This is a genomic window from Pseudomonas sp. H3_E07 (genome assembly GCF_054668895.1).
The window spans coordinates 5,279,909-5,392,782 of sequence record NZ_CP162795.1 but is presented as its reverse complement, the minus strand read 5'-3'; the positions used below and the strand labels follow the sequence as shown (position 1 = coordinate 5,392,782).

Here is a 112,874-nt window from a genome sequence, read left to right as displayed (position 1 = left end):
CGGTCCTGGACCCAAGTGACCGTCGGATAGGCCATCAATTGGCCGCGCCCCTGCGAAGCGATGGCTTCCGGGGCCTGACCGTCCTGGCCGAGAAAACCGTGGGAAGTCGCCGCAAAGCGGTTGCGCCGTTGCCCCGCATCGATCACCAACACTTGGCGCCGTGCCCTTGCCAATTGCAGGCCCGCTGACAGGCCGGCATAACTGCCGCCCACGATAATGACGTCGTACAGCATGAAGGTGACCCCCGGTCATGTGCATCCGGTTATCCGAACGCTTTCACGACACACCATAAGTTACATAAAAATACCGCGTCAATAGTCTCGCAACTTTTTAGGTTACGAACGATACTTTCGTCCGAATCAACCTGAGGCCTATCGATGAGAAACGACACCCGACTTTCGCGCATGCTCCACGTGCTGATCCATATGGGCCGACATGAGGAGCGCGCCACCTCGGAGACCATCGCGCAGATGCTGGGCACCAACCCGGTGGTGGTGCGGCGCACCCTCGGGCTGCTGAAGGAAAAGGGCTATGTACGCTCGGAAAAAGGTCACCAGGGTGGCTGGTGCCTGGGTAAACCCTTGAATGAAATCACCTTGCTGGACATTCATAGCGCCCTGGGCACGCCGTCGATATTCGCCATCGGCCTGTCCACCGACCACCCGGAGTGCCTGGTCGAACAAGCGGTGAACGCAGCGCTGACGGATGCCTTCGATCAGGCCCAGGCGCTGTTGCTGGCACGGCTGGGCGACGTGACGCTGGCGCAGTTGGCCGAGGATTTTGACCAGCGTTACCGCATTGCCATGGCGCCTTGATCAACTACAATCCGCGATTGCGCAACCATTGCAGGAACCCCTTCTTGACCGGCACCACCGGCGCGTCCTGGGTCAAGGCCTGCGCGGCGTGCAGGCGGAAATCCAGCAGGGTCTTCATGGCCTCGCTGATGTCATGACGCGCATCCAGGCAGGGTTTCAGGTATTCCTTCTCAATGCGATACAAGGTGCAGAACGTCTTGGCCGAGAAGTCCGCCAGCGCCGCCTGGTCCGACAGGATCCCTGCCTCGCCAATCACCTCGCCCGGCCCCATCCGTCCTGCTTCGACCTTGTGCCCACCCTTGGTCAGCATCACCGAGACCACGCCGGACTCGACAATAAACAAATGGTCACTGACCTCCCCCGCCGGCAGGATCATCTCGCCGGCGCGGTAGGCGTTCAGGGTCATGTTCTGGCTGAAGGTGTCTTTCTCTTCCTGGCGCAGGGTGGAGAAAATCGACGAGCGTTCGAGCAATGCGCGCGCCGCGGACATGGCCGGCGGTGTGCTGCTTTCGGTGGCCGACAGCAATCCCACCCCGGCCGCTTGCAGGTGCCTGAAGGCCAGGTCGTAAAGCTGGTTGCGCACCTCACGCTTGAGGCTCATGGCGGGTACAAATCCGCTGATTTCATACTCGACGCCGCCACTGGCCGAGGCCTTGAACGCCACGCTCGGCGCCGGATTGCCCAGCAGCGGCCGACACCCTTGCATCGCCCGCTCCAGCGCCTCGATCACGGTTTGCGGGCGCGCATGGGGGCTGACCTGCAGGCTGACCGACAGGCCGAACATGTCCGCCGGGCGCGAGAAGTTGATGATCTTGGCCTTGGCCGCCAGGGAGTTGGGGATTACCGCCAGACTGCCCTGAGAGGTTTGCAGGCGCGTGGCGCGCCAGTCGATGTCAGTCACTCGGCCTTCGGTGCCATCGATGGAGATCCAGTCATCGATCTGATACGGCTTGGTGGTATTGAGGACAATCCCGGAAAACACGTCGCTCAACGTGCTCTGCAATGCCAGACCGACAATGATCGCCACCGCACCGGAAGTGGCGAGCACACCTTTGACCGGCAAATCGAGCACATACGCCATGGCGGCGATGATCGCGATCAGGAAGATCACAGCCCCCACCAGGTCTTGCAACAGGCGCCCGGTGTGGCCGACCCGCTGCATCATCACCGCACCCAGCAACACCGTCAGCGTGCGCGCCGCAAACAGCCACCAACCGATCTGCAAGGCAGTGGCCGAGAGGTGCAAGGCGGTGTTGTCCGCATAAGGCGCCACTTGCATGGGGTTCATGCCGTCGTTGAACAGCACGGCGCTGTACACGGCAAAAATCGCCAACCGCGCCGCCAGCTTCCAGTTGGCGAGGTTGACGGAAATAAGACGCCACACGGCGATGTCGATAAAGATCAGCGCCAGGGCGCACAGCATCGGGTGATCAGCGATAAATGAGGGCATCCAGGCGACTCCAGGGCGAATGCGCAGAAGATCGCATGAAATGGAGTTATCGGGTATAGCACAAACGAAATGTGGGAGCGGGCTTGCTCGCGAATACGGTCGGCCAGTCAATGTTTCTGTGACTGATGCACCGCATTCGCGAGCAAGCCCGCTCCCACACTGGATTACACGGGGCCGTTATATTTGCATTTGCCCAAACTTGCCCGATTGAAAATCAGCAAACGCTTGATGAATCTCCTGCTCGGTATTCATCACAAACGGTCCATGCCCGACGATGGGTTCGTCGATGGGCTCCCCGCTGAGCAGCAACACCTTGGCGTCGTCATTGGACTCCAGTGTGAGTTGACTGCCATCGCGCTCGAACAACGCCAATTGCCCTTGGCGCGCGACTTCCTCGCCATTGACCAGCACTGTTCCGCGCAGGATGACCAACGCGGTGTTGCGCCCTGCGTGCAGGTCCAGAGTGACTGGCTTGCCGGCGTTGAGGCGCAGGTCCCACACGTCGATAGGCGTAAACGTACGGGCGGGGCCCTGGGTGCCAGCAAACTCACCGGCAATCAGGCGCAGTTGCCCGGCGTCGTTGGCCAGCGGCAGTACCGGAATATCGCCGTCGACAAGGGTCTGGTAACCGGCGTCGGCCATTTTGTCCTTGGCCGGCAGGTTGACCCACAGTTGCACCATCTCCAGCTTCCCGCCGCTGCGGGCGAAGGCGGCGGAGTGGAATTCCTCGTGGAGGATACCTTTGGCGGCGGTCATCCATTGCACGTCGCCAGGGCCGATCTTGCCGCCAGCACCGGTGGAATCGCGGTGTTCGACTTCGCCGTCGTAGACGATGGTCACGGTTTCAAAGCCGCGATGAGGATGCTGGCCGACGCCGCGTCGTTGCTCGGTCGGAGTAAAGTCGGCCGGGCCGGCGTGGTCCAGCAGCAGGAATGGGCTGATGTGCTTGCCCATGGTGTCGTAGGAAAACAGTGTGCGCACCGGGAAGCCGTCGCCCACCCAGTGGGCGCGGGGACTGGTGTAGATGCCGATGAGTTTTTTCATGGTGATCCTCCAAAGTGAGTCCACCATAAGACGTCGGGCCGTTGAGCACTAGCCGGCAGATACGGCCGTAACTGTCCTATGTATAGGACAATCCGTTGGCCTGACGCTGACGCAACAGGTGAAACGCCACACAGGCCGTCGCCGCAAAGCACGCCTGGATGACGATCATCGGCGTGGCGCTGCCATCGCGTAGCAGGCTCAACAGCACGCCGCTGCAGGTGGCGCCGAACATTTGCGCAAACCCCATCAGCCCGGCTGCCAGGCCCGCGCGGTGGGCGTTGGGCATTACCCCGCCCGTCACCGAACCTGGCAAGACCAGGCCGCCGCCGAGGGTCACCAGCGCAATCGGAATATCCAGACCCAGCACCGACAGGCCGAACAGCGCATAAATGACCACGGCCGAGACCCCGCCAGCGGCCACCATCGCCACGCCCATTGTCACAATCCGCTGGGGGCCCAGGCGCATGATGTTGCGCCGGGTGTAGGTGGAACCAACGATCAGCATCGACACAATCAGGCCGAAATTGATGCCGTACTCAAGGCTGCTGAAGCCCAGCAAGTTGATAAACACCGCCGACGAGCCCGCGATCACCGCAAACATGGCGCCATAGGTGCACGCCAGCGCCACGGCGAACGCACGGTACTGGCGCCCCCTGAGCAGATCCAGGTATTGCCCGCCCAGGGAGCGCCAGTGGCCGGCCTTGGGGTCCAGGTAGTGATTGCTCTCGCGAAAGAACAGCAGGACCAGTAACAGCACCACGCTACCAATCGCCAGTGCCAGCATGATCGGCGCACGCCAGCCGAGCCATTTGATCAGCAGGCCACCGACCATCGGCGCCACCACGATGGCGTAGAGCATGCCGATCATGGTCAATGCCAGGGCCGGCCCTGCTTCTGCCTTCCATACATCGCGCACCACCGTGCGCGCCAGTACCAACGCGGCGCACGCGCCCAGGCCTTGCAGCACGCGGGCGGCGATGAAGTGCTCGATGTCATCGACCAACAGCATCGATAAGGTCGCCAGCCCATACAGCACCAGACCGCCGATCAGTACCGGCCGACGGCCGATGCGGTCCGACAGCGGGCCAAACAGCAATTGCCCGAGGCCGAATGCGGCGACAAACGCCGACAGCGCCATCAATGACGAGCCCGCTGGAGCGGCCAGTGCCTGCTCGATGGCGCCAAGGCCGGGAATGATCAATTGGGTCGACACCTCACCCAGCGCCGTCAGGGCCACCAATAAAAACAACAAGCTTCGCGATGGCGCCGGGGCGTTTGTCATGAGGAGCATCCGGGGGCTGGATTAATTTATATTTCGACCATAATATGCGTAAAAAATTATGTCCATAATTTTTTGCCCAACGGTTACCCCGGAGCCCGCCATGCACCCTCTTCCCTTGCGTCTTCTCACGCCCCTGGCCCTGTTGATCATCCTCAATGGCTGCAACAGCAAGGCCGACACCGCCGCTGAAACCCCACTGCCGCGCCCGGTCCTCGCGGCCAAAGTCGAAGCCGCCGGCACCCAGCAAAGCGCCTATACCGGCGTGGTTGCGGCACGCACCGAAAGCGACCTGGGCTTCCGGGTCAGCGGCAAGGTCATCGAGCGTAAGGTCGACCCCGGCCAGCACGTGTCCCGTGGCGACACGCTGCTGGTACTGGACATCGGCGATTTCGAACTGGCCCTGCGCTCGGCCAAGAACCGCGTGAATGCCGCCCAGGCACAACTGCGCCAGCGCCGTGACGACGAAAACCGCTACCAGCGCCTGGCCAGCACCGGCGCCGTGTCGCGGCAGATCTTCGACCAGTCGGCGACCCTCCTGCGCGTGGCCGAAGCCGAGCTGGCTTCGGCACAATCCGACGCCAGCCAGATTGAAAACCGCCGTACCTACTCCGTGCTCAAGGCTGATGGCGACGGCATCATTACCGACGTGCGAGTGGACCGTGGCCAGGTGGTCGCCGAGGGGCAGATCGTCGCACGCCTGGCCCATGACGGCGCGCGCGAAGCCATCGTCAACCTGCCGGAAAACCAGCGCGACCAGGCCGCGCAGAAAGCCCTGGCCTTCCCCTTTGGGGCCCCGGACCAGGCGGTGACCGCCACCCTGCGCGAACTGTCCGCCAGCGCCGACCCGACCACCCGCACCTACCGCGCCCGCTACGTCCTGCACGGCGCAGTCGACCGCTTTGCCCTCGGATCCACCATCACCGTACGCCTGCAAGGCAATGGCCAGGCGCAGCAAACCCGGGTGCCCATCGGTGCCCTGCTGGATTCAGGCCAAGGCACCGGCGTCTGGCTGATCGGCGCAGATGACAAGGTCAGTTTCGCGCCAGTGAAAGTCGCCAGTCTTGGCCAGGAAGACGCCCTGCTCGACAGCGGCGTAAGCCCCGGCCAAGTCATCGTTGCCCTCGGCGCACACCTGTTGCACAGCGGTGATGCCGTGCGCCTGCTGCCCGCCCAGGTGCTGGCCCTCAACCGCAAACAGGACAACTGAGCATGCGCGGTATCAACCTTTCCGAACTGGCGGTCAAGCATCGTGCGGTCACGTTGTTCCTGATCATTGCGATCCTCGCCGCCGGGATCTTTTCGTTTGGCAAACTGGGGCGCGCCGAAGACCCGTCCTTCACCGTCAAGGTAATGACCATCACCGCTGCCTGGCCTGGCGCCACCGCCCAGGAAATGCAGGAACAGGTGGCCGATCGCCTGGAAAAGCGCCTGCAAGAGCTGGACTACTACGACCGCGTCGAGACCATCGCCCAACCGGGTTTCGTATCGATGCGCATGACCTACAAGGAGTCCACACGCCCCAGCGAAATCCAGGACCTGTTCTACCAGACCCGCAAAAAGCTCAGCGACGAAGCCGCGAAGCTGCCCCAGGGCGTGATCGGGCCTTTCTTCAACGATGAATATTCCGATGTGTATTTCGCGCTGTACGCTTTGGAGGCCGAACATCTGCCCCATCGGCAACAGGTGCAGATGGCCGAAGAACTGCGCCAGGGTCTCCTCAACCTGCCGGGCGTGAAGAAGGTCAACATCCTCGGCGAACAGGCACAGCGCGTGTTTGTCGAGTTCTCCTATGAACGCCTGGCGACCCTGGGCATCAAGCCGGACCAGATCTTTGCCGCCCTCGCCACACAGAATGCCGTGGCGCCATCGGGCTTCGTCGAGACCGCCGGGGCTCGCGCCTATCTCCGCATCGACGGCGCGTTCGACAGCCTGTCACTGATTGAAAACGTACCGCTGGAAGTCAACGGCCGCGTGCTGCGCATCGCCGATGTGGCAACCGTCAGCCGTGGCTATGAAGACCCGCCCAGTTACCGCATCCGCCACCAGGGCGACCCGGCGTTGATGCTGGGTGTGATCATGGAGAAACACTGGAACGGCCTGGAACTGGACAAGAGCCTCAAGGCCCAGGAAGCGAAGATTCAGGCCGACCTGCCCCTGGGCGTGAACTTCGCCAAGGTCTCCGACCAGGCAAAAAATATCCGCCTGGCGGTGAACGAATTCATGCTGAAATTCTTCGTCGCCCTGGCCGTGGTCATGGTGATCAGCCTGTTGGCCCTGGGCTTCCGCGTCGGGTTGGTGGTGGCGGCGGCTGTGCCGCTGACCTTGTCAGTGGTGTTTGTGATCATGCTGCTGACCGGGCGCGAATTCGACCGCATTACCCTCGGCGCGCTGATCATCTCCCTAGGCTTGCTGGTGGATGACGCCATTATCGCCATCGAGATGATGGTGGTGAAGCTTGAGGAAGGCTTCGACCGGATCCACGCCGCCACCTTTGCCTGGAGCTCCACAGCGGCGCCGATGCTGACCGGTACGCTGGTGACCATCATTGGTTTCCTGCCGGTGGGGTTTGCGCGTTCCGGGGCCGGGGAATATGCCGGCAATATTTTCTGGATCGTCGGCTTTGCGCTGATTTCGTCGTGGTTGGTGGCCGTGGTCTTCACGCCGTACCTGGGCGTAAAGCTGTTGCCGCAGATCAAACCGGTGCCCGGCGGCCATGATGCGATTTACGCCGGGCGTTACTACCAGAAACTGCGCAGCCTGGTGCAAGCCTGCGTGCGGCGCCGCTGGCTGGTGACGGGGCTGGTCGTCGGCGCGTTTGTGCTGTGCGTGGCGGGCATGGGCGTGGTGAAGAAGCAGTTCTTCCCCAACTCCGACCGTTCCGAGCTGATTCTGGAGGTGTACATGCCGCCCGGCAGCGCCTTCAAAAGCACCGAAGCGGTGGCCGCGCGGCTGGAAAAAGCCCTGCTGCAAGAGCCGCAAACCACCCTGGTCGACACCTATGTGGGGGGCGGTGCACCACGCTTTTTCCTGTCGTTGAACCCGGAACTGCCGGACCCGGCGTTTGCCAAGCTGATCGTGCAAACCCCCGACTCTCATGCTCGCGACGCGTTGAAACTGCGCATGCGGGAACGGATTGCCGCGGGTGAGTTTGCCTCGGCGCGGGTGCGCGTAACCCAACTGCTGTTTGGCCCGCCCGTGCCGTTCCCGGTGGTGTTCCGGGTCTCTGGACCCAATCTGGATGTGCTGCGTGGCGTGTCCGAAGACGTGCGCAAAGTCGTCGCCGCCAACACACTGACCAAGGACGCCTTCCTCGATTGGGGCGAGCGCACCAGCGGTTATCGGCTGGTGCTGGACCAAGACCGTCTGCGCCTGCTGGGCTTCACCCCCAACGAGGTGAAATCCCAGCTCAATGCCCTGCTCAGCGGCAACCCGATCACTGAAGTGCGCGAAGGCAACCGCACCGTCTCCGTGGTCGCCCGCGCCCAGGGCGGCCAGCGCGAGGACCTTGGCAACCTCAACAACATGACCCTCACCAACAGCGCCGGCACCTCTGTGCCGCTGGCCCAGGTCGGACATTTCCAGGCGGTGATGGAAGAACCGATCCTCAAGCGCCGCAATCGCGCGACCACCGTGGAAGTGCGCGCCGATATCATCGACGGCGTGCAACCGCCCGACGTGGAAATGGCCGTGTACAAAGACCTGCAGCCGCTGATCGCCAAACTGCCCGCCGGCTACCAGATCGATATTGGCGGCCCGGTTGAGGAAAGCGCCAAGGCTAACGTTGCCCTGGCCGCGCTGTTCCCGATCATGATCCTGCTGACCCTCACGGTGATCATGTTCCAGGTGCGTTCGTTCGGGGTGATGTTCATGGTCTTCGCCACTGCGCCGCTGGGCTTGATCGGTGCAGTGCCGACGTTGCTGCTGTTCAACCAGCCATTCGGCTTCAACGCGATCCTGGGCCTGATCGGGATTGGTGGGATCCTGATGCGCAACACACTGATCTTTACCGACCAGATCCGCCAGAACCAGGACCACGGCATGCCGATTCACGCGGCAATCATCGAGGCCACCGTACGGCGTGCGCGGCCGGTGATCCTGACCGCGTTGGCGGCGGCGCTGGCGTTTATTCCGCTGACGTTGTCGGTGTTCTGGTCGTCCCTGGCCTACGTACTGATCGGCGGCGTGCTGGTGGGCACGGTGTTGACGCTGTTGTTCCTGCCGGCGTTGTGCAGCCTGGTGCTGGGGCGTGAGAAGACGAGAGTTGTCGAAACTTCCCACATAACTGCCGGATAAGCTCTACTCCCCTCCTCCGGGAACCTCTGCAAAGTCCCTCGCCTGACTACACAGTGCGAGGGATTGCAGATGGATTTTCTTGTTATTGGAGCGGTTTCTTGAACCCGGCCATTGGCAGGCTGGCCCTGACCCCAATGGATGTGAAGACGGTCGATATCGAGGGCGTCTTTCGCGACTTCCGGGATTGCCTGAACACTTTTGATGACTGGGCGGAAAGCTTCTGGAGCTTTTCCGCGCTGGATATTGAACAGGTCTTCAAGGTCGGGGATGAGGTGGCGCTGGTCGCGCCGATCAACCGCTCCCTTTTTCCGAGCAGCACCGTCGCTACTTGCCAGGCCACCGGCACGTTGACCTTGGTGCACATATTTCAAAGCACGCGAGCTGTACCCATCGGCAACACGCCAGTGGTGCTTCAGCGCGTCGACCCCAACGGCGGCCCACTGGGCGAGCCGATCCACAAGACCATCGGCCCGAGCGGCATTCTCGAAGTCGACGAGTGTGAGCGCGACCAGCAGTACCGCGTCAGCTTCTATCCCAATGTCTCAAGAGACCACGTCAAGGCGCTGTATGCGTCTTATCAAACGGTGATTGACGCGCTGGAAGTTCGCCTGCGCGAAGCGTGGGAAAGTACCTACGAAGCGCAGTGGAAGGATTACACAGACGCTCACCCGCTTGATCAACGCAGGATGCTGGAGAAGGCGTTTCTTAAGGGAGTGGGTAAGGCGCTTTACAGCCTTTGGGACAACTTCACGCAACTGTATGGCCTGCTGGCGGATATTCAGACCCACAGTGAGAAGTGGCTGCAATACGTTACCCAGACCGAACTTGATGAACTGCTGAAACTGGGCAAGGAGGCCATTGGCCGCGGACTGCTGGTGCTCAGCGATGAACCGCTGGTGTTTATCTATGTGTCGGCGATATCCAGTTGGATACGGATGTTGCCGCCGCAAGAAATGAACGAGGTGATGGGGGAAATCACCGGCGATGTATTGATCGGGCTGCTGCTCGTGAGGGTTGCAGGCGCCATGGGTGTGACCCTGCGCCTGGGCCCCCAGGTGGTGGGGCATATCAAATCCGGCCGCACGCGTAGATGGCTGGAGAGGCTGGCCGATCAGCTCGTCGGGCCTCGGTTGGACGCGCATGTCGAAGCGGCCAAGCCGTTGTTGCTGGGCAGCGCGGCGACGCCGATCAGGGTAATTCCGGATGTGCCATTGAAGGTTGGGGATCAGGTGGTTGCCAACCCGGTACCGCTGGTTCGGGACAAGGCCACGCAACGGACGGTGTTGGTGCGGCAGGAGCCTGTCGACGATGTGCCTGCTTCTGCTCGGAACCCGGCTGGGAATGCCGCTGCGTCTTCGGATAAGACCGCTACCAACGGTTGCCCGGTGTCCATGGTCACGGGCGAGGAACTGCTGACCCTCACCGATGGAACGCTGGACGGACTCTTGCCGTTTGAGTGGACCCGCTTGTACCGCACCAGTGCGGTGGAAATGGACTGCGGGTTGGGGTTTGGCTGGAGTCACTCGCTGGCGCATCGGCTGAGTGTTTCCGGCGATGCGGTGGTGTGGACCGATCATGAAAATCGCTCGACCACCCTGCCCTTGCCCACCGCTTCTCGGCCCGCGATCACCAACAGCCTGGCCGAAGCGGCGATCTACCTGGGGGCTGTGCCCGATGAGTTAGTCCTGTCTCAAGGGTCACGTTTCTACCACTTTCGCGACGGTGTGCTGACAGCGATCAGCGATGCGTATGACAACCGGCTGCGCATTTCCCGTAATTACCTGGGGCAGATTGAGCGGTTGGATAACGGCGTCGGGCGCTCGTTGTTTTTGCGCTATGCGTCGGGCCGCATTGTGGCGGTGGATTACCAGATTGAGCGGGCTGTGGATGACGGCCCGTTTGTCTGGGTGACGGAGCAGAACGTTGTTTCCTACGCCTATGACGCTGGTGGACGACTGGTTTGTGCGACCAACGCTGTAGGCGAAAGCGAGGTTTATCGGTACGACGAGCAGCACGTGATTCTTGAGCGTGGCTTGGCCGGTGGAGCGAGTTTCTTTTGGGCGTGGGAACGGGCTGGCAAGGCCGCTCGGTGTGTCCGGCACTGGGCCAGTTTCTCGCAAATGGACACGCGGTACGCCTGGGATGACAACGGGCAGGTCACGGTGTTTAACGCCGACGGAAGCCAGGAAGTCTACGTGCATGACCTGCGGGCGCGGCTGGTGCAGCGCGTGGACCCTGACGGTGCCCAACACTTTAAGTCCTACGATGACAAAGGCCGACTGACGGTTGAGCAGGATCCGCTGGGAGCGATCACGGCGTATCAGTACGACGAAGCCGGGCGTTTGGTGGCGCTGTTTCCTGGGGACGATGAGCCGACGACCTACGAGCATGACAATGGATTCGTACGGGTTGTAAGGCGGGGTCAGGCGGTCTGGAAATATGAGCGTAATGACCAGGGTGACGTGACGCGCAAGACCGATCCTGACGGCAACGCTACTGACTACAGCTACAACAAATATGGGCAGCTGGTTGGTGTCTGGTATCCGGATCACAGCTGTCATCGGCTGGTGTGGAATGAGCGTGGGCAGTTGCTTGAGGAGCAGTTGCCGAACGGTGGCGTTAAGCGCTATCGCTATGACGACCTTGGGCGGCAAGTTGCGCGTGAAGATGAGCATGGGGCGCTGACCCAGTATCAATGGGATGCAGCAGGCCGCTTACTGAAACTGACTCAGCCCGGCGGTGCCACACGGGAATACAGCTACAACGCTTACGGAAAAATCACCTCCGAACGCGATGAACTGGGCCACCTCACCCGCTACGAATACGCCGACGGCCTGCACCTGATCAGCCGTCGCATCAACGCTGATGGCACCCAGGTCAAATACCGGTACGACAACGTTAGGTTATTGCTGACCGAGATCGAAAATGAGGTGGGCGAAACCTACCGACTCCAATACCACAGCAACGGCCTGATCCAACAGGAAACCGGCTTTGATGGCCAGCGCACGGCTTACGTCTACGACCTCAACGGCAACCTTCAGGAGAAGACCGAACACGGCGATGACGGCAGTCAGCTGGTTACCCGTTACGAGCGTGACCATGCCGGTCGACTCGTAAGAAAAACCCTACCCGACGGCAGCCTTGTCGATTACGCCTACGACCGTCAGGGGAATCTCTTAAGCGTCGAAAACGGCCACTGGGCGTTGGCCTACGAGTACGACAGCCAAAACCGTCTCACCGCCGAACACCAAGGCTGGGGCACGCTGCGCTATGGCTACGACGCCTGCGGCCAACTGCAAAACCTGCGCCTGCCGGACAACAACCGTCTCACCTTCAACCACGACAAAGGCGGCCACCTCGCGACCGTCGAACTGAACGGTGAAAGCCTTACTTCTCATCTATTCAAAGCCGGCAAGGAACTCCAACGCCAACAAGGCCAACTGATCAGCCACTACCACTATGACGACCAGCAACGCCTGCACGCCCACGCCGTCACCCAGCAACAACACACCCTTTACCAATGCCACTACGACTACGACCAATCCGGCAACCTCACCCGCCTCCTCGACACTCGCAAAGGCGAGCATCACTACCACTACGACCCACTAAACCGCCTCACCCGCGCCGACCACTCCCAAGGCGAGCAAGAACGCTTCGCCCACGACCCGGCTGGCAACCTGCTCATGCAAAACCGCCCCGGCCCCGACATCGTGGCGGGCAATCGCCTGATGATCCAGGGCGACCACCACTACGACTACGACGCCTTCGGCAACCTTATCCGCCAACGACGCGGCAAAGGCCACGCGCTCGTCACCGAATACCGCTACGACTGCCAGCACCGTCTGATCGGCATTAAAAAACCCAATGGCCAGACTGTCAGCTATTGCTACGACCCGTTTGGGCGGCGCATCAGCAAAACCGTTGAGGGCATCACTACGGAGTTTTTCTGGCAGGGCGACACACTCATCGCCGAACACCACGCGGATCGCCATCGCAGTTACCTCTACGAACCCGACAGCTTCAGGCCATTGGCGCTACTGGAAGGCTTTGGTCCAAACGAAACCAAACCCTATCACTACCAACTCGACCACCTCGGCACCCCACAGGAACTCACCGCCCCAGACGGCGAAATCGTCTGGTCCGCCCACTACCGCGCCTACGGCGAAATCACTCGTCTCGACATCGGAAAAATCGACAACCCGCTGCGCTTCCAGGGCCAATACGTCGATGAAGAAAGCGGGCTGCACTACAACCGCCATCGCTACTACAATCCGGATATTGGTCGCTACCTCACGCCGGACCCGGTGAAGTTGGCGGGTGGGATCAATCCTTACCAATATGTGCCTAACCCTACGGGCTGGATAGATCCGCTGGGACTGAGTACCTGTCCTGGCGACGGGTGTGAACCTAACGGTCCTACTACCCTTCCGAAGCCTAGCGTTGATGAAGGCGCACCTGCTCTACCTCAACTGCCGCGAACTAATCGACAGTCGAGAATAGATGCACTGACAGAGGCAAATGCAAAACGAAGGGTGCTGGGGTGGGAGCAGGAATACGATATGCATACAGTTGAAAAGCATGGTCCAGAGATACCAGATAGCGCGTTGAAACAACGATCTATTGATGGAACAAATCCAACGACTGGGGAAAGAGGAAATATCAGCTCCAGTTCCCAGTTTAATTCTTGGAAAATGCAACTCCACGCTATAAACAAGGCCATGGGCAGGATGCAGGGCGCTTCGCCATCTCCCACAGGTTTTGATAGAGCAGGCAACCCAGTGGTCGTGGTCGAACTGCCTGGGGCTGGACGAGGCTACAAACCTAACCGCAGGGACGTGAACAACCCTAGATACATTGAAACCATGGAAAGAGCAGAAATCAGATTTGATCGAAACAATCCGACTCGACCATTCACCGCTTTCCCGAAGTGAGCAGACCATGCTGAAATGCCCATTCATGAACACTCCATACGCTCCTAATATCTCTCATTTATTAGGAGCCTTATCGATATACGACCTTGAGGAAACGGTTGGAAAAGAGCTATGGAAGCATGATCCTAACGATCATAAAGACAGGGAAAAAATCATAATTTCTTTTATCCTAAAAGACCTTATGTACCTTTCATACAGACATCGTTTTATATTGATTTCTGCTCTCAGGGATGCGCTCGAAAACCCCGACTTTGACTTTGCGAAAGAATTTGAAAACGACTACGACGAATACATAACCATGGCCTGGAACGAAACAGAAATAGCCGACCCCCGAGGCTTCTTCGTCGACATCTACCGACTAGCCAACGAAGTCTGGAAAGAAGACCTCCAAAAAGCCAACCTCGAAGACCAGTCAACTTGGTAACGCCACCCTCAAGGCAAAAATCCCCGGTGGCGAGCGAGCTTGCTTGCGTTGGGCCGCTGCAGCCCAACGCAGGGCAAGCCTGCCCACCACAAAAGCAAGCCAATCAGCGGAAAATCACCGCTTCGAAAGCTCCATAATCATCCGACTAAGCAAATAAACCCGCGGCACCACGCTCTCAACCTCCGCATACTCCTCCGGGGTATGAATATTCCCGCCGACAATCCCAAACCCATCCAACGTCGGCGTCCCCACCCCAGCCGATAAACTCGCGTCTGCCGCGCCACCGCTGCCTTCAATCGTCAGCTTCTTGCCCAACTCCCCATAAATCCCCTGGGCAATCGCCACTAACTTGTCCGATTCCGGCGTCTGCGGCATCGGTGGTAACCCACGCTGCAAGCTGGTCTTCACTTCGGTTTCCGGGATCAGTTTGTTCGCTGATACGCGGGCCAGGTCTTTCTCGATGCGGTCAAACTCCTCCGGCAACGCCGCGCGCACGTCCGCCTTGGCGGTGGCCTGGTCGGGAATGACGTTGGTACGGTCGCCGGCCTTGATCACGGTGAAGTTGATGGTGGTTTTCTTCTCTTCATCCCCCAGCTTGCCCAGTTGCAGAATCTGGTGCGCCGCTTCCATCGCAGCATTACGCCCGAGTTCCGGGGCGACGCCGGCGTGGGCGGCTTTGCCTTTGACTTCAACCACGGCGGTGGCGCTGCCTTTGCGCCAGACCACCAGGCCATCGGCTGGGCGGCCGGGTTCGAGGTTGAGAGTGACGTCGTGGGCCTTGGCGGTCTTGCGGATCAGATCAGAGGCGGCGTCGGAGCCGGTTTCTTCGCTCGCGTCGAGCAGGAAGGTGATCTGCGCATAGTCCTTGAAGCCCTGGTCCTTGAGGACTTTGAGCGCGTAGATGCCGGCGACGATGCCACCCTTGTCATCCATCACGCCAGGGCCATAGGCGCGACCGTCCTTGATGTGGAACGGACGCTCGGCGGCCGAGCCTTCCTTGAACACCGTGTCCATATGGGCCATCAGCAGGATCTTGGCCTTGCCGGTGCCCTTGAGGGTGGCAACCACGTGACTGTTGTTGGCCGCTTTATCCGGCACCAGCTCAATCGAGAAACCCAGCTGTTTCAGCTCGTCCACAGCAATGTCGCGCACTTGCGTCAGGCCCGGTTCATAGCCGGAACCCGAGTCGATGTTCACCAGGCGCTCCAGCAATTTCAGGGCGTCGGCCTTGTACTGCTCGGCGTGTGCCTGGATCTGTTTGTGGGGTTCGGCGCTGTAGGCCGGCACGGCGAAGGACATGGCCAGGGTGGCGGCCAGGAGGGTACGGGGGAAGTTGAAGAGCATGAACCGATCCTTGTTTTTTGTTGGAAGGTGCCGTGACACCCTACTCCACTAGACCGATCGCAACCAACCCTCCTGTACCGTGCTGACGCGGTTCCGCCCACTGCTTTTGGCGTCGTACAAGGCCTGGTCGGCGTCATTCAACCAACTGGTCGAATCTGCGTGGGTCGGTTGATACGGCGCCAGGCCGATGCTCAGGCTGACGCGCAGGGTCGGGTCCTGGGCGTAGGCCAAGGCGTTGAAGCGATCGCGCAAGGCGTCCATCACTTCTGTGGCGCGGTTGAGCGGCATGCCCGGCAGGATCACGCAGAACTCATCACCCCCGTAACGCCCGGCCAGGTCGGTGGCGCGCAGGTTCTGGCGCAACACTTTGCTGAGCTGGCGCAGGACGATATCGCCGGTGACATGGCCGTAGGTGTCATTGATGGTCTTGAAATGGTCGATGTCGATCAGCGCAATGACGGCGCCCATGGAATCGCGGCGACAGCGTTGGAACTCGATCTCAAGGTGATCCTTCCAGGCGCCGTGGTTGAGCAGCCCGGACAGACTGTCAGTGCGGCTAAGGGCCAGCAGTTCACGTTTATGTCGTGCCAGGGTCAGCGCCTGACGGTAGCAGATCCACCCTAAGGCCAGCGGATACAGCATCAGGATCGGCAGGCAGGCGTAGAGCTGCGCCTGGGTGGTCACAGCGATGAATGCGGGCGTGAAGATCAGCAACGCAGTGCCCAGACCCAACGCCTGCGCCACCCACCCCGCCAGCATGAAGCGCGGGCCGCCGATGGCCACGTTGTTCATGCTCATCATCGACAAGGTGGTCACGCTCGGCAGCGGGTTGAAGTGCATGGCGCCGACCCAGAACCCACCACAAAAGGAATCGAACAATAGATTGCGCCGTTCACTGCGCAGGGCGCTGGCGCTGCGCCGCGTCAGTTGAAAAGCCACATGCGGCCAGACAAAGGCATTGATCAACATCCAGGCCCACACCCACCAGGCCGGGTCCAGGGGATACATCCCGAACACCACGCAGACAAATCCGAGCGTCAGCCCGAGGGTACGGGATCTGTACAACCGAGAAGCGAGCGGAAGTCCGGTGCCTTCTGCAGCTGACATGGTGGGGTGAGATCCTGAATGAATGCCTGGAGTCTATCAGGGCAACGGCAGATCGCCACTATTGCTCGTTAACTCAAGACTCAGTGGGCAAAGCCCCGCGCCAGCATCATTGCCACGCCCAGCAGCAACACGGCCGTGATGCGCTGCAACAACACACGGCGCTTGGGGTTTTCCAGCACATGTTTGATGCGCTGGCCGAAGTAGCAATAGAGGCAGCCGCTGGCAAATTGCAGCAACAGGAACGTCAGCCCAAGGATGGCAATGTCCACCGTCGAACGGCTCGCCCCGGTACCGGCGAACTGGGGGAACACGGCACTGAACATGATGAGGGTCTTGGGATTGGAGAACCCAGTCAGCAAGCCCTTGCTAAACAGGTTGCGCGCCGCTTCGACCTGGCCGATCCGTTCGATCACCACGCCGCTGCTGGTCCACTGTTTGTAGGCAAGATGCAGGATGTACGCCACGCCGACCACCTGGATAACCTGGGTGATCACCGGATAGCCCTTGATCAACTCGGAAAAGCCCACGGCAAAGATCAGGATCGAAATCAGGTACGACACACTGGCGCCGATCTGCGCCGGGATCGAACGGCGCAGACCGTCACGCACGCCCAGGCTCAACAACAGCAGAGTCATGGGGCCGGGGCTGAAGGTCATGGTGGCGCAAAACAGCAGGAAATACAGGAACGAGGAGAGGGTTAACGCACTTGTCATGGCCGGGGACCTGGAGGATGGAGCCCGCAGTCTAGGCAGTTGGCATTGCGCAAGGCAGGTAAAGTGAGGCCTAATCCGCCCGAACTTTACCGGTAAAACTTCCAGCAAAGGCAAGGACGTCGCGTGTTCGTATCAGCCATCACCTTTGTAGAAGGCACCCCCAAGGTGCTACAGATCGTAGAGGCGTTCAGCCAGGCCATCGAAAACGGCGAATGGACGCCCGGCAGCAAGTTGCCCTCGGTGCGCGAACTGACCGAGACACTGGGTGTGAGCAAGTTCACCCTCAATGAGGCCCTTGACCGCCTGCGCGGGCGCAACCTGCTCACTTCCAGTCAAGGCCGTGGCTATTTCGTCGCGACAGACCGTGCACGCCCGACAACCTCGAACTGGGTCGATCTGCTGCCACAGGACCTGCTCAGCGTGTTGCGTCGACCGCTTGCGACGGCCCACGGCGACCTGCGCCCCGGCGGCGGCCACCTGCCGGAAACCTGGCTGGACAGCGAAGCCCTGCGCCAAACCCTGCGCAGCGTGGTGCGGGCGCCGTCGCTGCGCATCGCCAGCCTGGGCACACCGGCCGGGTTGCTGCCTTTGCGCCAGGCGCTGCAACAGAAGCTGCACGGCGAGGGCCTGTCGGTGTCGGTGGAACAAATCATCACCACTCCCAACACCGTACAAGGCCTGGACATGCTGATGCGCCTGCTGGCACGTCCCGGTGACACGGTCCTGCTCGACGCACCGTGCTACTTCAACTTCCACGCCAACCTGGCCTTGCACGGGGTCAAGGTGGTGACGATCCCGCGTCGCCCCGACGGTTTTGATTTCACGGCCCTCGAACAGCTGCTGGCCGAGCATCGCCCCAGCCTGTACTTGACCACCAGCGTGTTGCACAACCCCACCGGCCACTCCTTAAGCCCCGGCCAGGCGTTCCGCCTGCTGCAACTGACCGAGCGCTACCACTGCCATATCGTCGAGGACGACCTCTACGGCGACCTGCACCCCAACCCGCCGCCGCGCCTGGCCGCCCTCGCCGGCCTGGACCAGGTCACCTACCTGTCGGGCTTCTCCAAGATCCTCAGCGCCAACGCCCGCGTCAGCTTTGTGGTGGCCGCACCGCAACTGGCAGCCAACCTCACCAACATGAAACTGATGAGCGGCGGCGTGACCTCCGAGCTGTTCGAGCAGGTCGTGTACCGCATGCTCAGCGAAGGCAGTTACGCCAAGCACCGCAAGCGCATGGTGCAGCGCTTGATGGAGGCCGGTGGACGCGTGGAGCAATGGCTCAAGCGTTGCGGCTGCGAGCTGCCGATGGGTTACGAAGGCGGAATGTTTATCTGGGCGCGGCTGCCGCCTGGGGTCAACGGCGAGCTGCTGGCCCAGGCGGCATTGAAACAGGGCATGGTGCTGGCACCGGGCGCGCTGTTTGGCTACGACCCGGTCCAGCGTGATTCGATGCGCTTCAATGTGGCCCACAGTGATGAGCCACGGGTGCAGCAGCTGTTTGAGACGCTGTTGCGAAGCACCGGCTGAATCAACTCACGATGTCGCTCTGCTGCAATTTGCCGTGGACCACCAGGAGAAAGGCCGGCTCGTCAGGTTTGCCGCTGATTTGCAACGTACTCCTCTGAACTGCCGGGTCATAGGTCACCATCGCTTCACCGCTGGCGCCCGAAAATGCACGCACGAACGTCAGCGGCTTGTCGCCCAGCGTCGCGCGGATCCCGGACACATCCACGCGGTCTTCGCCACTGACAAAGTCCATGATCTGATCCGGCGCGTCGCGGGTCGACTCGTTGGTTTTCCCGTAGACAAAGACGTCATTGCCTTTGCCGCCCCACAAGATGTCCGCCCCGCCCGCCCCATATATGCGGTCGTTGCCCTCTCCACCGTTGAGGGTGTTGGCCGCGTCGTTACCCACTAGCAAATCATTGCCGAAGCCGCCCACAGCGTTTTCGATAGTCACGCCATAGGCAATCGAGACATTGCCCTTGAGGCCGCCGACATCCGAAAACGTCCCGGCCTTGAGACTGATCTGTTGGTCCTGCTGGTAGCCGGAGAAGTCCAATGTGTCGGTGCCGCCGCCATCCCAGATGGCAGCGACCATCTTGTCCTGGTCGGCCTTGACGCTGAGGAAATCCCGATCGGTATTGGAATTGAAACCGTAGGTGGTGTCGTCCTTGCGGGTTTCATGGTTGGCGCCGTATTCCTGTTGATAGGCGCTGATATCGTCAAGTTGCGGCGCCGACGCGCGGATGCCGCCGTGATTCATATAGCCGTGACGTTCGCCCAGGTAACTCATGGTGGTATGGCTTTCGGAGTCTTCCAGATACCCGGCTTTGGCAGACCCGGAACTGACGTCGTATTGGCTAGGGTGGCTCAATCCCAAGGCATGGCCTAACTCATGCACGAGGGTGAAGCGACCTGCATCACCGTGGGACGCATTCGGCACGCTCTGATCGTCTTTTGTATCGACGAACCAAGCATCGCCGCTGAATCTGTCCTTGGGGTTGGGCAAGGACGTCTGAGGATAAGCCGCAACGGACTGGCCCTTCTTATTGTACAAATCAGCGTAATTGCCGAGGGTGATGTGACCTTCGCTGCTCGCCGTTTTCGGCCCCTCGGTAAACCTCACGTTTGCCACATCCGCAATGGATTGCAAGCTGCGCCGGGTCTGTTGCCTTTGATTTTCGAGCACGTGAGTGAACCCGGATTTATTGTGCTGTCTTTGATGCTTGTCCTCGGGAGGCTCTCGAAACGTATAGGTCACATCATAACGGCCGTCGCCGTTCTTATCCGGCCAGCCAGCACTCCCACGCCAAAGTCGTGCGGTTGCTTCTTCGGGCGTCTTGGACGGTAATCCGTTGTGCTGGATGCCGCCACCGCGATCATCTCGGTGCTGAAACTGTTCAATCGTCTGGAATGTGGTGCTCGCTCGCGAGGTAATGGCTGTCATGAATGCGCTCTCATCAGGCAATGAAGCCTGATCTTGCGACCTTGGGCACATAACCGGATGTGCGTTTAAGCCGGGAATTCGAGCGATTACGTTCAAGTGAATCCATCGTTTTATGCCCGCAGCGCGTAGGACGTCGCTCAACGCTTGCGCTCCCCTTGAGCATTGACGCCGCAATTTTGCTTCATCGTGTATCTCCTTATCGCCAGATACACTGCAATACAAAGGGCACAAGGCAAAGGCGCCGACAGTGGCTAGACTGCGCCCCAATGAGTAATTAACGAGGAAGGCACAGCATGGATCATGTCGATCACATTCTGATCGTCGATGACGACCGGGAGATCCGCGAACTGGTAGGCAACTACCTGAAGAAGAACGGCATGCGTACTACCGTGGTCGCCGACGGCCGTCAGATGCGCAGCTTCCTCGACACCACCCCGGTGGACCTGATCGTGCTGGACATCATGATGCCCGGTGATGACGGCCTACAGCTGTGCCGCGAACTGCGAGTCGGCAAACACAAGGCCACGCCGGTGCTGATGCTCACCGCGCGCAACGATGAAACCGACCGCATTATCGGCCTGGAAATGGGCGCCGACGACTACCTGGTCAAACCCTTCGCCGCCCGTGAACTGCTGGCGCGTATCAACGCCGTATTGCGCCGCACGCGGATGCTGCCGCCGAACCTTGTGGTCAGTGAAACCGGACGATTGATCCGCTTCGGTCGCTGGCGCCTGGACACCACCGCCCGCCATCTGCTCGACGACGATGACACCCTCGTGGCGCTGAGCGGTGCCGAATACCGCTTGCTGCGGGTGTTCCTCGACCACCCGCAACGCGTGCTCAACCGCGACCAGTTGCTTAACCTGACCCAGGGCCGCGACGCCGACCTGTTCGACCGTTCCATCGACCTGCTGGTGAGTCGCCTGCGTCAACGTCTGCTGGATGACGCCCGTGAACCGGCCTATATCAAGACCGTGCGCAGCGAGGGCTACGTGTTCTCCCTGCCGGTGGAAATCCTCGGGGCCGAGCAATGACCTTCAGGTTGGGATGGCCGCGCACCCTGGCATCACAACTGTCGCTGATCTTCCTGATCAGCCTGGTGTGCGCCCATGGCTTGTCCTTCAGTGCGCAATTCTACGAGCGCTACATCAGCGCGCGCACCGCCATGCTGGGCAACCTGGAAAACGATGTGTCCACCTCGGTGGCGATCCTCGACCGGCTGCCGGTCAACGAACGGGCCAGCTGGTTGCCGCGTCTCGACCGTCAGAACTATCGCTACCTGCTCAACGCGGGCGAGACCGGCGAACCGATGAGCAGCGATGATGTGCCCATGGCCGCCACCTCGATCGCGGATGCGCTAGGTGAACACTACGCGCTGACGTTCCGCGACATCCCCGGTATTCAGAAGCACTTCCAGGCGCACCTGAACCTGGCCGATGGCAGCCCGATCACCATCGACGTGCGCCCCGCCGCCCTGCCGGTCGCCTATTGGCTGCCGGTGGTACTGGTGCTGCAACTGGCTCTGTTGCTGGGCTGCACCTGGATCGCCGTGCGCCTGGCCATCCGCCCGCTGACCCGCCTGGCCCGCGCCGTGGAAACCCTCGACCCCAACGCCCATCCCACACCGCTGGACGAACAGGGGCCAACCGAAGTTGCCCACGCCGCTGCCGCGTTCAATGAAATGCAAAAACGCATCGCCGAATACTTGAAGGAACGCATGCAGATCCTGGCGGCGATTTCCCATGACCTGCAAACCCCGATCACCCGCATGAAACTGCGCGCTGAGTTCATGGAAGATAGCGCCGAACGCGACAAGCTCTGGAGTGATCTGGGCGAGATGGAACACCTGGTACGCGAAGGCGTGGCCTATGCGCGCAGCGTTCACGGCGCTACCGAAACCAGCCACCGGATCAACCTCGATGCGTTCCTCGACAGCCTGGTGTTCGACTACCAGGACATGCACAAACAGGTCAGCCTCACGGGAAAAAGCGCAGTCGTGTTCGACACGCGCCCCCACGCCTTGCGCCGGGTGCTGGTGAATCTGGTGGACAATGCATTGAAGTTTGCAGGCAGTGCCGAACTGGAAGTGGGCTCGACGGCGGACGGGGAATTGTCGATCAAGGTATTGGATCGTGGCCCCGGAATTGCCGAAGACGAACTGGTTCAGGTCATGCAGCCATTCTACCGCGTCGAAAGTTCACGCAACCGCGGCACCGGTGGCACCGGACTGGGGTTGGCGATTGCACAACAACTGGCAGTCGCGATAGGCGGCTCGCTGACCTTGAGCAATCGGCCGCAAGGTGGGTTGTGTGCCGAGATACGCCTGGGGCTTTAAGCCTCAGAGACCGGTGTTGCCGGTGCGGGATACAGATGCAAATTACTGATACATCAACCCACCTATGATTCAACATTTTAATAATTAGGATAGAACCAATCGGCATTTTACAGCCCTGGCTTCGGCCCCTACTTTAGAGGCGAATAACCGACCCCCTGCCCGGTGGAGGTGTCCATCACGCACTGAACCAGGACAGACCATGAGCATCGAATTCATCGGCTACATTGGCGGCCATCACGCTTCCGAAATTCACCCACGCAGCGGCCCTACCCTGCAACCCGACTACATCGAGACCGTGGCCCGCGCTCACGAACAAGCCGGCTTCGACCGCGCGCTGGTGGCCTTTCACTCCAACAGCCCGGACAGCACGCTGATCGCCTCCCATGCCGCCAGCGTGACGCAAAAACTTCAATTCCTCATCGCCCATCGCCCCGGTTTCGCCCAGCCTACCTTGGCGGCGCGCCAATTCGCCACGCTCGACGTGTTCAACGGCGGGCGCACGGCAGTGCACATCATCACCGGTGGTGACGACCGCGAATTGCGTGCCGATGGCAGCCACATCGGCAAGGACGAACGCTACGCACGTACCGATGAATACCTGAGCGTGGTGCGTCAGGAATGGACCAGCGAACAACCTTTTGACTTCAAGGGCACCTACTATCAGGTCGAAGGTGCACATTCCACGGTGAAGTCACCGCAACAACCGCACATCCCCTTGTATTTTGGCGGTGCGTCCAAAGCCGCGATCGAAGTGGCGGGCAAACACGCCGATGTGTACGCGCTGTGGGGCGAAACCTACGAACAAGTGCGCGAGATCGTGACCCAGGTACGCGCCGAAGCGGCCAGGCATGGACGCACGATTCGTTTCAGCCTTTCGTTGCGGCCGATCCTTGCCGAGACCGAAGAACTGGCGTGGGCACGGGCCGACCGCATCTTGCAGCAGGCCACCGAGCTGGCAGAGAAAAATGGATTTGTCCGACGTGAACCGCCGAACGAAGGCTCGCGCCGGTTGCTCGCGGCGGCGGCGCAGGGATCGCGGCTGGATAAGCGTTTGTGGACGGGGATTGCAGGGCTACTGGGGGCACAGGGCAACTCAACGTCACTGGTGGGCACGGCTGAGCAAGTCGCGGAGGCATTGGTGGATTACTACGACCTGGGGATTACCACGTTCTTGATTCGTGGGTTTGATCCTTTGAATGATGCCATCGACTATGGCAAGCGCTTGATTCCTCTCACCCGTCAGCTGATCGCTGAACGCGAACAGGCCCAGCAAGTGGCTTGATTCATAGGGGAGCTGGTTAGCCAGCTCCCTTAGGAAAGTTCAGTTCTTGTAGTCGGTATCACTGCGCTCCAACTGCCGAATCAACGCATTCCAATGCCGCGCCACGCCCGGTCCTTCGCCGCTGGCGTTCGCCTTGGCCTGTTGCTCGACCTTCTCCACCACGTCCACTGGGGGGAAAATCAACGCCGCATTCCCCGCTGCCTGGGCTGCGATTTGGATATTGCAGGCCCGCTCCAGTTGCTGCAGTTGCTGAAACGCATGCTCTACGCTAACGCCGGCGGTCAACAACCCATGATTACGCAGGATCATCACACTTTTGTCGCCCAAGTCCGCGACTAATCGCTCGCGCTCGTCCAGGTCGAGGGCAATGCCTTCATAGCCGTGGTACGCCACACGCCCGGAGAAACCAATGGAATGCTGGGAAATCGGCAACAGGCCGTCTTTTTGCGCCGACACCGCAATACCGTCGCGGGTGTGGGTGTGCAGCACCGCTTGCAGGTCGTGGCGTGCGCCGTGGATGGCGCTGTGGATCACATAGCCGGCGTAGTTGATGCCAAGGCCGGTAGGGTCGTCGACGATAGTGCCGTCGAGGTCGACCTTGACCAGGTTGGACGCATTGATTTCATCGAACAACAACCCAAATGCATTGATCAGGAAATGCGCGTCGGGGCCCGGCACGCGAGCGGAGAAGTGGGTGTAGATGTGATCGGTCCACTTGTACAAGGCCGCCAGGCGATAGGCGGCGGCCAGTTTGACGCGCACCTCCCATTCTTCCGCAGTGACGCGCTGGCGTACAGGGTTGGAAACGTTGGAAATCGAGGTGACGCTGCTCATGGCAAAACTTCCTGGATGGCCTTAAGGACTTCCAGGCAAGCCTATGGGATGCAAAAAAATAATAAAAAGCACATTTTAATCTAAGCTAATTATTATTATTTTTCATATCAAGCTGCATGCTTGATCGGGTGCAACGAGGCAGCCACTAACTTGCCAAACGCATCCACCGGCCCTTGCAGGTTGCCCAGGAAGTGCGGATAGATCAGCCACAGATCCATCACCGGCTTGAAATCCTTGAGCGGCATCACCGCCAGTTGCTCACGGTGCACACTGCGCTCCAACAACGGGCGTGGTACCAGGCCAAGGCCCAGGCCGTCCGCCACCAACCCCAGTTGTAGCTCAGTGCCAAACGTCTCCAGATTCACCCGCAATGCCAGCCCCTGATCGGACAAGGTCCGCTGCAACCCCGCGCGGAAACCGCAGCCATCCGGATTGAGAATCCAGCCGTTCTGGTACACATCCGCCAGTTTGCAGGGCTTCTTCGGCAGTTGCGCCTTGGCGCAGACCACCACCAGCTCCATCTTGCCGATCGACTCGCCGACGATGTTGTCCGGGAAGATCTTGCCCGCCGGGAACAGTGCCGCCGCCGCATCCAACTCGCCGCGCTCGATCTTGCCCACCAATTGGCTGCCCCAGCCCGTAGCGACCTGGGCGCGCAGGTCCGGATATTCCGTACGCAGGTGCTTGAGCGCGTCCAGCAGCACCACATCACCTATGGTCTGCGGCACACCCAGGCGCAACAGGCCGGTGGGGGGTGCGTCAGTGGCCACCAGTTCACGCAGGGCGTCCATCTCGCGCAGGATCAGCCGGCACTGCTCGTAGACCCGGGTGCCGATCTGCGTAGGCTTGAGGGGTTTGGTATTGCGGTCGAACAGCTCCACCCCCAGCGCCTGCTCGAAGTTCTGCACCCGGCGAGTGATAGCCGGCTGGGTCAGCTGCAACGACTCGGCGGCATGGCTGATGGACTGGCAACGAATCACTTCGACAAAGGCATCGATATCGTCAATTTTCATTTGGGCCGCACATAGAGAACAGTCATTAAGATGTGTGGGAAGCATAGTTGCAGGAACGAAGTCTGGATAGCCCGCGCTGTGATCGATAACGTCTTACACTATTCAGATCGGTTCTAAATTACCTTCGGCTATAAGCTAATCATTAAGAAATAGCATATTAACAATAAACATTATGCTTATATAAACCCATCATTACCGACCACACGATGGAATTGTCATGACCCAGGCCCGACACCCCGAGAGACTTAGAGCCTTCATAGGCGCCCTGGCGGAATTGATCGACGGCAATCCACGCGAGGGCGACCTGCTGCACCGTGGCGGCAAGTTGCTGGCGCAACTGGTCAGCCATGATGACTGGCTCCCCGATGAGTTCGCCCAACCCGATCCCGAGCGCTATCAACAATTCCTGCTGCATGCCGACTCGCGCTTCAGCATCGTCAGTTTTGTCTGGGGACCAGGACAAAGCACGCCGATCCACGACCACCGGGTATGGGGATTGATCGGGATGCTGCGCGGCTCGGAGTTCTCCCAAGGGTTCGAACGCGCCCCCGATGGCAGCCTGATTGCCGATGGCAAGCCGGTCCGGTTGGTGCCGGGCCAAGTCGAGGCTGTGTCGCCCAAGGTCGGTGACATTCACCAGGTGAGCAACGCCCACAGCGACCAGGTGTCGATCAGCATCCACGTGTACGGCGCCAATATCGGTGCGGTGCGCCGCGCGGTGTACCAGCCCGACGGCAGCGAGAAACTGTTTATCTCCGGTTATTCCAACGCCTTCCTCCCGAACATCTGGGATTTGTCCAAAGAAAAGAGCCCCGCCCTATGACCCCCGTATCGACCCGCAGCTTTGCGCAGATTCGCCAGGCCCTGTTGGACCGTGAAGAAGTCGCCCTGGTCGACGTGCGCGAAGAGGCGCCGTTCGCCGAATCCCATCCGTTGTTTGCCGCGAACATTCCGCTGTCGAAACTGGAACTGGAGGTGTATTCACGCATCCCGCGGAGCGATACCGAGGTCACCGTCTACGACAACGGCGAAGGCCTGGCTGTCCGTGCTGCCGAGCGCCTGGGCGAGTTGGGCTACACCCGGGTCAGCCTGCTGGAAGGTGGGTTGGACGGTTGGCGCAAAGCCGGGGGCGAGCTGTTTATCGACGTAAACGTGCCGAGCAAGGCATTTGGCGAACTGGTGGAGAGCGAACGACACACGCCGTCACTGGCCGCCGAAGAAGTACAGGCCCTGCTCGACAGCCAGGCCGATGTGGTGGTGCTCGACGCGCGGCGCTTTGACGAATACCAGACCATGAGCATTCCCACCGGCATCAGCGTGCCAGGTGCCGAGTTAGTGTTGCGCGCCCGCGAACTGGCGCCGGACCCGGCCACCCGCATCATCGTTAACTGCGCCGGGCGCACCCGCAGCATTATCGGCACCCAGTCGCTGATCAATGCCGGCGTGGCCAACCCCGTCTCGGCGCTGCGCAACGGCACCATCGGCTGGACACTGGCCGGGCAGACGCTCGCACACGGCCAGTCGCGCCGCTTTGCGCCGACCTCGGAAGAGCACCGCCAGCTCGCCGCTACCGATGCGCGTCGGGTTGCCGACAAGGCTCGCGTCGGCCGTGCCACTCTGGCCGATCTGCACGCCTGGCAGCAGGAGCAGAAACGCACGACTTACCTGTTCGACGTACGTACTCCGGAAGAATTTGACGCCGGGCATCTGCCGGGCGCGCGCTCCACGCCAGGCGGTCAGTTGGTGCAGGAAACCGACCACGTCGCCAGTGTGCGTGGCGCGCGGTTGGTGTTGGCGGATGACGACGGCGTGCGCGCAAACATGTCCGCCTCCTGGCTGGCCCAACTGGGTTGGGAAGTGTACGTGCTGGATAACCTGCAGCCCGCGCAATTCAGCGAGAAAGGCGCCTGGGTCGCACCAGTGCCGGCACCGCCCCAGGCCGAACTGATCAGCCCCCATACCCTCGTCGAATGGCAGGCCCATGGCGACACCGTGGTACTGGACTTCACTGCCAGCGCCAACTACGTGAAGCGCCACATCCCCGGCGCCTGGTGGGCCCTGCGCGCACAACTGCCCCAGGCCCTGGCCAAGGTGCCCACCGCCCAACGCTATGTGCTGACGTGTGGCAGCAGCCAACTGGCGCGCCTGGCGGTAGCTGATGTCGAAGCCATCACCGGCAAGCCCGTGTTCCTGCTGCAAGGCGGCACCGCCGGCTGGATCGACGCGCAACTGCCACTCGAAGAAGGTGAAACTCACCTGGCCTCACCGCGCATCGACCGCTACCGCCGTCCGTACGAAGGCACCGACAATCCCAAGGAAGCCATGCAGGCGTATCTGGATTGGGAATTCGGCCTGGTCGACCAACTGGCCCGCGACGGCACCCATGGTTTCTATGTGATCTGAAATCCCCCAAGCTGCCTGCGCCCACACGCGGCGCAGGCTTTAATCCGGATGCCCGCGTTTTCGTTGACGGTTTTCGCGAGCAAGCTCGCTCCTACAGGGCGTCGCCATGACGTCAACGCGTCCCTCGTTTTCCCGGCGTAAGCGACGACTACGCCTGCCTGCTGAACAAACGGGGCGGCGCCCACTATCGGGGCCTGGAGGGCAACTTGACCCTGACCCGAAGCACACCAAAAAAATACGCTTAGAGAATAATATGCTCACACTTAATCAAATATTTTCATAATTACCATATAACCAAAAAGAACTTCACAGCCAGTTCTTATAGGCATAACGTTAACCATGCACCGACCCCTTCTCCAGGCGGAGGTAAACGAACCTTTTCTTGATCTGCCTGGAGCCTGCATTCCATGGTCTTTACCACCCCCTTCAAGCGCCTGCTCCTGGGCACCGCACTCGCCTTCGGCCTGATCGGCAGCAGCCACGCCGCCGACCTGCAACCGCTGCGCGTAGCCAATCAGAAATCCACCATCAAAGCACTGCTGGAAGCTTCCGGCGAATCGGAAAACGTGCCCTACGACATTCGCTGGGCGGAGTTCCCCTCCGCCTCACCCCTGGGCGAAGCCTTGAATGCCGGGGCCGTAGACATCGGCGCCCTCGGTGATGCGCCCTACGTGTTCGCCCTGGGTGCCGGTGCGTCGCTCAAGGTGGTCAGCATCATTCACGCTGAGGGACGTAACACCACCGCCCTGGTCGTCCCCAAGAACTCACCGATCAAGACCGTCGCCGACCTCAAGGGCAAGAAGATCGTCACCGGGCGCGGCTCCATCGGCCATTACCTGGCGATCAAGGCCCTGGCCACCGCCGGCTTGACCACCCAGGATGTGCAGTTCATTTTCCTGCTACCAAGCGAATCGCGCCTGGTGCTGGATAACGGTACTGCCGACGCCTGGGCCACCTGGGACCCGTACACCACCGTGGTCACCTCGCAAAGCCAGGCCCGCGTGCTGATCAGTGGCAACAAGCTGTTGAGCAATCACCTGTACCTCGCGGCCACCCGCCAAGCCATCGCCGACAAGCGCCCGCAACTGGATGACTTTGTCGCCCGCGTCGACCGCGCTTATGCCTGGGCCAACGTGCACCCTCATGAATACGCGGCCGCTCAAGCCAAGATCACCGGCCTGCCGCTGGATGTGCATGTCGAAGTGGCCAAGGACACCCACCTGACACCGGTCGCCATCGACGATGCGGTTATCAGCGGCCTGCAAACAACCGCCGACACCTACCAAAAAGAGGGCCTGTTGCTCAAGCACATCGACGTGTCTCAGGGCTTCGACAAGAGCTTCAACGCCAAGCGTGTCCCTCTTTCCCAAGCATCGCGCTAAATAGGAGCAGAACATGAGCGAGCCACGGCATTTGAAACTGGATGCGCCGTTCCCGGAACTCGGTGACCTGGGTTCCAACAGCCAGAAAGGCGGCTCCGACCGCTACAGCGTCGCCGCCGAGGTTGAAGCGCAGCAGCAGGCGCTGGCATGAGCCAATCCTCGCACCCTGCCCTACGCTCCGTGGAAGTCGCCCACTTCGAAGCCCTGCTCGAACGTCTCACCGTCGAGCTGGCCAGCACCGCGCACCTCTACGACGAGAGCGGCGCCTTTCCCCACGCCAACTTCCAGTTGCTGCACCAACATGGCCTGGTCGCCTTCACCGTGCCCAAGGCTTTTGGCGGCGGCGGTGCCAGCCTGCTCCAGGCGCGCAAGGCCATCAGTGCGATCGCCAAGGGCGAACCGTCCACGGCACTGATCCTGGTGATGCAGTACTTGCAGCACACGCGACTGCAAGACAGCAAGACCTGGCCCGCCCACCTGCGCACGCAAGTGGCCGAAGACGCCGTGCGCAACGGCGCCTTGATCAACGCCCTGCGTGTCGAACCCGACCTTGGCACCCCGGCCCGCGGCGGTCTGCCGGCGACCACCGCGATACGCACCGCCGAGGGCTGGCGCATCAGCGGCCGCAAGGTCTACTCCACCGGCAGCCACGGCCTGAGCTGGCTCAGCGTGTGGGGCCGCAGTGATGATGCCGACCCACTGGTGGGCGCCTGGTTGGTGCCCAAAGACAGTCCCGGCGTGACCATCATCGACACGTGGGACCACCTGGGCATGCGGGCTACGTGCAGCCATGAAGTGGTGCTCGACAACGTGTTGGTGCCGCTGGACCATGCCGTCAGCGTCAGCCCGTGGAGCGCGCCGACGCCGGAGCTGGATGGCGAAGGCTTGCTGTGGATGTCGGTGTTGCTGTCCTCGGTGTACGACGCCGTGGCCCAGGCTGCGCGGGACTGGCTGGTGAACTGGTTGGAAGCGCGTACGCCGTCCAACCTCGGTGCTGCGCTGTCGAGCTTGCCGCGGTTCCAGGAAACCGTCGGCCATATCGACACCCTGCTGTTCGCCAACCGCAGCCTGCTTGACGCTGCCGCCGAAGGTCACACGCCAGCCGCCAACGCGGCGCAGTTGAAATACCTGGTGACCCACAACGCCATCCGCGCCGTGGAGCTGGCCATCGAAGCCTCGGGCAACCCCGGCCTGTCGCGCCATAGTCCGTTGCAACGGCATTACCGCGACGTGCTGTGCAGCCGCGTACACACCCCGCAGAACGACGCCGTATTGCAAGGCATCGGCAAAGCCGTCTTCGTCCAACGCCAGAAGGAACGTACATGAGCCCGGTGAGCCAGATCGCGCGGGGCGGGTTGCTGAATCACGAGGCGTTGCGGGATGGGCATCCTTTGTATACCCACCCGAGCGTGAGGTTGTCGCCGCGTACGTCGGCGATTTCCACCAACAGCCGCAATGAGATCTGGAGCGGTATGCGGCGGGCTCCGAACAGGCGAATCTCACCAACGCCTAACGCGGTAAAAATCTAGGATTATTTGATGCGGTAGTGGAAGGTGTTGCGCACCGCCGGCACCGCAACTGCCTTGCCATCCACCATTCTCGGTTGGTAGCGGAAGGTATTCGCCGCCGCCAGGGAAGGCCGCATGAACAGTGGGTGGCAGCCGTCCAGCACCCTGGGGTTTTCCACGCGGCCCAGGGTGTTGACGGTGTACTCCACCGAACAATCGCCTTCAATGTTCTTGTCCAGGGCACGCTCCGGATAGTCCGGCGCCTCCTTGCTCAAGGGTTGGTACTGGCGGCTGTCGAATGCCGGCGCAGCGGCCGGGGCTGCAGGGCGTGCGCGTTCAGCGGCGAGGCGCTCCTGGGCCAGACGCTGCTGCTCCAGCTCGCGGCTGCGTTCCTCAGCGGCCTCGCGTTGCTGTTGCTGTTGCTGCTCCAGCTTCCTTTCCTCAACCCGCTTGCGCGCCAACGCGGCTTTTTCCAGTTTTTGTGCCTGGACCTGTGGATCAACGACCGGTTTCGCCGGCACGGGAACCACGACAGGCTCCGGCGCAGGCGCTGCGACCGCCGCCGGCTCAGGCATTGGCACTGGCGCTGGCGCTGGCGCTGGCGGCATTATCACCAACTGGGTATGCATCACCCTTGGCGCTTCCAGCGTGGGTGCTTCCGTCGACCAACCCAGCATCAGCGCCGCCAGCACCCCCACATGCAGCGCCACCGCGAGGCTGGCCGCCAAGCTGTTTCTCCAGAGCCCGGAAAACGCCGGGGGCGCCATCGTCAGCAGCGGACTGTACATGATCATCGCCGTCATTGCGGGGCCTCGGTCACCAGCCCCAGGTTGCTTACACCACCCTTCTGCAACACCGCCATGGCCGCCACGACCTTGCCGTATCCGGCGTTGTCATCGGCGCGGATGTACACCTGGGTGTCGCTGCGCGCCGCCACCACCTGCATGACTTTGGCGCCCATTTCATCCAGGGTCACGGCGCTGTCGGTCTGGTGCGTGGTGTCGAGTTCGCCGCCCAGGTTCCAGTAGTAGCCGCCGTCAGCCTTGACCGACAGCGTGAGGATCTGCTGGCGCGTATCGCTCGCCAGTGCTTCGGCGGCGACCTTGGGCAGCTCGATTTTCACGCCCTGGGTCAACATCGGGGCGGTGACCATGAAGATCACCAGCAGCACCAGCATCACGTCGATGTAAGGCACCACGTTCATCTCCGCCTTGGGCCCGTGCTTGCGTTGTGGCCTGGTCAACATCGGTTTGCTCCTTGTTCAGGCGGCCACGGCCAGGTTGATCGGCGTACCGCGCAAGGTGCGGTGCAGACGCACTTGCAGTTCGTTACCAAAGGCGTAGTAGCGAGTCAGCAAGGTCTGCCCACGTGCCGCGAAACGGTTGTAGGCGATCACCGCCGGGATGGCCGCGAACAGGCCGATGGCAGTGGCGATCAATGCCTCGGCGATGCCCGGCGCTACCGTCGACAACGTGGCCTGTTGCACCTGGGACAAACCGATAAAGGAATTCATGATGCCCCACACCGTGCCGAACAAGCCGATGTAGGGGCTGACCGAACCCACAGTCGCGAGGAATTGCAGGCCCTTTTCCAGCTCGATTTCCTGCTCGGTGATCGCCACCTGCAGCGCGCGCTCGACACCTTCCAGCACCGCCGGGTCGTGGCCCTGCAGGTGCTGATATTCCTGCACCCCCGCGATAAAGATCGGCGCAACGCCACCCTCGCCCGCCTGCACGGATTCGCGGTACAGCGGCTGCAAGTCAGGCGCAGCCCGAAAGCGCAGCACAAAACCTTTCAACTGCCGCTCCAGGCGTCGCAGGACACTGGCGCGCTGGATGATCAGGTACCAACTGAGCAAGGACGCCAGCAGCAATGTGACCATCACTGCCTTGACCAACAGGCTGGCGTCACTGATCAAGCCCCAGATCGTCATATGTTCCATCGTCGCGTGCATGGTTAAGCTCCTATTCGATTAAAAAGTGATGACCGGGTGATGACGCCTACGGCAATTTCAACGCGCGGGTCACGTCGGCCCAGGGCACGAACTTGAAGTTCTGGGTCTGTTCGGGCATGCGCTTGCGCCCGTCCTGCACCACCAGCAGGCCTTTGCTCCAGGGGCCGCCAAGGTTGATGGCAGTGACTTCCAGGCCGTCGGTTTCGGAAGCGCCATCGATCCCTGCCGCCGCATTCAGGCCGACGCGAAAGGCACCGTGCATGGCGAACGGTGGCTCGGCATCCAGCACCAGGTAGCTGTCATTGCCCTGGCTGGAGATCACCAGGTAGTCGCGTTCATCGCTCTGGTACAACGCCAGGCCCTCGACATCCGCATGCAGCTGCGGGCCGACCTTGATCACGCTGGTGAGCGTGGCCGGTTGGTCGGCACGCGCATCCACCGCCCAGACGCCGACGTCTTCTTCACCGATGAACAAACGCTGGCGCTGGTCGTCGGCCACACAGCCCTCGGGTTGGCTGTCGACGTTGAACTGGCGCACCAACTCGCCCTGCACCCGGCCGTCCGGTGCACTCAGGCGGTATTGAAGGAAGGTGCCGTCCTTGCCGTTGGCAATCGCGTAGATCTCACCGCTGGCGGGCTGGAACAGGCAAATGCCATAGATTTCCTTGAGTGGCGTCGGCACTTCACCGGCTTCGCGCAGTTCGCCGCTGCGACGGTCGATGCTGAACAGGCTCAGGCTGTTGTGATCACGATTGCTGGCCACGGCCAGGTCGACGGTCTGCGCCCCGAGCTTGAAGTTGGGGCGCACGTCAACGTTATTCAGGCGACCGACCGCAAGCTCCTGCAACAGCTTGCCGTCGAGGTCATAGGCCAGCAGGCCGTGTTTTTTGTTGGTACCGAGCACGCGGCTGCGGGCCGGTTGTTCGGGGTGAATCCAGATTGCGGGATCATCCGCCGCATCGCCCTGGCGACCGACCGGGTCGGTCTGGCGCAGAGCGGCGACTTCCGGCAATACCGACTCGGTGGCCACAGGCTTGGGCTGCCAGTCGAGTTGGCCTTGGTAGAGCCGACCGGTGTCGTCATCGCGCACCAGCACTTGCTGGCCGTTGACGCTCAGTTGCTCCGGTTCTTTCAGGCCCGGCAGCGTCAGGCTGCCCTGTTCCACCCAACGCTCGCCGGTGTGCTGAAACAGATGCAGTTGGGCAGTCTTCGGGTCCAGCGTCACCAGCCCACCCGGCACCAACGCCATGGCGCCAGCCTCGCGTTTGGGAGCGTCAAACAGCGCCACCGGCGTGCGTTTCACCTCCGCCTCCGGGTGCGCCGGGTAGGCCCACCAGCCGACGTTTTCTTCATTGACCAGCAACTGCTGGGTCGCGTCATCCACCTGGCAGAACTGTGCCGACGGCGGCAGTGGCAAACCACGCACGCGCTGAGGCTCGCCTGACAGCGTCGAACCATTGCCCACCAGCCATTGTTCACCCTTGCCCTCGTCTCCCACCAGGAACACAAACAGGTTGGCGGCTGCGTCGCGGAACAGGCACAGGCCATTGACCGGGTAGTCGCGAGTCGGCAGGTACAGCGGTTTGCCGAAGGTTTTAGCCGAGGCATCGAGGTTCACCAACAGCGCTTGCTGGCGGTCGTTGTCGAGGCTGGCAACCAGCACTTGGTTGCCAGCGGTGCGGGTGTCAAGGCTGCTGAAATTACCGTTGAAGCGGACCAGTTCGGCACCTTTGCCGTCGAGCAGTTGCAGGCCGTTGCGGGTACCGGCGGCCAGGCGCTCAGTGCGGCCCGGCAGGAAAGTCACCGCGTCAGCATTCAGGCTTGGCGCCCAAGGGGTGAGCGCCAGGTCGGCGGCCATGACCGGCGAGCACGCGGCCAACACCATCATTAGGTAGAGCTTGGACATTCTCATGAACAATCAAAATCCTTGTCGTGCAGGAGCGAATTCGCTCGCGCCTACAGTGGAAAAATGGCGAGTTAGAAGTGGGTGAACGTCAGGCCCAGCTTGTAGGTCGGGCCGTACTCTTCGTACTGGCCGTTGTAGCTGCGGTGGCCGGTGTAGACGAAGTACGACTCATCGGTAAGGTTCTGGGCCTCGAAGCTGACTTGCAGGTTCTTGGTCAGTGAGTAGCGCGCGCTGAAATCAACGAAGGTCTGGGCGTCGACGTGCAGGTCGTGGGCCTTGTCGTTGATTGAGGCCAGCTCGTAGAGGTAGGCCGATTTGTAGTTGGCCGACAGACGCAGGCTGAGCTTGTCGTCTTCCCAGCCAAGCATCAGGTTGCCGACGGTGTCTGACTGGTTAGGCAGGCTGATGTTGCGTTTGCGATTCGAACCGCTGGCGCTGTCGAAGCCTTCGATGTCGGCGCTGGAACGGCTGAACGTGGTATTGGCACCGATCAGCAGGCCGTTCCACGGTGCAGGCAGCCAATCGAATTTCTGTGAGTAGGCCAGTTCCAGGCCGTAGAGCTTGGCACTGTCACCGTTGGCATAGGTATGCGCCTCGGAAAAGTTGGCCCAGGCCCCGCTGCCGGCCAGGTCGGTGTTGTAGACGAAGTTCTTGATGTCCTTGTAGAACACAAACGCCGAGACGGTGCCGGCGCGGCCCATGAAGTGCTCGATGCCGAGGTCGAGGTTGCTCGATTCCAGGGGCTTGAGGTCCGGGTTGCCGAAGGTGGCCTCGTCATCGTCAATGACAAACCCCGGCGCCAATTGGCCGAAGGTCGGGCGCACCACGGCTTTGGTCCAGGCCGCGCGCACCTGGGTGTTCTTGTCGATCTGGTAGCGCGCATGCAGGCCCGGCAGCCAGTGGTGATAGCGGCGCTTGGTCTCGGTGGGCGTGAACACGCCATCGGTGGCGCCTGTGCCCTTGGCTTCGAACTCGGTACCTTCGTAACGCAGGCCGGCGATGAAGCGCCAGTCGTCGATATCGATAGTGTTCATCAGGTAACCGGCGTTGATGTCTTCACGGAGGGTGAAGTCGTTGACCCGGGATTCAGTCTCGTCATAGAAGTCTGCGGCGTTGAGGTTGCCGATCAGGTGTTTGATGCTGCTGGGGCTGATGCCTGGCCCGTAGTTACCCAGGCGGTAGTCCACGTTGCCTTTCTGGAATTGGCTGAGGTTGAGCTGGTCGTCGGTAAAACCGAGGGTGTCGAAGTCTTTGTAAACCCAGGCTTCCAGGTCGTTGTCCTTGTTGCGACGGCTGACCTTGCCGCCGAACTTCACCTGGGACGTATAGCCGCTCAGGTCGTAGTCGCGGGCCAGGTCCAGGCGCAGGTTTTTCTCGGTGTCCTTGGTGTTCTGTTTTTCCCAGTCGACCTTATCGAGGGTGAAGTTGCGTGCGTCATAGAAGCCGTTGCCAATGATCGGGCGTGGCGTGTCTTTGTCGTAGAAGCCACTGTTGGCAAAGTCACCGCCGTCGAACGTGGCGCCGGCGATATGCGCCGGGCTGTCTTCACTGGATTGGCTGTAGCCGGCCTGGCCACTCAGGGTCCACAGGCCGAGCATGCGCTCGCCACCGAACACATAGGACTGGATTTTCTGGGTCTCTTCGCGGTTCTTCAGCTTGCGCTTGGCCTCGGCATCGCCCAGTTCGCCGGCGGCGAGTGGGTCGGCAAATTCGATGCTGGTGGCGTTACGGGTCTCGGTGTCTTTGTAGCTGCTGTAGAGGGTGCGCAGGTAGTAGCTGCTGAGGTCATCGGGTTTGTAGTCGAAGTTCAGACCGCCACCGGCACGTTCTCGACTGATGTCGTAGTCGCGCTGTTCGAATTCGTTGAGCTTGGCGCCATTGGTGAAATCCCACGCGCCGCCGGTCTCGACGTTGTCCGAGCCGAAGTCACGCTTCTGCCAACTGAGCGCGGCGGCCACACCGAAGTTGTCGACGCCGTCGCCGAGGCTGAAACGGTTGCTGGCAGCGCCGGAGAATTTCGGGCTGGTCTGGTGGCTGTTCTTGTCGTAGCTGGCTTCGGTGCTCCCGGTGTAGAACAGGCCCTTGTGGTCGAAGGCCGACAGGCTTTGCACATCCACGGTGCCGCCGAGGGAGTTGGCGTCCATGTCCGGGGTGAGGGTCTTGATCACCGACAGCGACTGCACCAGCTCCGAAGGCAGCACATCGAGGGCCACCGCGCGGCGTGCGCTTTCCGGGGCGGGCACCAGGGTGCCGTTGATGGTCACGCTGTTGAGGTCCGGGCCCAGGCCGCGCACGCTGACAAAGCGCCCTTCGCCCTGGTCGCGTTCCACGCTGATACCCGGCAGGCGCTGCGCCGCTTCGGCGACGTTTTCATCCGGCAACTGGGCCACGCCGTCGGCATGCACCACGCTCTTGATGCTGTCGGCGCTGCGTTGCTCCTTGAGCGCCTGATCCATGGCTGCCGCCTGGCCGACCACTTCGACGTGCTCGGTGTTGCTCACTTCGGCCGCCGAAAGCCGCTCGCTGGCAATTGCCAGGGCCAAGGCAGTAAGCGTGAAGCCGACGAGCCCGGTGCGCTTGTACATGCAATCCTCCCCAAGAATCCGTTGGCGCCAGGCAAGAGGCCCGGCAACTGGAAGGGCACGCTAGGGGTGGGGGATGACGGTTCTGTGACAAGGGGTGGCGTGAAGGCCCGTAAACAAGGGCTCTACGCTGGGATTCGATGTGAAATGAGCTGATATGACCTGTGAAGATCAACTGTGGGAGGGGGCTTGCCCTCGATGGCGGTAGGTCAGTCACCTGATTTTCCGCTGACACACCGCTATCGGGGGCAAGCCCCCTCCCCCATTTTTGATTTTCAATGCCTGGACGGATGAGCTGATTCGACCCCTCCCCACCGTCACGCAACCGTCACATCCATCTGCTGTGCTGGCGCCCATCGCTTATTTGCCCAAGGACTCGCGGCCATGTTTTCCGTGCTCAAGCCCCACCGCTGGAAACTCTCCCTGTTGCTGATCGCGGCCAACCTCGGGCTGATCCTGCACCTGGCCTGCGGCGAGTTGAAAAGCTTCAGCGAATGGGTGTGGCTGGATATCGTCGGCGAAGGCGGCTCCGCGCTGTTGGCGTTGGTCTGGCTGGGCCTGGTGCTGAAAAGCCGCCCCGCCGGGCGCGTCACCAACTACCTGGCGCTAGGCCTGTCATGCATCTTTTTCTCCTGGTGGATCGACAGCCTCGACGAATTCATCCGCCTGCCCGACAGCATCACCTGGGACCACTGGTTGGAATCCGGACCGATGCCGGTGGGCATGATCCTGCTGACCATCGGCATCTACCATTGGCACCGCGAGCAACTGGCGATCAGTGCGCAGATGGAAAAGCGCGAGCGGTTGTTTCGCGAGCATCGGCTGTTCGACAAACTCACCCCCTTGGCCGGTGCCGACTACCTCAAGCGCCAGCTGGCCGACAGCCTGCAGGACAGCCACACCCAGCAACAACCCCTGTCGCTGCTGGCTCTGGACCTGGACAACTTCGCCGCCATCAACCAGGCCTACGGGCATGCCGAGGGCGACGCGGTGCTGCAGGCCCTCAGCCATTTGTTGTTGCTCAACCTGCGCCGGCAGGACCTGCTGTGCCGCCTGGCCGGCGATCGGTTTGTGGCGCTGCTGCCCAATACCGGCGAGCGCCAGGCCAAGGCGCTGGCGCTGGAGTTGCAACAGGCAGTGCGCGGCCTGGCCCACAAAACCCGGCTGCACGGTGAACGTCTGCAACTGGCGGCGACCACTGCCGTGGTCATGGCCCTGAACGAGCCGCCCCACGACCTGCTCAAGCGCCTCAACCTGGCCCTGGCCAGGGCCAAGCAGCCCCTGGCGAAAAGCGCCTGAGATGGCCGTCAAAACCAGCTGGTACGAAGCCGACAGCCGCTTTATTCCCGGTCACTACCAACCGGCCACGCTGATCGATCTGGCCCTGTCCCGGGACATCGACAGCCATCGCTTGCTGCGCGGCACCGGCTTGTTCCACGAAGACATCCTGGCCGGCACTGCGCGGTTGAGCCCGCAGCAGTTCCTCGGATTGATCGGCAACAGTCGCAAGTTACTGGACGCGGATGACAGCAGTTTTCTGTTTGGCCAACGCCTGTTGCCCGGCTACTACGGCGCTGCCAGCCACGCGTTGGGTCATGCACAGAACCTGCATCAGGCTCTGGACATTCTGATCCAGCAACAGGTGTTGCTCAGCCCGTTGGTCACCCTGCAACTGGAGCTGGATGAGCACCACGCCTACCTGTACTGGCTGGACAGTTGCGGCGCCGGTGAACACTGGCGCTTCCTGCTCGAAGCCAGCATGACCTCACTGGTTGCCATGAGCCAATGGCTCAGCGGCGAGCGCCTGCCGTGGACGGCCAGCTTCAGCCATGCCGAACCGCGTTATGTCGAACAGTATTGGGTGCACCTAGGGGAAGGCACACGTTTCGAGCGACCGCAGGACATGCTGAGCATCCCCCGCGAACACCTCATCCGCGCGTGGCCCGGCGCCTCGGCCACCGCAGGCCAAGTCGCGCGCCAACACGCCCGCGAGCAGATCGAACAGCTGGGCTTCACCAGCAGTTTTCTTGATTGTCTCTACGACTACCTGCGCGAGCAGGTGCGCCAGCCGCCAAGCCTGGAACAGGCCGCGCACGCCTTCGCCATGAGCCCGGCGACCCTCAAGCGCAAGCTGCATAAACATGCCACCGGCTTTCAGCAGCAGGTTGACCGTGTGCGCAAGCAGGTGGCGCTGCACCTGTATCAGGTCAAGGGTTACAGCAATGACGAAGTGGCGGCGTACCTGAACTTCAACGACGCGGCAAACTTTCGCCGTTCATTCAAGCGCTGGACCGGTAGCACGCCCCACCTGATCCGCCAGCTGTTCAACAGCCGCTAGCCAGGCGTTCACGCAGGAACTCCACCAGTGCCTGCACCGGCCGCGAGCCTTGCCGGTGTTGCGGGTAAACCGCTGACAGGGTCAGGGCCTCGGGGGCGAATTCGTCGAGGACGGTGACCAGGCGGCCGTCCTTCAACGCGTCGCCGACGATAAAGGTCGGCAGGTAGGTCACGCCCAGGCCGGCGATGGCCGTGTCGCGCAGCAGGTCGCCGTTGTTCACACGCATGCGCCCGCTGACGTTCAGCGCCTGCACCTTGCCCTTGAAGCGCCACTGCACCTGACGACCATGGCCGTAGGGCAGGCAATCGTGTTCGGCGAGGTCGTCGGGTTTATGCGGCGTACCGCGCAGGGCCAGGTAGTCGGGGCTGGCGCAGTACACCCGGGGAATGCTGGCGATGCGACGGGCAATCAAGGTGGAGTCTTCCAGGGTGCCGATGCGCAGCACCAGGTCGTAGCCTTCGCCGATCAGGTCCACGGGGCGGTCGCTCAAGTCCACCTCCACCGCGACCTGGGGATAGCGCCGCAGGAACAGCGGCAACAGGCAACCCAGGTGGGCCATGGCAAACGACAAAGGCGCGCTCAGGCGAATGGTACCGCGGGGTTCGCTGTTCTGGCCGGCGATGCCCTGCTCCACCTGCTCGACTTCACTGAGCAGGCGCAAGGCGGACTCGTAGTAGCTCTGGCCGAGTGGCGTGACGTCCAGCCGGCGCGTGGAACGGTTGAGCAGGCGTACGCCCAGGCGGTCTTCCAGTTGGATCAGGCGGCGGCTGACGAACTGCTTGGACAGCCCCAATTGCTCGGCGGCGGCGGTGAAACTGCCGGACTCCATGACCTGGCAGAACAGGCGCATGTCTTCGAAGGGGTTCATTGTCGCTTCTCGGTGGACATTTGCGGTTTTTATAGCGGTTTAGTGGGCACGCCACAAACCAAAATAGGGAAACACGAACAAATGTGGGAGGGGGCCTGCTCCCGAATGCAGTGGGTCAGTCACAGATGCTGGGACTGACACACTGCATTCGGGAGCAAGCCCCCTCCCACAGGGAATTACCTACATCCTTGAAGGCTAGTTACTTGGCAGTGAACGCCGAGTAGCTGTTCATCAGGTTGCGGTAGTTGGGAATGCGCGGCGACAGCAGGTTGGCCAGGCCTTCCATGTCGTTGCGCCAGTCCACTTGCAGCTCGCAGGCCACGGCGAACCAGTTCACCAGTTGCGCACCGGCGGCCGTCATGCGCGCCCAGGCAGCTTGTTGCACGGTTTCGTTGAAGGTACCGGAGGCATCGGTGACCACGAACACCTCAAAGCCTTCATCGAGGGCACACAGGGTCGGGAACGCGACGCACACATCCGTCACCACGCCGGCAATGATGATCTGCTTGCGGCCGGTCGCCTTGACCGCCTTGACGAAATCTTCGTTGTCCCAGGCGTTGATCTGGCCAGGGCGGGCGATGTACGGGGCGTCCGGGAACAGGGCTTTGAGCTCTGGAACCAGTGGACCGTTGGGACCGCTTTCAAAACTGGTGGTCAGGATGGTCGGCAGGTTGAAGAATTTGGCGACGTCAGCCAACGCCAGCACGTTGTTCTTGAATTCGTTCGGGGAGAAGTCCTGTACCAGAGAAATCAGGCCGGTCTGGTGATCGACCAACAGGACCACGGCGTCATCTTTGTTCAAGCGCGAGTAAGGCATGGGGTAACTCCTTTAGGGATGTATGGAATTCAGAAGGCAAAGCACGAGCAGCCAAACGCCCCCCAGAAACCCTGGAAGTCGCTGACCGGCACACTGGAAAGGCGCGCCTTTTCATGGCTATGGGAATGCACGCCGCACGGGCCGCTGCATTGGTGCACCTGAGCCTGCAAGGGCGAGCTTGGGCGCCAGTGCCCTGGCACCTTGACCACCGGCGACCAGTCCGGCAGCACCGGAACGCGCGGCGGTGCGTAATCTTCGAAGTCACCGGCGCCGTAGACCACCTTGCCACCGACCACGGTCAGTACCGACTCGATCCACTTGATGGCCTCTTCGTCGACGCTGAAGAAGTCCGCCGACAGTGCCGCCACGTCGGCCAACTGCCCGACCTTGATCTGGCCCTTCTTGCCCTGCTCGGACGAGAACCAGGCGCTGCCATGGGTGAACAGCTCCAACGCGGTGAGGCGCGGCAGGCCCTCGGCGTGCAGTTCCAGGCCACCGACGGTGCGGCCGCTGACCATCCAGTACAACGAAGTCCACGGGTTGTAGCTCGACACCCGCGTGGCATCAGTACCCGCCCCGACCGGCACGCCTTCGGCGAGCATGCGCTTGATCGGCGGCGTGGCTTCGGCGGCCTTGGCGCCGTAGCGCTCGACAAAGTACTCGCCCTGGAATGCCATGCGGTCCTGGATCGCGATCCCCCCGCCGAGGGCGCGCACACGCTCGATATTTTTCGGGGTGATGGTTTCGGCGTGGTCGAAGAACCACGGCAAGCCGTTGAACGGGATGTCGCGGTTGACCTTCTCGAACACGTCGAGCATGCGCGAGATGGATTCGTCATAGGTCGCGTGCAGGCGGAACGGCCAACGCTGCTCCACCAGGTGGCGTACCACCGGCTCCAGCTCCTGCTCCATGCTCAACGGCAAATCCGGGCGTGGCTCAAGGAAGTCTTCAAAGTCCGCCGCCGAGAACACCAGCATCTCGCCCGCGCCGTTGTGGCGCAGGTAGTCATCGCCCTGGTGCAGGGTGACGCTGCCGGTCCACTGCTTGAAGTCGCTGAGTTCTTCCTTGGGCTTCTGGGTGAACAGGTTGTAGGCGATACGCACCGTCAACTGTTCGTCCTTGGCCAGTTGCTCGATCACTGCGTAATCGTCCGGATAATTCTGGAAACCGCCGCCGGCATCGATGGCGCTGGTCAGGCCCAGGCGATTGAGTTCACGCATGAACTGGCGAGTCGAGTTGACCTGGTATTCCAGCGGCAGTTTCGGGCCTTTGGCGAGCGTCGAATACAGGATCATCGCGTTGGGACGGGCCACCAGCATGCCGGTAGGGTTGCCGTGGCTGTCACGCACGATCTCGCCACCCGGCGGGTTTGGCGTGTCCTTGGTGTAGCCGGCCACGCGCAGCGCAGCACGGTTGAGCAAGGCGCGGTCATACAGGTGCAGCACGAACACCGGCGTATCGGGCGCTGCCTGGTTCAACTCTTCGAGGGTCGGCATGCGTTTTTCGGCGAACTGGAACTCGTTCCACCCCCCCACCACGCGCACCCACTGCGGGGTTGGCGTACGGTCGGCCTGGTCCTTGAGCATACGCAGGGCATCGGCCAGGGACGGCACGCCTTCCCAACGCAGTTCGAGGTTGTAGTTCAAGCCGCCACGGATCAGGTGCAAGTGGGAGTCATTGAGGCCGGGGATGACGGTACGGCCCTTGAGGTCGATGACCTGGGTACCACTGCCGCGCAGGGCCATGGCTTCACCGTCACTGCCCACGGCGACAAAGCGCCCCTCGCGGATCGCGACGGCAGTGGCGCGTGGGTTTTCACGGTCCACAGTGTGGAACTGGCCATTGAACAGAATCAGATCGGCGTTCATAGGGTTTCCTTTACAGAGGCTTCAAGCCAGGGAGCGAACAGGCGGGTGGCCGCCGGCATCAACAGGTAGACCACCAGCACAACGATAGTCACGGTGACCAGGAACGTGGCGACCACGTAGTTGGACAGGAACGGGTGCAGGCGCAATACCGGGCCCCACACGATGGGTACCAGCAGGGTCAGCGGCAGGATGACGCACAAGGTGACCACCGCCTGTTTCCAACGCGGCGGCTTGGCGGCGTTTTCAGATTCGGGGTTGAACCAGAATTCGTTAACCGCGCCGATTTCGGTGTTGTCGCCTTCGGCCAGCATCGGAGTGGCTTCGGCGATCAAGGTCTTGCGTTCGGGAGAGTCGAGCCAGGTTTCAAGGTCGTCGGTGGAGCGGTAGCGCAATATGCAGGTGAACAGTGCCAGTTTGCCCTGCTTGCTGCGCACTACGTCGACACCGAGGTGGCCAGGACGGTCGCCGGCGATGCGCACGATGCGGCGTAGCCAGGCTTCGTAGTCGGCTTCATGGCCTTGTTTGATCAGGTGTTTGACGACGAGGGTGACGACTTCGTCGGGGCCGGGTTTTGCTGCTGGGTCCATGGGATGTCCCTCTGCCTTGATGTTTCAGCGATGAGGGGGAGTTTGCCGGGGGTGCGGTGGGGAAAATTGGATGTACGTGCTGTTTGGTGGGGTTGCCCGAGATCACGATCAACAGCCAGATCAAGAGCAGCAAGATATCGGCTGATATAGGCAGACCCAAATGTGGGAGCGGGCTTGCTCGCGAATGCGGTGGGTCAGTTGATATATCTGTAACTGACCCACCGCATTCGCGAGCAAGCCCGCTCCCACAGTTTTTGACCGAGTTCGATCACACAATACCGGTCGGCTATAAGACTGCCGCGCTTTGGTTTTTGATCTTCGGCGCCCCCGTAAAACACGCTGACCGAACGCAGGCTTTGGAGCGTGCGCAAGGGCGGAACCAATAGCAGTCGTTACCGCAGAAATGGATATGGACTCAAAAGATCAAACCACCCGCGCCATATGCTCCCCAATCCGCGCCCGCAACCAGCGTTCCGCCGGATCATTGTCATGCACCCCACTCCACACCATCGACAACTCCGCCGCGTCGATGGCGAACGGCGGGTCCTCCGCGCGCAAGGCGGTGCCTTCGGTCAACGCACACGCCGCATAATCGGGCACCGTCGCGATAATCTGGGTGCCCGCCAGCAGCGCCCGCAACCCGCTGAACTGCGGCACGGCCAACACCACCCGCCGCGCCCGGCCGATGCGCGCAAGGTCCAGGTCAATGTTGCCGCTCAAATCCCCGGAAAACGACACCATCGCATGGGGGCGCTCACAGTAGTCATCCAAGGTCAGCGGTGCAGCACCGTCATCCCCACGCAAGACCTTGCACGGAATGTCCCGCAGTTTCTTGCGCTTGGCATTCGCCGGCAACTCGGTGGTGTAGCTCACCCCTACCGTGATCTCCCCACTGGCCAGCAACGACGACATCAAGAGGTAATTAGCCCGGCGAACCACCACGATTATCCCTGGGGCCTCCTCGCGCAGTTGACTAAGCAGGGGTGGGAACAGGCCAAATTCAGCGTCGTCCGAGAGGCCGATGCGGAACACCGCACAACTGGTAGAAGGGTCGAAATCCTTGGCACGGCTGACGGCGCCGGAAATAGTGTCCATGGCCGGTTGCAACTCCTTGAGTATCGCCACGGCGCGTGGCGTGGGTTCCATGCCCCGCCCGTTACGCAGCAGCAACGGGTCGTCGAACAGATCGCGCAGACGCCCCAAGGCCGCACTCACCGCCGGCTGCCCCATAAAAAGCTTTTCGGCGACACGGGTCAGGTTCTTCTCGAACATCAACGCTTCGAAAATCACCAGCAGGTTCATGTCGACGCGGCGCAGGTCGTTGCGGTTCATAGGGGCATGTCCAAACGGTTGGCAAGCCTACAGATAAGCATGGGAAAAGCGCCCTGCATTGCATGCCTGTGCTGTCTTTTCCAGCTCGGCACCTGGCGAAATTAACAACGATTAACTCGTCAGCCGGATGGTCCGGCAACAAGATGGGCCCCGTCTACACTGCATCCATCCACCGGGAACGCTCCCATCGACTGCGGATATTTGTCATGGCCCGACTCGAGCAATATGCCCCTCGTCTGTCCGCCACCGGAGGCCTGTGCCCTCGGCGCGAGCGCATCGCCAAGCAACTGATCCTGGCCAACCTCGGCGAAAGCCTGGCCATTGCCGACCTGGCCCAGGCCTGCGCGTTGTCACGCAGCCATTTCTCCCGTGCGTTCAAGTGCACCACCGGGTTGTCGCCGCAGGAGTGGATCCGTCAACAGCGCATCCAACGGGCCAAGGAACTGATCACCAGTTCATCCCTGAGCCTGACGCAAATCAGCCTGGAATGCGGGTTTTGCGACCAAGCGCACTTTTGCCATATGTTCACCCGCAGCGAAGGCGTCAATCCCATGACCTGGCGAAATCGCTACTTACGCCATAAGCCTCAAGTGATCGCAGCCTAGTGGTCGGTGCTTACCTGGAATATGCTGGCCGCTCTGTCCTTTTCGAGCATGGCCTTCCATGAGTGACCTCAGCGACCAGGCTGTGCATTTCGGCCCCTATCGCATCCACCCGCGCCAGCGCCTGGTGCTGGAGGCCGGTCGCCCGTTGCGCCTGGGGCGGCGCGCAGTGGAGATCCTGCTGATCCTGCTCGAACAGGCCGGCAATGTCGTGAGCAAGCAGGAATTGATCGCCCGCGTCTGGCCCAAAAGTGTGGTGGAAGACGGCAACCTGCGGGTGCATATGGCGGCGTTGCGCAAGGCCTTGGGCGATGGCCAGGCCGGGCAGCGCTATATCGTGACCGTCGCCCAGCGCGGCTACAGTTTTGTTGCGCCACTGAGCATCGAACCGATGACGCTACCCACCGAGGGCGCCCCGCAAGGCACGTGCCACAACCTGCCGCTGCGCCGTACCCGGATGCTCGGGCGCCAGGCCCTGATCGACAGCCTGGTGCAGCAACTGCCCGAACAGCGCTTTATCACCCTCACCGGCGCCGGCGGGATCGGCAAGACCACTGTCGCGCTGCGGGTGGCGGAACTGCTGATCGGGCATTACCGCGACGGCATACGTTTTCTGGACCTGGCGCCGCTGAGTGCGCCGTCGATGATCTTGCCCAACCTCGCAGCGCTGCTCGACCTCACCCACACTGAGCATGAGCCCCTGGTCGCGTTCGCCCGCAGCCTGCAGGAACGCCAGGTGCTGCTGGTGATCGATAACTGCGAGCACCTGCTGGACGACATCGCCCTGATCAGCGAAACCCTGCTACGCCACGCGCCGAGGCTGCATATCCTGGCGACCAGCCGCGAGGCACTGCGCGCCGAAGGTGAGTACGTGCAGCGCCTGGAGCCCCTGGCTTGCCCGCCAGCCACCGGCAACCGCGCCCAGGCGTTGGGCTATCCGGCCCTGCAATTGTTGATCGAACGGGCCATGTCCCACCAGGACAGCTTTGAACTGAGCGACGCCGAACTGCCGCTGGCGATCGATATCTGCCAGCGCCTGGACGGCATTCCCCTGGCGATCGAGTTGGTGGCGGCGCAGATCGAACGCTTTGGCTTGCCAGGTCTACTGGTGCAAATGGAGGACAACTTCCGTTTGCTGACCCGCGGTCGGCGCAGTGCCCTGCCCCGCCATCAAACCCTGCGGGCCACGCTGGACTGGAGCTTTGAACTGCTCACGGCCTGCGAGCAGATCTGCCTGCGTCGCCTGGCCGTGTTTCGCGGCGGGTTCAGCCTGGCCAGCGCGGCGGCGGTGATTGCCGGGGGACAGGTCGCGCCGACCGAGGTGCTGGCCTCGATCACGCAATTGGTTGCCAAGTCGTTGCTCAATGTAGAAGCCGGTGATGACGAGATGGTCTATCGCCTGCTGGACATCACCCGCACCTACGCCCTGGAAAAGCTTAGCGTTGCCCAAGAGCTGGACGCCACCCGCGACCGCCACGTCGAGCGCTGCCTGGCGCTGATGGAACAGGCGCGCGAGGATTGGGAGTCGGTCGCCACTCAAGCCTGGATCGACCGCTATGCACCGCTGCGTGAAGATATCCGCTCGGCCCTCGACTGGGGGCTCGCGCAGGAGGGCGAACACCTGCTGGCGATCCGCTTGACGGTCAGCGCAATGCCACTGTGGCAAGAGTTGTCGTTGCTCAGGGAACACCGCTTGTACGTGGACAAGGCGCTGGCGTTGATGGACCAGGCCGTCTCGCCCTGCCCCCGTTTGACGATGCAACTGCAGTTGGCGCTGGGCAGCCTGTCCTATCACGCCATGGGCGGTGCCCCGCAGACCATTGCCGCGTTTGTCAGTGCACGGCGTTTGGCCGACGCGAGCGAAGATGTCCCAGGGCAATTGCGTGCGGTTTCCGGGCATATGGCGGTGAACCTGTGTGCTGGCCAGTATCGCCAGGCACTGGCGCACAGTCTGCAGTTCGACCGTCTCGACCCACGCACCGACCCGCAACTGGACATCAGCGCCCAGCGCTTGCGCGTACTGGCCCAGCACTACAACGGCAACCAGGCACTCGCCCGGCACAATGCCGAGCAAGTGATCCAACGCATGACGCACAGTGGCCACCTCAACCGGTTTGCCCACGGCATCGGTGTGCAATACGACCAGAGCGTCGCCTCACTCACGGTGCTGGCGCGAATCCTGTGGTTGCAAGGCTTTCCCGAGCAAGCCTGGCGCACCGCCAGCCAAGCGCTGGGGTTGGCGCAGCAGATCAATCATGGCACCTCAATCTGTTACACCCTGGCCCTGGCGGGCGTGGTCATCGCCCGCTACAACGGTGACGAAGACGCCGCCCAGACCCTGCAGGCTTTGCTGTTGGAACACGCCCACAAGCATTCGGTGCAGTTATTCAAGACCTGGGCAGGCCACTACGCGGGAATCCTCGGGCACAAGGACCTGCAAGGCCTGGGGTTGATCGAGGACATCCTTGTCACGCTGGGTTCCCACGCCGTGGACGCGCCCGGGTTCGACCGTGCCCGCGCCGGCGACGCGGGCTGGTGCACCCCGGAAATCCTGCGGGTACACGCCGAAAGCATGACCGATGCCCACGCAGCCGAAGCACTGTTGCTGGAGGCCCTGGGCCTGGCGCACCAGCAAGGCGCGCTGGCCTGGGAATTGCGCTGTGCAACGTCACTGGCGGGTGTGTGGCAGTCCCAAGGCCGTCTAGAGGCTGCACGGGACTTGCTGAGCTCGATTTACGCGCGGTTCACTGAAGGTTTTGCCACCCCTGACCTAGTCCGCGTACGCCGCCTGCTCGACGAGTTGCAGGACAAACGGCCGGCCTGAAAACGGCCCCAGGTAATGCCCATAACCCTGCTGCAAGCGCGCCACCTGCTCCGGGTCACGCAGCTGCGCCAGGGCATAGCTGCGCACGCAGTTGAGCAGGCGGTAGCGCGCAAGGCCCGGGCCAGGTTCAAGGCTTAGCAGCGAGGTATCAACCAAGCGCCCCAGCAGGTACGACAGGTCAGCGTGCTCCAATTCAGTCCCGCTGACCAGCTTGCTCAAGGTGGGCAAGGTCACGGCCATCTTGAACAAACTCAACTGCAGGAACAGCCAGCGCTCCGGCAGGCTCAGGCGTTGGTAGGTCCAGTCCAGGGCGGCAGTCAGGGATTGATGGCGTTCCACCGCCGTACGCCGGCCGCGGGTCAGCACCTGCAAGCCTTTGCTCAGTTGCTGCTGCAAGCCGCGCACGCCGAGCGCATCGACCTGGGCGGCGGCCAGTTCAAGGGCCAGTGGGATGCCATCAAGGCGCCGGCAGATATCGCGCAGCGGCGCCAGGTCCTGGGGCCGCAGCACAAACCCCTGCTGACCGGCGCTTGCCCGCGCCGCAAACAACTGCACGGCCGGATACGCCATCGCCTGCTCAACACTGCCCAGCGCCGACGGTGCAGGCACTGCCAACCGGGGCACGCGTTGCACCCACTCGCCCGCGACATGCAGGGCTTCACGGCTGCTGACCAGCACGCTGACCTGGGGCGCTTTTTCGCGCAGCACCCGCACCAGGTGCCGGCACGCGCCCAGCAGCAGGTCGGCGCCATCCAGCACCAGCAAGAGCTGGCGGGAGGCCAATTGATGGCCCAGCTCGGTGGCACTGGCGATGGGCTCCAGATGCAATGCCGTGGCCAAGTGGCGCAGCATGGCCACCGGCGCCTCGACGGTGGCCAGGTCGACCCACCACACGCCATCCCGGTAGCGCGGCAATACGCGTTCGGCCAACGCCAGGGCCAGGGTGCTCTTGCCGACGCCGGCGCAGCCGGTGAGCGTCATCAACTGCAGCCCGGACAGACGCCGCACCAGTACACCCAGCAATGCCTCGCAGCCCATCACCGCGCTGAGCCGTGCGCTCAGATTGTGGCGGGGCAACGTGGCTGGCAGCCCTCCCTGCAGCTTGACTGCGAAGCAATAGCCACGCTGGGGGTCGTTGAGGATATAGCGCTGCCCATCGAGGGCACGGCGCAGTGCTGCGATGTGCACGCGCAGGTTGTTCTCCTCCACCACGCTGTTCGGCCAGACCCGCTCGATCAACGTCGCCTTGCTGATAAATTGCCCGGGTGTTTCTAGCAACACCGTGAGGATATCCAGCGCACGTCCCCCCAAGGGCACCGGCCAGCCAGCCTTGCTGACCCGCCGCTGTTGCCGGTGAAAGACATAAGCGCCGAAGCGCTGCGTGCCATTAATGTCAATCGCCTGAGGGTTATTCATGCGTGTAAAAGCGCTGAAACGCCCGGCCTTGGGCGTCTGCGCATCCTTTTCCATGGGCCTGACGCTATCTTGCCACCTGGGGATGGCAGGACAATGCTGGCACGGGGAGCGACACGGACATTCGGGTGCGCAACACGGACATTCTGTCGTTAACTGAACTGTTGTCGGTATTGGGTCGGGTTCAGGCCCAGTTTCTCGCTGAACAAAAAGCGCATATGCCGCACGCTGCCGAAGCCTGCGTGGAACGCCACGGTCTTGAGCGGCAGGTCAGTGGTTTCCAGCAACTGCCGGGCGCGGTCGATGCGCGCGCCTTGCAGGAACGCCATGGGCGTCATCTGCACCTCCTTGGCGAACAGCCGCGCAAAATGCCGCGCACTCATGCCAGCCAACGCGCCCATGGACTCGATGGTGAAGGGTTCGCACAGATGTTCGAGCACATGGTTCTGCACACGGGTAATCGCGGTTTCTTGAGGCGCAACCGCCGCCGTCATCGGGCTGAACTGGGCTTGCCCGCCCTGGCGCTTCATCACCACCAGCAGCACCTTGGCCACGTCCACCGCGACTTGCTTGCCGTGGTCCTGGGCCACCACCGACAGTGCCAGGTCGATACCGGCCGTAACGCCGCCCGAGGTGATCAAGCGACCGTCCTGCAAATAGATACGATCAGTTTCGACAATAGCCTTGGGGAACGCCTTGATCAGCCGCTCGGTGTAGTGCCAATGGGTGGTCACGCGGTGATTGTCCAGCAGTCCGGCATGCCCAAGCACAAAGGCCCCGGTGCAGATAGAACCGAAGCGCCGCGCCCGCGGGGCTGCTGCCTTGAGCCAGGGCAGCAACGCGGGGTGGCATTCGTTGTAGGCACCGGGACCACCGGGCACCAGCAACAGGTCATAGGCGTCCTGGGCCTGGTCCAGTAACAGATCAGTCTGCACCGCTACGCCATTGGAGGCACGCAGCGGGCCGGGCTCGGTGCCGAGGGTGAGGATCCGGTAGTGCTCCGCCGCCGGCAGGTAGCGATTGGCAATCGAAAATACTTCCAGCGGCCCGGCCATGTCGAGCAGGAGGAAGTCCGGAAACAGCGCCATGGCCACGGTTTTCATATCGGGGAGGATCCATCGTCAAGGAGTGCGGACGGCATTATGGCACGTCCACCACTGTCAACTCACGAGAGACAGTTATTCAGTTTTCATCTTCTTAATGAATGTTTCAGTAACCATTAACCTTCTTCTCAACGCCGGAGCCCTGCATGTCGCAGCCCGCTCCCACTTGAGGACAAAACCATGCTGACCCTTCGCAAAGCTTCCGAACGCGGCGCCGCCAATCACGGTTGGTTGAAGTCGTTCCACACCTTCTCGTTCGCCAACTACTGGAACCCGAAAGAACAAGGCTTTTCCGACCTGCTGGTGATCAACGATGACCGCGTCGCGGCCGGCAAAGGTTTCGGCCAGCACCCGCACCGCGACATGGAGATCTTCTCCTATGTGCTGGAAGGCGCGCTGGAACACAAAGACACCCTGGGCACGGGCTCGGTGATCCGCCCAGGTGATGTGCAACTGATGAGTGCCGGCAGCGGCGTGGCCCACAGCGAGTTCAACCACAGCCAGACCCGTGGTGTGCACTTCCTGCAGATCTGGATCGTGCCGAATCAAGCCGGCGCCGAACCGCGCTATCAGCAGGAGCACTTCAGCGAGGCGCAGAAACGTGGGCGCCTGCAGTTGATCATCTCGCCGGACGGCAGCGATGGCTCCCTCAGCGTGCGCCAGGACGCACAGGTGTACGCCGGGCTGTTCAACGGCGACGAGGCCGCAACCTTGGACCTGGCGCCCGATCGGCATGTGTACATCCATGTGGCCCGAGGCAGCGTTGAAGTCAACGGCCAACGCTTGCAGGAAGGCGACGGTGCCCGTGTGCGGGATGAACGGCAGATCCGCCTGGGCCACGGCGAAGACGCCGAGGTGCTGGTGTTCGACCTGCGCCCGCAGGAACTGCCGCAGATGCCTTGACCGGCCCTGCGATGGCTCGGCGGAACGAGCCATCGCTGACGTCGATAGTCACCATCAGCCCAATGAAGTTCTCTTAAAAAATGCAACGCGTAACATCAACCCCATACCAGCAACAACCCAACTAAAACACTCGGAGCACACCCTCATGAAACGCCAAATCTTGCTTAGCCTCGCTTTCTCGGTACTCGCTGCAAACGCATTTGCTCACCCTGTCGTTGCTGAAGGCGGCTCGGATCGCCTGATCGAAAATCGTGTCGCAGAGGGTGGCTCGGACCGCCTGCAAGGTAACCGCGTTGCCGAAAACGGTTCGGACCGCCTGCTGGAACGTCGTATCGCCGAAGGTGGTGCTGATCGTCTGCAAGAACGTGGCCTGGCGGAAGGCGGGGCTGATCGTCTGCAGGAACGTGGCCTGGCTGAAGGCGGGGCTGATCGTCTGCAGGAACGCGGCCTGGCTGAAGGCGGTGCTGATCGTCTGCAGGAACGTGGCCTGGCTGAAGGCGGTGCTGATCGCTTGCAAGGCAACAACGTTTAACCCCGCGCTGCTGGCGGGAACCCCAAACCGGCCTGATCAGCCGGTTTTTTTTCGCCTGTGATTAATGCAGGTCGCGGCTGCCCCCTGCACCGCCTTGCCGATCTTTTGCCGCGCTTCGATGCGCACAGGTAGGGCCTACACAGTAGCGCCGTCGGCTACCAGTTTTCACCCAACCCCAGCAGGCCCAGAATCTGCCGTCGCAGGTCCACCAGGTAAGGATCGTCGCGGTGCCGGGGGTACGCGCGGTCGATCGTCAGTTGTGCCTGGATCCTGGCGGGGCGATCGCTGAAGACAATCACGCGATTGGCCAGCAGCAAGGCTTCTTCCACATCGTGAGTCACCAACAAAGCCGTATAGCCCTGGCGCTGCCACAAGTCGATCAGCTCCTTTTGCAGGGTGATACGGGTCAGGGAGTCGAGCTTGCCCAACGGCTCATCGAGGATCAGCAGGCGTGGTTGATTGACCAGTGCACGGGCCAAAGCCACTCGCTGCGCCATGCCACCCGACAACTGCCGGGGATAGGCGCGGGCGAACTGGCTGAGGCCGACTTTTTCCAGGGCTTCATCAACCTTGGCCGCATGGGTCTTAAGCAGGCCCTGGGCTTCCAGGCCAACAGCGACGTTGTCCCATACACGGCGCCACGGGTAGAGCGTCGGGTCCTGGAACACCACCACACGGCTGGGGTCCGGACCGGTGATCGCGTCACCGTCGGCCAGCAAGCGGCCGGAGTCCGCGGGCTCCAGGCCGGCTACCAGGCGCAGCAAGGTTGACTTGCCGCACCCCGAAGGCCCGAGCAACGCCACGAACTCGCCCGGCGCCACGTCCAACGAAACCCGCTCCAGCACCGGCAGATGCTGGCCGTCCAGGGCAAAACCATGGCTGAGGTTTTCTATCCGCAGCGCCAGACTTTCCGACGCCGATACTGCGTGTGCCAGGGCTACCATTTCATCGATCCTTTCTGCCAGGCCAACAACCGGTCACGCACCAGGAACAACCCGGTGATCAACCCCGAACAAGCGAGCGCCATGATCAGCAAGGCGGCGTACATATTGGCGTAGGCGGCCCAGCCCTGGGCCCATTGCAGGTACCAGCCGATGCCGGATTTGACGCCCATCATTTCTGCCACCACCAGGGTCGAAAACGACGCCCCCAGGCCCATGAACAGGCCGACGAATACATGCGGCAACGCTGCGGGAATCGCCACCTTGAAAATCAGAAAAGCCTGCTTGGCACCAAGGGTACGGGCTACGTCGTAATAGGCTTTGTCCACACTCGCCACGCCAGACCAGGTCAGCACCGTGACCGGAAACCAGGTGGCCAGGGCGATCAGAAATACACTGGCACTCCAACTGCTGGGAAACAGAAAAAAGCACAGCGGCAACAACGCCGTGGACGGCACCGGCCCGAGGATGCGCAACACCGGGTGCAGCCAGTAACCGATGCGCGTGGACCACCCGATCGCCACCCCGGCGATAAACCCGGTGATCGTCCCCAGCGCCACGCCCGAGCCTAGCAGCAATGCCGAGTGCAACAGGCTGTCGGCCAGGCGCGCGTAGTCTTCGATATACACCGCCAGCAACGCCTGGGGCGGCGCAAAAAACGGCACCGGCAACAGTGCCAGTTTGGCGGTCAACAGCTCCCAGCCCCCGAGCAGCACCGGTAAGGCGATCAGCCAAGGACCGGCATTGCGCAAGCGCTGGCCAAGCTTGGATACCGTGCGCCCCAACAGGCTCAACACGACGTACAGCCCCGCAATACCCACACACAGGTTGGCCAGGCCTTGGGTCATCGGCCAATTACGCGTCGCGTTGGGCCAGAAGCTGATCAGCAGCGCGACGGCCAGCCAGGCCCCAACCACCGCCACGCCTTGCCACCGGACTTTGAACGCCAGGGACGGGTTCAGGGTTGTCGCATCAGCTGAAGACATCGGCGGTGATCTCCTTGGCAAACTCCACCGGGTCAGTGCTCTTGCTGATCACTTCGACGGTTTTCAAGTCGGTGACGTAGGTGAGGATTTCCCTGGTCAATGCCGCGCCCACCGCGTGGTGACCGTGGGTGTGGTCGTGGAGGATCGCCTGCACTTCCTCTATCGACGTATTCAATGCATGGGCCTGGAAGCCTTTGGCAACTTCTTCCGGGTGCTGCACGGAATAGTCGTGGGCTTCGAGGATCGCCTGGGTCAAGGCCGCGACCACGCGCTTGTCTTCACGCACCAGTTTGCCGGTGACGCCGACCACGCAGCAGCTGAGGTTGGCGTATTCCTCTACCAGATTGGTAGACAGTTCACGCGCCACGCCAGACTTGATCAGGCGGTACATGAACGGGTCACTGCCGCTCACTGCCTGCACTTCGCCACGCTCCAGCGCAGTGCCCAGCAAGTCGGCGGGATACAGGCGCCACTCCACATCGCGCACCGGGTCCACACCGTGTTTTTTCAGCAGGATCGAGAAGAAATTACGATCCGGGCTGGCCATGTCGGTCACACCGATGGCCTTGCCCTTGAGGTCCTCCAGCTTGGCCACAGCGCCGTTCACGGCACTGAGCAAACGCAGGCAGCCGCCGTGGGTGCCGGCGGTGAGCTTCACATCGAAACCCTGCTCCAGCGCCTTGAGCCAACGCAACGCCATGCCCACGCCCGCGTCAGCTTTACCGGTGGCGATGGCCTCCAGCAGCACTTCGGTGGAGTTGCCGAAGTTGACCAGCTCTACGTCCAGATTGTGCTTTGTGAAAAACCCCTGGCCATGGGCGATCACCACTGGCGCCAGGCACACGGCGTTGAGGTTGACCGCCAGTTTCAGCTTGCGCGGTGCGTCGAGGCGGATGAACTCACCGGTGCCTGCGGGCTCCTGGGCAGTGTTGTGACCGGCATGTTCGTCGGCGGCAACGCCCAAGCGTGGCAGCGACAGGCTGGCCACAGTGATGCCGGCCAGGCCGAGCAGGCGGCGGCGGGTCAAATGATCGAATATAGCCACAGAAGAATCCCTTTATGTGCGGTAGTGCGGTGTGTAGGAGCGAGCTTTGCGTTTCAGCCAGTAAGCTCGGAGAGGCCCAGGTGCTCACGCAACGTCGACCCTTCGTAAGCGGTGCGGAACAGCCCCTTGCGCTGCAAATGCGGGATCACGCTCTCGACAAACTCGGTGAACGAACCCGGCAAATACCCCGGAGAGATCACAAACCCGTCGCAACCGCCCTGTTCGAACAGCTCGGCCAACTGCTCGGCCACTTGCGCGCCCGTGCCTACTAATTGCGGTACGCGCACGCTGCTGGCGAAGATGCGCCCGAGCTGTTCGAGGGTGGTTTCCGGCCCTTGCATCAACAGCTTTTCAGCGGCGGCCGGGTGGATCAGCGGCGACTGGGCGATCTCGGCCAGCGTCGCGCAAAGCGGGAATGGCGACAGGTCTACATTCAGCTGCGACGCCAGGGTCACCAGCCCCAGCTCCGGCCGTGCCAGCGCGTTGTGTTGATCGCGCTTGGCGCGGGCTTGCGCTTCGCTGCCACCAATGAACGGCATCACCGCCGTCAGCACCTTGCAACTGTCAGCCTCACGGCCTTGCTGCACCACCTGCGCACGCACGTCATCGCGAAACGCACGCATGGCCGCCAAGTGCGGATGAATCGTGAAAATCGCCTCGGCCCAACGCGCGCCAAAGCGCCGGCCACGCCCGGAAGAACCGGCCTGAATCAGCACCGGCCGACCCTGGGGCGTGCGCGGAATATTCAACGGGCCTTCAACCCTGAACCACTCGCCCTGATGCTGCACCGAACGGATCAACTCCGGGTCCGCCAGCACGCCGCTTTCGCGATCCAGCTTCAGCGCGCCGTTGCCCCAGCTGTTCCAGAGCTTCAGTGCGACTTCGACAAACTCATCGGCGCGGTCATACCGCAGGTCGTGTTCAAGGTGCTTGTCCTTGCCGAACAGACGCCCTTCGCTGTCGTTCATCGAGGTGACGATATTCCACGCCGCCCGCCCCTTGGACAGGTGGTCGAGGGTGGCGAATTCACGGGCGATGTGCGCCGGTTCGTAATAGGTGGTGGAACGCGTCGCGCCCAGGCCCAGCTTACTGGTCTTGCCGACCAGGTAAGAGAGGATCGGCAACGGGTCCAGGCGCGTGGCGTCCTGGGCGCCGTAGCGCAAGGCGAACTCGCGGGAGCCGCCCATCTGATCACCCACGGCCAGGCGATCGGCGAAGAACAGGAAGTCGAACAGCCCCTCCTCCACCACCTTGGCGACCCGCGCGTAGTACTCGGGATCGAGGTAATTGCCAACGGTTTCGGGGTGGCGCCACACCGCATGGCTGTGCACCACCGGCCCACTCAACAAAAACGCGGATAAATGGATTTGGCGGCTCATGGCTTGGGTGTCCACACGGTGATGGCGCTGACCTTCAACGGCTTGGGAATCAACTTGGCGGCGTAGTAGGTGTCGGCGATGCGCTGTTGCTCGGAGAGGTTTTCCACCTTCACCGGGATGATGTCGTAGCTGCGGCGGCTATTGGCGCGCTCCACTGTAGCCGGGGCGATATTGCCCCACAGCGGGCCGAGGATCTCGGCAGCTTCCTTGGGATGGGCCTTCGCCCATTGGCCGGTCTCGCGCAGGGTATCGAAGGTCACCTGCAACACGTCCGGGTGGGCCTTGGCGAATCGCGTGGTCGCCAAGTAGAAACGGTTGTAGTCGGCCAGGCCGTCCTTGCCGTCGGCGATGACACGCACGTGGTGATCCAGCTGTTGGGTGGCGAGGAACGGGTCCCAGATCACCCAGGCGTCCACGCTGCCATTGGCGAAGGCGGCGCCGCCGTCCGGGGCTTCCAGGTAGCGCGGGGTAATATCGGCCAGGGTCAAGCCAGCTTTTCTCAGCGCGGATATCAGCAGGTAATGGCTGCCAGAGCCCTTGGACACGGCGACGGTCTTGCCCTTGAGGTCGGCGATGCTGTGGATCGGCGATTGATCCTGGACGATGATCGCCTGGGCACTCGACGATGAGTTTTCCTGGGCGTAGTAGGTCAACGGTGCATCGGCAGCCTGGGTGAACAGCGCAAAGGCGTCGGCCACGTCGGCGTGCAGGTCGACGCTGCCGGCGTTCAGCGAGCTGAGCAAGCCAGTGCTGAACTCGTGCCAGTTCACCGTGAAACCCAGGGGCTTGAGGCGCTGCTCCAAGTGGCCATTTTGCTTGAGCAGGATCCACAGGGTGGATGAGCGCTGATAGCTGATGTCCAGGGTTTGCTCGGCATGGGCCGCGGTCGCGGCGAACAGCAGGCTGGCGGCGACGATTAGTTTTTTGAACGTCATGGGAGGCCTTGGCGAGGAAGAAATGAAGAGAACTGCATATGCCAAAAAACCGCTTAAGGCCTGGCAGCAAAGTTGATTCGATTATATTAATGATTGGAAATGATGAAAGAATCTTATAATTCTATGGTTATGCTCAATTCATAGGCAGGTGGAAAAAGCGTCCTAAGTTCAGATCGAAAAAGTATTTAACGAATAGTTTTTAGAACTTTAAGCTCAATACTGTTTCGTCAAAAATCGAGCATGCCATGTCCATACGTCGTCCCCTCGCTGCGGTAGTAGGGTTGCTGGCCTTCTCCGTTGCGGTCAGCGCCGAGGCCCAGGAAACTGTGCGCATCGGTTACCAGAAATCCTCGACCCTGATCACCCTGCTGAAAACCCAGGGCACCCTGGAAAAAGCCCTCAAGGCCGACAACATCGACGTGAGCTGGCATGAGTTCCCCAGTGGCCTGCCCCTGCTCGAAGCGTTGAACGTGGGCAACGTCGACATCAGTGCCGACGTGGCCGACACCGTGCCGCTCTTCGCCCAGGCTGCGCAGGCCAAGCTCACCTACTTCGCCCAGGAAGCCCCCTCGCCTTCAGCCCAGGCCATCGTGGTGCGCAAGGACTCGCCGATCCAGCAACTGGCGGACCTCAAAGGCAAGAAAATCGCCGTGACCAAGGCGGCGGGCACCCACTACTTGTTGATTGCCGCGTTGGCCCAGACGGGCCTGGAATTTTCGGATATCACACCGGCCTACCTGTCCCCCGCCGACGGTCGCGCAGCGTTCGAGAACGACAAGGTGGACGCGTGGGTCACCTGGGAACCCTTCCTCACCAGCGTGCAGCGCCAACTGCCAACACGTACCCTGGCGGACGGCGCGGGGCTGGCCAGCTACAAGCGCTACTACCTCACCGGCACGCCGTACGCCAAGGCCCACCCGGACGTGTTGAAAGTGGTGTACGCACAACTGGAAAAGACCGGCCAGTGGGTGAAAACCCACCCGCAAGACGCGGCCAAAGTACTTGGCCCGCTGTGGGGCAACCTGGATGTAGCGACGGTTGAAGCAGCCAATGCGCACCGCAGCTATCAAGTGCAGCCAGTGAAGATCGATCAATTGGGCGAACAGCAGAAAATCGCCGATGCCTTCTTCAAGGCGGGCTTATTGCCCAAGGCCGTGGACGCCAAGGATGTACAGACCTGGAAACCTTGAGGGCGGAACAAGGATAGATCCGGTGGCGAAAGCGGTGGGTCGGCCGCTTTGCCCATTGCTGATCTACCGCTATCGCAGGCAAGCCAGCTCCCACAGGTGGACCGCGGCGCAACAGTTGGAGAGTGGTTGGCTGTCGCGCACCCCCAACGCCCTTCCCGCCAGATGCGCCGCGCCCAGCGCCGAGACCTCCGGTGACAGGCTGCGCACCACCGGGCGTTGCAGCAGGTTGGCCAAAAACGGCATCAGCCAACGGTTGCGCGTCGCGCCGATGACCTACAGCCAGCCCAAATACGTGACCTGCCTCGACCTCGGCGCCTGGGGCGCCGTGTTCACCGAAGGTTGGGACCGCCAGATGAAGCTGGTTGGCCAGGAAGCCAAGGACCTCAAGCGGTCAGATCAACACGGTGTGGATCTACCCACCCGCCGCTGATCGCACGGTGGCGCTGGCTGCGGCGGACCCGCTGATTTGTCGCGCTCACCCAACGAACGCGCCGCCAACGCTCCCATCACCCCGCCGACCATCGGCGCCAGCCAGAACAGCCAAAGCTGCGCAAGGTACTCGCCCCCGGCAAACAACGCCGGCCCGGTGCTGCGTGCAGGGTTCACCGAAGTATTGGTCACCGGGATCAGCACCAGGTGAATCAAGGTCAGCGCCAGGCCAATCGCAATGGGTGCAAAGCCAGGCACAGCGCCCGACGAGGTCACGCGCATGATGATGAACAAGAAAAAGAACGTGGCGATGCATTCCGCAAGCAGCGCGGCCTTCATGTCAAAGAGGCCAGGGCTCAATGGGCCATAACCGTTGGCGGCAAAGCCACCTATTGCAAAATCCGGCTGCCCGTTGGCAATCAGGTATAACGCCGCAGAAGCGCCAATCGCACCGGCAACCTGCGCCGCGATGTACGGCAGCACTTCACCGGCCGCTACACGGCGACCCGCCCACAAGCCAAGAGTGACGGCCGGGTTGAAATGCCCACCGGATATTCCGCCTACCGCATAGGCCATGGTCAGCACCGTGAGCCCGAACGCCAGCGAAACGCCGACAAACCCAATGCCCAGTTCCGGGAAAGCCGCCGCCAGGATGGCGCTGCCACAGCCGCCGAACGTCAGCCAGAAAGTACCGATAAACTCGGCGGTCAAACGCTTTTGCACAATCGACTCCATTGCTGTTCAAGTGCCGTCACCACAGGCCGTGGGCGGTCTTGGGCGACGGTAGCAATGGGTATCAAATTGCTGTGTAAGACTTGTCTGGATTACTGCTTTTGAACGTTTAACGTCTGGAGGGAACCGACAGGGCCGGCCAAAGCGCTGTTGAGGGCCATTCACAATGGCCCGATGCATGCGTTGAATGCATTGACGGTGGCGCGGGAGTTTGACTCAGGCTCGCGCCACACCCTGCCCAAACCGGCGGATCGCCAGGCAATACCCAATCAACGCCAGCGCCGCCAGCAACCCGCCCGCCGCGCCGATCCAGGCGAAGCCGAACTGGCTGCCGACCCAACTGCCCACCAGGGCGCCGCCGCCGATGCCGATGTTGTAGATGCCGGAGAACATCGCCATGGCCACGTCGGTGGCATCCGGGGCCAGCACCAGCACTTTGGATTGCATCGCCAGGCCGAAGCCCATGATCGCCATGCCCCAGAACACACTCAGCACCACCAGGTAGGATTCTGCACCGCTCAACGGCAGCAGCAGCGCCAGGCACGCGGCGAGAATGAATACCGCGCCGACCACGAACACATGCGGGTTGAAGCGGTGCACCAGGCTGAACAACAGCGAGCCGATGATGCCGGCGCCGCCGAACACCAGCAGGATCAGGGTCACCGCGCTGCCGCTCATGCCGGCGACGCCTTCGACGAAGGGCTCGATGTAGCTGTAGGCGGTGAATTGCGCGGTCACGGTCATGGCGGTGAGCACGTACAACGCCACCAGCGCCGGGCGCTTGAACAACAGCGGCAGGCTGCGCAAGGAGCCGGAGTTCTGGCTCGGCAGCAGCGGCAAGGTGCGCGCCAGCCAGAACACCAGGGCAGCGGCGAAGGCGCCAATCACCAGGAACGTCGTGCGCCAGCCCATGGCTTCGCCGAGCAGGCGGCCCAGCGGAATACCCAGCACCATCGCCAGGGAAGTACCGGTAGCCAGCAGGCCGAGGGCTTGCACCTGCTTGCCTTCCGGTGCCAGGCGAACGGCCAGCGATGCGGTGATCGACCAGAACAAGGCATGGGACAAGGCGATGCCGATGCGACTGAGCATCAGGATGCCAAAGCTGGTAGCGACGCTGGAAAGGATGTGACTGACGATAAACATGCAAAAAAGCACGATCAGCAGTTTGCGCCGTTCAACGTTACGGGTCAGCAGCATGACCGGCAGCGAGGTCAGCGACACGATCCAGGCGTAGATGGTGAGCATCAACCCGACGCTGGACACAGGCATGTCGAAGCTGGCGCCGATGGCGCTGAGCAGCCCGACGGGCACGAATTCGGTGGTGTTGAACACAAAGGCGGCCAACGCGAGGGCGATGACCGGTTGCCAATTGGCTTGGGGCGTTGCGGCTGAAAGGCTCATTGAACGGCGCGGTACTCTGACGGTGATCAAGCGGCCACCCAGGACAAGCGCCGCCGCCGAGCATTCTATAGGTTTCTGGCGCGGCTGTTGACGCCGATCCAGCTCAAAACAACCTCGGTGGCGTCACGGCGCGGTCAGGGTAACCACGTAGGCCCCCGATTGAATGGGTTTGCCGAGGGCATCCACCAGTACATACCGCTGGTCGTAATAGCGCCCATCATTGCTGTCGGCCACTAACTTGACGTCAGCCTGCGCGTTGCCCACTGCCTTCACCGTGCGCACCGGCCGCACCTCGAAATGGCTGCTACGCAGGGCCTGCGGGCAGCCCTTGAGTTCCAGCGTCGACCCACCCAGCGACGCCGCATGACAACTGGGCTCGACAACACTGCCGTGAAACTGAATGACGCCAGAGGATCCCGCCATGCAAGCCCCCGCCCATACCGCAAGAACGCCGGTCATCAGTGAAAAACGCTTAACGTTCATGTCGACGCTCCTTCTTGGGTGGTTAAGAAGGTAGTCGTCGGGCCCGCCGCTTACTTGAGTTTATTCGGCAAACGCTGTGACGTAGTTCAAGGATCCACCTGCCCCATCATTTCCGGAATGCTTTCCGCACGTTTGGCATAACGCTGTGCCAGCGCCGCGCAGACCATCAGCTGGATCTGGTGGAACAGCATCAGCGGCAGGATCAGCACGCCCATGGTCGCTCCGGCGAACAACACTTGGGCCATTGGCACGCCCGTCGCCAGGCTCTTCTTCGAACCGCAGAACAGAATGGTGATGCGGTCTTCCTGGTTGAAGCCGAAGGCCTTGCCCAGCACGGTCGAGGCCACCAGCACCAAGGCCAGCAACACGCAGCACGCCACCACCAGTCCGCCCAGTTCCCATAGCGGGATCTGATGCCAGATGCCTTCGTTGACCGCTTCGCTGAAGGCGCCGTACACCACCAGCAGGATCGAACCCTGGTCGACGAACTTCAGCCAGGATTTATTGCGGCCAACCCATTCGCCGATCCAACGACGGGCGATCTGCCCGGCGATGAACGGCCACAGCAATTGCACGCTGATTTTCAGGATCGCGTCGACGGTAGACCCACCCTCGCCGTGTACGTTGAGCAGCAGCGTCACCAGCAACGGCGTAAGGAAGATCCCGAACAGGCTGGACGCCGCCGCACTGCAAATCGCCGCCGGGATATTGCCCCGCGCCAGGGAGGTGAAGGCAATCGCCGATTGCACCGTGGCCGGCAAGGCACAGAGGTAAAGCATGCCCATGTACAGGTCTTTACCAATCAGCGGCGACAGCAGCGGCTTGAGCGCCAGGCCCAGCAGTGGAAACAGCACAAAGGTCAGGCTGAACACCAGCAGATGCAGGCGCCAGTGGCCGGCACCGGCGACGATGGCCTGGCGCGACAGCTTGGCGCCGTGCAGGAAGAACAGCAACGCAATCGCCAGGTTGGTGACCCAGCCGAAGGCCACGGCAGTCTGGCCGCTGGCGGGCAGCAGGGAAGCGAGGATCACCGTGGCGATCAGGGTCAGGGTGAAGTTGTCAGGCAGAAAACGGGGGCGAGTCATAAGCAGGATCTTCCGGGGGTTGCCAAGAGCGTCGTCGCGACTCTAACGTAACGCCTTGTTACCGACTAACGCCAATGAGCCACTAAATGCCGCCTAAAGGACATGACAAGACCGTCCGCCGCAGTGTGCCTGGGCTTTCCAGCCTGCCGCGGCCGGTGTACGGGCGCACCGAATCCTTGCCCAATCGTGCGCTGACCCGCCGGCACAGCCACCCGTGGGTGCAATTGTCCTACGCGATTTCCGGGGTGCTGGAGATCCAGACCAGCGTCGGCCGCTTCGTCGCACCGCCTCAGCGTGCGGTGTGGATCCCGGCAGGTGTGCCGCACCGCGTGTTCAGTTCGCCCCACACGGAAATGCGCAGCTTGTACCTGGATTGCAGCGTCACCGCCTGGGCGGTCGAACGCTGTCATGTGCTGGAGGTGAGCAGTTTGCTGCGGGAATTGATCCGCAGCTTCAGCGAACTTCCGGTGGAGTATGCCGAGGATGGGCCGGATGGGCGCTTGGCCCAGGTGGTGCTGGACCAACTGGCGGCGGCGCCTCAGGTGGACCTGATGCTACCACTGCCCCTGGACCCGCGTTTGCGCCACATCTACCGCAGCTTGAACCTGCGCCCGGAACAGCAAACCACATTGAGTCAGTGGAGCCAGAAGCTGGGCGTGAGCGAGAAGACCCTCAGCCGGTTGTTTCTGAGTGATACCGGGCTGACCTTTCGGGCGTGGCGCCAGCGTTTGCGATTGCTGACTGCCCTGCCCGCCCTGGAGCAGGGCGAGCGCGTGACGGATGTGGCGCTGGCCTGTGGGTATGAATCCACCTCGGCGTTTATCAATGCGTTTCGCCAGCAGTTCGAGGCGACGCCAGGGGAGTTCTTCCGCTAGGCAGGCCTTCGCCACAATTGCCTGGCGCCACAGCTATTCGCCATGCCCGCCGTGGCACGCCCTTCGCGGATATCAGCTGCCATCGCCACCATGGGCTTCTTCGAAGAAGTAGTCTTTCCAACTGGCAGCCTTGTTTTTCAGCACCCCCAGCGCTTGCAATTTCTCGGCATAGAGGTAGGTGCGCTGCGGCACGATGGTGAAGTCGATTTCCGGGTCCTGGACGATCTGCTCCACCAGGTCCAACGGCAGTTTCGACTGTTCTACGCGGATGTATGCCTTGGCCGCAGCCGGTTTGTCGGCCTTTATGATCTTCTCGGCCTCGGCCAGCGCGTCATAGAACGCCTTGTAAGTCTTGGGGTTTTCGTCATGAAATTTCTGCGTGGTGTAGAGCACGTTGAACGTCGCCGGACCGCCCAGGATGTCGTAGGAACTGAGCACCCTGTGCACATTCGGATTGAGCAATTCCTGATACTGGAACGGCGGGCTGGAGAAGTGTGAGTTGATCTCCGAACCGCCGGCAATCAACGCGGCGGTCGCGTCGGGGTGCGCCAGGCTGATGGAGATGTCGTCGAATTTCTTGTAGTGGGCATCGCCGAACTGCTTGGCGGTCTCGATCTGCAGCGTGCGCGACTGGAAGCCCACGCCGGCGGCTGGCACGGCAATGCGGTCGTTTTCGGTGAAATCCTTGAGGGTCTTCACGTTGGGGTTGTTGGTCAGCAGGTAGTTGGGCATCGAGCCGAGGGAGGCGATGGCCTTGACGTTCTGCTTGCCCTTGGTGCGATCCCACAGGGTCAGCATCGGCGGCACACCGGCAGAGACCACATCCAGCGCACCGGCCAGCAGCGACTCGTTCATCGCGGTGGCGCCGGAAATGCTGCTCCACTCCACCTTGATGTCCAGGCCCTGTTCCTTGCCGTGCTTTTCGATCAGGTTCTGGTCGCGCACCACGTCGAGGATCAGGTAGCCGATGCCGAATTGCTGGGCGATGCTGATCTTGCCTTCGGCCTGGGCGCCGATACTGATCAACGCTGTCGCAACCGCCAGCAGGGCCAGGGAAGAACGCTTGAAAGTCATAGGAGTCTGCCGCGTTTTTAAAAAGGTGATGGAGCCTAGCGGCGATTTTTAAGACAGGAAAAGAATATCGGGATCTATTGTTATGCAAATCACCCACAAACACCCGCTCGGCTGGTATTGTGCCGCGCTTTGAAAAACTGCCGAACCTGCGAGGAAATGGACGTTGAACACTGACGAAAAAATGACCGGGGACCTGTTCGAGGTGGATAAGCGCCTGTCACTCAAACCCGTGGTGGACTTCAACGCCTACCTGCGCAGCGCCTTCGGCGACGGCCCGTGCAGCTGCATCCGCTGCACGACCAGCCAAGGTGATGAAACCGGCTATGAGTTCCAGCACACCTTCACCTTCGACGGCAAACCCACCCAACGCCGCTTCGCATCCACGGCGGGCAGCGATGTGCTGCAGGCGCTGAAGAAAGCCTGGTTGTCGTACACCAAGGCCGAGTTGCCGTTGAGCGGTGTACTGGCGCTGGACACCGTGAAGGAGTTTGTTGAACCGCAACTGCATAAACGCCTGGCACCGCTGTTTTTGGCCAGTGGGTTGGTCAAGGAGGTAGAGGGCGCGTTGCAGGTTCAGCCGCAGGCGGCGTAAGCGTTTTCCACCTCGGTGGTATGAATACGCAGCACTTTAGCCACAACTTGCTGCACGGTCTTGGACCTGCTGATGAATGCAGCCCAACCACCGAACACAAAAAACGGCACGCAAGCGTGCCGTTCTTCTTTGCCACTCGACGTAATTACTTACGCGCCGCCTCCCACTGCTTGAGCAGGTCGTTGTAGTTCACGGTCTCGCCTTTCGGCTTCTCATTGGCCAGTTTCGGCTTCGGCGCGCCCGGCTGGTCGAACCAGTATTGCGCGTCACGCTCGGGGTTCATTTTCGGGCCGCACACCGGTTGCACCTTGGAGCGTTCCAGGCGCGTCATGATGGCGTCCTGTTCCTTGGCCAGGTTGTCCAACGCCTGTTGCGGGGTTTTCTCGCCGCTGGCGGCGGCGGCGATGTTGCTCCACCACAGTTGTGCCAGGCGTGGGTAGTCCGGCACGTTGGTGCCGGTCGGCGACCATTCGGTTCGGGCCGGGCTGCGATAGAACTCCACCAGGCCACCCAGTTTCGGTGCCATGTCGGTCATGGCCTGGGAGTTGATGTCGGACTCACGAATCGGTGTCAGACCAACGATGGTTTTCTTCAGCGACACGGTTTTCGAGGTCACGAACTGCGCGTAAAGCCAGGCCGCAAGCTTCTGTTTCTCAGGCGTCGACTTGAGGAACGTCCAGGAGCCCACGTCCTGATAGCCCTTCTTCATACCCTTTTCCCAGTACGGTCCGACGGGCGATGGCGCCATGCGCCATTTCGGCGTGCCGTCGGCATTCACCACAGGCAAGCCTGGCTTGACCATGTCGGCGGTAAACGCGGTGTACCAGAAGATCTGCTGGGCGATGTTGCCTTGGGACGGCACTGGGCCGGATTCGGAGAAGGTCATGCCCGCCGCTTCCGGTGGCGCATAGGCTTTCATCCAGTCCACGTATTTCTGGGTGGCATACACGGCGGCCGGGCCGTTGGTGTCGCCGCCACGGGTAACGCTGGAACCGACCGGGTGGCAGTCCTCCACGCGAATGCCCCACTCGTCCACCGGCAAGCCGTTGGGCAGCCCCTTGTCGCCGCCACCGGCCATGGAGAACCAGGCATCGGTGAAGCGCCAGCCGAGGGACGGGTCTTTCTTGCCGTAGTCCATGTGCCCATACACGCGCTTGCCGTCGATATCCTTGACGTCTTCGCTGAAGAACTTGGCGATGTCTTCATAGGCCGACCAGTTCACTGGCACGCCGAGGTCATAGCCGTATTTTTCCTTGAATTTGGCTTTCAGCTCCGGACGCTCGAACCAGTCGGCGCGGAACCAGTACAGGTTGGCGAATTGTTGGTCGGGCAATTGGTAGATCTTGCCGTCGGGCGCGGTGGTGAAGGAGATGCCGATAAAGTCCTTGATATCCAGGGTCGGCGAGGTGAAGTCCTTGCCTTCGTTGGCCATCAGGTCAGTGATGGATTCGGTCTTGCCGTAGCGAAAGTGTGTACCGATCAGGTCCGAGTCGTTGACCCAGCCGTCATAGATGTTCTTGTCGGACTGCATCTGAGTTTGCAGCTTCTCCACCACGTCGCCCTCCTGCAGCAGGTCGTGGGTCAGCTTGATGCCGGTGATTTCGCTGAAGGCTTTGGCCAGCACCTTGGACTCGTACTCGTGGGTGGTGAGGGTTTCCGACACCACGTTGATCTTCATCCCACGGAACGGTTCCGCAGCCTTGATAAACCACTTGAGCTCTTCAAGCTGCTGTTCAGCCGTGAGGGTGGACGGCTTGAACTCGCTGCCGATCCATTTTTTTGCAGCATCTTCGTACGCATCGGCCCAGGCCGAGGCGCTCAAACCACTGAGGGCCAGTACGGCGGCCAATGAAATGCTATGTCGCAGCTTATTGTTCTTATTCAACATAGAGACCTCCAGGTTGTTTATTCATAAGGGCACTAGCCCCAACGCATCACACTCAACAGCCATACCAGGGAGAGCGCGGACGCCACCCAGATGCTCCAGTCGGTAACGCCGATGACCAGCAAATGCAGGTAGGCGCTGCCGAGAAGACCGATAAACAAACGATCACCACGGGTGGTGCTGATCGGTAAGAACCCACGCCGGGGAATACTCGGAGAACGCAGCTCCCAAGTGGTCATGCCCGCCAGGATCAGGGCTATGGCACCAAAAAACAGCGCGGTGGGGGTGGTCCAGGCCATCCATTCCATCATCGACTCCTCAGACCCGGCCCAGGGCAAAGCCCTTGGCCACGTGGTTGCGAACAAACCAGATCACCAGCATGCCGGGAAGGATAGTCAACACCCCCGCCGCCGCCAGCACGCCCCAATCGATACCCGACGCCGACACCGTGCGGGTCATCACCGCCGCGATGGGCTTGGCATTGACCGAGGTCAGGGTGCGCGCCAGCAACAGTTCGACCCAGGAGAACATGAAGCAGAAAAACGCGGTGACACCGATGCCGGAGCCGATCAACGGGATAAAAATCTTCACGAAGAACTTAGGAAACGAGTAGCCGTCGATGTAGGCGGTTTCGTCGATTTCCTTGGGCACGCCGGACATGAAGCCTTCAAGGATCCACACCGCCAACGGCACGTTGAACAGGCAGTGCGCCAGCGCCACCGCGATGTGCGTGTCGAACAGCCCGATGGACGAATACAGCTGGAAGAACGGCAGCAGGAACACCGCCGGTGGCGCCATGCGGTTGGTCAGCAACCAGAAGAACAGATGCTTGTCGCCCAGGAAGCGGTAGCGCGAAAACGCATAGGCCGCCGGCAGCGCCACGCTCAGGGAGATCACCGTGTTCAGGCTTACGTAGTACAGCGAGTTGAGGTAGCCGGTGTACCAACTCGGGTCGGTGAAGATCACCTTGTAGTTGGCCAGGGTGAAATCCTGCGGAAACAGCGTCAACCCGCCGAGGATTTCGGTGTTGCTCTTGAAGGACATGTTCAGCAGCCAGTAGATCGGCACCAGCAGGAACAGGATGTAGATCAGCAGCGGAATAACCTTGCGCTTACTCATGTTGGCGGCCTCAGCGGTTGGCGTCGGAGTGGGTCATGGCGGTGTAGAACAGCCAGGACACCAACAGGATGATCAGGAAATACACCAGCGAGAATGCCGCCGCCGGGCCCAGGTCGAATTGGCCTACAGCCATCTGGGTCAGCGTCTGACTCAGGAACGTAGTAGCGTTACCCGGACCGCCGCCGGTGAGGACGAAAGGCTCGGTGTAGATCATGAAGCTGTCCATAAAGCGCAGCATCACCGCGATCAGCAGCACGCTTTTCATCTTCGGCAACTGGATATGTCGGAACACCGCCCAGGGCGATGCGCGATCAATCCGCGCAGCCTGGTAGTACACGTCCGGAATCGCGCGCAGTCCGGAGTAGCAGAGCAGCGCCACCAGGGAAGTCCAGTGCCATACGTCCATCACCAGCACCGTTACCCAGGCGTCCATGGTGTTGGCGGCGTAGTTATAACTGATGCCCAGGGCGTTGAGGCTGTAACCCAGCAGGCCGATATCGGCGCGACCGAAGATCTGCCAGATTGTCCCTACCACGTTCCATGGGATCAGCAGCGGGATGGCGAGGATGATCAGCACCAGCGAAGACCAGCGGCCCTTGGTCGGCATGGTCAGGGCGATGGCGATGCCCAACGGGATTTCGATCAGCAACACGCAGGCCGAGTAAATGAACTGACGCAGCAGCGAATCGTGCAGGCGTGGGTCAAGCAGCACCTGCTTATACCAGTCGGCACCGACGAAGTAGCGACTGGACTGGTCGAAGATGTCCTGCACCGAGTAGTTGACCACGGTCATCATCGGGATCACCGCACTGAATGCCACCAGCAGGAACACTGGCAGCACCAGCCACCAGGCCTTGTTGTTTTGCACCTTGTTCATGGCTGCACCTCCAGCAGGTAATCGTCGGCGTACACCATCAACCACTGCGCGGGAAAGCTGATGGAGGCCTTGCCTTCGGGCACGGGTTTGTCTTCGGCCAGGCGTACCTTGAGCAACGCGCCGTTGAGGTTGAGGGTAATAATCTTGTAGGTGCCGAGGTCTTCGAGATGAGTGATATCGGCCTGCAGGGCGTCAGGGTTGTACTCGTCCCACACGTGGATGAATTCCGGGCGGATACCGACCTGCAGCTTTTTGTACTCGGTGTTGGCAATACGTTGCTGCAAGGCCGCTGGCAATGGCAGGTGGGTGTCGGCAAACCGCACCCCGCCCGCCTCGGCTTGCACCTCGATCAGATTCATCCCAGGGCTGCCGATGAAATAGCCGACAAAAGTATGGCTGGGCCGTTCGAACAGATCGCGGGGTGTGCCGAATTGCACGATCTGGCCGCCGTACATCACCGCGATCTTGTCGGCGAAGGTCGAGGCCTCCAACTGATCGTGGGTGACGTAGACCATGGTGATGTTGAACTGCTCGTGGATCTGCTTGAGTTTGCGTCGCAGTTTCCACTTGAGGTGCGGATCGATCACCGTCAACGGTTCATCGAACAGGATTGCCGACACGTCGTCACGCACCAGGCCACGGCCCATGGAGACTTTCTGTTTCTCGTCGGCGGTGAGGTTGCGGGCCTTCTTGGTCAGCAGGTTCTGCAGGTCGAGAACTTCGGCAATTTCCTGCACCTTGCTGTGGATTTTTGCCTCGGCCATGCCCTGGTTGCGCAGCGGGAACGCGAGGTTGTCGAACACCGTCATGGTGTCGTACACCACCGGGAACTGAAACACCTGGGCGATGTTGCGTTTTTCCGGGGTGAGGTCATTGACCACTTTGCTGTCAAACAGCACCTGGCCTTCGGACGGGCGGAGCAGGCCGGAGATGATGTTGAGCAGGGTCGACTTGCCGCAGCCCGACGGCCCAAGCAAGGCGTAGGCCCCACCCTGCTCCCACACATGGTTCATTTCCCGAATGGCGTAGTCCTCAGGACCGCTCGGCGTAGGGCTGTAGCTATGCGCCAGGTTCTGCAAATGGATCTCGGCCATCAGGCAACCCTCGCAACACGGCGCCCGGGGGCCTGGACCAAACGGCCCTGCCCATCGAACACAAACAGTTTATGGGTGGGGATATACACGCGGATCGGCGCGTCGACGTCGTATTCGTGGACCCCCGGCAGGTGCAGTACCAGCAGGAAATGTTCGCTGCGCACATGCAGGAAGGTTTCCGAACCACTGATCTCCGCGACTTCCACGGTGACCGCCAGCTCCAGATCGTCATCGTTGCTTGGCACCAGGCTGATATGGCTGGGGCGTACGCCAAAACGGAATTCGCCTTCGCCAATCGGGCGCAGATCGACGTTCAGCGGGAAGTGCACGAAATTGGCAAAGCTCACCTCATTGCCGCTGATACGCCCCGGCATCAGGTTGATCGGCGGCTCGGAAAACAGCTCGGCCGCCAGCACGGTCTGCGGCTGGTGATAGACCTCGGCAGCCTTGCCGCTCTGAATCACCCGGCCTTCGTGAAGAATGGTGGTGGTGCCGCCCAGGGCCAACGCTTCGTTGGGCTCGGTGGTGGCGTAGATGGCGATGGTGTGGCGCGCGGCGAACAGCTCGCGCATTTCCTGACGCAGTTCTTCGCGCAGTTTGTAGTCCAGGTTCACCAGTGGTTCGTCGAACAGGATCAGCTCGGCGTCCTTGACCAGTGCGCGCGCCATGGCCGTGCGCTGCTGCTGGCCACCGGAGAGTTCCAGCGGGTGACGCTGGAGGAATTTCTCGATGCGCAGCATCTTCGCGGTTTCCAGCACTTTGCTCTGGATCAGCTCATTGGACACACCGGCCTGGCGCAACGGCGAGGCGATGTTCTCGAACACCGTCATGGTCGGGTAGTTGATGAACTGCTGGTAGACCATCGACACGTTGCGCAGGCGCACCGGCTTTTGCGTGACATCCACACCGTTCATCAGGATGCGACCGCTGTTGGGCTTATCCAAGCCGGCCATCAGGCGCATCAGGCTGGTCTTGCCGGACAGGGTGCGACCGAGCAAGACGTTAAAGGAACCGGCTTCGAAACGCAGGGTGGCGTCGTCGATCCAGGTCTGGCCTTCGACAACGCGGGAGACATGTTCCAGGGTCAATGACATGACACGACCTTTTTTATTATTGGAATGAATCTGGCCAGCTGTCAGAGCGAGTTTCGTGCCAAAACGACAAGTGTTTGATGTGCAAGGAAATGGGGTGAAAGCGATGTTCGAGAGTGAACAATCTGACTGAACAATTGAACAGTTCAGGGGTTGACAATGAACAGTTCTGAACAACACTCTCATGCACAACACAGGGCAACTGTGGGAGCGGTTTTTCCAGGCAGATTGTGCAAGCCCAATAACAATAAAAACGAAGGTCACCCCATGGCCGAACCACTGGCTCACGACACCCTTATCCAGGAATCCTGGCGCCGCTGCCGCGCCTTCGGCCTGGACCACCAGAGCACGCCCAGCTTCGACCAGCTCCCCGCCGAGGGCATCAGTCAACTGCTGGAAAGCCAGCACTCGCTGGTACAGACCACGCATCAGGAAGTGCTGCCCTACTACGAAAACATCCTCAGTAATTCCAACTGCCTGATCATGCTGGCCGACAACCAGGGCCAGGTGCTGACCAGCTGGGGCACCCAGCGATTTATCGACCCCAAGCTGGCCAGAGGCTTCAACCCCGGCGCCAGCTGGATGGAGCGCTCCAGCGGCACCAATGCCATCGGCACCGCGCTGGCCTGTGCCCAGGCGGTGCATATCGAGCACGATGAACACTTCCTCAAGGCCAACCGCTTCATGACCGGCTCGGCGGCGCCGATTTTCGATGCGCAGCGCGAGATCATCGCGGTGCTGGATGTGTCCAGCGACAGCTACCTGCCGCCCTCGCACACCCTGGGCATGGTCAAGATGATGAGCCAGACCGTGGAAAACCGGCTGATCCTCAACCTGTTTCGCGGCGAGCACTTCCAACTGACCTTCAACACCGGCCTGAGCAACCTCGACAGCCAGTGGGCCGGCCTGCTGATCTTCGATGAGAGCGGTCAGGTGCTGTCAGCCAACCGGCGTGCCGACAACCTGCTGGGCATCAGCTTGTCGCGGGTGATGATCGACAGTTTGTTCAAGGTGTCATTGCTGGAGTTGTTGAACCAGCCGGAAGGATTGCCTTTCTCCCTGCAGGCCGCAGGACGCAACCGCTTCCAATGCGTGTTGAGACGCCCCAAGCAGATGCCCGTGCAGGCGCGCGTGTTCACCGAGCCGACGCCACCGACGCCTGCGTCGATTGGCCTCAAGACCCTGCACTTCGGCGATGTACGCGTGGAGAAGGCCGTGCGCCAGGCTGAACGCTTACTGGAAAAGGACATTCCGCTGCTGATCCATGGCGAAACCGGCGTGGGCAAGGAAGTGTTCGTCAAAGCCCTGCACCAGGCCAGTTCGCGCAGCCAGAAGGCGTTTATCGCGGTGAACTGTGCGGCGATTCCCGCCGAGCTGGTGGAATCGGAACTGTTCGGCTATGAAAAAGGCGCCTTCACCGGCGCCAATCAGAAAGGCAGCATCGGCCTGATCCGCAAGGCCGACAAGGGCACGCTGTTTCTCGACGAGATCGGTGATATGCCCCTGCCGACCCAGGCCCGTTTGCTGCGGGTGCTGCAGGAGCGCTGTGTACAGCCGGTGGGCAGCAGCGAGCTGTTCCCGGTAGATCTGCGAATCATCTCGGCCACCAACCGTGCACTGCGCGAGCTGGTGCAGGCCGGACGTTTTCGTGAGGATTTGTACTACCGCATCGGCGGCTTGACCTTGGAACTGCCGCCGTTGCGCGAACGTACCGATAAGCAGGCACTGTTCCAACAACTGTGGCAGCAACACCGCGAGCCGACTCAATGGGCAGGCCTCAGCGCCGAAGTGCTGGCGTTATTCGAACAGCACCCGTGGCCGGGGAATCTGCGTCAGGTGAGCAGCGTGTTGCAGGTGGCGCTGGCCATGGCTGAGGAACAGCCGATCCGCGCGGAACACCTGCCAGATGATTTTTTTGTGGACTTGAAGGTAGATCCACCGCTGCCCGCCAGTGAATACCTGGATGACAGCATCGATCTGAACCAGCGTTTGAAGGCGGCAGGCGGGAACATCTCCCACCTGGCGCGGGAGCTGGGGGTGAGCCGCAACACCTTGTACAAACGCCTGCGCCAGCACGAAGGCTAACGCGGCTTGACCACCACCAGCAGGTCGGTGAAGTACTCCACCTGGATCGGCAGGTTGTCCGCCAGTGACGACAGCGCCGCCGCCGTATCATCCAGCTTGAACACACCGGACACCCGCAGGTCCTGCAACGCCTGAGGGTCGAAGCGCAGCATGCCATGGCGGTAGCTGGCGAGGGTTTGCAGCACGTCGCTCAGGGGTTGATCGTTGACCTTGAGCAGGCCACGGGTCCAGGCGTCCGGGTCGCTGTTGCCGATGGCTTGCGGCGGCTGGGCGCGGCCGTGATCGAGGACCGAACGCTGGCCGGCGGTGACGTTGACGCCGTCGCGGGTGGCGCCTTTGACCGCGACGCTGGACTCGATCACCGTGACCACCGTGGTGCCATCCGCTGCACGTTTGACCAGATAACGCGTGCCCAATGCCGTGGCCGTACCTTGGTCGGTACGCACCACGAACGGCCGTTGCGCATCCTTGGCCACGTCCACCCAGAGTTCGCCTTGCAGCAACTCGATGACCCGTTGATGGCCGTCGAATTTCACGTCGACCGCCGAATTGCTGTTGAGCTGCAACTGGCTGCCGTCTTCGAGGGCGATCTGCCGGCGCTCGCCGACGCCGGTGCGCTGGTCGGCCATCCAGACCGGCAGGTGTTGCAGGCCCAGCCAGCCGCACAGGACCACGCCGAGCAAGCCCACCGCTTGCGCACCTCGCGCACGTCGCGGGGCGAATGCGCGGTTCAAGGCAATGCGTGCGGGCTTGGCCGGCAGCGTGTCGAGGCTGCCCCATACTGCGCCCATGCGTTCGATGGCCACAGCGTGCCGCGGGTCGGCCTGGCGCCAGGTGTTGAATGCCTGGTGGTCGGCCTCGGTGACGTTTTCGTCATGCAGGCGGGTCAGCCACTGCGCCGCTTGTTGGATGATCTGTTCGGAACTCATGCCAGCGGGTCTGCCGGGTGCAGGCTGTGGTAGCAGTGAACCAAGGCACTGGAGATGTAGTTTTTGACGGTGCTGGCAGACACGTCCAGGCGTGTGGCGATTTCGCTGTAGGTCAGCCCGTCGAGGCGGCTCAGCAGGAACGCTTCGCGCGCCTTGGCAGGCAGCCCGGCAAGCATCTCCGCAATACGTTCCAGGGCTTGCAGCGCGACATGAATCGCGGCCGGGTCGGGCATGCCAGCGTCCTCGCACTGGATCACCAGGGCTTCCATGTAGGCTTTTTCGATGCGACGACGACGGGCGCCGTCGATCAGCAACCGCCCTGCCGTGGTGGCCAGGAACGCGCGGGGCTCTTTGATCTGTTGAGGTTCGGCCAGCATCAAGACGCGGATGAAGGCGTCATGGGCGAGGTCCGCTGCATGCTGGGAACACCCGAGTTTCTTTCGCAGCCAGCCGTGCAACCAGCCGTGGTGCTCGCTGTACATCGCCGTAAGGGTCTGCTGCCGGACGGAGTCGCCTGGCGCGGCCGGAATGTCGTGCATGCGCAAAAAGATCTCAAATGGGAATAATTGCCAATTGCGCAGACAATGCCAGTAAAACAGGGTTTGGGCAAGGGGCTCAGCGCCAGCTCCACGACACACCGGTGTAGATGCCACGGCCATCCGCCGGCGTGGAACGCGCTACATCCAGGCCTTTATCGTCGTATCCCGGCGTGACGGTGTTGGCGTAACGCCGGTTGGTGAGATTGCGCAGGTCGACCCAGGCTTGCCAATCCTGCCGGGGCGCGTCGTAGCCGAAGGTGGCACCGAGCACCGTGTAGGACGCGGCGTAGTAGGAGTTGGCGTAGTCCACTGCCACTCTTGATGAATGCTCGGTGTTAAGGCTGGTGTAGAAACCGGTCGGATGGCTGTAGCGCACCTGCGCCTGATAGTAGTGCTTGGGGATGCCCGGCAGGGCGTTGTCGCCAAAGCGGTCGTCATCACGGTAGTGGAAGTCGCTGAAGGTGTAGGCCTGGCGCAGAGTGAGCTGGCCGTTATGGCCGCCTTCCCACAACGGGCTGAGCAGGCTCAGTTCCACGCCCTGGTGCACAGTGGGGCTGGCGTTGGATTCTGCGACGATGGCATTGCGGGTGGCGGTTTGCGCCTGGGTTTCCACCGTGAGCAATTCGTGGCGCACTTCAGAGCGGTACAGCGCCAGGTCCCACTGACCGAACCATTGCTCGCCGCGACCGCCGATTTCCAGGGTGGTGGCGGTCTGGTTTTTCAGGCTCACGCCTTCACGCTGAAGGCCGGTGGCCGGGCCGCTGTCTTTGGGGAAGTATTTGTTCGAACCCCAAATCATCGACCACGCATGCGGCGGCTCGACCGATCGGCTCAGGTTGCCGTACACCTGCAGGTGCGGGGTGAAGTCGTACCGCAGGCCGATACGCGGAGCGTAGTCCCAGTCGTGCTGGCTGAGCGGCGCCTGGCCTTCGGGATAGGTGACCTGGGTTTCGCGACGGGTGTAGATCGCCGCCAGGCCGGTGGTCAGCCATAGGTCGGGAATCAGTTCCAGATCGTTGCCGATGTGCAACACGGTGTCGGAGCCCAGGTAGCTGTAGTCACGGGTCTTGGTGCCGGGCGCGTAGCCAGCGGTATTACCGGCAGGCGTGCGCACATATTCCGAGGCGCCGTTGTTGGGCATCGCCTGGGTGGTGCGCAGGCCGACGGTGGTGTTGCTGTCGTGGCCAAACAGCGTGTCCTGACGGATGTAGTTGAGGGTGCTGCTGATATCGGTGTAGGCGACTTTAAGGCGGTTGGTGCCTTCACGCAGGTCCATCGGGTAATCGTGGTACGCCAGGCCGACTTCGACGCGGGCATTATCGTCCAGCTGCAAGGTGGTCTTGTTGGCGATCCAGGTCGAGCCCGGCTGCAGGCGCTTGGAGTCACGGGCGGCGTTGAGGCTGGCGGCCGCGCGCGGGTCGTGGCTGATCTGGTATCGCGTGAGTTTGCCCGGCGTGTCGTTGGTGGTTTCGCGGTAGCGGAAATAGAAGCGGGTTTCCAGGTCCGGGTTGAAGCGGTAACCGAAGTTGGCGGCCACACCTTTGCTAGTTGCTGCGCTCTGGTGCTGGTAGCCGTCGGATTCGGAATCGGTGAGGCTGATGTAATAGTCGGCATCCCCCAGCACCTGGCCGGAACTGATCTCACGCTGGGCGTAGCCTTTGCTGCCCGCTTCATAGCGCAGTTGCAGCTTGGGCGCATCGTAGCCCGTGCGGGTCACGTAGTTGACGGCGCCGCCTAGGGCCAACGCGCCCTGGTCAAAACCGTTGGCGCCGCGCAGCACTTCTACCCGGCTTTGCCACAACGGGTCTTTCAGCTCGTAAGGGGTGCCGCCAGGACCGGTCAACGGCAGGCCGTCGAACATTTCGTACAGGCCGGAGGCGTGGGACCCGGGGCTGCGGTTCAGGCCCGAACCGCGAATCGAGAGCTTCACCCCTTCGTTGTTAGCCGCCTTGGCGTACACCCCGGCCTGGTACTTGAATACGTCTTCGTTGGTACTCACCCGCCCCTGCTGCACGCTATCCATGTCGATGTAGTTGGTGCCACCGGGCACGCTCTTGATCTGCGCCTCGGCCACTTCACCAGCGCTGGCTTCGCTGCTGGTGACTTCGACCGGGGCCAATTGCAGGTCTTCGGCGTGCACCAGCGAGCTTAACGTCAGGGCGGCAAACAGGAACGGAGGGTGGCGCAACAGCATCGGGCAGGTCCTTGGAGTTCGGGGGGCACGTGGTGGGAAGGCTGGGACGCACGCCAGGTCACGCCTTATTAACGCTTTGACCTCCTGGGCTGTTTTGCGTGACACAGCTGAAGCTGACCTGGCACATAGGAGGTTCACATCCGTATGGGGCGCGACTCCATCCAGGACGTTGTCGCCTCCCACACAAAATCCTCAGCTGTCGGGGATATTCAGCACCTGCATCAATTCTTCTGCTTCTGATCCCGGAGCCAATCGGAATCCATACATTTCATCCGTGGCCAGTATCCCGCGCAGTGCATCGAGCAATTGCGCCTCGGTGGGCGAGTCACGCAGGAGTTCGTGCGCAGTCAACAACAGTTCGGCGCAGACACCCTGAATACTCGCCGCATCGATCACAGCCAACAAGATAAAGCGCAGGCGTATTTCTCTTTCAGTAGGCCAAACCGTTTTCCGCTTACCCATGGTAAAGGCCTCATATTTCAGAAAAATCCGAGGCTATTGATGACCAAGGGGTGTTTCAAGCAGTGGGCAGCAAGATAGGCCGATTCCTACGCGCAAAAGGGAAGCACCGTACCTTTATGCTGACGTTTCCCTGTTTATTGCACCGGCAGAAAATTCATCAGCAACAAGCTCTGCGCATAGTTCAGGCCAATACGCCGGTAGCGTTCATCGAGCATCTGGGTCAGCAGATCGAGACGCGCGACGATCTTGCCGAACTCCACCGCGAAGCTGAGGTTGCTGCCCTCCTCCGAAATTTCGTTGGAAAACAGCAGCAGCACGCCATTCGCATCCTGACGTTTGCTCAGCAGCCACGTGGCCTTCTCGATATTGCGCGCGGCATTGCTGACGAACTGCGGGTTGATTGAATCGGTGATGTAGAACTCCGTGCGTCCACCGTGGGCGGTCACGATCATGCTGCCGATGGCGTAGATGAAGGCGCCGACCCGGTCGCCTTTGAAATCAGGGCTCAAGGAGTAACTCAGCGCCGCCAGGTCACGACGCTCCCCTAGGGCCGGTAGTGCGCGACGTTGCTCGATGGCCTGGCGAATCTCCCGCGCCGCAGTCACCGCGTCCGGGTAACCCGACTGCCGCCACTGGCTGGGATTACGCAGATAGAGTTTGCTCATCAGTAAATACAGGCTTTGCAGATTGTCGCGCATGCCCAGCGTCGCCATACGATCGACACTGGTCTGGAAGAACTCATCGGGCTTGCCATTGCTGAACTGCTTGACGATATCCTGCCCCTGCTGCTGGCTGCAGCCGCTGGCACAGAGCATTAACAAGGCCGCCAGCAGCAAGGGCTGGCGCATCCGTCGACGATTGAAACAAGGAAACGTGCGATCCATCGGCACCCGATCTGATTCATCCGCCCACGCGGGGATCGGCGGGGCTGGGACAAGGATAGAGCGGAGAAATCCAGAAAAGTGCAGTGACCGGGGGCAGAGAGTTGTAACCAGAGACCGCTGGGCAGATGAATGGGCTTACATTCTGAATAATTCTATTCTGTCTCTATACTTACTGTAACGACTGTAATCAGGGTCACGGCAATGAAACATCCAATTCGTGCGCAAATGGTTGTCCAGATGATTTGCCTGCTTTCGGTGGCGCAGCTTTTTTGCTGAGTTGCGTGTCACGGCTTTAATACTCAGCCGCCCTTGCGGCGGTGGAAGGTATTGCCCACTGCTCACTCTAATCTGGCCCGACATCCAAATGCCGGGCTAGAGCGTGCCGTTACAGCAAGACAGTGGCCAGCATGCCCAAGGCTCCCAGGCAAAACCCGATCATCGCGCCTCGGCCGGGAAACTCCTGGAACAGCGCCCAGATCACGATCGGTTCCAGCAGCAATAACGACGTCACGGAAACCACCGTGACCACCCAGATATCACCGACTGCCAGATAACCCAGCCAATAAGCCCCCAACAGACAAAGTCCTGCGAAGCACATCACCACCACCGGCATGATGAAAGCTTGCCATGAGCCGTCGCTGGCTTGGGCCAGCCTGGCGGTGACTACCTCACTGTAGATTGCACAAAACTCACCGACGACCATCAACCCTAGAGCAGAAACTCCGAGTAATTCTTTGGACATATCAAAAACTCCTTCGTATTCAACGCACTGTTTTTCAACTCCCAGCCGGCGATGCCGCTGCCGAGGGTTTCGTCGCAGATGTACGAAGCAGCCTTGAACAGGCCTGAATTACCGAAGTGCTTTTGCATGCTCATGTCCTTCAAAAGGGGGTGAGTCTCAGCGACCGGATAGGGCGCTCGGCCCGATCATACGTTTGACCAGGTGTTGTGAACACCCCGGGCAAACAGCCCCCGTGATGCAGGACATCAAAAAATCACCGCACGTCTCGCCGCCACTCGCCGTGTTCGGGCTATGATCAGCCCCTATGAATCAGACGCCTGACTGCCAATGCCCATTGACCTGGAAGCCCTCTATCCCAAACTGATCCACCTGATGCTGGATACGGTCTTCGTCGTCGACGGCGATAACCAGATTGTCTTCGTGAGCGATGCCTGTGAGGCACTGCTCGGCTACAGCGCCAATGAGCTGGTGGGTACCCTGATCACTCACTACATGCACCCTGAAGACCTGGCACGCACTCGCGCCTCCATTATCCGGGTCATGAACGGCCAACCCCATGTCGACTTCCGCAACCGTTATATCCGCAAGGATGGCAGCGTCGTACATATCCTGTGGGCGGCGTTCTGGTCCGAAGAGGTCGGGGCGCGGATCGGCGTCGCACGGGACGTGACCGCACTCACCCAGGCCGAGGAAGAACTACGCTTCCTCGCCCATCATGACCCGCTGACGGCCCTCACCAACCGGTCGCTGTTCAATGCTCGGCTGGACGACGCCCTGAAGGCCGCACAGCTTCATAACCAGATCCTGGCGCTGCTGTTCCTGGACATCAATGACTTCAAGGGCATCAACGATGTGCATGGCCATGCCATGGGCGATCGCGTGCTCTGTGTGATTGCCCGACGACTGGAGCGCTGCGTGCGCGAGAGCGACCTGGTGGCCCGGATGGGCGGGGATGAGTTCACGGTGTTGATTACGGATATCCAGTCGCAGGATGCGGTGGCCGGCAAGGTGGCGCAGATACTTGCAGTCATGGCTGAGCCACTGGGTGCCGAGTTTGGCGGGGTTAAGATGCCGTCCTGCAGTGTTGGCGTGGCGTTTTACCCGGCGGATGGAGAGGATGCAGATACGCTGTTGAGTCATGCGGATGGGGAGATGTATCGGGTGAAAAGGCAGCGGTGGAACTAATCAACAGCCGGGCTGGCGATGGTTTTACCTAACCTGCCTGGCTCGAAAACCAATCAAGTCGCGGGCAAGTATCAAGGTGTGCAAATGATTGACCTCCTCCCGCGGCCCCTTCCACTGCAAATAGCGTCATCGCGGCACACACTCTAAGAATCGCCTGATTTTCTCAGCCGTAGTTGATCGATAGGGTGCTCGTCCATCTTGCCTCTATCATGGCCGTGAACAAAATGTGTGTTTCAGAAAAACAACGCCGACTGCGTGCACTGCTGAGTACCGCCGCCGCGGTTATGTCTGCTTATTCAGCGGATACGATGGCCGCGAGTTGCAATTTCACCCAGGGTGAAACGTTCACGGCTAACTACGCCGCCGCGCCAATTACCTTGACGGTCCCTCGAGATACGCCCGCAGGCACGGTGGTGTACGAAGAAACCATCACAGCACCGAAGCAGGGTTTTAACTGCACTGTATCGTCACCCTTTATCTTTAGTCTGAACCCGACATTTGGTAGCGTTAAGACTGGTACTACTTTCCCCCTGGGTAAAACAGGGCTGTCAATGAAAATCAAGACCTCACAAAATGGCTATTTAAGTGCAGACAGGGTTATGTCCGGGAATTACCTGGACCCAAGCAGGACGTACACCCTTGAAATTACTAAATCAGGTGAACTGTCATCGAAAAATGAGGTTCCCGCAGGCAACCTGGGAGCGCATCGGTACGGCGATATTGATCTTGTGAAGGTTAACCTGACCAACCCAATCATCTTGAACGCTGCATCCTGCGAGACCCCAGATGTTTCTGTTCAAATGGGAGATGACTATTACCTTGATGAATTCAGCAAGATTGGTGATACGTCACAAAGCGTTCGATTCAACATTGGTCTTAACCAATGCCAGACAGGTATCCAGAAGGTCACCTATGCCCTTAAAGCCACTTCTCAAGTGATTGATCAGCAACAAGGCATCGTAGCGTTGAACGCCAGTTCGACCGCAAAAGGCATCGGCCTGAAACTGATGGACGACACCGGTAAACCTATTGTCCTGGGTACTACCTACCCATTCAATGGCTTCAGTACCACAGGCACAAGCTTCAAAATCCCTCTTTCTGCGGCTTATTACCGCCTGGCTGACGGCGAACTGAAGGCCGGCACTGCCAACGCGTCGGTTACCTTTGTAATGAACTATCTGTAGCACGCTGAGTGTCGGCATTGGCTGTGTTAAAACGCCGCCAGCACCGCCTAAAAGTTAATGCCCCGACAAGTCGAGGCATTAACTTTTGTGGTCTTGGATACGTCAACAGGGTTTTTAAGCCTTACGGCCCCCACCTGACCTCTCTAGACCAGAAACCACTCGCAGCGGGTTCGCCTGAATTATTTGGCTTGGCGAAGCACAAGCTCCGACAGCCGGGTTTTCACGCGGAAGCAGAACTCACGAATTTGAAATTGATACGCGGGCATAACCATATAGTTCAAATCGGAACCCAACGAGTCCTTGATTTCCATATATTTAGCCGTCTTGGCAGCAATGGCTTGGTATTCCGCCTCGTATTTAACGTAGGACGCTTTGTTGTAAACCTTTAAGACATCCAGCTCTTTACGGCATTGCTCAGCGCGATTCTGGTTTAAGTCTGTTTCTGATTCCGGCTGAGCGGACTCTGGAGAGGCGTGGGCCGCCGCGTTAGCAGGTGCAGCCTCATATCGCACAGTCCAATTGGGTGGTGACGAAGGTGCGACTTCAGGTGGTGCTTCATGGACGACGGCGGGAGGTGGAGTCACTTCAGGTTTTTTTTCTGGAGTTTTCGTAGCGCATCCCGCGAGGGCAAGTCCTACCACTACAACGATGCCACACATTTTATCCATCGGGTTCACCAAGAGGTCATTATGGTTGGCTGAGTCGTTAGGTTCTGGGTAAAAGCAATAACCCACTCAATCTTCGAGTGTAAATTCTCTACCAGACTCAAGGCGCTCAGCCTCTCTTCCTTGAGCGCACAGACGGACAATAGTAGTAAAAAAACAAAGAGATGACGAGTAAAAGCTGATCTTCCACCACCTAATCCCAGAAACACAAAAGCCCCGCAATCGCGGGGCTTTTGTTTGAATCTTGGCGGGAAACCAGGGATTCGAACCCTGGAGACGCTATTAACGTCCGCCGGTTTTCAAGACTGCCGAGTTAACGATTAAAATCAATACGTTAGCTGTGCATCGTTTCCGCACTTGGACGCTTTTTGCTTTCCTGTAAGCCCCGCAGATCAAAGGGCGCATGCACAGTTGCGGAAATGATTTACCCTCTCTCCGGCGTTCTGCCGACTCAAATCAAATACCCTATTTCATCGCCTGCTACGCTGTTCAATCTACGGAGGAACAGCTATGCCCAATTCAGACCTACTCCCTTCCCTGCTCTCAAAACTGTACGAAAACCAGCTGGCCCTTGAGGCTTCCATCATGGAGCTATCGAACTGGGTTGAGCAGCGTGGCTCCGCCGAGGTCGCAGAAAATATCCGGGGTGCGCTGTACACCATCGACGGCAACGAAGAGTTCATCAAATTGACGCTCGCAGTTCTCATGGCGCCGGAGTAATTGTTACTTGCAGGCCACCGACCAGAGCTGATCGAGCTTGGTGGTGTAGCTCTGGCTCATCATCTCGCGCCTCATGCCCCAATCGGGGTTCGTAGGCACGCTGGCCGACCTTAGCGTTCCCCTTCCCCATCTATCATTGATCTGATCCAGTACGGTCATCACTCTGGTCGCCTCGGCAGGCTGAGACACCGCGAACAGATCATCCGTGTATTCACCTGGCTGGCACAGGTTGAGCAGCATCACCTCGGCCTTGCTGTAGTTGAATCCTGGCCGGAATATACGGTCTAGCGCATCAACAGCAGCTTTGGTGAGCAGCCGAACGTCATCGGTTGGATACGGCATATCTACCACCACCCCGTTCGCGTACTTCGCCTCGTCCGGATTGAACATGCCAGTGCGGATGCACACGCGGACCTTTTTGCAGAGCGAGTTCTGGGCGCGGAGCTTTTCCGAAGCACGCATCATGTAGGTGGCCACGGCCTCCTTGATAGGCGCCAGGTCGGTCAGCCGCTTGCCGAACATGCGGCTGCAGCAAATCTCCTGCTTCGGCGGATCGGGCTCGTCCAGCTCCAGGCACGAGGTGCCAGCCAGCTCCCGCGCCGTCTTCTCGATCACCACGCTGAATTTTTTCCGGAGCGTCCAGGGATCGGCTTTGGCCAAGTCCATCGCTGATTTGATGCCCAGTGCGTCAAGGTGAAGCTTCATCTTCCGGCCAACACCCCAAACTTCAGATACGTCCGTATTGCGCAGCACCCAATCACGCTTTACTGGGTCAGTAATGTTTACGACTCCGCCGGTCTGAGCCTGCAAGCGTTTAGCCGTATGGTTTGCCAGCTTGGCTAGGGTCTTTGTACTGGCGATGCCGACACCAACGGGAATGCCGGTACAACGAAGTACTTGGGCTCGGATCTGTCTGCCGAGCGCGTCAAGTTCACCGATCCCAGTGAGGTCGGCGAAGGCTTCGTCGATGCTATAGATCTCGACGGCGGGCACCATACTCTCGATCAGCGTCATGACCCGCTCACTCATGTCCCCGTACAGGGCGTAGTTTGACGAAAACGGGACAATGCCGTTCTGCTGGAGCTTGTGCTTAATCTGGAAATACGGTTCGCCCATCTTGATGAAGGGCTTGGCGTCGTAGCTTCGCGCGATGACACAGCCGTCGTTGTTGCTGAGCACCACGATAGGCGTCTTGGCCAGGTCGGGCCGGAACACTCGCTCGCAACTGGCATAGAAGCTGTTGCAGTCGATCAGCGCAAATACCGGCGGATTAGACATGGCTGCGCACAGTGCTGGTGATCACGCCCCAAATTGATAACTCGTCGCCTTCCAGCACGTAGCGCGCCGGGTACTTTGGGTTTTCTGATAGCAAAATCACTTCTTTGCCACGCTTGCAAAGTCGCTTGCACATAGGGTCATTGTTGAGCAACGCCACCACGATATGGCCGTGGGCCGGCTCAATGGATCGGTCCACCACTGCCAGATCACCCTCAAATATTCCGGCGCCTTGCATGCTTTCGCCAGTGATCATCACCAGGTAGACGTGCGGAGCCCTGATGTTGAGTACTTCATCCAGGGAAATATGCTGCTCAATATGATCGGCCGCAGGGGACGGAAAGCCGGCAGGTACGTGAAACGAGCAGAGCGGCAGTTTTGCGCCGCCGCCGGCGATTGGACCCAGGATGTTGAAGCTCATGACAATGCCTTGTGCAAATACTGTACGAATGTACAGTTAACTTTGTACGAGGCTTGCGGTCAATTTCTCTGTAGGGGATTTCGACGGGCGGAGGTGTGGCTATGTGCGGTCGATTCGTGCAGTACGAGGGGATGGCGATCTATATCGAGGAGCTGAGCCCTCAGATCGAGCTGTTCAGTGGCTACGACGCCGAGCCAATAAACCGGTTCAATGTCGCACCGTCGACGCGTGTGCAACTGCTGCACAGCAAAGAGGATGGCTTGCACATTGACGCTGTGCACTGGGGGTGGGCGCCCTTCTGGGCTAAAGGCAAACGGCCTGACCCGATAAATGCTCGGGTAGAAACCGTCACGACTGGTAAATTTTTCAAACAGCTTTGGCCGACTGGCCGTGCGATCGTACCTAGCGAAGGCTGGTATGAGTGGGTCAAAGACCCGGACGACCCGAAAAAGAAGCAGCCATATTTCATTCGGCTCAAAAGCAGAAAACCGATGTTCTTCGGAGCACTTGCCCAAGTACACCTAGGCCTTGACCCGCACGAAGGTGACGGTTTCGTCATCATCACTGCTGCCAGCGATCAGGGCATGGTTGATATTCACGACCGCCGCCCATTGGTTCTTACTCCGGAGCACGCCAACGAATGGCTTGATCCTGATATTTCGCCTGCACGCGCGGAAGAAATCGCAAAGGACCTATGCCAGCCCACTGAAGAGTTTGAGTGGTTCCCTGTTAGCAAGGCTGTGGGCAACGTTAGGAACCAGGGCTCAGAGCTTATTGAACTGGATCTATCCGCTGAAAAACCACATGACGAACACGACAGCGGTCACCCAACCAAGGGTAAGTAGAAATGAAAGACCTGCAAGCCGCTTGTCCATAGTGCTCTGTCCAAATCCAAACGCCCTCCATACGACAGCATGTCTAGAGAGTCCTGCCATGTGCTGTGCTTGTAAATGCTCGCTTTTAGCATGGCACGCCCCGGACGTGTCGTAGCCAAAAAAATGTTGAACCGCACATAGCGAGAGCACACTAAATTACTTAGCGCGCAATTATTTAGCACATCTATCATTCCAATACATTTTTTTGCATACCTCGTTTCAGGTATATGCCTGCAAGCTGCAGCTGGAAGTCACTGTGCCGCACGAAAATGCTGCCTGCGTTCGTGATCCTTGAAATTACGTGGAAATGCCACGCTACTAAATCCGGCCCTCGGAGGCCTAAATGAAATTGAGATCCTTGAGTATCGCGCGGCGAGCTTTCGTCTGTTTTGGCTTAATCACATTCCTACTGATCAGCTTGGCGGGCTTCTCTTATCTGCAAATTGATCGGCTACGCGCTACAGAACAGGCCATTGAGCAAAACTCCCTTCCAAGCATTCAGGTCATTGACGATATTCAGATCGCCCTCCTCCACGCCCGTCTTGAAAGTATCCGCATGCTCTCAAGTACCACGGCAGAGGTGCATGATTTCTCGCTGTCAAAGGTCGAAGAAGCTATACAGACACTTCAGGTGAAGACTGATTTCTATCGTGCACATTTGATGTCTGGAGAGCAGGACGAAATCCAGTTCGCGAAGGCCAACCAGGCTATGAATGCTTACGTCGACGGCCTCAAAAAAGTAATCGCTTTGGATTCATCTGATCATGATCAGGCTGTGAATTTTGCCAACACAGAGCAGGCACAAAGAGCTACGGCCTATCAAGAACAGCTGGCACTACTGCGAGAGCAAAATGCACGCCAGGCCGTGGTGTCTGGAGTAGACGCGACCGACGTCTATAACCATAGCGTAAGAGTCCTGGTAGCAGTGCTGATCGTTGCATTTGTCTTAACCATAGCACTGGCGATCTTGTTCACTAGGAGCATCGTAAGTCCAATCAGTTCATCACTTAAATTGGCGGAAAAGATCGCTGCTGGCGACCTTACCCACGATCTTGATGTAACAGGTTCAGATGAAGCTTCGCGATTGATGCATGCGCTGAATCTTATGCAGAAAAATTTGCGACACACAATTTTAGAAATCTCGGGAGCTTCAACCCAACTGAGTACCGCGGCCGTCGAAATGACCTCGATCACTGAAAGCGCTGATCGCACACTTCAGCAGCAAAATAGCGAAATCGAGCAAGCTGCTACCGCGGTAAATGAAATGAGTGCGGCTGTTGAAGAGGTTGCACGTAACGCCAATTCCACATCTGAAGCAGCGATGCAATCAAGCATATCTGCAGATCTCGGCAATCAAAAAGTCACTGAGACCTTGACAGCGATGCGCGGCTTGACAGGCTTGGTTGAGGTGTCATCAGATCAGGTGAAAGAGCTCGCAGACCAGGCTCAAGACATTAGTAAAGTTCTGAGCGTGATCAGGGCGATTGCTGAGCAAACCAACCTACTCGCTTTGAACGCCGCAATAGAAGCGGCTCGTGCAGGAGAACAGGGTCGCGGTTTCGCAGTAGTGGCAGATGAAGTTCGTGCGCTGGCACACCGAACGCAAACATCGACGCAAGAAATTGAACAGATGATATCCACGATTCAAGCAGGCTCTTCTGCCGCGGTCGAATCTATGCAAAAAAGCACATCCGAGGTCTACAGCACGCGAGATACTGCAGAACAAGCGGGCCAGTCGCTGCGGCAAATTATTGATTCCGTGCTCGAAATTAACGATCGGAATATCCAAATTGCAACCGCATCCGAGGAACAAGCTCACGTCGCGCGGGATGTTGATCGTAGCCTGATAAGCATCCGCGACCTTGCAGTGCAGAGTAGTGAAGGCACCCGCCAGACGCTTACAGCGAGCAACGAGCTTTCTCGCTTGGCCGTTAACCTAAACGATTTGGTTCTTCGATTCAGGACGTAGTAAGTCGGCCAACCGCAATTTTCGGTTGGTAGAAGGATCTCTCAGACGCCAATGCCGCGCGCCCAATCAAATACAGCACAGGTGGAATATGAATAAGCCCGAAATCAGCTTGCACTCTGTGCTGAATTTAGACGAGCGTTCAGCGTTGGCTGAGATTGAAGCTATCACTAGCATTTTAAAGCTTGTAACACGCCTGACCCGAATGCGATTTGCCGGGATCGCGAAGTTCACCGAAACAGACTGGGTCGTCTGCTCAGCTTACGACCCGATGCATATGGGGATAGAGGCTGGTGATACGCTAGAGCTGGAAATCACGCTTTGCAGCGAGCTCCGCAGAGATCCTAAGGCACTTTTTATTCCTAAAATCAGCGAAGACGGCAGATATTCAAGTCGTGCGGTGGTTAAACGGTATGCGATAGAAAGCTATGCAGGTGTTCCCATCTTCCTTCCCGATGGGCAGCTTTATGGGGCTCTATGCGCGCTAGATTCGTGCTCGATATTATTTGAAGACCCTGAGTTGGAAGAGACGTTAGCTTTATTTGCAACGTTGATCGGATGCGTTTTTTTCACTACCCCCCGCTGCTGAATGAATCCGAATAATACGCCTTATCTCACATTCGAGTTTTTGAGTTTCAATATGAGTGTTTGATAGCTCGGACGTAATCTTGGCATGCTCGTAACGCTATCAAGCCGTTATCACCTTCATCAGTTATGGCGATAATTCGTTGAGCATGCGCTGGGTCAAGTTGGGCTCGACGGGCTGCATGAACCACGCCGACGGCGCCGGGGGTGGAAGGCACGTTGCAGCCACCGGCTGGATCCTCGGCAAGGAGGACTGACAGCCGCACATCAGCAGTGGCAAGGCGATCGCGCAGAAGAGACTGGTTACGCTGGGCATCGGATAATTCCTTGGTGTGTTGTTGGTCCAGGACGGCAAGCTGTTGCTCGGTGGCCAGACGCTTGTCTTGCTCGGCCTGCTGCTGACGCCAGGCCTCGCTGGTGATGGCATCAAGGGCTTTCTGGTGCGTCGCGCCCTGCTTCGCGAGCTTCTCGCCCATCCGAAAGTCCTGTACCTGCCAAGTGACGCCGGCGGCGGCGGACATCAGCACCAAGATCAGCATCAACAGACCGGCCAGCTTCTGCACAGGCGTCATGCCAGCACCTTTTTCGCCCGCTCCCACAGTTGCAAGCGATCGTCCAGACCGGTGAGCCCACCATTGATGCGTCGCGTGATCTTCGTGAACTCGCCCTGATCCGCCAGCGTGTTCAGCCCTTTGGTGGACCAGAACCAGGCCGCAGACATCGCCGCGTGCCGGGGCAGCTCGAGCAGTTCCGGGTTGCTGATGAGGTCCAGGCCCAGCGCCTCGCCGCAGGCAGCGTAATTCGCCCGCCCGGTGATCTGGATCAGTCCGCGCCCTCGGTATTTCGAGCCGTCACCCTTGACGGTATTTCCCAGATCGGCACGGCCTTCGTACGTGAGCTGCTGCGCAGTGGGCCCCCAAATCTCGCGCACGTAGCGCAGTTGGCCGGATTCGTGCCCAACCTGGGCGATGAATGCAGCTGCGCGCGCGGTGCCCACGATGCCATAGCGGTTCATAGCCGTGTTCAGGGCAGGAACAAAAACGCCGGCTTGGTGGCCGGCGTTAGGGAGGATCTGCAGCAACTGCTGCTCAGTGATCGGCATGCTTTTCTCCAGGCACAAAAAAACCGCTCAAGGCGGCTGGTGTGTTCTTTACCGGCTCAGGCTGGCTGAACTGGTCGCTTGCTCATGTCGGGGAAGTCAGGGTTGTCCGCTGTCCACTTGCGCAGGGCGCGCCAGTACAGCTTCCAGTCTTCTATGGAGCCAACGATGTCTTCTTCGCCAAAGTCGATTGCTGTAACCGTCTGCTGGGCGATCGGCATCTGCTCTTCACGCCAAGCGTTTTCCAACACGCTCAACCTTGCGATCAGCGTCTCCTGGGTAATTGCCCATGTGCCATCGGCCTGAGCCGTGTAGTCCATGCTGTTATCGCCCTGGGGCCTCTCCCCTTCCATTTCGATCCAGCCTTCATCAGGGCCTTTGTCCGTCTCGTCGCCCTCGAAAAAGTTCGAGCCTACCCTTGCGTAAAATCGAATCATTAGATCGCCCCCTTAAGTTTCCAGACCTTTACGCGCACTGGTGCGGTGGTCAGAACTGCACCTGTATAGCCATGTCCACCTCCGGTAGAAGCGCTGGGCAATGCAACGCCACTCGCACCAGCCTGGCAGATGATCTTGTCCGCCGGCAGGATCTGCTGTGCATATGCGCCGTAGGATGCGCCCCCGCTACCCGCATTACCGTCAAGCCTGGGTTCTGACCAGATGCCCCCAATTAGGACCTCCAAAATGGTCATCACATGAAACCCAGGAAATGGGTTGTCTGAGGTAAATCTAGATGCCGAAACAATGTTCCCCGGAGCAACTGCAGTGCCACCGTTGGGATAGATAATTGCAAAATCGGCGGCCGCCGAGTCAAGCTTGAGATCAACCTTTCTATCAATAAACGCAATAAACCCAGAGAGGTTTCCGCCAGCCCAAATACTGGAAATAATATCCCCGGAAGTTGTTATAGAAACGCCAGCACCTAGAGTCACACCCGCACCAGTGACCAGCACGCCAGCCTTAGTGATGGTTACATCCGGACCTGCGCCAGACTGTCCATACCCTGGGGAAAGTTTCAGAGCGCCTGACGGCTCACAATAAACCGCACCTCGATTTCCGCCTGCTTTATCACTGAACCAAAGAAACGCATACTCTGTGTCCGCAGTAGCCCTGATATTCACTCCGCCGCCATTGGTAGTAAGAACACCACCAAAAAGAGTTCCACCAAGCGCGCCTATCTGAATTCGGGTCAAACCTTGAGCATCATCAATCAGCCGCACACTGTTATCAGCTGAGTAAACAAACCTTACATTCGCCGTCGAGTTTGGATCTGTGACATCTTCTCGGCGAAGAGTTAGGCCACCAGAAGATCCAACCTGAACAGCGCCCTTAAAGCGAGGCACCACTCCGGAAACCGAGTCAACCGCGGCGAGGAAGGCATTGGCGTTGCCAAGCTTATCGGCCTCGGTCTTCGCCCGGTCGGCTTGTGTCAGCGCATTGGACGCAGAGGTGGCCGCATTGGTCGCAGATTGTGCTGCTGCGTTCCTGGACGCAGTTGCAGATGTCGCAGCACCGCTAGCGGTGGTCGCCGAGGCGCCAGCATTGGTTTCCGATGCTTTGGAATTTGTCTCGGATGTCTTGGCGTTGGTTTCTGAAGCCTTCGCCGCGGCGGCCGAGGCCTGTGCATTGGCCACTTCCTGATCCAAGTCTTTGAACTGATCAGTGATTGCACGCAGTCGATCCGCCGACTCTTTGACGTAGCCCTGCATCGGCGCAATGGTGTACACCCCTGCAGCGACTGTCGCCCCTTGGTAATTCGGGGCTATGGAAATCGCCGTATTGCTCGCGATGTTGGTGATCTCGTACCACCGGCCGTCCGGCCCACGGAAAGCATCACCCACTCGCGCGTTTGCTATAAATGCCGTGCCGGTGCCAATTACCGCGTTACTGTCGGCCGCAACGGCAACAGTTCCTGTTTTATACCAGGCCATTTAAGCCTCCTAAGAAATTGGCTTTGCAAACATTAACGGCAGGAAGAAACTTGAACCGTTAAAATCCCCAATGTTTTGCAGCTGAGCAACGACACGATTGTTTGCGTAATCCCAGAAACAAGAAAGAAGCGAGAAGGTGCTTCCGCCCGGTATATTCATCGCAATATTATTGATCAGCATGTAGTTTCCGGTATTCAAAGGAACAGCGGCATAGAACGTGGAAATCCATCGCCCTACAGAAGGATTCGATGCGCCCCCATAAGCCCAGCCAGCAACTACATCCGTAAACTGTGCACAAGGCGTTCCATTGTCGAATAGTTGTTTTGCGTCTCCGTCCCACAACCTGAGACCATATTTGGCAGTTGGTGCGGACTCATAGGCCGCAACAAAAAACGACCCAGACCCTCCGCTTGCCCCGTTGATGAACCCCGTCCAGTTTCCGGGAGAGCCCTTAAGGCTCACCCATTGGAAGCCCCCGGTTGAAGGTCTGACAAAAATTAACGGTGGTTCTTGCGACGTGATCACCGATGGAAAATCACCGCCAGCCGGCCCATAGATCCCTTTGTGTATAACAACCAGCCGTGCAAACTCAGAGTCAAGCGTTACAACATCTGAGTTATTATTAAATGTTAGTCCATGTGACATCATCTATACCTGAATACTAGAAGTCGCTGAACTGATATCCCAACTCTGCCGGTTGGCATATTTCTATTTCTAAACCAAACCTGAACTCCGTCCGTAAGCATCTGTACATCGAACTGAGACAAACTTGCGTCTTGGCCGGATGGGTCCCCTGAGTACTGCCCATTAGGCAAACATATCCCGATATGAGTAGAGGGTTTCACTCCGGGGATGGATACAAAAGTACTACTGCCCACCGTGCCGATAAGGGCTGAATAAACAACCCTCACGGTGAATGAGTTCTCATCCAATTCAAGGAGGCCAGTAGGCCCCCATATCCTGATTCCTCCGATCATGCTGTCAGATCCCCCAACTGCACCCGCTTGACGTTGTTTTCGTCGTACACCTTGATTGCACGATTGGTCATCGTCAGGCGACCACCACCAGGTGCCGGGCCGTTAAACTCCAAGTTTCCGGCTTTATCGAGGCGCCACCCTTGAACACCAGCGACATAGTTGTCGGACTGCAGCGCCTCTCCGATCTTCAGCATGGTGATGCTGCCGTCCTGGATGAAGGCTGAGCGCATGAAAACCTGACCGTTCACCACCGCGAATGGCGAAGAAAGACTCCCGTTGATGTTGTTCACCACAGCGAACCTGTCAGCGCTCACCAAGAACTGGCTCTGCAACTGACCATCCACGTTCTCGATGCCAAGCCCAATCCCCGCCGCGACGTACTGCCCGTTTTGGTTGAGCTGCATCTTCACCGACCACATGGTGGAGAGCTTGCCATCGGTGCTGGCCTGGGCCTGGCTTACCGTCTGGATATCAGCTGAGTTATCACCGATCTGCACCCCAATCTGTTGGATGGCCTGGGCCGTGGCCTGGCGATCGTTGACCACAACGCTTTCCAAGTCGGTCACAGATCCGCTGACATCGCCCACCTCGGCGGCCAACTCAGTCGTACGCTGAACCATGGCCGCGTTCTTCGTGGCCTGGGTCCTCACCTCCTGCGCAAAGCTCGCCTTGGCGTTAAACCCCTGTAGCGCATCCGCGAGTTCGCCTTCGCCGGTGTCATCCCTGTACGCCGCCTGCAGCACCTGAAGACTTGATGCCTGGGCGGTGACCACGCCGTCCAACTCGGTGATATCGGCGGTGTTGGTGGATACCTGCTGTGCCAGTCCATTCGCAGTCTCTACCGACTGGCCAACATCAAGCCAGTAGGTAGCGTTGGGCGGCGGAGTATTGATGGGAACGCTCTGGACGGCCTGATAGATCCTCCCGCCCTCCACGACCATCTGACCTTTCAGGTAGGTGGCATCCTTGTCGTAACCCTTCAGACCGTCCAAGGCGTTGATCTGATCTTGCAAGCCTGGGATCTTATCGATCTCGTCCAGGATGTCCTGACCAAGCTCAGTGCGCCCAACCTGGCCGGCGATCAAGTCGAGCACAGGATCGGCGTCTGCGCTCGCCATCCCTATGACGCCGTTACCGACCGGATAGAACGGCCCGACGTTGCCGGTCCGGTCCACCAGGCGCGCCCAGAAGAACAAGGTTGCGCCTGCCAGAAGCGACTGCATCCGGTAATCGGCCTGCGGGTAAGCCAGGTCGGCCAGCTTGGTTGCCGCCGCCAGGTCATTGGCCGGGCCATACCACAGCTCCGTGCGCTGGGTATCCTCGGCGCCAGCGGGGAAGCCCCACTTGATGCCGATGCCGAACAGTTCGCTGGTGGTGGTCAGGAACGAAACCGCCGGCGGCAAGCCTACCTTCCCTTCCAGGTTGGTCAGGTCGGAGTTCTTCCAGATCGACGAGATTTCGAAGGCGCTCACCGAACGCACGCGGGCCAGGTAGGCGCCCGAGTAAATGCCGGTGACATCCACGCTTGTAGTGCCCGTGCGCTGCAGCTTGATCCAGTTGCCACTGTCCTTGCGCCACTCCACGTCATAGGCGACCGCTCCGGTCACGGCGGGCCAGGATATGTTCATGGTGCTGATAGCGATGCCCTGGTTCACCGCGTAGCTCGACGTCAGCGTGACGCTCGCCGGCGCCGGAACGACGGTGATCGGCACAACGCTGATTGGGCGCTCTTCCAGGCGCGCGCCGGTGTCGATGTGCGCGAATTTGCTCGGGTCATACTGCACGGCCGAGATCTCGAACACGCCTGGCTCCGGCCGGGCCACGCTTACCACCCTGTACAACGGGATTGCCAGATCGTCGGCATCCAGCGCCCACACCAGTTCGGGCTCAGGCGCAACGGAGTAGGCAACGGTCACAGTGATCTGTCGGCCACTTACCAGCTGCACGGTACGGCCCTCGCACCTACCGTCTGGCAGGTTGAGGATCAACCTGTCGCCGGGCTTGGCCTGGGTGTCGCGGTCCAGGGTGATGACCTTGCCGTTTACCGCAGAGATACGCCCGCCAACCGGCCGGCCTGCAAGCAGTTCGTCAGCGATCGGGATCACGTAGCCTGGCAGCGGGATACGACCATCGAGCCCAACCTTGAAGTTTACGGCTCGGTCCTTCGAGTTCGTGAGCAACGCCCACTTACCGCGGCGCTGGGCCTCGGACTCGCGGGTGCAACCAATTGCGCTGATCTCCAGCGGGTTGTCGCCGTAGCGCCGCTGTAGCTTCGGATCGGTGACCGGTGTGACGTCCGTGTCGTAGTTGTTGAGTGGGTTGTCGTAGCTGATCAGGGCACGACTGTAGCGGGTGCGCTCCGATGCGCTGGAGTAAGTGAACTTGCCATCGATCACGTTCGCCCGGGTGTAGGCGAAGTCGAAGTCGGTTGCGCGCGGCATATCTGCCAGGGTGAACACCTGGCCCTGGGCCCAGTAAGTCATGCCCCGGTAGATCGCCGAGATATCACGCAGCAGCGACCATGCGTCGGCCTTGCTCTGCAGGTTCAGGTTGCAGACGAAGCGTGGTTCCTGGCCGCCCTTTCCGTCCGGCACCATCTGGTCGCAGTACTGCGAGATGCGGTACAGCTCCCACTTGTCCACCATCCACGGCTTGATGCGGCGACCCAGGCCGAAGCGATCATTCGTTGTGATGCCGAGCGTCGCCCAAGTCGGATTGTTGGTGTAGGCCTCCTTGAAGGTTCCGTCCCACACACCGCTGTATGTCCGCGATGCCGGGTCATAGTTGCTCGGTACAGACCACTTTCGAGCCTTGCAGCCCACGGTCACGGCCGGGATGCTGCGGAACTGTTCCGCCGAGAACTCAATAAAGAGCAGCGCGGTGTTCGGATATCGAATCTTCGCGTCGATCACCTCGGTGAAGCCGGCAATCTGCATGGTGTCGGAGATTTCGTTGTTGTTCTGGTTCGCGGTCAGACGAGTGATCCGCATCAGCCAACCTGAACTCGCCCTTGGCAAATCAATGCGGCGCGTGCGCTCGTAGACGCTTGTAGTCTTTCCGGACACGGCCTCATTCAGCACTTCCTGGTAGGCACCGCCGTCAGTTGCCAACTCGACCTTGTAGCCAATCGTGTACCCGTTGATGTTCCCGCCCGAGTCGACCGATTGAAGGGCCGGCCAGGCAAAGCGCACGCGCACAGCAGAAAGCTGAGTATTGGTGATGGCTCGAACCCAGGGCGTGCCACTGCGCAACTCCGTACCGATCGTTGTTTCGTTCGCGATCGACGGGATGCCTTGGATATAGGTTTGGTCTACCGCCCCGGTGCGCCACTCCCATTTAACGTTCGGGAAGTTCATGTTGCCTTGGGGGTCTTGAAGCGGAGTGTTGTCGAGGAAGATATCGCGCGCGGTAGGTGTGCCTTCGAACTCTCCCTCGCCCACGGCGATCAGCATCTTTGCCATGGCGACGGAGCGCAGACTATCCGGCGCTTCAGTAGGTGTTTTGGGCTTATCCGATCCGCCCTTGGCGCCATAAACGTCGATTTTGTGTGCTGCGCCCATGCTTTTCTCCAGGCAATAAAAAGCCGCCTCATGGGCGGCTGCGGTGCTGCAAGTGATAGTTACATGCGATCTTCTGCGTAGATCTCAGCGCTGATAATCGCGCCGCCCCACCGGCGCTCGCCGATGCAGAGCGGTACCGGGTTACCGGATGCCGTGGTGTTCTTGGCGCTACCGAAGGCATAGCCGGGGGTGTTCTCGGGCGCTGCGCTGGTCTTCAGGCCGCCGGCTTGGGGGCTGAGCATCTGGATAACACCGCCTGCGACGAGGCCGATGCCTGCGGGCGCCAGATACGGTGCGGTAACCGGGAATACGTACGAAATAGCGAGCAGAACTACACCAACGATCGTCTGAAGAATCCCCGCCCGCTTGCTACCAGTAATCACCGGGGCAATGCGAATGTCTCCCTCTCCACCAAAGGAGAGCTCACCCTCTCCAATATTCTTTTTCCCCCTGAACACCGCGAACTCGATCCCTCGGGACTTGGCGTTCGACAAAAAGCGCTCGAAGCCAGGAACTTGCACGCAGAGAGCCTTGATCGCCTCTGCGGTTGTTCTTACGGACAGCCTGAAAGAACGACCGAATTGGCGTAGCTGACCAAAGAGCAGGATTGTAGTGAGTGGTTGGTATTCGATTACAAGCGCTGTCATGGCTTTCTCCGGGCATGAAAAAGCCGCCCGTAGGCGGCTTGATGTGGTTGTTCGTTACAGGCAGCCGCGGACGGCCTTCTCAATTGCTGATCTACCGTAACCGGGAGCCCAGGACAATCGTTGATACAGCGCAACACTGCTTCCATTTGAGGATCGGTTCACCTCTAGAAGCTCCTCGGCTGTCGAGTCAGTAGCAACGATTAGCCTGTAACCAGTCGAGGTTTCGGTCATCGTGGCGCCTGAGCGAGCGTCCTGCCATTTCGGCATTACGCAGAGGGCATATTGCTTTGGCGCCTTACTCGACGACGCACTGATGGTCGCCTTTCCCGCCTTCAGGTCGCCAGGTGTTGTACACCCCGCCAGCATCGCCACCGCTACCGCCGCTATCAAAATCCGCATGTCGTTCCCTCTTTGATTTCTCAGGACTTTATCACCTAAAAAGGGGCAAAAACGGAAGCCTCGCATATGCGTGGCTCTTAGGGTTCAGAGGAGGTTAATCGGCCTCCAGATAAACCACAGTTTTATCTAGCCTCGCAAATAGGGCGTATTGGAATGCAGTCCTATTGCAATGATTGCCCACCAGATGAGCGTCAAACCCTCGCTAAACCTTTTAGAGAGCCAACTCAATTGCTAAGCCACTTGTGTAGCGAACCTACCCACCGCATCAACCACTCGCTTGGCGCCATCTTGAATTTCAACAATAACCTGGCCTGCCTGAGTGGCAAGTTCAAGGCCTTGCTCGGCTTGAGATTTGCTATTTGCCATCTCTGCGACGGTTTCATCTACCAGTTTCTGGTTTTGCAGCACAACTGAAGCGATTTCTTCGGTAGCTGTGCTGGTTCTTCCAGCTAGCTGTCGGACCTCATCAGCCACAACGGCAAAGCCTCGACCTTGCTCGCCTGCGCGAGCAGCTTCAATCGCTGCGTTTAAAGCCAAAAGGTTGGTTTGCTGGGCGATACTACTGATTGTCTGAATAATGGAGCTGATCAACAGTGACTGCTTGCCCAGCGCTTCTACTCCACCGGAGGCCGCCTGCATGTCAACGGCAATTTTGCGCATTGTATGCATAGTATCGTTGACTACGACTGCTCCTCGCTGTGCGCTGACATCAGTTTGCTGAGATATTTCAAATGCCGTTTGAGCTGCCCCGCTGACTTCTTGCTCGCGGGCCACCTGATCGGATACTACCGTCGCGAACTTAACCACTTTACAAAGTTTCCCTTCGGTGTCGTAAACCGGGTTATAGGTAGCCTCCAGCCATACCGTTTGGCCGCGGCTGTCTATACGTTCGAATCGGCCAGCAACGAACTCACCCCTGTTCAAAGTTGACCAGAAATCCTTGTACTCTTGGGAGGAAACTTGTTCTGGTTTACAGAAAATACGGTGGTGGCTCCCTTTCGCTTGTCCCAGGCTATAACCCATGGCTTGTAAAAATTGATCGTTTGCCATTAGTACATGTCCAGAGAGATCAAACTCGATTACCGCCGTAGAACGTAATAACGCCTCAATGAATGAAGCATTTTCTGAGGCTTTTTCAACTCGTGACGTAATATTTGTCGCATAGCAAGTGACATGACTCAATTGGCCGCTCGCATCCATGATCGGCTGCCAATGAGCATGAATCCATACCAATGAACCATCAGCATGAAGGTACCTGTAATCGTCAGTTATAGACTTGCCTGCAGCAACTGCTGCTCGGAAGTTATGAAAGCACGGCAATTGGGAGACGTACGGTGGAACAATCTCTGCCATGGCACGACCTAGAAGTCGATCCGGGGGGTACCCCAACGCCGCTCCAAAGTTTTCGTTGCATCCCGTAATTTTAAACGTCGAGTCAATACTCAACGTCAACATTTCACGGCTCAGGCCATCGCGTAGCTGGCGTAGCTCAAACAATTCGCTTTCTTGTGATTGAAGCTGCTTTTTAAGCTTAGCGTTGAACATAGGAAATTGCCTCTCAGGTCATAGCAATCCTATCGGCATCTCCTTGCGCAAATTGAGGGCATCCGAGGAAAAACAGTTTTGCTACGCAAAGCGCAGTTAAACAAAGCCGTTGCGACACTCTGAAGCTGAAGAACTCGATCTCACTGTGCCTATATGGAAACTTTATGGTTCTGCGCATCTTTGTGCCTGAGGATCAGGCGTGTCCGGTCATTCCAAGGGCCGCCGTAGACGATTATCTCGGACGGCCTGCCGTACAGGTGGTGCAGCAGGAACGGGCCAGGTCCGAAAACGCCTGAGTCCTCACCAGGTAGCGACGGATCTGTGCCAAGGTATATGCCAGCGTGGTTCGGGTGAGCCGTCCGGCCAACCTGCATAACGATCATGTCACCGCGTTCCGGCCGGTCGACGCGTACAAAACCGGCCGCATCGTAGTGCTGCTCGTACAGACTTGTGTTGTCCGCGCTCTCCCACCAACCGTCGGTGCGCTGGAAGGCTTCGAACTCCAGGCCCCACTCGCGGGAATACCAATCAGCGCATACCTGCCAGCAATCCCAGGCGCCGTGTACGAACGGCCGATTGAGCAGCGGCGTGCTGCCCGTCGGCGTGATCGTACGCATGTCTCCCTCGGGCCAGGACAAAATGTGCCAGGGCAGCGCCGTGGCCTCGCACATGGCCAAGTCATGCGGTGACGGCCTGCTGGTGGCGTCCGGGTGCGAGTGAACGATGCCGATCACTTCGCCCACGTCTTCCGCCGCGGCGTAGTCCTCTGGATCAAGCCGAAACTCTTCGTTCGGCTCCGTGGCGATGTTCCGGCACGGGAAGTACTTCTGCCTGCGACCGATGGCGAGCAGCAGGCCGCAACATTCTTTCGGATACTGGGCCGCCGCGTGCGCCTGGATGGCGGTGATGATGTGTTTTCGCATTATTCGCGCCCACTAAAAAGGGCGCCGTAGCACCCTTACATTGGTTGTTATCGAGTTGGAGGGGTGAGAACAGCCTTTTCTATCGGCCAGCCCATTCGGATGCGCAGATAAACAATGTTGTACGAGAGGCTGAACTCGTCGGCCCAGTCTGCAATCGTCCTAGTTTCACAGAAAAGAGTTTTCAGATGGTTTGACCGAGTGTTTCTACACTGCTGCTTATGAGTAGCCCATCTGCAGTTGTCGGGTGAATAGCCTTTATTGTTGTCGATACGATCGAGCGACATGCCGTCAGGGCGAACACCCATGTCTTCATAAAAATTGGAGAACTCCAACCAGCGATCGCATACTTTGATTCCCCGAGCGCCGTAGTTTTCATAAGCTGCATGGTTTTTGTTGGAGCATCTTCGGACCATCCCATCCCAAAGCTGATAAGACGGCGTCCCCTCCATTCCGTGCTTGATGCTTCTTGCTCTTGTAAGCTCTTTTGACAGGCAACCGCATGACGTGGACTGGCCGTTTACCAGCGGCCCTGATCGAACAGAGCTCTCTTTCCCGCAATCGCAAACACAATTCCAGTAGGCCCCAGCCTTGCTGGGTTTGTTGGCGTCGCGGCCCACTACAAGTAACCTTCCAAATCTTTCGCCGGCTATATCTCTGACGGGTCGACCCATTTTCACACCCCTACAGTATGAAACCTAACTTGAGGAGCGCAGCAGGCCCGTTAGGTATTGGCTTTTCGGGAGCTACCCTAGCCGCGCAAGTCATTGTATCAACTCCTTGAGATCAGGTTTACTGCAGGAAATCCCCCAAAATTTAGCTCTTCGTTCTCGCCAAATCTGAGTTTGCATGAGGACAGGCACCCCTTACATTCATCCTTCGCTGGATCATCTGTAGGATTGTCTTCGTCATCAAACATCGCTGCCCCCGTGTAGTTACAGTCAGGGCCCCTGTATCCCCCCGTCATGGCCCAGTGGCAGAACGTCGTCATCTGCCGGCCAGGCAGCCCGTGGTTGTCGATCTCGCCTGGGGAGGACAGCTCCCACATCACCACTTCTCCATCCTCGCTGGTTTTCTGGTCGATATACCAGATCTCCAGGCCTTCCTGAGTCGGATCGGCAGTTGGGTTACCTTCGGGGAAGTTGGCCGCATCCAGGTACTGGGCAAGGGTCTCGCGCACCGTCAGCTTGAACTTGAGCATGTCCTCGAAGGCCAGGCAAAGCGCAGTGACACGCCCGTTGACGTTGCCGGCGGCGAACGTCGGCCGAGAGGCGGTACCGTCGCAGCTCGAGGAGATACCCTCAATCTGCACCGGCCAGGCCGCGTACTCCTGGCCCTGCCAGATAATCGACTTGGCGGGTAGATCATCTTCGGAGCCCTCGTAGGCCAGCAATTCCTCTGGCGTATGCGGGATGGCATGACCGTGGAAGCGAAGATAATCGGCGCCGTATTCGGTACCGTCAATTTCGAACAGGCGAATCTCGCCGCCGGGCTCCAGTTTCTGGATGTCCGTGATCAGTGCCATGGGCAGTTATCTCAGGGATGAAAGGTTTGCTGGAAAGTCGCGGTGATTGCGTAGACCTGGCCGCCGCGGTGGACTGGCTTGTAACCGTTGCACTTATAGAGCCCCAGCTCACCGAGGGGCGGCTCCCAGAGGAAGCCCTTCGCCCCTTTGTGCCGGTCTAGGAACGCCATGATGTCCTTGATGCGCCCCTTCAAACCGGTGAAGGTCACCGGCCAGGATTGCGACCGGTTGTTGAGGCCGTCCTCTACCGACTGTTCGTATCCATCGCCGAACTGCTTGGAGCGGACGCGCTGGGCAATATCGCCCTCAGCGCCCTTCTCTATCGCCCAGGTGAATCGTTCGATAGCCATCATCGCCCCTTGATTGCGTTGTTGATCACGCCACCCTGGCGCATGTCCCTACTCCGCAGCTCCTGATACTTCTGCTCAACGAACGTCGCCAGCTCCTTGCCGAAGAGGTCATAGCCAGGCGCGTCAGCGGTTGATGATGCGTTTCCGTCGCCGTCGATATGTACCTCGACATTGATCTGCGTTCCGCCAGCCCCGCCGCCGCCCATTGCCATAACCCCAAGCTTGCCACTCGACGTCCGGGTCAGCGGCATGATCGCCTCCTCACCAGCTTCACCCATGACGCCGGTCTTGCCATTGGCCATGCCAAACGCCGTAGGTTTGCTGACGATGGAGTTAGTGAATGCACCGCCGTCGGCGAACATCTGCACACCGCCCGACCACACGCCGCCCTTGGCTTGCGGGAAGTAGGTGTTGGAGTAGCCGGCCGAAGAGGCGCCGAGGTTTGACGATGTGGCGCCAGCAGACCCAGCAGCCAGCCCATTGCCGCCGCCAGCAGCACTACCTCCGAGGTAGCTTGCCGCCGCGCCCACCAGACTGCCCAGCAATGCGGAGCTGGCTTGGCGGGTCGCGATGCGCGCCATGTCGGCCAGTATCGATTTGGCGAAGTCCGAGAACGACGCCTTACCGGTCATGGCAAAGCTGACGATGGAATCCTCCATGGAACTGAAGGCGTTGCCGAACAGGCTTTTGGTTTGCCCGGCGATGTTGCGCGCCGAATCCAGGTAGTTATCCCAGGCTGCCGTTGCGCCCTTCGTCCAATCGCCCTGAGCATTCTCCACATCCGCATAGTTCTGCCGGATCTGGTCGGTGGCGGCCTTGTTCGCGTCTACGAGCGCCTGCGACTTGCGCTTGAACTCTTCCTCCGACATGTTTCGGGACGGATCGGACTTCTGGTTGGCCAACTCCAGCAACTGCTGAGCGAACCGATCTTGCTGGCTGTTCAGCTCACCGCTGAGTGCGTTCTGGCGATCGCCCTGCCCAACGCCGATAACTGCACGTTGGCCGGCAAGCTCCAGGGCGCGCTGTTGTTGCCCGAGCGCCTGCACATATGTGCTGATCGCCCGCTCCTGCTTGGCGAGTCGCCCAGTCTCGTTGGTCGCCAACACCTCAAGCTGGCTGTCGGCATCCTTCTGCGCCTTGACCATCCCTGCGCGCGCGTCGGCGATCTTCTGGTCCAGCTGGATGCTTTGCGCAGCCGAAGTGGACTTCTTGCCCTTGGCGGCCTCAAGCGCCGCAATCTCTGCTTCGTAGGCTGCCGTTGTCTGGTCGAGCTGATTCCCGATCAGCGCCTGGCGCCGCAGCAGATAGTCTTCCTCGGACAGCAGGCCAGCCTTTTGCGCCGCTTCCAGTTCCTTCTGGTAGTTTTTGTAGGTGTCGGTGATCGCCGCCAGGTCGTTTTTGGCGTTGTTGAAACTGGTCAAATCGACCTGGGCACCAGCGACTTTCGGGTCTTTGAACTTGTCGTTGATATTGGCAATGTTTTTATCGACCGTGGCTTGGGCCAGGCGCGGGTCGTTCGGCGCTACCTTGCGGATATCGTCGAGTTGTTTTTTGTAGTCCTTGAGCGCATCGGCTCGTTTCTGCTCATTCGTCCAGGATGATTTCGTCAGAGCATCAATCTTTGCCATGGACGACAGTGCTTCGCCCTGGGCCTTGGCCTGCTCACCCTCCCACTTAGCGATATCGGCCTGGGCCGCTTTCTCGTCCTCCAGCATGTTCAGACGGTTCTGCCGGAACTCTATCAGTGCATCCTTGGACTTCTTGTTCTGGAACAAACCGTCCATGCTCTGCGCTTCAAGAAGGTCAGCTTTCGCGCTTTCGATGTCCGAATTGATGTCGCGTCGGCCGATATTTTTGATGCCGTCAGCAGCGTGCGCGACTGCGTTGTACGCCTTTTCCCAAAGGCTTAGGTTCGCCAGAATCTTTGGAGTGCGCTCATTTATCGCATCAGCATAAGTATCGGTTGCGAGCTTTACCGCTGCGGCGTGATCGCCTTGCTTCTCCAGAGCGACGATTTGGGAGTAAACCGAGGCAGTTAGGTAATGGTACTGCTCGTTCAGCGCTGCGGATGCCTTTACCGGATCGTCAGCAAGTTTGACGAACTCGGATACCGTCTCGCTGACGGCTTTACCGGTCGCCTCCTGCATCGAAACGGCGGCCTGGGTAATGCCAGCAAAACTCTCGCCGGCGATCTTGCCGTTATCCGCCAGTAACGCCAGGACGGCTGCGGCCTGGCCGGTTGTTCCTACTGTTGCGCTGACCTGGCGCGCCATATCGCCCAACTGACCAGCACTTAAGCCCGCGTAGTTGCCGGTCAGGATGAGCGACTTGTTGTAGCTGTCCTGCTCTTCGCTGCCTTTGTGGTAGGCATATGCCAGGCCGCCCACGGCTGCGGTAGCCAAGGCCAGCGGCGCCAGGATGGCGAGTAGGCCGGCAGCGCCGGCACCAGCTCCGGCACCCAACTGAGCTACTGCGCGAACGCCGCTGCCCCAATCACCCGACGACAGCGCGTTACCAAGCTGAACTACGTTTTCCTGAGCCTGGCGGGTGCCGAGACGCAGTTTGTCGAAACCGGTGGCGGTCTTTTCGAGCTTGGCGTAATCCTTATCGATCTTGCCCAGAGCGCTGTTGTATTGGTCCTGGCTGATCCGCCCGGCATCCAGGTGTTTGCCAAGCTGCTCGACCTGCGTGTCCAGTTTGGCGAGTGCAGCGCGAGCTGGGTCAATGGCACCCAGCAGGCTGTTCAGAGCCTTCTGTTCGTCGAGGGCAGACTTGGCCAAGGCGATCTGCTGCTTATCGAGCTGAGCCGAGATCTTCGCCGCCTCGGCCTCGCCATAGGCGCCGGTCTTGGTCAGGTTGGCGAGGGCGTCACGCTGCTTTGCCAGGTCCTGGGTGGTCTTGGCGCTGGTGGAAAGCGATTTCTCCAGCGCCTGCATTTCGTTCATCAGGGAAACGGCGGACTGCTCGGCCCGGCCGCCGGCCTTCGCCATTTCATCCAGACTCGTTTTTGCCTGGATTGCATCGGCCGAATCGATCTTGACGCCGAGTTCTGCAATGTTCATCGACTCACCTTGAATAAGTGCCCGTGGTTACGGGCTGTTTTCCCTTTCCTCCGCCATAACGCGCAGGGCTTCGCCTTCCAGCACCTGAAGGTCAGGGAAGATTTCAGCGAGTTTCTTTTTCTTGATGCCGAGGAATCCGGCCACGTCGCGAATGCTGCTGTAGTCGAGGCCGATAGCGCCGCCGGTGCCTGCTCGCCACTGGGTGGACATGCGATTGAACAGGAGGAACGCCGGCCAGTTGCAGGGCCAGACCTCGACCACCTCTTCAAGGTCGCCCGGGGCAAGCCCGAACAGGCCCATCAGCTCAATAGGTGCCGCCGGCGCGTACAGTGCGCGGGCGGCGTCCGTCAGTTTCCCAGCCGGGCCTGATTGAACGCGTTCTGGTAGGCATTCACGACCGACTCAGCAGCACCCTGGCAGGACGTCACCAGCGCACGAATGCTCTTGTCGTCGAACTTGTCATCGAAGCCCCAGCCGACCACCAGGTCCTTGATCTGTTGCGACTGCTGCTCAGTGTCAGCAGCAACGATTTCGGAAAGCGTTGGGCTTTCGCCCAAGGCGGTCCGAGCTTCATCGCGCTTCAGATTCCACTCATCAAACAGAGCGGCAAGCCCAGGGCGATCCCGATACTTAAAGGTGAACTCGATTTTCTCGGGATCACCTCCAACAATCGGAATCGACACGAAGGCCTTAAACGTTGGGTTTTGGGCGATTCTGATCTTTGCCATGGGTTACGCCACCGCAGTCAGGTAACGGGTCGGCTCGCCCTGCAGCGCCAGGTTGACGGTGCGGGTCAGCAAGTTGCTGCGGGACACGGTCGGCTGGTTGGAGAACGAGGTGAAGGCACCGTAGAACAGCGTGTCGTTGCCCGGCAGGTTCAGGCGCGCAGCCTGGATGGTCTGGCTGGCATCCGCTGCGCGCAGGATGGCGTTGAACGCCTGGCCCGGGTCGTCAGCAATGGTCAGCGCCAAGCTGGCCGCTGCTTTGTCGGTTGGCATCTGGCGGCCCTGCTTGTCTTCCAGGAACACCACGTCCAGATAGTTCTGGGTGCCACCGGCGAAAGCCACGTCAGTGATTTGCGGAATCTGCACCCAGGTCAGCACCTTCTTCAGCGAGCCGATGCCGGAGCCAGCCGGGTAGACCTGCACGTCGGTGGTGTCGATGCCTTCGAGGGTGATGGCGGTGGCAGTGGCAGCTTTCACACGCACAACCCGATTACCCAGGCGAGTCCAGCCAGAGGTGACAATCACGATGTCGCCAGCAGCGAGCGTACCGCCAGTTACAGTGGCCACAGCCTCAGCCGCGTTGCTCAGTGCCGAAAACGGGATGTCCGGGCCATAGGTGGCACCGTGCTGGAAGGTGCCGCCGTCCGGAATTTTGTAGCCCATGGGTATTTCCTCTTTGCAGATGTGAAAAAACCCGCTCAATGGCGGGTTCTTGGGATTGCCCAATGGGCGAATTATTTGGCGGTTACGTTATTCAGGATTACGGCAGTCTTGATAAGCCTCAAGAGGCAGCCCAGATTTGGAACCAATGACGACGCCGGTAAGGCCGCAGGAAGGACAACAGGCATGCTTTTCCAGATACCACTTCGTAATTTGACTCGGCGTAGACCATTCCCCGCACGCAGTGCAGATGCACTTGTCGCTGGCAATAATCTCGTCGCGGTTGTTCCAGGCGTGATCATCTGCTGACTCATCCAGCCACTGTAATCGCGCTTTTGTATCTTCATCCATGGTGACGCCCCTACCTACCCATTTACGTGGAGCGATTCTAGCGCGAGCCGCTCAATTGGTGTCGGCTCGGTACAAGAACGAGACTGGAATGGTGTAGGTGGAATCACCGGTGATGCCAGGGCCCGGGTCGACTGGCGACATGGTCACCACGGTGACCGAGCCCTTCGTGTCCCTGGCGTATAGCGGGAACAAGCCGACCAGCTCGACCGCAATGGGGTTCGTCTTGGTCTTGCCAGTGCCCGCCGGCGCGATGATGCTTACCTGGAACACTCCGGTGAACAGCCGGTGATCGCCGCCGAGCGTGTTACTCGCGGTGTCGCCTGGGATCGTGAACGCCCGCAGGTAGGTTTCGCCCGCCGCTGGCGTGTAGGCCGTGTTCTCGAAAACGATCTTAAGCTTCTCCGACCTGACAGCATTCCAGGCGATCAACTTGGCCTCATAGATCGAGGCGATGATTGCGTGACTCATACCTGGTTGTTCCTGATGGCCTCCAGCACGATCTGCTGGAAGCGAGCGACGGTTACCCGGACCATGCCGCCAGGGGCCTGGGTGGAATGGCCGAACTCCAGCGGGATGGCATAGGGCAAGTTGTTGATGATGTAGGCCATCTGGCCGACGGTGAAGTCACTCATCGCAGCGACCAGAGCAGCAGTGGTTTCGGCTCCGCTCGGGTCTACCTCGTCAAAAGTGACGTTCTCGACCACGCCGAGCGAGATGTGCCAGTTCGCGCGGAACCGGCCACCGACGTAGCCCTCGGGCGCTTTTACGTCCATGCCGTCGTTGAGCTTACGGCCCTTCTTCAGCCTGCCACCCTTCGTGAGGTTGGCCGGATCACTGCGCAGCGTGCTGTTGTGATCGTCGACGGCCTTGTTGTACTGGGTGGCCACTGCGTTCTGCGCCCAGATCTCCGGGTTACCCTCGGGAGACATGCGGATCAGGCTGCTTCCGACCTCGATGATGATTTCACGCACGCCTGCGTCGATGGCTTCGCTGGCCTGGGTTGCGAACTCAGCCAGACTCAGGGCAAAGCTGCCGGACTGCCCGGCGCCCGCCCGACTCACGACCGCACCTGCAGCTCATATAGGATCGGCGTGCCGGCCGGGTTGACCTCTTTCAGCGGCGGAACGATTGACCAGGTGCGGCCCTGGGCGACGACCTTGTCGAGCAAGCCGGGCACCCACGCCAAACTCTGCGCGGCGATCTTGAGCTTTTTATCGCCCTGCCGGATGAGGCTGTTGTTTTGAAATTCTTGGCCGGTGAAGTCGAGCAGGATGCCCTGGGCGATGTGCTCTATGGGCACGCCCGGCGCTTCGCCGCCGATATCCGGGTCGTAGTCGCCCGGTTCAGTCTTGCTGATGGTCACGGGCTGTCCAAACTCTGTGATCATATCCAGAGCCATCACGGCCATTTCGTCGTAGAAGGTCATGGTGATACCTTTATCACTTAACAAAGACAAACCTAAAAGGATTGAGGCGATGAAGGATTTGAAACTAGAGCAGGAAGACGAAGCTATTGCCAAAATTGCACGAGGGGCGCTGGGAAACTATGCGAATGCAAAATGGCGAGACAGCTCAGACGAGGAATATAGGAACCGTATCTCCAAGGTTGGAGTAAAGGAGTTCGTTGAGGGGTTTCTTGAATCCAATTCAGGTATCGGGCTACCTCCATCAGCTCAAAAACAGGACTATTTAGAACAACAGGCGAGACTCATCTAAGCCCGGACAGCGAACAGTCCGCGCTTTTGTAGGTAGTCGGCAAACTGCGTGGCGCTCGGCCGATCCGGTGCCGCCGGCAACAGCCGGTTGCTGGTGGACGGGATAGCCGCGTACTGCCGCGTTACAGCCCCTTCAACACGATCCAGCAAGACAGCGCCTTTGCGCTTCTCTACCGGATCGATATCGTCCTGATGAATCTCTGCAGCCAGGGCCATCTGCCCGTACTGGATCCGCGCCGGAAGGTAGTTGTTCGGCTTGATCTCATGATCCAGAAGCACTTCCCGGCGCGGCCAGGACAGGCCCTGCTCGCTACTGTTTTTGCGCCCCTTCCACGTCATGCCATCCATCGCCAAGGCGGCCCGGCGTAGCAACGCTTCCTGCGCTGGAACACCCTCAGGAATGACCGTGCCGAATTTAACGGCATACATGGCCAACTCATCGGCGCTCGCATAGCTTTCGGCGTCTGGCTTGCCGGTGCCGTCCTCGATGATCAGTGTCATGCGTCAACTCGCTGGATGGTTTGAAGATTGGCCGCCGGATCACCGACAACCAGCAGTATTACTCCTTGGGCAGCTCAGCGACGAGCTTTTCCAGGGATTCTTTCGAGGCGTTGGCCCGGTACTGGACGTTGGCTTCGTCGAGCTTTGCTTTGAGCGCCGTGATTTCACCGGCCTCATCACCAGGTGCGGCAGCGCCCTTCTTGAGCGATTCGATCTCACCGCGCAGCGCATCGATCGTCAGCAGCAAGCCGTCACGCTCAGTGGTCAACTCACCAACCGAAGCATGGATGGCGCCCAGCACTTCAAACAAGCGAAACGCCAGGTCGCCGGACTCTGGACGATGGATTTCGCCAGCTTCAATGCCGTCAACAAGGATCTGGATCGATCCATGCTCAGCACGCAAAGCCGCGATCACCTTTTCCAGTTCGGCTTGGTTGCCCGCACCAACAATCTGCACCCGCTTGGCTTCCTTCACCGACACATCGATGCCGGCTGCATCGTACGCATTGACCACGCTCGGCCAATCGCCAATCACCAGCACGCTGGTCACGCCGGCTTCGGGCTTATCGAAGTGTTCCGGATTGCGGTAACGCTTCTCCGGGTCGAAGCCGCTCAGTTGGTTGCTGTAAGTCAGTTCCATGTGTTTCTCCAATGCGGCCATTGCTGACCGCGCGCTGAGTTTGAGGCTTAACCGCCAGTAACAGGAGCCGTTGCGGTCAGCGTGATCATCACGCCGGCGGTGACCTTGTTGCTGCCCGCGTGCTTGACCCAGTTGGCAGCCGAGCCGACGGCAGCAAGGGTTGGGTTGGAACCGCCAGTGGTGGCTTTCCAGCTATAACCCAGCACATCGATGTTCACGGTGCCTTCCGCGCGGTAGCCGATGCTCAGGTTTTCTTCGTCGTTCACTTCGTAGGAACGGAAGCCCGGGGCCTGCGACTCGGTGATGGTTACGGCGTTTGGCAGCAGGCCAAAGATCACATCCGCCGGCGCGGTGTCGGTCACCAGTACAGGCTTGCCCAGAGTGCCCGGCAGGCCGCCGTAGATCACAACGCCAGCTTCTTCGTAGATCTTGTTGGTGATGGCTTCGTCGACGATGTCGAAGTAGGCGCTGGAGTGCATGACCCACAGAGCAATACGGCCGAACTTGTCGCCGAACTTGCGCATACCGCGAGTCAGCGTCTTCTTGCCATCGGTTTCGATGTTGGCCGAAACCACCATGTCAGCGTTGGAGCCAATGGCGGCACGCAGGCCAGCAGTTGCGTACTGGATGAAGCCTTCCAGGGTCGCATCAGCGACGTCGGCGCCGACAATCTGGGAGAACTCCTCGACCGGACGACCGCGGCGCTTGAATGCCTCTTCGGTGGTCTGGTACGGACCGTACTTCCATGGAGCCTTGACGCCCACAGCTTCGCCGGCGGAGATCTTCTTGGCAGTTACCTTGCCGTCAGAGTTGACGTCGCGGTGTTCCAGCGAGCCGTTCAGCTTGTAGAGCGCACGCTTACGGAAGTCGCCTTCGATCAGCTCGTTATCCAGCACCATCGCGCCGTTGGACGACGCGTTGAACACATCCAGGTTGTCCTGGACACGCTCTAGGTATGCAGTTTGCGCCTCATCGTTATAGATGATCAGGTCGCTGTTAACGGTTGTAGCCATGGGTCAATCCCCTTACTTGGGCAATGCGAGATATGCGGTTTGGCCGTGCTTGCGCTGAAAATCACGCTTCTGCTCGGAGGTCATTTCGGAGCGCTTGAATGCAGCCTTGCCGCCACCCCCGCCCGGGGCAAATGTCCCTGAGGCCCTTGGCCACAGATGAGGTGCGCTTTCGCGCAGAGATTCCGCCCATTCGAGCGGAGTCAGAGGGGTCTTGCCGTCTTTACCGAGGATGACCTGGCCAGATTCATCAACGGCGACCGCATCGCCATCTTCGTTGAGGGTGAACACGCCTTTGGCGCGCAGGATGATGTCGTCTGTTGCTTCCGGCAGCGCGCCGGCCTTAAGTGCTGCGCCGCGTACCGAGTCGCCCAGGACTTTGCCCTGGAACTTGGCAGCGAAAGATTCAGCCTTCTCAGCGCGCTCGCTGATGGTCTTCAACTGCTTGTCGTAGTCACCGCGCAGGCGCTCAGTGCGGCGGTTGAAGACCTCGTCCACCTTGCCCTCGGTCAGCAGCTTGGTTTCTTCGTCCTGGCCAGCACGACTGAGCAGGCCTTTGACTGCGTCGATGTCGATGCCTTCAAACTGGGTTTCGAACTGGGTCAGCTTGCCGGATGTTTCCTTCAGCTTACCCAGCAGCTCCGAGTTCTTGGTTTTCAATCCGGAAACGGATGCTTCAACGGCAGTCGCGATAGCGGCCTTGATTGCCGGGTTTTCCAGGTCGATTTCGTTTTCGTCTGCCACGTTGATGCACCCCTTGGGTATGTTTTGCCCGCCTGACGGACATAAAAAAACCGGCTCAAGGCCGGCTGAATGAATGTGTTCGGTTAAATTCCGGCGCGTTCGAACGCCAAAGGCTCCAAGCCCTTCATCTGTTTCAGTGTTAGCGGCGAGAAGTTGCGGTCCAGTTGCAGTTCGGCGAAGCGCTCCACCGTCAACCCGCCCTCCCGGAACAGCTTGGCCCGGACTGGGCCGATAGCAACGTCCTGGAACGCAGCCGGCTGCTGCTGGAGCCAGTGGTAATAATCGAGGTCTGCACTTACCTGCTGGCCGCCATTGGCACCTACTGAGGCACGGGTAGCGCCCTTGGCGAACATGGCACTGAGCTTGGTCAGCAGGATGAAGGTGGTGCGGCAGTTTGGATGGAACGGCGGCCTTGGGCCGGAATCCACTGGAAACTTACGTTTGTCCATCGAGCGGCATTGCTGGCTTGTCTTGCTGTCTAGCGTTGCCACCATCTGGATTTCTTCGACGATATCCGTGTTGGCCTTGGCCACCTCCATCCGCGCCTGGGCAGACACATGCTGAATGGCGGTATGCACGACGGTGCTGGCATTGCGATTGGTGGTAGCGAGTATCCCGTCCTTGTAGCCGGCAGCCTTGGTGCCGCGAATATTGCGGATGATCTGGAAGTTCGTCTGCCCTTCAAAGAAGCCTTGCCGGATGGTGCCGGTGACGCGCTCTCGCTCTGCACCGGTCCAACCCTTGATGAAGGCCTTCAGCAGCTTCCCGCCGCCTGTGCCGCGCACACTGAGTGGATTCGTCAGCACTGCCGAACGGATCGCAGCAGCCGTTGGTGCGACCACATCGAGCGACACGCCAACCGGCGCCGACCTGGCAAGGTTTGTCGCCTCAAATTCGGCCTCGTAGTTGGCGATGTCCACCAGGTCCAGGTTCAGTTGCGCGCTGTAGCGGTCGAGGATGCCCAGCAGCAGGCTATCCACTTCCTTCAGCAACGCTTCCAGGCGCTTGACGTTGTACTCGCTCAGGTCCGACTGGGTCAGCCGATCCCGTATAGATCGGTCAATCTCCTTGAGGAAGGGTGCAAACTTGCCCACCTCCCCCGCCTTGAGCTTTTCGAGGAAGACCGCGTGCCGGATCGTGGCGTCAAGGATTGCTTGGTTTGCGGCCATTTGGTTTGTCCTCATCGTCCAGACCTAGACCGTCGCCCTGCTCCTGCAATTCGCCGTCGATCTGCAGGTCTGTACGCTCTGGCGCAATCAGGCCCAGCTTGCGCAGGTAGGCCCGAAGGTCTGCCTTGGCGAAGCCGCCTTGCTGCCACAAGCCAACCAAGGCCGTGATCATCTGCGGATCAGCCGTGAGTTCGACGAACTCCTGATTCACTTGGTAGGCGACCTTCTTGTCAGCAATGCCCATGTAGGCGCAGCACCACATGATCGCCCGGGTGTAGGCCTCGCTGACGTTTGCCACGCAGCCGGCCAGAACCGAAGTAGATGCCGACTGATCGCCGCGGGACTCCGTTGCGGTCTTGGCGGTCAGTGACGCCACCACCATCCGGGCACCCAGTTCGATCATCATCTGATTCTTGTCGGCCATAGCCTCCTTGACCAAAGTGTTCGGCAATGGTTGCGCGTAGCCGAACTGGCCACCGGACGGCAGCATCATCGGCGCCCTGGAGCCGACATAGACGCCGTTCTTCTCCATCCAGTCGCGCCACTGCTCGTCCAAGCCAGAGATCCACGGCTGGGCCTGGCCGCACCAGAAGACGCTGTCTTCGTAATCGGCACTGTTCCGGTAATGGCCCAGGTTGATCATGGCGATGTCATACAGCGGCGACTCGTCGATGCTTGGGTCG

104 protein-coding genes and 5 pseudogenes (2 of these 109 running past the window's edge) are annotated in these 112,874 nt (G+C 60.1%); 34 read left to right on the top strand and 75 right to left on the bottom strand.

Features of this window, described 5'->3' with window-relative positions; genetic code table 11:
* Positions 1-233 carry the start of an NAD(P)/FAD-dependent oxidoreductase gene (locus AB4O08_RS25005; RefSeq protein WP_010209761.1) on the bottom strand. The gene continues 652 nt to the left of window position 1, outside the view, so the window shows 233 of its 885 coding nt (coding positions 1-233); it begins with the start codon at positions 231-233; its stop codon lies beyond the left edge, outside the window.
* A 144-nt stretch (positions 234-377) separates the two neighbouring features.
* On the opposite strand from AB4O08_RS25005, the gene AB4O08_RS25000 reads away from it, so the two are divergent.
* Positions 378-815: an Rrf2 family transcriptional regulator gene (locus tag AB4O08_RS25000; protein ID WP_029529115.1), complete on the top strand. Its 438-nt coding sequence runs from the start codon at positions 378-380 to the stop codon at positions 813-815.
* Between the two features lie 4 nt (positions 816-819).
* On the opposite strand, the gene AB4O08_RS24995 is transcribed toward AB4O08_RS25000, so the two are convergent.
* The 3 genes from AB4O08_RS24995 to AB4O08_RS24985 all read right to left on the bottom strand — a co-directional run bounded on the left by AB4O08_RS24995 (position 820) and on the right by AB4O08_RS24985 (position 4,591).
* On the bottom strand, positions 820-2,265 hold the full coding sequence (locus tag AB4O08_RS24995) for a mechanosensitive ion channel family protein (RefSeq protein WP_069673417.1): 1,446 nt from the start codon (positions 2,263-2,265) through the stop codon (positions 820-822).
* Between the two features lie 177 nt (positions 2,266-2,442).
* Positions 2,443-3,309 (bottom strand): pirin family protein, encoded by an 867-nt coding sequence (locus AB4O08_RS24990; RefSeq protein ID WP_010209757.1) that lies wholly within the window; start codon positions 3,307-3,309, stop codon positions 2,443-2,445.
* A 76-nt stretch (positions 3,310-3,385) separates the two neighbouring features.
* The gene (locus AB4O08_RS24985) at positions 3,386-4,591 is read right to left on the bottom strand and encodes a multidrug effflux MFS transporter (protein ID WP_460114463.1); all 1,206 of its coding nucleotides are present in this window, start codon (positions 4,589-4,591) and stop codon (positions 3,386-3,388) included.
* 100 nt (positions 4,592-4,691) lie between these two features.
* On the opposite strand from AB4O08_RS24985, the gene AB4O08_RS24980 reads away from it, so the two are divergent.
* The 4 genes from AB4O08_RS24980 to AB4O08_RS24965 all read left to right on the top strand — a co-directional run bounded on the left by AB4O08_RS24980 (position 4,692) and on the right by AB4O08_RS24965 (position 14,239).
* Entirely contained in the window at positions 4,692-5,798 is a 1,107-nt protein-coding gene (locus AB4O08_RS24980) for an efflux RND transporter periplasmic adaptor subunit (RefSeq protein WP_460114462.1), read from the top strand.
* 2 nt (positions 5,799-5,800) lie between these two features.
* A complete protein-coding gene (locus AB4O08_RS24975) occupies positions 5,801-8,884 on the top strand; it encodes an efflux RND transporter permease subunit (protein WP_106120236.1) in 3,084 nt (1,027 codons plus the stop codon).
* A 134-nt stretch (positions 8,885-9,018) separates the two neighbouring features.
* Entirely contained in the window at positions 9,019-13,815 is a 4,797-nt protein-coding gene (locus tag AB4O08_RS24970; protein ID WP_460114876.1) for an RHS repeat-associated core domain-containing protein, read from the top strand.
* Between the two features lie 7 nt (positions 13,816-13,822).
* Positions 13,823-14,239 carry a hypothetical protein gene (locus AB4O08_RS24965; RefSeq protein WP_010209750.1) on the top strand — a complete coding sequence of 139 codons (417 nt, stop codon included), beginning with the start codon at positions 13,823-13,825 and terminating at the stop codon, positions 14,237-14,239.
* A gap of 114 nt (positions 14,240-14,353) precedes the next feature.
* On the opposite strand, the gene AB4O08_RS24960 is transcribed toward AB4O08_RS24965, so the two are convergent.
* The 3 genes from AB4O08_RS24960 to AB4O08_RS24950 form a co-directional block, all read right to left on the bottom strand.
* Positions 14,354-15,583: a M20/M25/M40 family metallo-hydrolase gene (locus AB4O08_RS24960; RefSeq protein ID WP_044287331.1), complete on the bottom strand. Its 1,230-nt coding sequence runs from the start codon at positions 15,581-15,583 to the stop codon at positions 14,354-14,356.
* Positions 15,584-15,631: 48 nt separating this feature from the next.
* Positions 15,632-16,690 (bottom strand): diguanylate cyclase, encoded by a 1,059-nt coding sequence (locus AB4O08_RS24955; protein ID WP_029529114.1) that lies wholly within the window; start codon positions 16,688-16,690, stop codon positions 15,632-15,634.
* 80 nt (positions 16,691-16,770) lie between these two features.
* Positions 16,771-17,403, bottom strand: coding sequence for a LysE family translocator (locus AB4O08_RS24950; protein WP_460114461.1), 633 nt, complete (start codon positions 17,401-17,403; stop codon positions 16,771-16,773).
* 123 nt (positions 17,404-17,526) lie between these two features.
* Between AB4O08_RS24950 and AB4O08_RS24945 the strand changes: the two genes are divergently transcribed.
* Entirely contained in the window at positions 17,527-18,930 is a 1,404-nt protein-coding gene (locus tag AB4O08_RS24945; RefSeq protein ID WP_042572181.1) for an aminotransferase-like domain-containing protein, read from the top strand.
* 1 nt (position 18,931) lies between these two features.
* On the opposite strand, the gene AB4O08_RS24940 is transcribed toward AB4O08_RS24945, so the two are convergent.
* Entirely contained in the window at positions 18,932-20,353 is a 1,422-nt protein-coding gene (locus tag AB4O08_RS24940) for a serralysin family metalloprotease (protein ID WP_047540974.1), read from the bottom strand.
* A gap of 293 nt (positions 20,354-20,646) precedes the next feature.
* Here AB4O08_RS24940 and AB4O08_RS24935 point away from each other — a divergent pair, with 293 nt between their 5' ends.
* From AB4O08_RS24935 to AB4O08_RS24925, 3 genes are all read left to right on the top strand, one after another.
* On the top strand, positions 20,647-21,387 hold the full coding sequence (locus tag AB4O08_RS24935) for a response regulator (protein ID WP_010209741.1): 741 nt from the start codon (positions 20,647-20,649) through the stop codon (positions 21,385-21,387).
* Complete coding sequence (locus AB4O08_RS24930) at positions 21,384-22,688, top strand: ATP-binding protein (RefSeq protein WP_021492713.1); 1,305 nt, start codon at positions 21,384-21,386, stop codon at positions 22,686-22,688. Before AB4O08_RS24935 ends, AB4O08_RS24930 begins: the two co-directional genes overlap by 4 nt.
* A 199-nt stretch (positions 22,689-22,887) precedes the next feature.
* Positions 22,888-23,970: an LLM class flavin-dependent oxidoreductase gene (locus AB4O08_RS24925; protein ID WP_460114460.1), complete on the top strand. Its 1,083-nt coding sequence runs from the start codon at positions 22,888-22,890 to the stop codon at positions 23,968-23,970.
* Between the two features lie 39 nt (positions 23,971-24,009).
* On the opposite strand, the gene AB4O08_RS24920 is transcribed toward AB4O08_RS24925, so the two are convergent.
* Both AB4O08_RS24920 and AB4O08_RS24915 read right to left on the bottom strand, forming a co-directional pair.
* Positions 24,010-24,804, bottom strand: coding sequence for a class II aldolase/adducin family protein (locus AB4O08_RS24920; RefSeq protein WP_042572180.1), 795 nt, complete (start codon positions 24,802-24,804; stop codon positions 24,010-24,012).
* Between the two features lie 107 nt (positions 24,805-24,911).
* A complete protein-coding gene (locus AB4O08_RS24915) occupies positions 24,912-25,817 on the bottom strand; it encodes a LysR family transcriptional regulator (RefSeq protein ID WP_460114459.1) in 906 nt (301 codons plus the stop codon).
* 217 nt (positions 25,818-26,034) lie between these two features.
* Between AB4O08_RS24915 and AB4O08_RS24910 the strand changes: the two genes are divergently transcribed.
* The 6 genes and pseudogenes from AB4O08_RS24910 to AB4O08_RS24885 form a co-directional block, all read left to right on the top strand.
* On the top strand, positions 26,035-26,640 hold the full coding sequence (locus tag AB4O08_RS24910; protein WP_460114458.1) for a cysteine dioxygenase family protein: 606 nt from the start codon (positions 26,035-26,037) through the stop codon (positions 26,638-26,640).
* Complete coding sequence (locus tag AB4O08_RS24905; RefSeq protein WP_460114457.1) at positions 26,637-28,220, top strand: rhodanese homology domain-containing protein; 1,584 nt, start codon at positions 26,637-26,639, stop codon at positions 28,218-28,220. Before AB4O08_RS24910 ends, AB4O08_RS24905 begins: the two co-directional genes overlap by 4 nt.
* A gap of 407 nt (positions 28,221-28,627) precedes the next feature.
* Positions 28,628-29,602, top strand: a complete 975-nt coding sequence (locus AB4O08_RS24900; protein WP_187517424.1) for an ABC transporter substrate-binding protein — start codon at positions 28,628-28,630, stop codon at positions 29,600-29,602.
* 13 nt (positions 29,603-29,615) lie between these two features.
* Complete coding sequence (locus AB4O08_RS24895; RefSeq protein ID WP_010209731.1) at positions 29,616-29,753, top strand: hypothetical protein; 138 nt, start codon at positions 29,616-29,618, stop codon at positions 29,751-29,753.
* Positions 29,750-30,928, top strand: a complete 1,179-nt coding sequence (locus AB4O08_RS24890; RefSeq protein WP_021492719.1) for an acyl-CoA dehydrogenase family protein — start codon at positions 29,750-29,752, stop codon at positions 30,926-30,928. The genes AB4O08_RS24895 and AB4O08_RS24890 overlap by 4 nt, the downstream gene beginning before the upstream one ends.
* A gap of 14 nt (positions 30,929-30,942) precedes the next feature.
* A pseudogene (locus AB4O08_RS24885) lies at positions 30,943-31,065 on the top strand (dihydrofolate reductase); the annotation flags it as partial.
* 68 nt (positions 31,066-31,133) lie between these two features.
* Here the strand turns inward: AB4O08_RS24885 and AB4O08_RS24880 are convergent.
* The 5 genes from AB4O08_RS24880 to AB4O08_RS24860 all read right to left on the bottom strand — a co-directional run bounded on the left by AB4O08_RS24880 (position 31,134) and on the right by AB4O08_RS24860 (position 37,555).
* Positions 31,134-31,913 carry an energy transducer TonB gene (locus AB4O08_RS24880; protein WP_460114456.1) on the bottom strand — a complete coding sequence of 260 codons (780 nt, stop codon included), beginning with the start codon at positions 31,911-31,913 and terminating at the stop codon, positions 31,134-31,136.
* A complete protein-coding gene (tolR, locus tag AB4O08_RS24875; RefSeq protein WP_042572174.1) occupies positions 31,910-32,356 on the bottom strand; it encodes a protein TolR in 447 nt (148 codons plus the stop codon). The genes AB4O08_RS24880 and tolR overlap by 4 nt, the downstream gene beginning before the upstream one ends.
* 15 nt (positions 32,357-32,371) lie before the next feature.
* Positions 32,372-33,064, bottom strand: coding sequence for a protein TolQ (gene tolQ / locus AB4O08_RS24870; protein ID WP_047540959.1), 693 nt, complete (start codon positions 33,062-33,064; stop codon positions 32,372-32,374).
* A gap of 46 nt (positions 33,065-33,110) precedes the next feature.
* On the bottom strand, positions 33,111-34,976 hold the full coding sequence (locus AB4O08_RS24865) for a phytase (protein ID WP_031291138.1): 1,866 nt from the start codon (positions 34,974-34,976) through the stop codon (positions 33,111-33,113).
* Positions 34,977-35,041: 65 nt separating this feature from the next.
* On the bottom strand, positions 35,042-37,555 hold the full coding sequence (locus tag AB4O08_RS24860; protein WP_460114455.1) for a TonB-dependent receptor: 2,514 nt from the start codon (positions 37,553-37,555) through the stop codon (positions 35,042-35,044).
* 381 nt (positions 37,556-37,936) lie between these two features.
* On the opposite strand from AB4O08_RS24860, the gene AB4O08_RS24855 reads away from it, so the two are divergent.
* Positions 37,937-38,851, top strand: coding sequence for a GGDEF domain-containing protein (locus tag AB4O08_RS24855; RefSeq protein ID WP_350488101.1), 915 nt, complete (start codon positions 37,937-37,939; stop codon positions 38,849-38,851).
* 1 nt (position 38,852) lies between these two features.
* Complete coding sequence (locus AB4O08_RS24850; protein WP_460114454.1) at positions 38,853-39,890, top strand: AraC family transcriptional regulator; 1,038 nt, start codon at positions 38,853-38,855, stop codon at positions 39,888-39,890.
* Here the strand turns inward: AB4O08_RS24850 and AB4O08_RS24845 are convergent.
* The 5 genes from AB4O08_RS24845 to AB4O08_RS24825 all read right to left on the bottom strand — a co-directional run bounded on the left by AB4O08_RS24845 (position 39,877) and on the right by AB4O08_RS24825 (position 45,362).
* The gene (locus AB4O08_RS24845) at positions 39,877-40,758 is read right to left on the bottom strand and encodes a LysR family transcriptional regulator (protein ID WP_010209717.1); all 882 of its coding nucleotides are present in this window, start codon (positions 40,756-40,758) and stop codon (positions 39,877-39,879) included. The genes AB4O08_RS24850 and AB4O08_RS24845 overlap by 14 nt on opposite strands.
* Before the next feature lie 199 nt (positions 40,759-40,957).
* The gene (gene ycaC / locus AB4O08_RS24840) at positions 40,958-41,575 is read right to left on the bottom strand and encodes an isochorismate family cysteine hydrolase YcaC (protein ID WP_010209715.1); all 618 of its coding nucleotides are present in this window, start codon (positions 41,573-41,575) and stop codon (positions 40,958-40,960) included.
* Between the two features lie 29 nt (positions 41,576-41,604).
* A complete protein-coding gene (locus AB4O08_RS24835; protein WP_010209714.1) occupies positions 41,605-43,443 on the bottom strand; it encodes an amidohydrolase in 1,839 nt (612 codons plus the stop codon).
* Entirely contained in the window at positions 43,440-44,030 is a 591-nt protein-coding gene (locus tag AB4O08_RS24830; RefSeq protein ID WP_010209713.1) for an antibiotic biosynthesis monooxygenase, read from the bottom strand. Before AB4O08_RS24830 ends, AB4O08_RS24835 begins: the two co-directional genes overlap by 4 nt.
* Before the next feature lie 423 nt (positions 44,031-44,453).
* On the bottom strand, positions 44,454-45,362 hold the full coding sequence (locus AB4O08_RS24825; RefSeq protein WP_010209712.1) for a LysR family transcriptional regulator: 909 nt from the start codon (positions 45,360-45,362) through the stop codon (positions 44,454-44,456).
* Between the two features lie 206 nt (positions 45,363-45,568).
* Between AB4O08_RS24825 and AB4O08_RS24820 the strand changes: the two genes are divergently transcribed.
* Both AB4O08_RS24820 and AB4O08_RS24815 read left to right on the top strand, forming a co-directional pair.
* On the top strand, positions 45,569-45,967 hold the full coding sequence (locus AB4O08_RS24820; RefSeq protein ID WP_010209711.1) for a helix-turn-helix domain-containing protein: 399 nt from the start codon (positions 45,569-45,571) through the stop codon (positions 45,965-45,967).
* A 58-nt stretch (positions 45,968-46,025) separates the two neighbouring features.
* On the top strand, positions 46,026-48,788 hold the full coding sequence (locus tag AB4O08_RS24815) for an ATP-binding protein (protein WP_252959656.1): 2,763 nt from the start codon (positions 46,026-46,028) through the stop codon (positions 48,786-48,788).
* Here the strand turns inward: AB4O08_RS24815 and AB4O08_RS24810 are convergent.
* Together AB4O08_RS24810 and AB4O08_RS24805 are read right to left on the bottom strand one after the other, a co-directional pair.
* Complete coding sequence (locus AB4O08_RS24810) at positions 48,735-50,258, bottom strand: winged helix-turn-helix domain-containing protein (protein ID WP_460114453.1); 1,524 nt, start codon at positions 50,256-50,258, stop codon at positions 48,735-48,737. The two genes, AB4O08_RS24815 and AB4O08_RS24810, sit on opposite strands and share 54 nt — an antisense overlap.
* Before the next feature lie 95 nt (positions 50,259-50,353).
* Positions 50,354-51,304 (bottom strand): GlxA family transcriptional regulator, encoded by a 951-nt coding sequence (locus AB4O08_RS24805; RefSeq protein ID WP_460114452.1) that lies wholly within the window; start codon positions 51,302-51,304, stop codon positions 50,354-50,356.
* 180 nt (positions 51,305-51,484) lie between these two features.
* Here AB4O08_RS24805 and AB4O08_RS24800 point away from each other — a divergent pair, with 180 nt between their 5' ends.
* On the top strand, positions 51,485-52,207 hold the full coding sequence (locus AB4O08_RS24800; RefSeq protein ID WP_350488045.1) for a pirin family protein: 723 nt from the start codon (positions 51,485-51,487) through the stop codon (positions 52,205-52,207).
* A gap of 145 nt (positions 52,208-52,352) precedes the next feature.
* A complete protein-coding gene (locus AB4O08_RS24795; RefSeq protein WP_010209701.1) occupies positions 52,353-52,739 on the top strand; it encodes a hypothetical protein in 387 nt (128 codons plus the stop codon).
* A 155-nt stretch (positions 52,740-52,894) separates the two neighbouring features.
* Here the strand turns inward: AB4O08_RS24795 and AB4O08_RS24790 are convergent, their stop codons facing one another.
* Genes AB4O08_RS24790 through AB4O08_RS24770 form a run of 5 tightly spaced genes read right to left on the bottom strand, consistent with a single transcriptional unit; the run spans position 52,895 to position 58,025 of the window.
* Complete coding sequence (locus tag AB4O08_RS24790; RefSeq protein ID WP_460114451.1) at positions 52,895-53,683, bottom strand: ABC transporter ATP-binding protein; 789 nt, start codon at positions 53,681-53,683, stop codon at positions 52,895-52,897.
* Positions 53,677-54,666: an ABC transporter permease gene (locus tag AB4O08_RS24785; protein WP_045791946.1), complete on the bottom strand. Its 990-nt coding sequence runs from the start codon at positions 54,664-54,666 to the stop codon at positions 53,677-53,679. The genes AB4O08_RS24790 and AB4O08_RS24785 overlap by 7 nt, the downstream gene beginning before the upstream one ends.
* Positions 54,653-55,711 carry an ABC transporter substrate-binding protein gene (locus tag AB4O08_RS24780; protein WP_042572167.1) on the bottom strand — a complete coding sequence of 353 codons (1,059 nt, stop codon included), beginning with the start codon at positions 55,709-55,711 and terminating at the stop codon, positions 54,653-54,655. Before AB4O08_RS24780 ends, AB4O08_RS24785 begins: the two co-directional genes overlap by 14 nt.
* Before the next feature lie 53 nt (positions 55,712-55,764).
* Positions 55,765-57,090, bottom strand: a complete 1,326-nt coding sequence (locus tag AB4O08_RS24775; RefSeq protein ID WP_460114450.1) for an LLM class flavin-dependent oxidoreductase — start codon at positions 57,088-57,090, stop codon at positions 55,765-55,767.
* Positions 57,087-58,025: an aliphatic sulfonate ABC transporter substrate-binding protein gene (locus AB4O08_RS24770; protein WP_460114449.1), complete on the bottom strand. Its 939-nt coding sequence runs from the start codon at positions 58,023-58,025 to the stop codon at positions 57,087-57,089. Before AB4O08_RS24770 ends, AB4O08_RS24775 begins: the two co-directional genes overlap by 4 nt.
* A gap of 245 nt (positions 58,026-58,270) precedes the next feature.
* On the opposite strand from AB4O08_RS24770, the gene AB4O08_RS24765 reads away from it, so the two are divergent.
* Positions 58,271-59,215, top strand: a complete 945-nt coding sequence (locus AB4O08_RS24765; RefSeq protein WP_460114448.1) for an aliphatic sulfonate ABC transporter substrate-binding protein — start codon at positions 58,271-58,273, stop codon at positions 59,213-59,215.
* Between the two features lie 69 nt (positions 59,216-59,284).
* Here the strand turns inward: AB4O08_RS24765 and AB4O08_RS24760 are convergent, their stop codons facing one another.
* Entirely contained in the window at positions 59,285-59,458 is a 174-nt protein-coding gene (locus AB4O08_RS24760; RefSeq protein WP_316250889.1) for a hypothetical protein, read from the bottom strand.
* Positions 59,459-59,468: 10 nt separating this feature from the next.
* On the opposite strand from AB4O08_RS24760, the pseudogene AB4O08_RS24755 reads away from it, so the two are divergent.
* A pseudogene (locus tag AB4O08_RS24755) lies at positions 59,469-59,682 on the top strand (NAD(P)/FAD-dependent oxidoreductase); the annotation flags it as partial.
* Here the strand turns inward: AB4O08_RS24755 and aqpZ are convergent.
* A complete protein-coding gene (aqpZ, locus tag AB4O08_RS24750; protein ID WP_010209685.1) occupies positions 59,612-60,379 on the bottom strand; it encodes an aquaporin Z in 768 nt (255 codons plus the stop codon). The pseudogene AB4O08_RS24755 and the gene aqpZ sit on opposite strands and share 71 nt — an antisense overlap.
* A gap of 117 nt (positions 60,380-60,496) precedes the next feature.
* On the opposite strand from aqpZ, the pseudogene AB4O08_RS24745 reads away from it, so the two are divergent.
* Positions 60,497-60,571: pseudogene (locus tag AB4O08_RS24745) on the top strand (transcriptional regulator); the annotation flags it as partial.
* 21 nt (positions 60,572-60,592) lie between these two features.
* On the opposite strand, the gene AB4O08_RS24740 reads toward AB4O08_RS24745, so the two are convergent.
* The 3 genes from AB4O08_RS24740 to AB4O08_RS24730 all read right to left on the bottom strand — a co-directional run bounded on the left by AB4O08_RS24740 (position 60,593) and on the right by AB4O08_RS24730 (position 63,345).
* On the bottom strand, positions 60,593-61,777 hold the full coding sequence (locus AB4O08_RS24740; protein WP_010209683.1) for a sugar transporter: 1,185 nt from the start codon (positions 61,775-61,777) through the stop codon (positions 60,593-60,595).
* Positions 61,778-61,900: 123 nt separating this feature from the next.
* The gene (locus AB4O08_RS24735; RefSeq protein ID WP_460114447.1) at positions 61,901-62,260 is read right to left on the bottom strand and encodes a type 1 fimbrial protein; all 360 of its coding nucleotides are present in this window, start codon (positions 62,258-62,260) and stop codon (positions 61,901-61,903) included.
* 86 nt (positions 62,261-62,346) lie between these two features.
* Positions 62,347-63,345 (bottom strand): bile acid:sodium symporter family protein, encoded by a 999-nt coding sequence (locus AB4O08_RS24730; RefSeq protein ID WP_460114446.1) that lies wholly within the window; start codon positions 63,343-63,345, stop codon positions 62,347-62,349.
* Positions 63,346-63,431: 86 nt separating this feature from the next.
* Here AB4O08_RS24730 and AB4O08_RS24725 point away from each other — a divergent pair, with 86 nt between their 5' ends.
* Positions 63,432-64,220, top strand: coding sequence for an AraC family transcriptional regulator (locus tag AB4O08_RS24725; protein WP_010209679.1), 789 nt, complete (start codon positions 63,432-63,434; stop codon positions 64,218-64,220).
* A gap of 72 nt (positions 64,221-64,292) precedes the next feature.
* Here AB4O08_RS24725 and AB4O08_RS24720 read toward each other — a convergent pair whose 3' ends face one another.
* On the bottom strand, positions 64,293-65,294 hold the full coding sequence (locus tag AB4O08_RS24720) for an ABC transporter substrate-binding protein (RefSeq protein WP_460114445.1): 1,002 nt from the start codon (positions 65,292-65,294) through the stop codon (positions 64,293-64,295).
* Positions 65,295-65,457: 163 nt separating this feature from the next.
* Between AB4O08_RS24720 and AB4O08_RS24715 the strand changes: the two genes are divergently transcribed.
* On the top strand, positions 65,458-65,886 hold the full coding sequence (locus tag AB4O08_RS24715; protein WP_205517800.1) for a hypothetical protein: 429 nt from the start codon (positions 65,458-65,460) through the stop codon (positions 65,884-65,886).
* Between the two features lie 145 nt (positions 65,887-66,031).
* Here the strand turns inward: AB4O08_RS24715 and AB4O08_RS24710 are convergent, their stop codons facing one another.
* The 6 genes from AB4O08_RS24710 to AB4O08_RS24685 are packed head-to-tail and all read right to left on the bottom strand — an operon-like array spanning position 66,032 to position 71,955.
* Positions 66,032-67,774, bottom strand: coding sequence for an ABC transporter substrate-binding protein (locus AB4O08_RS24710; protein WP_460114444.1), 1,743 nt, complete (start codon positions 67,772-67,774; stop codon positions 66,032-66,034).
* 32 nt (positions 67,775-67,806) lie between these two features.
* Positions 67,807-68,079 (bottom strand): DUF2160 domain-containing protein, encoded by a 273-nt coding sequence (locus tag AB4O08_RS24705; protein ID WP_010209675.1) that lies wholly within the window; start codon positions 68,077-68,079, stop codon positions 67,807-67,809.
* 10 nt (positions 68,080-68,089) lie between these two features.
* Entirely contained in the window at positions 68,090-68,890 is an 801-nt protein-coding gene (locus AB4O08_RS24700) for a carbohydrate ABC transporter permease (protein ID WP_003174634.1), read from the bottom strand.
* Between the two features lie 10 nt (positions 68,891-68,900).
* Positions 68,901-69,767, bottom strand: coding sequence for a carbohydrate ABC transporter permease (locus AB4O08_RS24695; protein WP_010209674.1), 867 nt, complete (start codon positions 69,765-69,767; stop codon positions 68,901-68,903).
* Positions 69,764-70,861, bottom strand: a complete 1,098-nt coding sequence (locus AB4O08_RS24690; protein WP_460114443.1) for an ABC transporter ATP-binding protein — start codon at positions 70,859-70,861, stop codon at positions 69,764-69,766. Before AB4O08_RS24690 ends, AB4O08_RS24695 begins: the two co-directional genes overlap by 4 nt.
* Complete coding sequence (locus tag AB4O08_RS24685; RefSeq protein ID WP_042572159.1) at positions 70,861-71,955, bottom strand: ABC transporter ATP-binding protein; 1,095 nt, start codon at positions 71,953-71,955, stop codon at positions 70,861-70,863. Before AB4O08_RS24685 ends, AB4O08_RS24690 begins: the two co-directional genes overlap by 1 nt.
* Positions 71,956-72,219: 264 nt before the next feature.
* Here AB4O08_RS24685 and AB4O08_RS24680 point away from each other — a divergent pair, with 264 nt between their 5' ends.
* Positions 72,220-74,037, top strand: coding sequence for a sigma-54-dependent Fis family transcriptional regulator (locus AB4O08_RS24680; protein WP_010209670.1), 1,818 nt, complete (start codon positions 72,220-72,222; stop codon positions 74,035-74,037).
* Here the strand turns inward: AB4O08_RS24680 and AB4O08_RS24675 are convergent.
* The 7 genes from AB4O08_RS24675 to AB4O08_RS24645 all read right to left on the bottom strand — a co-directional run bounded on the left by AB4O08_RS24675 (position 74,034) and on the right by AB4O08_RS24645 (position 79,915).
* Positions 74,034-74,966, bottom strand: a complete 933-nt coding sequence (locus AB4O08_RS24675; RefSeq protein WP_010209669.1) for a FecR family protein — start codon at positions 74,964-74,966, stop codon at positions 74,034-74,036. The genes AB4O08_RS24680 and AB4O08_RS24675 overlap by 4 nt on opposite strands.
* The gene (locus AB4O08_RS24670; protein ID WP_010209668.1) at positions 74,963-75,505 is read right to left on the bottom strand and encodes a sigma-70 family RNA polymerase sigma factor; all 543 of its coding nucleotides are present in this window, start codon (positions 75,503-75,505) and stop codon (positions 74,963-74,965) included. Before AB4O08_RS24670 ends, AB4O08_RS24675 begins: the two co-directional genes overlap by 4 nt.
* A 76-nt stretch (positions 75,506-75,581) precedes the next feature.
* Positions 75,582-77,699 (bottom strand): TonB-dependent receptor family protein, encoded by a 2,118-nt coding sequence (locus tag AB4O08_RS24665; RefSeq protein WP_460114442.1) that lies wholly within the window; start codon positions 77,697-77,699, stop codon positions 75,582-75,584.
* A gap of 192 nt (positions 77,700-77,891) precedes the next feature.
* Positions 77,892-78,161: a hypothetical protein gene (locus AB4O08_RS24660; protein ID WP_460114441.1), complete on the bottom strand. Its 270-nt coding sequence runs from the start codon at positions 78,159-78,161 to the stop codon at positions 77,892-77,894.
* Between the two features lie 134 nt (positions 78,162-78,295).
* On the bottom strand, positions 78,296-79,009 hold the full coding sequence (locus AB4O08_RS24655) for a hypothetical protein (protein ID WP_460114440.1): 714 nt from the start codon (positions 79,007-79,009) through the stop codon (positions 78,296-78,298).
* Between the two features lie 421 nt (positions 79,010-79,430).
* Positions 79,431-79,748 carry a hypothetical protein gene (locus AB4O08_RS24650; RefSeq protein ID WP_010209663.1) on the bottom strand — a complete coding sequence of 106 codons (318 nt, stop codon included), beginning with the start codon at positions 79,746-79,748 and terminating at the stop codon, positions 79,431-79,433.
* A gap of 5 nt (positions 79,749-79,753) precedes the next feature.
* Positions 79,754-79,915 (bottom strand): hypothetical protein, encoded by a 162-nt coding sequence (locus AB4O08_RS24645; RefSeq protein ID WP_167337370.1) that lies wholly within the window; start codon positions 79,913-79,915, stop codon positions 79,754-79,756.
* A 199-nt stretch (positions 79,916-80,114) separates the two neighbouring features.
* Between AB4O08_RS24645 and AB4O08_RS24640 the strand changes: the two genes are divergently transcribed.
* Both AB4O08_RS24640 and AB4O08_RS24635 read left to right on the top strand, forming a co-directional pair.
* On the top strand, positions 80,115-80,972 hold the full coding sequence (locus AB4O08_RS24640) for a sensor domain-containing diguanylate cyclase (RefSeq protein WP_021492744.1): 858 nt from the start codon (positions 80,115-80,117) through the stop codon (positions 80,970-80,972).
* Between the two features lie 209 nt (positions 80,973-81,181).
* Entirely contained in the window at positions 81,182-82,156 is a 975-nt protein-coding gene (locus AB4O08_RS24635) for a fimbrial protein (protein WP_226994520.1), read from the top strand.
* A 179-nt stretch (positions 82,157-82,335) separates the two neighbouring features.
* Here the strand turns inward: AB4O08_RS24635 and AB4O08_RS24630 are convergent, their stop codons facing one another.
* Positions 82,336-82,833 carry a hypothetical protein gene (locus AB4O08_RS24630; protein WP_226994521.1) on the bottom strand — a complete coding sequence of 166 codons (498 nt, stop codon included), beginning with the start codon at positions 82,831-82,833 and terminating at the stop codon, positions 82,336-82,338.
* Between the two features lie 498 nt (positions 82,834-83,331).
* Between AB4O08_RS24630 and AB4O08_RS24625 the strand changes: the two genes are divergently transcribed.
* Positions 83,332-83,541: a hypothetical protein gene (locus AB4O08_RS24625; RefSeq protein WP_460114439.1), complete on the top strand. Its 210-nt coding sequence runs from the start codon at positions 83,332-83,334 to the stop codon at positions 83,539-83,541.
* Positions 83,542-83,544: 3 nt separating this feature from the next.
* On the opposite strand, the gene umuC is transcribed toward AB4O08_RS24625, so the two are convergent.
* Complete coding sequence (gene umuC, locus AB4O08_RS24620) at positions 83,545-84,819, bottom strand: translesion error-prone DNA polymerase V subunit UmuC (RefSeq protein WP_460114438.1); 1,275 nt, start codon at positions 84,817-84,819, stop codon at positions 83,545-83,547.
* Positions 84,812-85,237, bottom strand: a complete 426-nt coding sequence (locus AB4O08_RS24615) for a LexA family protein (protein WP_065905481.1) — start codon at positions 85,235-85,237, stop codon at positions 84,812-84,814. Before AB4O08_RS24615 ends, umuC begins: the two co-directional genes overlap by 8 nt.
* A 101-nt stretch (positions 85,238-85,338) precedes the next feature.
* Here AB4O08_RS24615 and AB4O08_RS24610 point away from each other — a divergent pair, with 101 nt between their 5' ends.
* The 3 genes from AB4O08_RS24610 (at position 85,339) to AB4O08_RS24600 (ending at position 88,667) form a co-directional block, all read left to right on the top strand.
* On the top strand, positions 85,339-86,082 hold the full coding sequence (locus AB4O08_RS24610) for an SOS response-associated peptidase family protein (RefSeq protein WP_426108477.1): 744 nt from the start codon (positions 85,339-85,341) through the stop codon (positions 86,080-86,082).
* 373 nt (positions 86,083-86,455) lie between these two features.
* Entirely contained in the window at positions 86,456-88,081 is a 1,626-nt protein-coding gene (locus tag AB4O08_RS24605) for a methyl-accepting chemotaxis protein (protein WP_068936675.1), read from the top strand.
* 88 nt (positions 88,082-88,169) lie between these two features.
* The gene (locus tag AB4O08_RS24600) at positions 88,170-88,667 is read left to right on the top strand and encodes a GAF domain-containing protein (protein WP_068936677.1); all 498 of its coding nucleotides are present in this window, start codon (positions 88,170-88,172) and stop codon (positions 88,665-88,667) included.
* 46 nt (positions 88,668-88,713) lie between these two features.
* On the opposite strand, the gene AB4O08_RS24595 is transcribed toward AB4O08_RS24600, so the two are convergent.
* The 20 genes and pseudogenes from AB4O08_RS24595 to AB4O08_RS24500 all read right to left on the bottom strand — a co-directional run bounded on the left by AB4O08_RS24595 (position 88,714) and on the right by AB4O08_RS24500 (position 107,839).
* Complete coding sequence (locus tag AB4O08_RS24595) at positions 88,714-89,235, bottom strand: lysis system i-spanin subunit Rz (protein ID WP_460114437.1); 522 nt, start codon at positions 89,233-89,235, stop codon at positions 88,714-88,716.
* Positions 89,232-89,765 (bottom strand): glycoside hydrolase family 19 protein, encoded by a 534-nt coding sequence (locus AB4O08_RS24590; protein WP_460114436.1) that lies wholly within the window; start codon positions 89,763-89,765, stop codon positions 89,232-89,234. The genes AB4O08_RS24595 and AB4O08_RS24590 overlap by 4 nt, the downstream gene beginning before the upstream one ends.
* A 56-nt stretch (positions 89,766-89,821) precedes the next feature.
* The gene (locus AB4O08_RS24585) at positions 89,822-90,199 is read right to left on the bottom strand and encodes a hypothetical protein (RefSeq protein WP_198729836.1); all 378 of its coding nucleotides are present in this window, start codon (positions 90,197-90,199) and stop codon (positions 89,822-89,824) included.
* Positions 90,199-91,692: a hypothetical protein gene (locus AB4O08_RS24580; protein ID WP_460114435.1), complete on the bottom strand. Its 1,494-nt coding sequence runs from the start codon at positions 91,690-91,692 to the stop codon at positions 90,199-90,201. The genes AB4O08_RS24585 and AB4O08_RS24580 overlap by 1 nt, the downstream gene beginning before the upstream one ends.
* Positions 91,693-91,701: 9 nt before the next feature.
* Positions 91,702-92,337, bottom strand: a complete 636-nt coding sequence (locus AB4O08_RS24575; protein ID WP_198729835.1) for a hypothetical protein — start codon at positions 92,335-92,337, stop codon at positions 91,702-91,704.
* A gap of 328 nt (positions 92,338-92,665) precedes the next feature.
* Positions 92,666-96,229: a TipJ family phage tail tip protein gene (locus AB4O08_RS24570; protein ID WP_460114434.1), complete on the bottom strand. Its 3,564-nt coding sequence runs from the start codon at positions 96,227-96,229 to the stop codon at positions 92,666-92,668.
* A 59-nt stretch (positions 96,230-96,288) separates the two neighbouring features.
* Positions 96,289-96,876 carry a tail assembly protein gene (locus AB4O08_RS24565; protein WP_460114433.1) on the bottom strand — a complete coding sequence of 196 codons (588 nt, stop codon included), beginning with the start codon at positions 96,874-96,876 and terminating at the stop codon, positions 96,289-96,291.
* A gap of 630 nt (positions 96,877-97,506) precedes the next feature.
* Positions 97,507-97,941 (bottom strand): annotated as a pseudogene (locus tag AB4O08_RS24560) (methyl-accepting chemotaxis protein); the annotation flags it as partial.
* A gap of 150 nt (positions 97,942-98,091) precedes the next feature.
* Positions 98,092-98,730, bottom strand: a pseudogene (locus tag AB4O08_RS24555) (PAS domain-containing protein); the annotation flags it as partial.
* A gap of 239 nt (positions 98,731-98,969) precedes the next feature.
* Positions 98,970-99,743: a C40 family peptidase gene (locus AB4O08_RS24550; RefSeq protein ID WP_460114432.1), complete on the bottom strand. Its 774-nt coding sequence runs from the start codon at positions 99,741-99,743 to the stop codon at positions 98,970-98,972.
* 769 nt (positions 99,744-100,512) lie between these two features.
* A complete protein-coding gene (locus AB4O08_RS24545) occupies positions 100,513-101,265 on the bottom strand; it encodes a phage minor tail protein L (protein WP_460114431.1) in 753 nt (250 codons plus the stop codon).
* A gap of 11 nt (positions 101,266-101,276) precedes the next feature.
* On the bottom strand, positions 101,277-101,615 hold the full coding sequence (locus AB4O08_RS24540) for a phage tail protein (RefSeq protein ID WP_457266461.1): 339 nt from the start codon (positions 101,613-101,615) through the stop codon (positions 101,277-101,279).
* Complete coding sequence (locus tag AB4O08_RS24535) at positions 101,615-104,677, bottom strand: phage tail tape measure protein (protein ID WP_460114430.1); 3,063 nt, start codon at positions 104,675-104,677, stop codon at positions 101,615-101,617. The genes AB4O08_RS24540 and AB4O08_RS24535 overlap by 1 nt, the downstream gene beginning before the upstream one ends.
* A gap of 27 nt (positions 104,678-104,704) precedes the next feature.
* Positions 104,705-104,977 (bottom strand): DUF1799 domain-containing protein, encoded by a 273-nt coding sequence (locus AB4O08_RS24530; protein WP_460114429.1) that lies wholly within the window; start codon positions 104,975-104,977, stop codon positions 104,705-104,707.
* Between the two features lie 47 nt (positions 104,978-105,024).
* Positions 105,025-105,405 (bottom strand): phage tail assembly chaperone, encoded by a 381-nt coding sequence (locus AB4O08_RS24525; protein WP_460114428.1) that lies wholly within the window; start codon positions 105,403-105,405, stop codon positions 105,025-105,027.
* 3 nt (positions 105,406-105,408) lie between these two features.
* Entirely contained in the window at positions 105,409-106,065 is a 657-nt protein-coding gene (locus AB4O08_RS24520; protein ID WP_003218364.1) for a phage tail protein, read from the bottom strand.
* 87 nt (positions 106,066-106,152) lie between these two features.
* On the bottom strand, positions 106,153-106,413 hold the full coding sequence (locus AB4O08_RS24515; protein ID WP_460114427.1) for a hypothetical protein: 261 nt from the start codon (positions 106,411-106,413) through the stop codon (positions 106,153-106,155).
* A 51-nt stretch (positions 106,414-106,464) separates the two neighbouring features.
* Positions 106,465-106,881, bottom strand: a complete 417-nt coding sequence (locus tag AB4O08_RS24510) for a phage tail terminator-like protein (RefSeq protein ID WP_460114426.1) — start codon at positions 106,879-106,881, stop codon at positions 106,465-106,467.
* The gene (locus tag AB4O08_RS24505; RefSeq protein ID WP_460114425.1) at positions 106,878-107,474 is read right to left on the bottom strand and encodes a hypothetical protein; all 597 of its coding nucleotides are present in this window, start codon (positions 107,472-107,474) and stop codon (positions 106,878-106,880) included. The genes AB4O08_RS24510 and AB4O08_RS24505 overlap by 4 nt, the downstream gene beginning before the upstream one ends.
* Complete coding sequence (locus AB4O08_RS24500; RefSeq protein ID WP_460114424.1) at positions 107,471-107,839, bottom strand: hypothetical protein; 369 nt, start codon at positions 107,837-107,839, stop codon at positions 107,471-107,473. The genes AB4O08_RS24505 and AB4O08_RS24500 overlap by 4 nt, the downstream gene beginning before the upstream one ends.
* Positions 107,840-107,888: 49 nt before the next feature.
* On the opposite strand from AB4O08_RS24500, the gene AB4O08_RS24495 reads away from it, so the two are divergent.
* Positions 107,889-108,128 carry a hypothetical protein gene (locus AB4O08_RS24495; RefSeq protein WP_426160479.1) on the top strand — a complete coding sequence of 80 codons (240 nt, stop codon included), beginning with the start codon at positions 107,889-107,891 and terminating at the stop codon, positions 108,126-108,128.
* Here the strand turns inward: AB4O08_RS24495 and AB4O08_RS24490 are convergent.
* From AB4O08_RS24490 to AB4O08_RS24465, 6 genes are all read right to left on the bottom strand, one after another.
* Positions 108,125-108,628, bottom strand: coding sequence for a DnaT-like ssDNA-binding protein (locus AB4O08_RS24490; protein ID WP_460114423.1), 504 nt, complete (start codon positions 108,626-108,628; stop codon positions 108,125-108,127). The genes AB4O08_RS24495 and AB4O08_RS24490 overlap by 4 nt on opposite strands.
* 58 nt (positions 108,629-108,686) lie before the next feature.
* On the bottom strand, positions 108,687-109,268 hold the full coding sequence (locus AB4O08_RS24485) for a hypothetical protein (protein ID WP_460114422.1): 582 nt from the start codon (positions 109,266-109,268) through the stop codon (positions 108,687-108,689).
* 47 nt (positions 109,269-109,315) lie between these two features.
* A complete protein-coding gene (locus AB4O08_RS24480) occupies positions 109,316-110,281 on the bottom strand; it encodes a major capsid protein (RefSeq protein WP_068936722.1) in 966 nt (321 codons plus the stop codon).
* Positions 110,282-110,293: 12 nt separating this feature from the next.
* Positions 110,294-111,022: a hypothetical protein gene (locus AB4O08_RS24475; protein ID WP_032880693.1), complete on the bottom strand. Its 729-nt coding sequence runs from the start codon at positions 111,020-111,022 to the stop codon at positions 110,294-110,296.
* Between the two features lie 83 nt (positions 111,023-111,105).
* Positions 111,106-112,191: a minor capsid protein gene (locus tag AB4O08_RS24470; RefSeq protein ID WP_236320608.1), complete on the bottom strand. Its 1,086-nt coding sequence runs from the start codon at positions 112,189-112,191 to the stop codon at positions 111,106-111,108.
* A protein-coding gene (locus tag AB4O08_RS24465; RefSeq protein ID WP_236320606.1) for a DUF4055 domain-containing protein crosses the window boundary here: on the bottom strand, positions 112,166-112,874 show its 3' portion. The gene runs 710 nt beyond the window's last position; the window shows 709 of its 1,419 coding nt (coding positions 711-1,419); the start codon falls outside the window, past its right edge; the stop codon is at positions 112,166-112,168. Before AB4O08_RS24465 ends, AB4O08_RS24470 begins: the two co-directional genes overlap by 26 nt.

Bases quoted from the DNA above. Each gene is read 5' to 3' on its own strand.
- AB4O08_RS24680 (WP_010209670.1), top strand. From the start codon at position 72,220: ATGGCCGAACCACTGGCTCACGACACCCTTATCCAGGAATCCTGGCGC.
- AB4O08_RS24830 (WP_010209713.1), bottom strand. From the start codon at position 44,030: ATGGACCCAGCAGCAAAACCCGGCCCCGACGAAGTCGTCACCCTCGTC.
- AB4O08_RS24655 (WP_460114440.1), bottom strand. From the start codon at position 79,009: ATGCGCCAGCCCTTGCTGCTGGCGGCCTTGTTAATGCTCTGTGCCAGC.
- AB4O08_RS24795 (WP_010209701.1), top strand. From the start codon at position 52,353: ATGAAACGCCAAATCTTGCTTAGCCTCGCTTTCTCGGTACTCGCTGCA.
- AB4O08_RS24550 (WP_460114432.1), bottom strand. From the start codon at position 99,743: ATGCGAAAACACATCATCACCGCCATCCAGGCGCACGCGGCGGCCCAG.
- umuC (WP_460114438.1), bottom strand. From the start codon at position 84,819: ATGTCTAATCCGCCGGTATTTGCGCTGATCGACTGCAACAGCTTCTAT.
- AB4O08_RS24595 (WP_460114437.1), bottom strand. From the start codon at position 89,235: ATGACGCCTGTGCAGAAGCTGGCCGGTCTGTTGATGCTGATCTTGGTG.
- AB4O08_RS24590 (WP_460114436.1), bottom strand. From the start codon at position 89,765: ATGCCGATCACTGAGCAGCAGTTGCTGCAGATCCTCCCTAACGCCGGC.
- AB4O08_RS24975 (WP_106120236.1), top strand. From the start codon at position 5,801: ATGCGCGGTATCAACCTTTCCGAACTGGCGGTCAAGCATCGTGCGGTC.
- AB4O08_RS24645 (WP_167337370.1), bottom strand. From the start codon at position 79,915: ATGCAAAAGCACTTCGGTAATTCAGGCCTGTTCAAGGCTGCTTCGTAC.
- AB4O08_RS24605 (WP_068936675.1), top strand. From the start codon at position 86,456: ATGAAATTGAGATCCTTGAGTATCGCGCGGCGAGCTTTCGTCTGTTTT.
- AB4O08_RS24820 (WP_010209711.1), top strand. From the start codon at position 45,569: ATGGCCCGACTCGAGCAATATGCCCCTCGTCTGTCCGCCACCGGAGGC.
- AB4O08_RS24970 (WP_460114876.1), top strand. From the start codon at position 9,019: ATGGATGTGAAGACGGTCGATATCGAGGGCGTCTTTCGCGACTTCCGG.
- AB4O08_RS24510 (WP_460114426.1), bottom strand. From the start codon at position 106,881: ATGAGTCACGCAATCATCGCCTCGATCTATGAGGCCAAGTTGATCGCC.
- AB4O08_RS24725 (WP_010209679.1), top strand. From the start codon at position 63,432: ATGCCGCCTAAAGGACATGACAAGACCGTCCGCCGCAGTGTGCCTGGG.
- AB4O08_RS24700 (WP_003174634.1), bottom strand. From the start codon at position 68,890: ATGAGTAAGCGCAAGGTTATTCCGCTGCTGATCTACATCCTGTTCCTG.
- AB4O08_RS24965 (WP_010209750.1), top strand. From the start codon at position 13,823: ATGCTGAAATGCCCATTCATGAACACTCCATACGCTCCTAATATCTCT.
- AB4O08_RS24565 (WP_460114433.1), bottom strand. From the start codon at position 96,876: ATGACAGCGCTTGTAATCGAATACCAACCACTCACTACAATCCTGCTC.
- AB4O08_RS24980 (WP_460114462.1), top strand. From the start codon at position 4,692: ATGCACCCTCTTCCCTTGCGTCTTCTCACGCCCCTGGCCCTGTTGATC.
- AB4O08_RS24985 (WP_460114463.1), bottom strand. From the start codon at position 4,591: ATGACAAACGCCCCGGCGCCATCGCGAAGCTTGTTGTTTTTATTGGTG.
- AB4O08_RS24470 (WP_236320608.1), bottom strand. From the start codon at position 112,191: ATGGCCGCAAACCAAGCAATCCTTGACGCCACGATCCGGCACGCGGTC.
- AB4O08_RS24525 (WP_460114428.1), bottom strand. From the start codon at position 105,405: ATGGCAAAGATCAGAATCGCCCAAAACCCAACGTTTAAGGCCTTCGTG.
- AB4O08_RS25000 (WP_029529115.1), top strand. From the start codon at position 378: ATGAGAAACGACACCCGACTTTCGCGCATGCTCCACGTGCTGATCCAT.
- AB4O08_RS24570 (WP_460114434.1), bottom strand. From the start codon at position 96,229: ATGGGCGCAGCACACAAAATCGACGTTTATGGCGCCAAGGGCGGATCG.
- AB4O08_RS24790 (WP_460114451.1), bottom strand. From the start codon at position 53,683: ATGGTAGCCCTGGCACACGCAGTATCGGCGTCGGAAAGTCTGGCGCTG.
- AB4O08_RS24535 (WP_460114430.1), bottom strand. From the start codon at position 104,677: ATGAACATTGCAGAACTCGGCGTCAAGATCGATTCGGCCGATGCAATC.
- AB4O08_RS24695 (WP_010209674.1), bottom strand. From the start codon at position 69,767: ATGAACAAGGTGCAAAACAACAAGGCCTGGTGGCTGGTGCTGCCAGTG.
- AB4O08_RS24960 (WP_044287331.1), bottom strand. From the start codon at position 15,583: ATGCTCTTCAACTTCCCCCGTACCCTCCTGGCCGCCACCCTGGCCATG.
- AB4O08_RS24730 (WP_460114446.1), bottom strand. From the start codon at position 63,345: ATGACTCGCCCCCGTTTTCTGCCTGACAACTTCACCCTGACCCTGATC.
- AB4O08_RS24775 (WP_460114450.1), bottom strand. From the start codon at position 57,090: ATGAGCCGCCAAATCCATTTATCCGCGTTTTTGTTGAGTGGGCCGGTG.
- AB4O08_RS24540 (WP_457266461.1), bottom strand. From the start codon at position 101,615: ATGGCTATCGAACGATTCACCTGGGCGATAGAGAAGGGCGCTGAGGGC.
- AB4O08_RS24515 (WP_460114427.1), bottom strand. From the start codon at position 106,413: ATGGATGAAGATACAAAAGCGCGATTACAGTGGCTGGATGAGTCAGCA.
- AB4O08_RS24545 (WP_460114431.1), bottom strand. From the start codon at position 101,265: ATGGCACTGATCACGGACATCCAGAAACTGGAGCCCGGCGGCGAGATT.
- aqpZ (WP_010209685.1), bottom strand. From the start codon at position 60,379: ATGGAGTCGATTGTGCAAAAGCGTTTGACCGCCGAGTTTATCGGTACT.
- AB4O08_RS24800 (WP_350488045.1), top strand. From the start codon at position 51,485: ATGCTGACCCTTCGCAAAGCTTCCGAACGCGGCGCCGCCAATCACGGT.
- AB4O08_RS24770 (WP_460114449.1), bottom strand. From the start codon at position 58,025: ATGACGTTCAAAAAACTAATCGTCGCCGCCAGCCTGCTGTTCGCCGCG.
- AB4O08_RS24640 (WP_021492744.1), top strand. From the start codon at position 80,115: ATGCCCATTGACCTGGAAGCCCTCTATCCCAAACTGATCCACCTGATG.
- AB4O08_RS24735 (WP_460114447.1), bottom strand. From the start codon at position 62,260: ATGAACGTTAAGCGTTTTTCACTGATGACCGGCGTTCTTGCGGTATGG.
- AB4O08_RS24845 (WP_010209717.1), bottom strand. From the start codon at position 40,758: ATGAACCCCTTCGAAGACATGCGCCTGTTCTGCCAGGTCATGGAGTCC.
- AB4O08_RS24650 (WP_010209663.1), bottom strand. From the start codon at position 79,748: ATGGTCGTCGGTGAGTTTTGTGCAATCTACAGTGAGGTAGTCACCGCC.
- AB4O08_RS24850 (WP_460114454.1), top strand. From the start codon at position 38,853: ATGGCCGTCAAAACCAGCTGGTACGAAGCCGACAGCCGCTTTATTCCC.
- AB4O08_RS24915 (WP_460114459.1), bottom strand. From the start codon at position 25,817: ATGAAAATTGACGATATCGATGCCTTTGTCGAAGTGATTCGTTGCCAG.
- AB4O08_RS24635 (WP_226994520.1), top strand. From the start codon at position 81,182: ATGGCCGTGAACAAAATGTGTGTTTCAGAAAAACAACGCCGACTGCGT.
- AB4O08_RS24580 (WP_460114435.1), bottom strand. From the start codon at position 91,692: ATGGCCTGGTATAAAACAGGAACTGTTGCCGTTGCGGCCGACAGTAAC.
- AB4O08_RS24825 (WP_010209712.1), bottom strand. From the start codon at position 45,362: ATGAACCGCAACGACCTGCGCCGCGTCGACATGAACCTGCTGGTGATT.
- AB4O08_RS24610 (WP_426108477.1), top strand. From the start codon at position 85,339: ATGTGCGGTCGATTCGTGCAGTACGAGGGGATGGCGATCTATATCGAG.
- AB4O08_RS24990 (WP_010209757.1), bottom strand. From the start codon at position 3,309: ATGAAAAAACTCATCGGCATCTACACCAGTCCCCGCGCCCACTGGGTG.
- AB4O08_RS24665 (WP_460114442.1), bottom strand. From the start codon at position 77,699: ATGCTGTTGCGCCACCCTCCGTTCCTGTTTGCCGCCCTGACGTTAAGC.
- AB4O08_RS24670 (WP_010209668.1), bottom strand. From the start codon at position 75,505: ATGCACGACATTCCGGCCGCGCCAGGCGACTCCGTCCGGCAGCAGACC.
- AB4O08_RS24905 (WP_460114457.1), top strand. From the start codon at position 26,637: ATGACCCCCGTATCGACCCGCAGCTTTGCGCAGATTCGCCAGGCCCTG.
- AB4O08_RS24615 (WP_065905481.1), bottom strand. From the start codon at position 85,237: ATGAGCTTCAACATCCTGGGTCCAATCGCCGGCGGCGGCGCAAAACTG.
- AB4O08_RS24490 (WP_460114423.1), bottom strand. From the start codon at position 108,628: ATGACACTGATCATCGAGGACGGCACCGGCAAGCCAGACGCCGAAAGC.
- AB4O08_RS24880 (WP_460114456.1), bottom strand. From the start codon at position 31,913: ATGACGGCGATGATCATGTACAGTCCGCTGCTGACGATGGCGCCCCCG.
- AB4O08_RS24740 (WP_010209683.1), bottom strand. From the start codon at position 61,777: ATGAGCCTTTCAGCCGCAACGCCCCAAGCCAATTGGCAACCGGTCATC.
- AB4O08_RS24895 (WP_010209731.1), top strand. From the start codon at position 29,616: ATGAGCGAGCCACGGCATTTGAAACTGGATGCGCCGTTCCCGGAACTC.
- AB4O08_RS24955 (WP_029529114.1), bottom strand. From the start codon at position 16,690: ATGTCAGCTGCAGAAGGCACCGGACTTCCGCTCGCTTCTCGGTTGTAC.
- AB4O08_RS24710 (WP_460114444.1), bottom strand. From the start codon at position 67,774: ATGTTGAATAAGAACAATAAGCTGCGACATAGCATTTCATTGGCCGCC.
- AB4O08_RS24600 (WP_068936677.1), top strand. From the start codon at position 88,170: ATGAATAAGCCCGAAATCAGCTTGCACTCTGTGCTGAATTTAGACGAG.
- AB4O08_RS24585 (WP_198729836.1), bottom strand. From the start codon at position 90,199: ATGATTCGATTTTACGCAAGGGTAGGCTCGAACTTTTTCGAGGGCGAC.
- AB4O08_RS24920 (WP_042572180.1), bottom strand. From the start codon at position 24,804: ATGAGCAGCGTCACCTCGATTTCCAACGTTTCCAACCCTGTACGCCAG.
- AB4O08_RS24865 (WP_031291138.1), bottom strand. From the start codon at position 34,976: ATGAGAATGTCCAAGCTCTACCTAATGATGGTGTTGGCCGCGTGCTCG.
- AB4O08_RS24720 (WP_460114445.1), bottom strand. From the start codon at position 65,294: ATGACTTTCAAGCGTTCTTCCCTGGCCCTGCTGGCGGTTGCGACAGCG.
- AB4O08_RS24910 (WP_460114458.1), top strand. From the start codon at position 26,035: ATGACCCAGGCCCGACACCCCGAGAGACTTAGAGCCTTCATAGGCGCC.
- AB4O08_RS24995 (WP_069673417.1), bottom strand. From the start codon at position 2,265: ATGCCCTCATTTATCGCTGATCACCCGATGCTGTGCGCCCTGGCGCTG.
- AB4O08_RS24690 (WP_460114443.1), bottom strand. From the start codon at position 70,861: ATGGCCGAGATCCATTTGCAGAACCTGGCGCATAGCTACAGCCCTACG.
- AB4O08_RS24520 (WP_003218364.1), bottom strand. From the start codon at position 106,065: ATGGGCTACAAAATTCCGGACGGCGGCACCTTCCAGCACGGTGCCACC.
- AB4O08_RS24950 (WP_460114461.1), bottom strand. From the start codon at position 17,403: ATGACAAGTGCGTTAACCCTCTCCTCGTTCCTGTATTTCCTGCTGTTT.
- ycaC (WP_010209715.1), bottom strand. From the start codon at position 41,575: ATGCCTTACTCGCGCTTGAACAAAGATGACGCCGTGGTCCTGTTGGTC.
- AB4O08_RS24835 (WP_010209714.1), bottom strand. From the start codon at position 43,443: ATGAACGCCGATCTGATTCTGTTCAATGGCCAGTTCCACACTGTGGAC.
- AB4O08_RS24935 (WP_010209741.1), top strand. From the start codon at position 20,647: ATGGATCATGTCGATCACATTCTGATCGTCGATGACGACCGGGAGATC.
- AB4O08_RS24785 (WP_045791946.1), bottom strand. From the start codon at position 54,666: ATGTCTTCAGCTGATGCGACAACCCTGAACCCGTCCCTGGCGTTCAAA.
- AB4O08_RS24660 (WP_460114441.1), bottom strand. From the start codon at position 78,161: ATGGGTAAGCGGAAAACGGTTTGGCCTACTGAAAGAGAAATACGCCTG.
- AB4O08_RS24625 (WP_460114439.1), top strand. From the start codon at position 83,332: ATGCCCAATTCAGACCTACTCCCTTCCCTGCTCTCAAAACTGTACGAA.
- AB4O08_RS24705 (WP_010209675.1), bottom strand. From the start codon at position 68,079: ATGGAATGGATGGCCTGGACCACCCCCACCGCGCTGTTTTTTGGTGCC.
- AB4O08_RS24530 (WP_460114429.1), bottom strand. From the start codon at position 104,977: ATGGGCCTGTTCGGGCTTGCCCCGGGCGACCTTGAAGAGGTGGTCGAG.
- AB4O08_RS24925 (WP_460114460.1), top strand. From the start codon at position 22,888: ATGAGCATCGAATTCATCGGCTACATTGGCGGCCATCACGCTTCCGAA.
- AB4O08_RS24685 (WP_042572159.1), bottom strand. From the start codon at position 71,955: ATGTCATTGACCCTGGAACATGTCTCCCGCGTTGTCGAAGGCCAGACC.
- AB4O08_RS24805 (WP_460114452.1), bottom strand. From the start codon at position 51,304: ATGAAAACCGTGGCCATGGCGCTGTTTCCGGACTTCCTCCTGCTCGAC.
- AB4O08_RS24485 (WP_460114422.1), bottom strand. From the start codon at position 109,268: ATGGAACTGACTTACAGCAACCAACTGAGCGGCTTCGACCCGGAGAAG.
- AB4O08_RS24495 (WP_426160479.1), top strand. From the start codon at position 107,889: ATGAAGGATTTGAAACTAGAGCAGGAAGACGAAGCTATTGCCAAAATT.
- AB4O08_RS24500 (WP_460114424.1), bottom strand. From the start codon at position 107,839: ATGACCTTCTACGACGAAATGGCCGTGATGGCTCTGGATATGATCACA.
- AB4O08_RS24675 (WP_010209669.1), bottom strand. From the start codon at position 74,966: ATGAGTTCCGAACAGATCATCCAACAAGCGGCGCAGTGGCTGACCCGC.
- AB4O08_RS24810 (WP_460114453.1), bottom strand. From the start codon at position 50,258: ATGGAAAAGGATGCGCAGACGCCCAAGGCCGGGCGTTTCAGCGCTTTT.
- AB4O08_RS24940 (WP_047540974.1), bottom strand. From the start codon at position 20,353: ATGACAGCCATTACCTCGCGAGCGAGCACCACATTCCAGACGATTGAA.
- AB4O08_RS24860 (WP_460114455.1), bottom strand. From the start codon at position 37,555: ATGTACAAGCGCACCGGGCTCGTCGGCTTCACGCTTACTGCCTTGGCC.
- AB4O08_RS24855 (WP_350488101.1), top strand. From the start codon at position 37,937: ATGTTTTCCGTGCTCAAGCCCCACCGCTGGAAACTCTCCCTGTTGCTG.
- AB4O08_RS24575 (WP_198729835.1), bottom strand. From the start codon at position 92,337: ATGTCACATGGACTAACATTTAATAATAACTCAGATGTTGTAACGCTT.
- AB4O08_RS24930 (WP_021492713.1), top strand. From the start codon at position 21,384: ATGACCTTCAGGTTGGGATGGCCGCGCACCCTGGCATCACAACTGTCG.
- AB4O08_RS24900 (WP_187517424.1), top strand. From the start codon at position 28,628: ATGGTCTTTACCACCCCCTTCAAGCGCCTGCTCCTGGGCACCGCACTC.
- AB4O08_RS24480 (WP_068936722.1), bottom strand. From the start codon at position 110,281: ATGGCTACAACCGTTAACAGCGACCTGATCATCTATAACGATGAGGCG.
- AB4O08_RS24760 (WP_316250889.1), bottom strand. From the start codon at position 59,458: ATGCCGTTTTTGGCCAACCTGCTGCAACGCCCGGTGGTGCGCAGCCTG.
- AB4O08_RS24765 (WP_460114448.1), top strand. From the start codon at position 58,271: ATGTCCATACGTCGTCCCCTCGCTGCGGTAGTAGGGTTGCTGGCCTTC.
- AB4O08_RS24890 (WP_021492719.1), top strand. From the start codon at position 29,750: ATGAGCCAATCCTCGCACCCTGCCCTACGCTCCGTGGAAGTCGCCCAC.
- AB4O08_RS24815 (WP_252959656.1), top strand. From the start codon at position 46,026: ATGAGTGACCTCAGCGACCAGGCTGTGCATTTCGGCCCCTATCGCATC.
- tolQ (WP_047540959.1), bottom strand. From the start codon at position 33,064: ATGCACGCGACGATGGAACATATGACGATCTGGGGCTTGATCAGTGAC.
- tolR (WP_042572174.1), bottom strand. From the start codon at position 32,356: ATGTTGACCAGGCCACAACGCAAGCACGGGCCCAAGGCGGAGATGAAC.